The organism is Enterobacter sp. 03-F-07-AD-ECC (assembly GCF_047530935.1).
GTDB classification, from domain to species: domain Bacteria; phylum Pseudomonadota; class Gammaproteobacteria; order Enterobacterales; family Enterobacteriaceae; genus Enterobacter; species Enterobacter cloacae.
In genome coordinates, this window is the sequence record NZ_JBLKBZ010000001.1 from 525,865 (window position 1) to 613,566 (window position 87,702).

Here is an 87,702-nt window from a genome sequence, read left to right on the forward strand (position 1 = left end):
ATTGTCATCCCGTTGTTGTCGGGACGGGCGCTAATGTAAGGAAAAGCCGAACAGCCGTCAACACACTTTTTCAGTAAATTAGCGCATTTAGACAAACTTCAAACAACATGATTCTTAAATGTGCTGAAAGCGCCTTTTTTATCGGCAACGCGGTCCGGCGATAAATTTGTTATGCTGGCAATCCAGTTGAAAATGAAAATAAAACAGCGCAAAAAAGGCAGGAATGAGTATGGATATTATCTTCTATCACCCCACTTTTGATACGGCTTACTGGATTAAGGCACTTTCGGCAGCGTTACCGGGGGCGCGCGTGCGTGAATGGAAGCGTGGTGATAACGAACATGCAGACTACGCGCTGGTCTGGCATCCCCCGGTCGAGATGCTCCAGGGGCGCAAGCTGAAGGCCGTTTTTGCCCTCGGTGCCGGTGTGGATTCCATTCTGAGCAAACTGAAAGCGCACCCTGAAATGCTGCCGGAGGAAATCCCCCTGTTCCGCCTGGAAGATACCGGCATGGGCCAGCAAATGCAGGAATATGCCGTGAGTCAGGTGCTGCACTGGTTCCGACGTTTTGACGATTATCAGGCCTTAAAACTGCAATCCCGTTGGGAGCCGCTGCCAGAATATCAACGTGAAGAGTTTACCATCGGTATTCTCGGGGCGGGCGTGCTCGGCTCAAAAGTGGCCGAAGCGCTGGCACCGTGGGGCTTCCCGCTGCGCTGCTGGAGCCGCAGCCGCAAGAACTATCCTGGCGTTGAGAGTTTTGCCGGAACAGATGAACTCCCGGTGTTTCTGAAGGGGACGCGCGTACTGATCAATCTGCTGCCGAATACGACGGAAACGGTCGGCATTATTAATAGCGCGCTTCTGAATCAGCTGGCGGATCAGAGTTACGTGATGAATCTGGCGCGCGGGGTTCATCTGGTGGAAGCCGATCTGCTTAAAGCCCTTGAGGGTGGCAAGGTGAAAGGCGCGATGCTGGATGTATACAGCCGCGAGCCGTTGCCGGCAGAGAGCCCGCTGTGGGCACATCCGCGCGTGGCGATGACCCCACACGTCGCCGCCGTGACGCGTCCGGCAGAGGCGGTGGCCTATATTACGCACACCATCAGTGAGATAGAGCAGGGCAACGCGGTGACCGGGCAGGTCGACAGAACGCGCGGCTACTGAGTGAAACCCGGCGTTAGCCGGGTTTTTGCTAATAATCGCAGCAGATAACTGCTATCCTTTGGAAAAACCGCAGAGGAGAGAGAGATGTATCCCGTTGACCTGCATATGCACACCGTCGCCAGCACCCACGCGTATAGCAACCTCCATGATTACATTGCACAAGCGAAGCTCAAGGGCATCAGGCTTTTTGCGATCACCGATCATGGCCCGGATATGGCGGATGCGCCGCACTACTGGCATTTTGTGAATATGCGGATCTGGCCACGCCTGGTGGACGGTATTGGGATACTGCGTGGCATTGAGGCGAACATTAAAAATACCGACGGTGAGATCGACTGCACCGGCCCGATGCTGACATCTCTTGACCTTATTCTCGCCGGTTTCCATGAACCTGTCTTTGCGCCTCAGGATAAAGAAACCAACACCGCGGCGATGATTGCCACCATTGCCAGCGGCAACGTGCATATTATTAGCCACCCTGGCAACCCGAAGTACCCAATTGATATTCAGGCTGTCGCGCAGGCGGCAGCGAAGCATCACGTGGCGCTGGAGATTAACAACTCCTCCTTCGTGCACTCGCGTAAGGGCAGTGAAGCGAACTGCCGCGAAGTGGCGGCCGCAGTGCGTGATGCAGGAGGCATGGTGGCGCTGGGTTCAGATTCCCATACTGCGTTCACACTGGGTGATTTCAGCGAGTGCCTGAAAGTGCTGAATGATGTTAACTTCCCGGAAGCGCAAATCCTGAACGTGACCCCTCGTCGCATGCTCGATTTCCTTGAGTCGCGCGGAATGGAACCGATTGCCGAATTTGCCGATCTTTAATTGTGTAATGGAATAAAAAAATGAATGAGTTTTCCATCCTTTGCCGCGTGCTGGGTACGCTGTACTACCGCCAGCCTCAAGACCCGCTGCTGGTCCCGCTCTTTACATTAATTCGTGAAGGGAAACTGGCGCAGAACTGGCCGCTGGAACAGGATGATTTACTGGAGCGCCTGCAGAAAAGCTGCGACATGCAGCAAATCTCCACAGATTACAACGCGCTGTTTGTGGGGGAAGAGTGCCGTGTTTCACCTTACCGCTCTGCCTGGCAGGAAGGGGCAACGGAAGCGGAAGTGCGCGCTTTTCTTTCAGAGCGCGGCATGCCGCTGACCGACACGCCTGCCGATCATATCGGTACGCTGCTGCTGGCCGCATCCTGGATTGAGGACCACGCCGGTGACGATGAGAACGAAGCCATCGAAACCTTGTTCGAAATGTACCTGCTGCCGTGGGTCGGGACATTCCTTGGGAAAGTTGAAGCGCATGCCACCTCGCCATTCTGGAGAACGCTGGCTCCCCTGACGCGTGACGCCATCGCTGCAATGTGGGATGAGCTGGAAGAAGAGAATGAAGAGTGATCATGATCACATTAGTTCTGCAACGCAACGCATCATCTTGCATATAATGTGCTTCTGATCTCATTTCCATGGCGCGCTTCTGCTAAGATGCGCGCCATGAACATATTACTTTGTATCGCACTCACAACAGGTATCCTCTCCGGGCTTTGGGGATGGGTAGCCGTCTCTCTCGGACTGCTCAGCTGGGCTGGATTTCTCGGCTGCACGGCCTACTTCGCCTGCCCGCAGGGTGGGATCAAAGGGCTTTTTATCTCAGGCTGCACTCTGATGAGCGGCGTTATCTGGGCGCTGGTTATCATGAAGGGCAGTGCGCTCGCTCCGCATCTGGAGATCCTCGGCTATATCATGACGGGTGTGGTCGCCTTTTTGATGTGCGTTCAGGCAAAGCATCTGTTGCTGTCGTTTGTACCCGGCACGTTTATGGGGGCGTGTGCCACCTTTGCGGGGCAGGGTGACTGGAAGCTGGTGGTCCCCTCGCTGGCGCTGGGGTTGCTGTTTGGCTATGCCATGAAGAACAGTGGTCTGTGGCTGGCGGCACGACGAGAAAAAGCGCAAAACGTGCCAGCGGTGAGTGAATAAAAAAAGGCGAGATAACTATCTCGCCTTTTTTATGCGCGTCCTGTCAGGATTCCGGAGGAACCGACATATCGCGGTATTTCACCAGTACCGGGTTTTGCACGTCTGCTTTGTTTTGCAGATCCCACAGCCCGCGGTCGATACCATCATTTATCAGGAAGATAACTCCGGTTTCAATGGCTGACATCAGGCACATCATCACCGGCTCGTTAGAGGTATAACCGATTTCACCCTCCAGCAGACGCTGATAGTCAATGAAGCGGAACACCCCGGCCTGCACTTCATAAGAGAGTATGGTTTTGCTGGTGGTTACCGAAGAGAGCACTTCCCCGGTACTGACGTTAACGACACGCAGGTTAACGGCAATTTGGTCGAGCTGATACTGCGTATCTGCACCGATACCGAAATAACGTGCGCCAGCACCGCCAGATTTCACGTTACTTTCGTAACCGATAATCGACCCTTCAATCATAACATTCGCCGCAGCCAGAGATTGCAGCGGCATGCGGTTATTATCTGCAACGGTACCATTCTCCTGCGCCGCACGAATAATTTTTCGTTCATTTAACAGGTTTTGCAGCCCCTGACGTTCCAGTGGAATAAACCAGCGCGAATCTTTCAGCGCGGTCACCAGCATGGCGGTGGCGCTTTGCGGTACGGCCGTAGAGAAGTTACTTGCCGGGTAAGGTTTAAATTGCCCGGTTTCATCCTGAATGTTGTAGACGGAGACAAATATTTTACCTGTCGGGGCAGGCAAATGGGTTAAATCACGATAACTTTGAGCCCGAGGCATTAATGTCGGTTTTGCAGCTTCTTTAGGTGGAGCAGTTAAACAACCGCTCAATAAGCACACTGCAACAAGTATCAGGAAGCGCTGCATGATCGTTGTCCTTATTTTGAGGTTGTTCAAAAGTCAGTCGAGTTATTTTGTAAACCGGAAACCTGAATGGTTGAGGTTTTTCCGGTTTTACGATCGGTAACGTTCAACTGGAGCTGCCCGTCCCTGTTGGCAATATCGACAATGAAGTCATTGGTCACCATGCGACCGGGTTTGCCGGTGTTGATATTGGTCAGCAAACCGCCCAAAATTTGCGACTGGATCGCCTGGGTGAAGTTGTCCAGTGCGGATGGCGTATCCACGCTAAAATCCTCGAAGCTGGGATCTTTATAAGAATTTTGCGCCTGGGCTTCATTTAACATGAATGCCCCATTATTCGGATTACCACCAAAGTTGGGATTACGGAACTGGAATGTCATATTCCCGGCCCAGCTTAATGGGGTGATAAGCATTATCGAAACAACTGCATATGCAATACGCATGACAGCCTCCGGATATAGGTTCGCTAGAACTCGTCTTTTGCTAAATCACTAGTGCTTAATAGCGCTTTGTCTATTTGCATGCGATTAATAGCGTCTTCTGATTGCGCCAGCGCCAAGGCTACGTTTTTATCGAAGTCTATTTTGGTGGGAAATAAAAATGTTTGATAAATAACGAACTGATTAGCCGTTATTGTTATCCAACTTCCCCATCGTGCACTGGGCCGCTCGTTGATTGTTATATTTCCAGGATACGTACTGTCCCATTTATCACTGAAGGCACGATAAAAATTGTGTCCGACAGAAGAGACGGTATGGTCCGTTAACAATCCGGGAACTTCGACCTCGACGGCCTTCAGGTTCCCGGCAGCGAGCAGAAAGCCCGCTGCGGCAATCCAACTCATGGTGCGTTTCATGTGATTAACGCCTGAGGTTATCGTTTGCCCATGAAACCGCCTGAGTTCGGTTTTTAACAGCTATCTTCTTGAAAAGATTATAAAGGTGCGTCTTTACCGTATTTTCGCTGATAAATAACGAACGGGCGATTTCAATATTTGAAGCACCAATGCGCAATTTGTTCAGGATCTCTTTCTCGCGGTGCGTTAGCAGTGCTGACTCTGAACTGTTGTAGCGGTAATTTCCGGAGTGCGTGATAAGGTAGCTGGCCAGCTTTTGCGAAAAATAACACTCTCCTCGCAAGATACCTTGCAGGCCTTCTACCACCCGATTCTCTTCTTCAGTGACGTAGAACACGCCATTGATATGCGGCCAACTTTCAATGTCCCGGAAAGGATACTCGTCAGGCGTATTCAATAATAACACGCGGATGTTATTGTTTTTCCTGCTCAAAGTATCTTGCCAGTAATGGATGAGCTTTTTATCCGCTTCCATCATATCGAAAAGAATAATGCAGCCAGGTGCAATATCATCGAAAGAACGTTGAATATTATGCAATTTCCCGTTCAGTGATAAAGATTGCTTTAAATGTTGTAATAAAGCGGTCGCCTGCAAAGAAGGTTTTGTGATCAACAGTAATGTATGACCATGTAAACTATGGACTTCATTATACATGATGAAACCCCACTTTTTTATGACACCTGGCAGTTGTCCTCCTGCGAAAAGAGGACACCAGAAGTACTGACAGATGTTGCGCTGCTGTATGTAGAATCAAACCATAACCTCCACAAGGGAGGAAAATATAAAACGAATTTCGTACATCTAATTTCAATCTAGCTTTTACGAAGTTTAAAGCAAGTGTTAAACGTGTAACAAGATGTAAAAATCAATATTAATTTATGAATGTGTACCTTCTTGAAAGCCTTTAATTGATGAAAAAGTTGTACAGCTAAATAAAGATGCACAGATTTTAAAAATCATACAAATATTTATATGTGACTGATTTTAATGTTTTTATGCTATTCTTTTTCAGAAATTTTAAAGTATGAGTTTCAAAAAAAATCTAACCTACGGAATGCATGCCGCTTCGCCTTAAGAAATCGCGTCTTGTGTCACACGTTAACGTTAATGTCATCCTGTCGTTACGTTTAACCCTTCCTCTCTCGCGTCGGAACAGCCGCTGCGATGTTTCACTCATTTGCGATGGATAAGGCTTTATAGAAATTAAATGGATTCGCTTATCGCTATTTTGGTTCAGGAATTACTACTTTGAGGTGACCTGAAAAATAAAAATAAGCCGCGCGGGTGAGATATTTAACGTGTTTCGGCAGACATACTCTTCACCGTAACGACGCGTTAACAAAATATGCGTTGTTCTAACCTGAAGTCTTTTAAAACAGCCAGGTCCAGGGTGGCAACATGAAAAACACATCGTTATTTATGATGTTTACATTACTGGGAGCGCCTGGGGTTGTCACCGCGGCGAATTCAGATTTGGCTACCTCTGAATATAACTTTGCGGTAAATGAATTAAGCCGTACATCATTAAATCAGGCAGCCATTATTGGTCAACAGGGTGTACTTAATGACGCTCAGGTGCGCCAGGACGGTTCAAAATTATTGTCCATCGTTTCCCAGGATGGGTCAGGTAACAGGGCGCGGGTTGATCAATCAGGGACTTATAATATTGCGTATATTGCTCAGAGCGGCTTTGCGAATGATGCAGATATTACGCAGGATGGATTTGGTAATAGTGCAAAAATTATCCAGAAAGGGTCGGGTAATAGGGCAAGCATCACGCAGTACGGTACACAGAAAAACGCAGTTGTAGTGCAAAAACAGTCGCAAATGGCAATTCGCGTTATTCAACGTTAGTTATTCGCGGCGACTTTAATCAATCCGATGGGGGTTTTACCATGAAATTTATCAAAGTGGCAGCTCTTGCAGCAATCGTCGTTTCTGGTAGTGCTATGGCCGGTCTCATTGATCAAGGTGGCTGGGGCCATGGACACGGTCATGGCCATGGTCAAGGCGGTAATGGCCCAAATTCAACCCTGAATATTTACCAGAACGGTGGCGGTAACTCAGCTGTCGCCTTGCAGACCAATGCCAGAGATTCAACGCTGTCTATTAGCCAGAGCGGTGGCGGTAATGGCGCAGATGTTGGACAAGGTTCTGACGACAGCACCATCTCTCTGACTCAGAATGGTTTTGCCAACAGCGCAACGCTTGATCAATGGAACAGTCACGACTCCACAATGAATGTGAGCCAGTACGGTGGATTTAACGGCGCAATGGTTGATCAGACTGCGTCTAATTCTACGGTCAATGTTACCCAGATTGGTTTTGGTAACCACGCTGCAGCTTATCAGTATTAATACTGAAATCTGTGCTACAAAAAAACAGGGCCTCAGCCCTGTTTTTTTTCGGGAGTGCATCATGAATACCTTAATTCTCCTTGCCGCGCTTTCCAGTCAAATAACGTTTAACACATCGCAGCAGGGCGATATGACCACCATTATTCCCCAGGTTACGCTGACAACGCCGTGTGATTGTCAGGTACAAATCGTGGCTGAACGGGAAGGGCAGAGTGGCCAAAGTACATCACGCCAGCAAAACAGGCTTTTTATCCCCGCTAATCAGACGATCGATTTAATGCGGCTGAGTTTAAATATTGGTACGGGGGATACGGTGAACATTATTGTCACCGTCTCTGATGGTAAATCGCTTCATTTATCACAGCAGTGGTCACCGCCGGAGAAGAGGCTTTAATCATTCATAAAATCAATGATTTGCCAATGTGGCAGGCCTTCACCGTTGAGCTATGCTGATAACAGGAACTGAGCAACTAAGTTCCGGAACGTGAAACTACGTTTGCTTTAATGGAGCGCTTTTACCCCTCAAGGACGATTTTCATTGAGGAGTACATACACGTGACCAAATATATCGCTCAACTCGCTTCTGGTTTTAGTCTGCTCGTTTCTCTTTTTGTAACCCCGGTTTTTGCGGCGACGGTTGTTGAGGGTGGGATCATTCATTTTCGCGGCGCGATTGTCGCCGACCCCTGTGAAGTGACTGCACAAACGCGGCAGTTTGCGTTGTCATGCCCGGAAAATAACCGGATTCATACGCGCATGGTCAGTTATGAAGATGCACTGAATGGCCATGTGACCGATACCAGCCTCGCCACCCTAAGCATGAAGTACCTCAATCCTGAAAAAACGCTCGCGGTGGTACAAATTCAGTACCGCTGATGTGTGCTCTTCCGCTTTACGGCGGAAGAGGTTTTTCCCGATAGTTTTTTCTCTCGGGTACCTCTGCGATACACTTAAGAAAATGGCGGGAAGCAGAGGGTATTTATGAAACCGCAAATTGACGTTATTCATGGCGATATCACGACGATGCACGTTGATGTGATCGTCAATGCAGCCAATCCGTCACTGATGGGCGGCGGTGGCGTGGATGGCGCTATCCACCGGGCTGCCGGACCGCAACTGCTGGAAGCCTGCAAGACTGTGCGTCAGCAACAGGGGGAGTGCCCACCGGGTCATGCCGTTATTACGCTTGCGGGCGATCTTCCCGCGAAAGCGGTGATTCATGCCGTGGGGCCAGTATGGCATGGCGGCGATCGGCACGAGGCGAGTATCCTCGAAGAGGCCTACCGAAACTGCCTGCGTCTGGCCGCTGATAATGGCTATAAAACCATGGCGTTTCCGGCCATCAGCACCGGAGTGTATGGCCATCCGAAAGCTGCCGCAGCGACGATTGCGGTAGACACCGTGTATCGTTACCTGTCGCTTAAACCGATGCCCGAAAAAGTGACATTTGTCTGTTTCGATGAGGAGACACTGCATCTTTATCAGCGGCTGTTGACCCAGCGCGGACAGGAATTAGAGACCTGAAACACACGCGGCGCACTGAGTGCGCCGCGTTTTTTTATGATGCTCTTACCTGCGGTTTCCCGGAGAAAAGGAAACGCAGAAGCGGTATCCGCAGGTGGATTTCGTAAAGCACGATGGCGATTCCAATCACAAAGACCAGCCCGGTAAAGAAGCCCAGCGTGTTGGAGGCGATATGCGGTGTGATATAGGCCCCGAAGAACAACGTCAGGGGGTGGTGCACCAGATAGATAAACAGCGAAGCATTGACGAAATAGGTGACGCGGCTGGACTTAAAATTAAGCAGCCGGTGGCCCAGCGCAAAGACCACATTCACCATCCACAGGCCCAGCAGCATGGTAATGACGCTCTCGGTTTCATACATCCACGCATCGCCGCTGCCGTAGCGCTGATTTAAAAGATAGGCCGCAAACGCGATGGCGGCACCAAAAGCACACCACGGTGAGGGCGTCGTAAACAGCGACTTAAGCTTCGGATAAATAAAGGCCAGCGCCCCGATTAAAAAGAAGGGGATGTAGAACAGCGACTGCATCACCACAAAATTGAATAATCCGTCGCTCAGAATCGGCGGATAGACAATAAACAGCGTCCGTCGCACTGCCGCATAGGCGATGCCCAGCAGCAAAAAGAGCAGCGACAGTTTTCCCAGGGTGATACTGGCGAAAAAGGCGTTAGCTTTGTCGCTTAAATGGCGGCGAAAGCGGCTAAAAATCAACACGCTGACCGTGGTTAGGACCACCAGCACCAGCAGGAACCAGAGGTGGGACACCAGCTCCCAAACCAGGGTGTTGTATTTTTCGTATAGCGACAGATTAGGCCAGTTCTCCGCCTTACCCTTTACGTACTGCAACATGATGAACTGCGGCAGCGTCAGCAGAGGAATGGCGGTGAGCATCGGAATGCCGACGCGCTCCACGCGCACTTTCCACCAGCGCTTGATGGGGTAGCGCAGAAACAGCATATAAGAGAAATAACCTGAAATGACAAAAAACACCTGCATGCGGAAGGCGTGAATAAAGTCATTAAACAGCGTCAGCCACCAGGAGGGCATTTGACTATTAACATGCCAGGTGTGGCTGGAGTAAATCAGTGAAATGTGGAAGGGGATCCCCAATAGCATCAGCCATGCCCGGATCGAGTCGAGGAAGTATTCACGTTCTACAGGTGTTGTGCTCATATAACTTTGTGCATTCTCAGACTTTTCGCCTTATCCCTAAGACTCATAATGGTTACATTCGAAGCCAACCCTACACCAAGACCGACACCCTGTCTCCAGGATAAGCACGCAAAGTGAAAAGCGGGTTCTTTCATTTGCTTAATCCCTGAGCCAGCGAGCTGAACAAAGCGGTGATAATGTTGTCGGATTGCCTGAGTTTCCATTAAAATGGATCGGATCGATATAAGCACACAAAGGGGGAAGTGCTTACTTATTATGAAACATAAACCACAGATGATGAAAATGCGTTGGTTGGGTGCTGCAGTGGTGTTATCCCTGTATACCTCATCGGCACTGGCCTTTAACATCGACGATGTCGCAAAACAGGCAAAATCGATGGCAGGCAAGAGCTACGAAGCGCCGAAAAGTAACTTGCCCTCCGTTTTCCGCGACATGAAATATGCGGACTATCAGCAGATCCAGTTCAATCACGATAAAGCGTACTGGAACAATATTAAGACCCCGTTCAAGCTTGAGTTTTATCATCAGGGTATGTACTTCGACACCCCTGTAGCCATCAATGAAGTGACGGCAACGGCGGTACGTAAAATCAAATACAGCCCGGATTACTTCAATTTTGGCGATGTGCAGCACGACAAAGATACGGTTAAAGATCTGGGCTTTGCAGGCTTCAAGGTGCTTTACCCGATCAACAGCAAAGATAAAAACGACGAAATCGTCAGCATGCTCGGCGCCAGCTACTTCCGCGTTATTGGCGCGGGACAGGTGTACGGGCTTTCTGCGCGCGGCCTGGCTATTGATACCGCGCTGCCATCAGGTGAAGAATTCCCACGTTTCCGCGAGTTCTGGATCGAACGTCCAAAACCAACGGATAAACGTCTGACTATCTACGCACTGCTGGATTCCCCGCGTGCAACGGGCGCGTACCGCTTTGTGATCATGCCAGGGCGTGACACGGTGGTTGACGTGCAGTCTAAAGTCTACCTGCGCGACAAAGTGGGTAAACTGGGCGTTGCGCCGCTGACCAGTATGTTCCTGTTTGGGCCGAACCAGCCGTCACCGGCGACCAACTTCCGTCCTGAACTGCACGATTCCAACGGCCTGTCTATTCATGCCGGTAACGGTGAGTGGATCTGGCGTCCGCTGAACAACCCGAAACATTTGGCTGTCAGCAGCTTTGCGATGGAAAACCCGCAAGGTTTCGGCCTTCTGCAGCGTGGCCGTCAGTTCTCTCGCTTTGAAGATCTGGATGACCGCTACGACCTGCGTCCAAGCGCGTGGGTTACCCCGAAAGGTGACTGGGGCAAAGGGAAGGTTGAACTGGTTGAAATCCCAACCAATGATGAAACCAACGATAACATCGTCGCTTACTGGACGCCGGATCAGCTGCCGGAAGCCGGGAAAGAGATGAACTTCAAATACACGATCACCTTTAGCCGTGACGAAGACAAACTGCATGCGCCGGATAACGCGTATGTCATGCAGACTCGCCGTTCAACGGGTGACGTGAAACAGTCTAATCTTATCCGTCAGCCTGACGGTACCGTCGCTTTCGTGGTGGACTTCACCGGCCAGGACATGAAGAAACTGGCGCCAGATACTGCCGTGACCGCCCAGGCCAGCATCGGTGATAACGGTGAGATCGTTGAGAACACCGTACGTTACAACCCGGTAACGAAAGGGTGGCGTCTGACCCTGCGCGTGAAAGTGAAAGATCCGAAACAGACCACTGAAATGCGCGCTGCGCTGGTTAGTAACGATCAGCCGCTGAGTGAAACCTGGAGCTATCAGCTACCTGCCAATGAATAATACATCTGAATATATTGATGCCATGCCGCTGACGGATATCGAAAAAGCGGCACTGCCTGAGAGCAACATCCGCGCGGTACATGCCGCGCTGGATGGGGAACATCGTCAGTTTTCACGTGATGACGATTCTCCGCTGGGGTCAGTGAAGGCACGTCTGGAGCAGGCATGGCCGGACTCGCTGGCAGAAGGGCAGTTGATTAAAGACGACGAAGGACGCGATCAGCTTCAGGCGATGCCGAAAGCAACGCGTTCTTCCATGTTCCCCGACCCCTGGCGTACCAACCCGGTTGGCCGCTTCTGGGATCGCCTGCGCGGGCGTGACGTGACGCCGCGCTATCTGTCGCGTCTGACAAAAGAAGAGCAGGCCTCCGAACAGAAATGGCGTACCGTGGGGACGATCCGTCGCTACATTCTTCTGCTGCTGACGCTGGCGCAGACGGTTGTCGCAACCTGGTACATGAAGACGATTCTGCCTTACCAGGGCTGGGCGCTGATCAACCCGGCAGACATGATGGGCCAGGATATCTGGGTCTCCTTCATGCAACTGCTGCCGTATATCCTGCAAAGTGGCATTCTTCTGCTGTTCGCCGTTCTCTTCTGCTGGGTCTCGGCCGGTTTCTGGACCGCGCTGATGGGCTTCCTGCAGCTGCTGATGGGACGAGACAAATACAGCATTTCGGCGTCTACGGTCGGGGATGAACCCCTGAATCCTGAGCACCGCACGGCGCTGATTATGCCTATCTGTAACGAAGACGTTGACCGCGTATTCGCGGGGCTGCGCGCAACCTGGGAGTCCGTTAAGGCGACCGGTAACGCCGCCCATTTCGACGTCTATATCCTGAGCGACAGCTACAATCCGGACATCTGCGTTGCCGAGCAAAAAGCCTGGATGGAGCTAATTGCAGAAGTACAGGGCGAAGGTCAGATCTTCTACCGTCGCCGCCGTCGTCGTGTGAAGCGTAAAAGCGGCAACATCGATGACTTCTGCCGTCGCTGGGGTAACCAGTACAGCTACATGGTGGTGCTGGACGCCGACTCGGTGATGAGCGGTGATTGTCTGAGCGGTCTGGTGCGTCTGATGGAAGCTAACCCGAACGCGGGCATCATCCAGTCTTCGCCAAAAGCGTCCGGCATGGACACGCTTTACGCGCGTTGCCAGCAGTTTGCCACCCGTGTTTACGGGCCGCTGTTTACTGCCGGTCTGCACTTCTGGCAGTTGGGTGAGTCCCACTACTGGGGTCACAACGCCATTATCCGCGTGAAGCCGTTTATTGAGCACTGTGCGCTGGCACCGCTGCCGGGCGAAGGTTCGTTTGCCGGCTCGATTCTGTCGCACGACTTCGTGGAAGCGGCGCTGATGCGTCGTGCAGGGTGGGGCGTCTGGATTGCTTACGATCTGCCTGGATCCTATGAAGAACTGCCGCCGAACCTGCTGGACGAACTTAAGCGTGACCGCCGCTGGTGTCACGGGAACCTGATGAACTTCCGTCTGTTCCTCGTGAAAGGGATGCACCCGGTTCACCGTGCGGTGTTCCTGACCGGCGTGATGTCTTATCTCTCCGCGCCGCTGTGGTTTATGTTCCTGGCGCTCTCCACGGCTCTGCAGGTGGTGCATGCGCTGACGGAGCCGCAGTACTTCCTGCAACCGCGTCAGCTGTTCCCGGTGTGGCCACAGTGGCGTCCGGAGCTGGCGATAGCGCTGTTTGCCTCCACCATGGTGCTGCTGTTCCTGCCGAAGCTGCTCAGTATCATTCTGATCTGGTGCAAAGGCTCGAAGGAGTATGGCGGTTTCTGGCGGGTAACGGTTTCACTGCTGCTGGAAGTACTGTTCTCCGTGCTGCTGGCACCGGTACGTATGCTGTTCCATACCGTGTTTGTGGTCAGCGCGTTCCTGGGCTGGGAAGTGGTCTGGAACTCACCGCAGCGTGATGATGACTCCACGCCGTGGGGTGAAGCCTTTATGCGTCACGGCTCGCAGCTGCTGCTGGGGCTGGTGTGGGCTGCTGGGATGGCATGGCTGGATCTGCGCTTCCTGTTCTGGCTGGCGCCGATTGTCTTCTCGCTGATCCTGTCGCCGTTTGTGTCGGTCATTTCAAGCCGCTCAACGGTTGGCCTGCGTACCAAACGCTGGAAGCTGTTCCTGATCCCGGAAGAGTATTCGCCGCCGCAGGTGCTGGTGGATACTGACACCTATCTGGAGCAGAACCGCCGTCGTACGCTGGATGATGGCTTTATGCACGCGGTGTTTAACCCGTCGTTTAACGCCCTGGCAACGGCAATGGCTACCGCGCGTCACCGTGCCAGTAAGGTGCTGGAGATTGCCCGCGATCGTCACGTTGAACAGGCGCTGAACGAGACGCCAGAGAAACTTAACCGCGACCGCCGTCTGGTGCTGTTAAGCGATCCGGTGACTATGTCGCGTCTGCACTACCGTGTGTGGTCTTCCCCGGAGCGCTACTCCTCGTGGGTGAACTACTACAACGATCTGAAGCTTAACCCGCTGGCGCTGAAGGCGAAGTAAGTGGCAACGTAGGGCGGGTAAGCAATGTGCCACCCGCCAGATAAAATACCGGCTTAAACGCCGGTATTTTTTTAGAGGTAACGGATGAAAATAATCATCGTCGTCATGATGGCATGTCTGCTGAGCGGCTGCGGCAGCATCATCAGTCGCACCATTCCGGGGCAGGGCCACGGGAATCAGTACTATCCGGGCGTGAAATGGGATGTCCGGGATTCCGCATGGCGCTACCTGACGGTGCTCGATCTGCCGTTCTCGCTGATTTTCGATACGCTGTTGTTGCCCATCGATGCCAGCCACGGCCCCTATGAGTAGCGGTAATTAACGCTCGTCCCATTCGTCAGCTGCGGTTTGACCTTCTTCCGTATCCAGCGGTGGCTCGAGCTGAAATTCACCCTCATCCCACTCGTGCAGGGTGTTCTCTTCCAGCCACTCCTGACGCAACTCAATTTCGTCATAGTCACCATCAAAGACGGCCTGAGCTCCTTCACCGCTCAGGATCGGCAAACATTCGCCTTCTTCACCTTCGTCAGCAAAGAATTCGGCCTGCCACATAATATCTCCGTCCTGAAGGACATACTTTTGGATGTTGAGTTGTTGCACGTCCGCATCTTCTTCATCAACGCCGGGGTTATCGGCGAGGAACTCTTCACGAGCGGCATCAATAGCTTCTTCCAGCGTGGCGTACATGGTCATTGGTGTCTCCCTGTTTTCCAGAAGGTTTCAGGGAAAGAATAGCTGAATATCTGATTCTGCAAGTATGAATGCGAAAATAAGCCGTCACGTATTTGTCTTATTCCGCCACCGGCCGTAATGTCCGGGATAAACTGAACCACGAGTAAACCGCATTAAACAGTACTACGCCCGCCGTGACGATAAACACGGCGCGAAAACCGAAGCTGGCGGAGATCCCGGCCCCCACCAGCGGGCCGGTAACGTTGCCGATGTCGCGAAATGACTGGTTGTAGCTAAAGATACGCCCGGCGATCTGGTTCGTGGAGTTGTAAACCAGCAGGGTCTGAACGGCGGGCAGTAACGCCCCGTCGGCGGCACCCAGCAAAAAGCGCAGAACGCCCAGTTGCCAGGGTGATTGCACCATCGACATGGGAATGAGCAGCAGCACGGAGATCACCAGCGCACAAATCAGGATCTTTTCCGGGCCGACGCGGTCTCCCAGTTTCCCTAACCTCGGGGCGCTAAGCAGCGCCGCCACGCCGGGTACGGAGGCAATCAACCCGCTGATAAACGCAATGTTGCTCACGTTACCTGCCAGATCGCGAACGTACAGCGTCAGAATAGGGGCAATCGAACCGGTCGCGACCTGAATAATGAGTGTCGTCACGAACAGGCTCAGTACCAGTCTGGGGTTTTTGAGTGAAGCCAGCACATCCCGTGCGTGGAGCATCTCTTTTTTGGCGACGGGGGTGAAGTTTTCACGAATGCAGATCAGCGTAACGATAAAGCAGAGGAACAACACGCTGGCAGTAATGAAAAATACCGGGCGCAGGCCATAGCTGTCCGCCAGCAAGCCGCCCGCCAGAGGTCCCAGCAAGGCGCCGCTGACGCCTCCGGTTGAGAGCGTCCCGAGCGCCCAGCCGCTTTTATGACGCGGGATCTGGGTGGCGATCAGCGCATTCGCGTTGGGAATAAATCCTCCCAGCAGGCCAAGTAGCGCGCGCAAAATCAGAATCTGCCAGACGTTTTGCGCCACACCCATTAACGCCATGATGATGGCCATTCCCAGCGCCGAGCGCAGCAGCATGATTTTACGCCCTTTACGGTCGGCAAGGCCGCCCCAGAACGGCGAAGCAATGGCGGAGAAGAGGAAAGTGATGCTGAACACCAGACCAGACCACATATTGAGCGCACTGTGGCCCGTCACGCCCAGTTGTTCAACGTACAGGGGCAGAAAGGGCATCACGAGGCTAAACGCCGCGCCGGTAAGAAAACAGCCAAGCCAGGCAACCGTAAGGTTACGTTTCCAGTTTATGGGGGCATCTGAGGGTGACATAACAATCCGCATAATGAGGTGCAGCGCACCGTAAGGCATGAAGTAATAAGCCTGCTAATTATGCGCCTGGGTTATGATTGCCGCAATGAGGGAGAGCTTTTAAAGCTAAAACAGGGAGCGGCCCAACGGGCCGCAGGGGGAATTAATAGCGGGACGGCGTGCCTTCTGGCCGCGTTTTAAAGCGGCGGTGCAGCCACATGTACTGCTCCGGTGCGAGCATAATGCATTTCTCGACAATGCCGTTCATCCAGCGTGCGGTGGTTTCAGCATCATCCAGTGGAGGCGCCAGTTCGGGCTCCAGCATAATCAATTCGTAACCCGAACCATCCGGTTTGCGGCGCGGAACAAAAGGGACGATGGCGGCTTTGGACATGCGTGCCAGCATCCAGGTGCCCGTGGTGGTGGCCGCCTCTTCAACGGCAAAGAACGGAACAAATACGCTGGATTGCGGGCCGTAGTCGTGATCGGGGGCATACCAGACCACTTCACCTGATTTGAGGGCGCGGATCATACCCTTCAGATCCTTACGGTCGATCATGCTTTTGTTGGACCGCATACGGCCATTGGTCTGGATCAGATCAATAACCGGGTTGTCGTTTGGACGATAAACCCCAATGCCGGGCGCCTGCATACCGAACATACGGGCGCCGATTTCCAGGGTCAGAAAGTGTACGCCAATCAGCAGCACGCCCGTCTGATTCGCCTGCAGCGAATGTACCGGCTCCATCCCCGTACCGGCAACGACGCTCCAGTGCGCCATGCGTTTGTCCGGCCAGAACCACGCCATTCCTGTTTCCATCAGCCCCATGCCGACAGACTCGAAATTCCTGGTCACCATGTCATGACGTTCAGCCTCACTCATGTCCGGGAAGCACAGTTCAAGGTTGCGGTAGGCGATTCTGGCGCGACGCTTCATAAACATTTGCGCAAGACGACCCAGGCTTTTGCCCAGACGGAAAATAACCGGGTAGGGGAGTTGGACCAGAAGCCATAAAAAGCCAATGCCAAGCCAGGTCAACCAATAGCGAGGATGCAAAAGGGTGACGGTAAATTTCGGTAATTGGGTCATGTCGGTCCTGTTTTCTAACGTCCTGAAGGTCTTAGTGTCTCATTTTTTACTACATAGCCAAAATGTATGATGTCGAAACGCGCGCTAATGCAGCAAATGTTATGACGCATAGTTCAGGCTGACAGAAATGTAGCGTAAATTGTGTGGATGTAAATTGTTATTGTTTGCTATATGATGCCGACCGATTTTCCTTTCTCAATAACGATTGCAGGACTTGTACACCATGCCAGTGTTACACAACCGCGTATCGAATGAGATGTTGAAAGCGCGTATGTTGGCTGAAACCGAACCGCGCACGACCATCTCATTCTATAAATACTTCACGATCAACGATCCGCAAGCGACCCGCGATGAGCTCTATAAAGCCTTCACTGCGCTGAACGTCTTTGGGCGCGTCTATCTGGCGCGTGAAGGTATCAACGCCCAGATCAGCATCCCGGAAAGCAACGTAAGCGCCTTCCGCGATTTTCTTTACGGCTTCGATCCGGCGCTGAACGGCTTACGCCTGAACATCGCCCTGGACGATGACGGTAAATCATTCTGGGTGCTGCGTATGAAAGTGCGTGAGCGTATCGTGGCAGACGGCATTGACGACCCGGCCTTCAACCCGGCCGACGTGGGGGAATACCTGAAGGCGGCGGAAGTCAATACGATGCTTGATGACCCTGACGCGGTATTCATCGATATGCGTAACCACTACGAATATGAAGTGGGCCATTTCGAGAACGCAATGGAAATCCCGGCCGACACCTTCCGCGAGCAACTGCCGAAAGCGGTTGAGATGATGCAGGAACATAAAGATAAGAAAATCGTTATGTACTGCACCGGCGGTATTCGCTGCGAAAAAGCCAGCGCGTGGATGAAACATAACGGATTTAATAAGGTCTGGCATATCGAAGGCGGTATCATCGAGTATGCCCGCCGTGCCCGTGAGCAGGGGTTACCGGTGCGTTTTATCGGTAAAAACTTTGTCTTTGACGAGCGAATGGGTGAGCGTATTTCAGAAGACGTGATTGCCCATTGCCACCAGTGCGGCGCACCGTGCGATACCCACACCAACTGCAAAAATGACGGTTGTCATCTGCTGTTTATTCAGTGCCCGGCGTGCGCAGAGAAATTTAACGGCTGCTGTAGCGAACTGTGCAGTGAAGAGAGCATGCTGCCGGAAGAGGAGCAGCGCCGCCGTCGTGCGGGACGTGAAAACGGCAATAAGATTTTTAATAAATCCCGAGGCCGCCTGAATACCAAACTGGGTATTCCTGACCCGGAATGATAATGACGCCCGGCAACGTCAAACCCTGCCGGGCGTGTTTATTATGCCTTCTGCTGAACACCTTCAACGGAAATAATCAGTTCTACGTCCTGAGATGCCGGACCTAAATCCGTGGTGATATTAAAATCTTTCAGATGAATTTTCCCTGCGGCTTCAAAACCTGCGCGTTTGCCACCCCACGGATCGTCACCCTGGCCGAGTAATTTGGCTTCCAGGGTCACCGGTTTCGTGACGCCATTGAGCGTCAGATTACCGGTAATATTCAGCTTCTCACCTTCTTTCTTCACCTCGGTCGACGTAAAGGTCGCCTGTGGGAATTTTGATACATTAAGGAATTCCGCACTACGCAAATGTTTATCGCGCTCTGCATGGTTGGTGTCGACGCTATTCGTATTAATGGTCACATTGACCTTATCGGCGGCAGGATTTTTATCGTCAAAGGTGAATGTGCCGTCAAAATCTTTAAAGGTACCGTACAGCCAGCTATAACCGAGGTGCTGAATACGGAAATTGACGAAAGCATGCTGGCCTTCTTTATCAATTTTATAATCAGCCGCCACGGCAGAACCGGTGGTGAATAGCAGAGAACCTAATGCGATACCCAGCAGGTGTTTTTTCATTTTATGCTCCAGAGTCAACTGACGAACGGCCAAGCATGCGCTTTAACGTATCGTCTTTATCGATGAAATGGTGTTTAAGGGCGGCAAGCCCGTGCAGGACAGACAGGATCACCACGCTCCACGCGAGCCAGAGATGCACCACGCCTGCGGTGTCGGCCTGAACCCCTGCGTCAGAGAGCGTGGCCGGAACCTCAAACAGGCCAAAGACGTTAATCGGCTTGCCGTCTGCAGTGGAAATGAGATACCCGCTAATCAGAATGGCGAACAGCAGGATATAGAGCGTAACGTGCGCGGCAACCGCGCTGACACGCGTTAATTTACTGTGGGTTTTGGGCGCGGCGGGCGGCGGGGAAATGTGACGCCAGATCACGCGAATAACCAACGTCATCATCAGCAGGATGCCGATGCTTTTATGCAGTTCTGGTGCCTGGTGATACCAGCCATCGTAATAACTGAGCGTCACCATCCACAGACCCAGTCCGAACATTGCATAAACGGTAAGAGCAACTATCCAGTGTAAACACATGGATATTATTCCGTAGCGCTGAGAGGAGTTACGCAATTGCATCAGAATGACCATTCGAAGAAAAACAGAATAGTAAAAATGAACGGGAATAAATGATATTGCAACTGAAATAATTGAATATAGATTTTTATTTTATTTATTTCAGCAGTTTTGAAAATGATCCGCAAATGTAATTCAATCGCTTCGTCCAAGGCGGAATAAGCAGCAAGCAAAAGATTAAGCTAACCTAAAGTAATGTCAGTAATTGTCAGCTTCACTTTTCAGTAAAATACAATGTAAATAATATCGATGAGTGCCAGCAGCACCCATAATAAAATATAGAGCATAAAATGCTCACGAATGTTATTGATAAGAAAGCCAACGATCCTGCGCATAATGTCCCGTTTTCTGTCTGGAAAACGGGTTCCGGACGTCCGAAACCCGCGGCGGATTATCTGCTAAAACGCGAAAGTGAGAAGGGGGTGAGATCAAACTGCGGTGCGATCCCCTGGGCAAACTGCGCAGCAATCTCGCCCAGCACGGAGGCGAACTTAAAGCCATGACCGCTGAGGCCGGTGATGAGTAGCGTGTTGTCATGCCCCGGCAGGGTATCAATGATGAAGTCTTCGTCCGGCGTGTTGTCGTAGGTGCAGGCAGCACCATACAGTAAACCGCCTACGCCCGGCAGGATATTGCGCAGGAAGGTAAACGCTTCGGAGCCATCCTGTGGGTATGCACCGAACGGTTTACGCTCTTCAGGGGAGGAGATCGCCTGCCCGCCATTGTGTTTTCCGATTTTGAGCGCGTCTTTCTCAGACGGGAAGCCGTAAAACTGATCGCCGTTCGGTAACTCCCCGGTAAATGCCGGGAATTTATTCTGTGCACTGTAACGGCCATCCGACTGGAACCAGGAGAAGACCTTGCGCACCGGCTGAACAGGCAGATCGGGCAACAGACGTGTGACCCAGGTGCCTGCGCTAATCAGCAGACGGGACGCTGAATATTCTCCGTCCGCAGTGGTGACCGTAACGCCATCAGCGTGATGAGTGAGGGATTCCACCGGACAGTTGAAGAGCTGAGCGCAGCCCGCTTTTTCCGCAAGATCGATCCAGGTTTTGATGGCCGTTTCACTGTGTAAGACCCCGGAGTTGGCTTCAAACAGGCCGATATAATCGTCCGGGACGGCGATCTCTGGCCAACGGGCCATGATGCCTGCCGCGTCCAGCTTCTCCACAACAAGATTAAACGCTTTCGCACTCTGTTCAACGTTGGCCAGAAAATCAGAGCGGGCAGGGCCCAGGTTGATGATGCCCGTGCGTTCGAAAATGCGTTCTTCCGTCAGCTTCGCCAGTTCATCCCATAGCGTCTGGGCGCGGAGCACCAGCGGAACATAGCGCTCGCCTTCACCGTAGGCGTGGCGAATAAGCCGGGTGTCGCCATGATGGCTGCCCTCTGCATGGGGAGGACGGTGGGCATCGATCATCAGGACCTTCAGACCCGCTTGCGTTGCGTAATAACCGGCGGCAGACCCCACGGATCCGCTACCAATAATGATTAAGTCGTATCTCATATCCATCTCTCGAACTCACGCTTTGTTAGCAGAGTAATTAACTATGCGGGCTGACACAAGGGAGAAATAAATAAGGCACCCGGAGGGTGCCTGTTGAGCGAAGAATAGGTATAAACCTAGTGCCGTTTATACTCATTTTCCTGATAGTCGCCAGATTCTATTTTGGCAATACCTGCCTCTAAAATAGAAATAAACTGACGGGCGACGTCTGTTGTAAGCCACAGCGTCTGTCCAACTTCCGCTTCTTCACGGTTGAGTTGATTCGGGGTCTGGTAGTGCAAACGCAGCATCAGCGCATCGTAGCTATCTACGGTACTGATATCCCAGCCAACAAGCGGATGGGTCTGGATGACTTCGCTATTCTTTTCCATTATAACCCCCTTAATGCGTGTTAGAAGACAACGGCTCCGAGGTTCAATGCATGTTTTTCTGAAAGCATCTTCAGTATACAAGTAATAAGGGTTCGCAAGGGAAAAATAAACAGTTGGCAACACATTTTTCTGCTTTTTAGGATTGTTCGAACAATAAAACACCACCTTGTTCACGATTTTTAAATTTGTTGCCGAATTAATTTGAACGAACCGGATTTCAGACGAAAAAAAGCCGGGGCGACCCGGCAAAAAAGAACAATGAGGGAGCAAGATTAATCTGTGATGAACCAGTCGTCGGCGCTTTCCCAGGTTTCCTGCAGGATTTCGCTGATACGGTCTTTATCTTCTTTCGCGCCGCCAATGACGGAGAGGTTGTTTGCCGCCGCATAACGAACCGTTACGGCACCAGCGTTGTCAGGGAAAGTACTGTTAATACGGCGGGATAATTCACCGACCAGCGCATCAAGCGCGCCAGCAGGCAGAACGGTTGTTTTGGCTATGGTGACTTCAATACGCATAAATGCCCCCTGTGTAATATACTGTTTATTTATACAGGTATATTATGGGTTTGACAACAAGGGGCACTGTTTTTTTAGCTTTTTACCGTCCAGTTGACGGTTTCACCGGCAAGGAACGGGATGAGCGTGTCATCCGTCAGCGGAATGGCCTCGTCCACGCGGCTCTCTTTACGCTCCAGTTCAATGAACGTTTCGTTGACCGGCAGCCCGTAGAAGCGTGGTCCATTGAGCGAGCAGAACGCTTCAAAATGCTGCAGGGCATTCATCTCTTCAAACACGGTGGCATAGCTGGCGAGCGCGGTAGGGGCGTTAAAGCAGCCTGCGCAACCGCAGCTGGCCTCTTTGCGGTGGCGTGCATGAGGCGCGGAGTCCGTGCCGAGGAAGGCGCGGGAGAAACCGCTGGCAACGAGTTCACGCAGCGCCTGCTGATGAACGTTACGCTTCAGAATGGGCAGGCAATAGAGATGCGGACGAACGCCGCCAACCAGCATGTGGTTGCGGTTAAACATCAGATGCTGCGGCGTGATGGTGGCGGCAATCAGTTCATTGCCATCGCGGACATACTCTGCGGCATCTTTGGTGGTGATGTGTTCAAACACCACTTTAAGCGCAGGAAGACGCTGGCGTAGCGGCTCCATTACGGTTTCGATAAAGCGGGCTTCACGGTCGAAGATATCAATGTCGGCGTGGGTCACTTCACCGTGTACCAGCAGCGGCATGCCCAGTTTTTGCATGCGTTCCAGAACCGGCATGATGGCGTCAATACTGGTGACACCGTGGCTGGAGTTGGTGGTAGCGTTAGCCGGGTAGAGTTTCGCCGCGGTGAACACGCCTTCGTTAAAGCCGCGTTCCACTTCATTCGGATCGAGGGTGTCGGTCAGATAGCAGGTCATCAGCGGAGTGAAATCATGTCCTGCCGGCACGGCATCAAGAATTCGCTGGCGATAAGCCATAGCGGCATCAACGGTGGTGACTGGTGGAACCAGGTTAGGCATGACAATCGCGCGGCCATAAATTTCGCTGGTATACGGCACGACCGTTTTCAACATATCGCCATCACGCAGATGGATATGCCAGTCGTCAGGGCGGCGGATTTTAAGAACCTGGGGTTGTGCAGTCATGGAAGCTCCGGCTTGTCAGGGATCAGTCATTAGGATGGCTGTTTTTGCCGGACACAAATCATAAGCGGAAACGTTTTCGTTTGCACACTTTTCCGTAAAAAAAAGGGCGCTTTTGCGCCCCTTCAGGTTAATCGGTGAATGGAATAACGATCTCTCCCGGTTTCACCTCAATGCCTTTGGCATATTTTTTCGCCAGTGCCTCACCCTTGCTCTTGTCTTCACTTAAGACATAGGCCGGCTGCTGGTTAAAGTAGTTGCGCAGGGACTGGTTCAGGTAGGGCATCAGGGTCTGCATCACCGGTTTCATCTTGTCCGGCGTGACGTCCGCATCTACCACTTCCATCTCCTGCAGGAAAATGGCCCCTTTCTCTTTGTTAAAGACCGGCAGCGCCTTGAGCTTCAGCTTAATGTTGGCTTTCTGGTTACCGAAGAGAGAGGTCATATCGAGATTGGCATCCCCGGCGAGAGTGACTTTATTCGGCTCTTCGCGCCCAATCTGGCTGGTGAGGTTGCTGAGGACGATATGCGCATCGGCAAGCCCCGGCACACCAATGTCTTTTGAAAAGTTATTATGTTTTTCCAGCGCCTGATTAATTTCCTGCTCACTGACGGTGTATTGCGTAAGCTGGTTACAACCTACCAGCAGGCCGCTGACAATGAATGCGGCGGCAATGACAATTTTTTTCATAGTGTTCCTCAACGAAAAATCGGCGCTACTGTCCTGTTACGCCAGTATGTCAGGGTGAAATAGCGGAAACCAGCAGAAAAAACTGATAATGGCGGCGGGAGAGGCCCCGCCGCAGGGAATATTATGCCCCAGGTTCGAGCATGCCGCTCGCGCTGCGCTTCTGGCTGAATTGCCACCACAGCGCAAGGAGCGTCATAAAGCCGACCACGCCGAGCATGACCCAGGGCAGTTCCGGCTGGCTTAGGGCTTTTCCGGCATCGAACAGCCAGCCGCCGCCGGCGTAACCCAATGCACCGCCAAAGGCCAGCCCCAGGCGGCTGAACCCCATATAGCTGCCGCGAGCGCGCGCGTCGGCAAGCGAGGCGCTCAGCGTTTCACGAGCCGGTTCGGCAATAATGGAGCCGATATAGAAGGTGCAAATCAGCGTAAACAGTTGCTGGAGCGAGTTCACCAGCCCGATGGGCATCATACTGAGCGTCATCAATAACAGCCCGGCCATCAGGCGATGCTCCAGGCGAAAACGCCGTTCGCTCCAGCGGGCGATCGGGTAGAGCAGGGTCAGAGAGAGGCAGGCTTCTATGGCGTACATCCATTTTACGGCGGCCGGGGTGCCCGCAATGTCGTTTACCATGATCGGCAGCATCAGCATGACCTGAACGGCCAGCATGTAATACCCCGTAAGGGTCAGCACGTACGTAACAAAGCGTTTGTCTCGCAGCACGCGGCCAAGACCTTCGCGTACCGGGGCTTTGACCGTTGACAGTTTCCATGCCGGCAGAAACAGGGCATTAAAGAGCGCACACAGAATAAAGAGCAGCGCACCCGCCGCGCAGACCAGACGAAAGTCGTACTGCAACAGCCAGCTTCCCAGCAGGGCGCAATCACCGCCCCGGCACTGTCCTGCATCATCAGAATTGAGAAGAAGCGTCCCCGGTGATGCGGACGAATGAGTTTAACCACCAGCGCGGTGCGCGGCGGGTCAAACAGGGTGCCACCGATACCGGAGAGGAAGCAGGAAAACCACAGCAGCCACGGTTCCTGGGCAATTGCCATGGTGGCGAAGCCTGCCGCGCGTAGCAGCATGCCCGTCACGATCATCGGTTTGGCACCAAAGCGGTCGGCGATGGCGCCACCAAACACGCCCAGACCCTGCTGGACAAACTGGCGTAACCCGAGCGCGATACCGACCATCAGTGCCGCCCAGCCCATTTGATCGACAAAGCGGATCGAGATGAGGGGAAACACAACAAAAAAGCCGAGCACGACCAGCATGTTATCGACTAGCAGGAAATATTTACCCAGGCTCCTGGCCTGTGATACGCGGGACATTTTCCCTCCAGGGAAAACAGGATGGTGAGCACGCTAACATTCTGCGGTGTCGCCACGTTTTTTCCCACCCCCGCGCGTGACAATATTTTTTTATCAAAAGAGCGCTTTGATAGAGAGTTCTCATCGAAAAATGTGAAAAGAGGTCAAAATGGTATGTCACTGTTTTCACAGACGGCACAGGCGCAGGTATAGTAAAGCTAATGGGTAAGCAGAAGTGACGGGAAGGAGTGGTATCGATGTTTGGCTATCGCAGTAATGTGCCAAAAGTGCGTCTGACAACGGACAGGCTGGTTGTTCGTCTGGTGCACGAGCGTGATGCCTGGCGTCTGGCGGATTATTACGCCGAGAATCGCCAGTTTTTAAAACCCTGGGAACCCGTTCGGGATGAGAGCCACTGCTACCCTTCCGGCTGGCAGGCGCGCCTCAGCATGATTGCAGAATTCCACAAGCAGGGAAGCGCGTTCTATTTCGCGCTGCTGGATCCGGAGGAAAAAGAGATCATCGGTATTGCCAACTTTTCCAACGTGGTGCGCGGATCGTTTCACGCCTGCTACCTCGGCTACTCCATCGGCCAGAAATGGCAAGGGCAGGGGCTGATGTATGAGGCGCTAACGGTGGCGATCCGTTATATGCAGCGCACGCAACATATCCATCGCATTATGGCGAACTACATGCCACACAATCAGCGCAGCGGTAATTTGCTCGCGCGGTTGGGGTTTGAGAAAGAGGGGTACGCCAAAGATTATCTGCTGATAGACGGAGAGTGGCGCGACCACGTACTGACAGCATTAACCACCCGGGACTGGACGGCAGGCCGCTAAGGAGAAGAGATGAAATATCAGTTAAGCGCAACAGAAGCGCGTGTGATTGGCTGCCTGCTGGAAAAACAGGTCACCACGCCGGAACAGTATCCGCTCTCCGTCAATGCCGTGACGATGGCGTGTAACCAGAAAACCAACCGTGAGCCGGTGATGAATCTCGGCGAACATGAGGTGCAGGATATTCTCGATGAGCTGGTTAAACGCCATTACCTGCGCACGGTCAGCGGTTTCGGTAACCGCGTGACCAAGTACGAGCAGCGGTTTTGCAATTCTGAGTTCGGCGATCTGAAGCTGAGTGCCGCCGAGGTGGCGGTGATCACCACGCTGTTACTGCGCGGCGCGCAAACACCCGGTGAATTGCGCACCCGGGCCTCCCGCATGCATGAGTTCGCCGATATGCAGGAGGTTGAGCAGACCCTGGATGGGCTTGCCACCCGCGAGGATGGCCCTTACGTGGTACGTCTGGCGCGTGAGCCGGGGAAACGTGAAAGCCGCTATATGCACCTGTTTAGCGGTGAGGTTGATACGTCAACGGTGTTGGCAGATTCGGTTGCCCCCGCCGCCCATGACAGCCTCGCAGCACGCGTAGAGGCGCTGGAGGAAGAGGTGGCCGGGCTGAAACAACGCCTGGATGCATTGCTGGCACATTTAGGAGACTGACGGTGAAAAAATTACGCGTTGGCGTGGTAGGGCTGGGCGGTATTGCGCAAAAGGCCTGGCTGCCTGTTCTGGGGGCCGCGACGGACTGGACGCTGCAAGGGGCGTGGTCACCTACCCGCGAGAAGGCTGAGCGGATCTGCGAAACCTGGCGCATGCCGTATGCGGCATCGCTTCAGGATCTGGCGCGCGACTGCGATGCGGTCTTTGTGCACACCTCTACCGCCACCCATTATCAGGTGATCAGCGAATTACTGAATGCCGGGGTCCACGTTTGTGTGGATAAACCCCTGGCGGAAAACATTCAGGATGCCGAACGGCTGATTGAACTCGCTGCACGCAAAAAACTGACGCTGATGGTGGGCTTCAATCGCCGTTTTGCGCCGCTTTACCAGCAGTTGAAGGCCAGGTCTGGTGGGCTCGCGTCCCTGCGAATGGACAAGCATCGTACCGACAGTGTCGGACCGAACGATCTGCGCTTTACCCTTCTGGATGATTATCTGCACGTAGTAGATACGGCGCTCTGGCTAACCAACGGGCAAGCCCAGCTTAAAAGCGGCACCCTGTTGACCAACGATCAGGGCCAGATGGTTTACGCTGAGCACCATTTTGCTCTTGAGCATCTGCAGGTCACCACCAGCATGCATCGCCGGGCCGGCAGTCAGCGGGAGTCTGTGCAGGCGGTCACGGATGGTGCCCTGTATGACATTACCGACATGCGCGAATGGCGCGAAGAGAAAGGCAGCGGCGTGGTCACGCTACCGGCGCCTGGCTGGCAAAGCACCCTTGAGCAGCGCGGCTTTGACGGATGCGCCCGCCACTTTATCACCTGTGTGCAAAATCAGACGGTTCCGGAAACATCCGGTGAGCAGGCCATCATGGCACAACGCATTGTTGAGCGGCTCTGGCGAGAGGCCATGAGCGAATAATTCTCTGTAACATCTGCCGATAGTAATTCCCTTAAATCCGGGTAGACTAAGCGCCGTTTGTTGGTTTCAATGGGTGGCGCTTTCGCTTACCCGTCCTGGAAATCCGTAGGGTTGTGGGAATTCTCATTAATGAACTTATTAAAATCGCTGGCGGCAGTCAGCTCGATGACCATGTTTTCCCGCGTGCTGGGTTTTGCGCGCGATGCGATTGTGGCAAGAGTATTTGGTGCAGGGATGGCAACGGACGCCTTTTTCGTCGCGTTCAAATTGCCGAATTTATTGCGTCGCATTTTTGCCGAGGGGGCATTTTCCCAGGCATTCGTTCCTATCCTGGCGGAATATAAAAGCAAGCAGGGTGAAGACGCCACGCGCGTGTTTGTCGCTTACGTTTCAGGCCTCCTGACGCTGGCCCTGGCGATCGTAACGGTACTCGGGATGCTGGCTGCGCCCTGGGTGATTATGGTGACGGCACCCGGCTTTGCGGACTCGGCAGATAAATTTGCCCTGACCACTCAACTGCTGCGTATTACCTTTCCTTATATTCTGCTGATCTCCCTGGCCTCGCTGGTGGGGGCAATCCTCAATACCTGGAACCGTTTTTCCGTTCCGGCCTTTGCGCCAACCTTCCTTAACATCAGCATGATTGGCTTTGCGCTGTTCGCCGCACCCCATTTCAACCCGCCGGTGCTGGCGCTGGCCTGGGCGGTGACGGCGGGCGGCGTGTTGCAACTGGCGTATCAGCTGCCGCATCTGAAGAAAATCGGCATGCTGGTTCTGCCGCGAATTAATTTCCGTGACGCCGGTGCGATGCGCGTGATTAAGCAGATGGGGCCTGCCATTCTCGGGGTTTCGGTTAGCCAGATCTCGCTTATCATCAACACTATCTTCGCCTCTTTCCTCAAATCCGGTTCCGTTTCGTGGATGTATTACGCGGACCGTTTGATGGAGTTTCCCTCCGGGGTGTTGGGGGTGGCGCTGGGGACCATTCTCCTGCCGTCGCTGTCGAAAAGTTTTGCCAGCGGAAACCATGACGAATATTGCCGTCTGATGGACTGGGGGCTGCGTCTCTGCTTCCTGCTGGCGCTGCCGAGTGCGGTAGCGCTGGGGATCCTCGCGCAGCCGCTGACCGTTTCCCTGTTCCAGTACGGCAAATTCACCGCTTTTGACGCGTCAATGACGCAGCAGGCGCTGATTGCCTACTCGGTGGGGCTGATGGGGCTGATCGTCGTTAAAGTGCTGGCACCAGGGTTCTACTCGCGCCAGGACATCAAAACGCCGGTGAAAATTGCCATTGTGACGCTGATTATGACTCAGCTGATGAACCTGGCCTTTATTGGCCCGCTGAAGCACGCCGGTCTGGCCTTGTCTATTGGTCTTGCGGCCTGTCTCAACGCCGGGCTGTTGTACTGGCAGTTGCGTAAGCAGGATATCTTCACGCCGCAGCCGGGCTGGAAAAGCTTCTTTGTGCGTCTGATCGTTGCGGTGCTGGTTATGGCAGCGGCGTTGCTTGGCATGCTGCATGTCATGCCGGAATGGTCGCAGGGCACCATGCTTTACCGTCTGATGCGGCTGATGGCCGTTGTGGGTGTTGGGGTTGTGGCCTACTTTGCGACGCTCGCGGTGCTGGGCTTCAAAGTGAAAGAGTTTGCCCGCCGTACCGCATAAACGCCAAAAGGGGAGTTCACCTTAGGGTGCTCCCCGCTGCCTGATTTGTCGCCTGGGCTTCAAATCGAAATCTTTTTCCCGCCCGTGACACGTGCCGTTGATGTTTGACCATCCGCCCCGTACAGCCCGGGCTCTTTATGCGGCTTTAACACCTCAAGTGCTTGCTGATTACGCTCAATCTGGCCTTCCAGCAGCCAGCCGTTGTGCTGATTGAGATGGCGCAGATGCTGGGTTTTTTCTGTAATGGTCTGCCAGCGTTCTACAATATCGTCATTCGCACTGCGCTTAGGATCTTGCTCAGCGCGACGCTGTTGTTCCAGATAATCCAGCGTCGCCAGAAGCGAACTTTTATCTTCCGTAATACGCTGCAACGCGCTGCCGTTGATCTGACCGGAAGAGAGGTGCTGTTGCTCCGCGTCCATGACCGTTTTCAGGTCGTTCAGGACAACCGTCATTTGATCCAGTATTTCTGACAGTCGACTCATACGGTTAGTTACTCTGTAAGAAACTCTGTGCTTCCTGAATCAGGGCGTCAGCAATTTTGCTGGTATCCATCTTCAGCTCACCATTACGAATAGCCGTTTTCAGCGCTTCCACGCGTTCCATATTGATATCGCTGCTGCCTGGCTGCATCAGTTTTGCCTGAGCATCGCTCAGGGTGACGCTGGTGCTGTTGGACGTTGACGGTTTTTCCACACGCGTTTTCTGCGGCGTGGCGTCATTCGTTTCGCGAGGCTGTACAGCGCTTACCGGCTTCAGGGCTGATGTACGATCAATGCTCATAGTGTTGTCCTCATCGAGGGTTCGCGGCGTTGGCGCCTGACATCATCATTAGTTGATTATTTATCGGCAGTCGCAGCGATTTCTTTAAAAAGATTATAGGTTAATCAGAATATTCCCATCAGAATCGACGGTTCCGCTAACCACCTGGCCTGAGGACATCCTGACGCGGGCATTTTGCGCCACCGCGGCATTGTTTAATGCCTTCCCTTCACTGTTTATCTGAAAACCATCGCCGTTGGCCACCACCATCACCTGCTGACCCGCTTTAACCCGCCATGCCTGACGCAGCATGGAGAGCTGTATCGGCTGGCCTGGCGCGACATCACGCAGGCTGACGGCATCTTGTGCCTGGTTAATGTCAAGCATGGTGCGCGGCGGAAGCTGATCCAGACGACCGCGTTTCAGAGTCACGCTGCTGGCGTGCAACATGCTGCCGCGAGCAATGGGAACGGCGGCCACAACATAATTGCCCGTCGCCTGTACCGCAACCTGTAAATAGCGTTTTTCACCCGGACAGCGCGCCAGCACGTTCACGTTCCCCCACAGTTTTGTGGTGCCCGTTACGCTGAACGACGGCTGCTCACAGGAGGGATAGAGATTAGGTGGCGTGCGCACGGTGACGTTGACTTCATCGCTAAAGCCCGCCAGTTGCTGAGCAAAGAAAGCCGTCAGTTGATCCTGTACTTCAGCCTGTACCAGGGGGCTGAAAAGCAGGGCCGTAGCCACCAGGCCGCGTTTTAACGTTTGCATCGCACATTCCACCGTTACCCGAATTGAGAGGATTCTACCTGCAGTGGTTTTGCATCAACGGAATAAATAGCGACGCATTTTGCGCTTATTCCGTCGATAGGGGTGACGGGGTGAGATTTAAGCTGTGAACTGAAATTTTGCCATCAGCGGAGGAGACATGCTCGATAAACTCGACGCCGCGTTACGTTTTCAGCAGGAAGCGCTCAATTTACGCGCCCAGCGGCAGGAGATTTTAGCCGCCAATATTGCCAACGCCGATACGCCAGGGTATCAGGCGCGCGATATTGATTTTTCCAGTGAGCTTAAAAAAGTGATGGAGCGTGGACGTGCAGAAGGGAGCGGTGTCGCGCTCGCTCTGACCTCCTCACGCCATATTCCTGCTCAGGCGATGACGGCGCCCACGACCGATTTACTTTATCGCATTCCCGACCAGCCTTCACTCGACGGTAACACCGTGGATATGGACCGGGAGCGTACGCAGTTTGCCGATAACAGCCTGAAATACCAGATGGGCCTGACCGTACTCGGCGGACAGATCAAAGGCATGATGAACGTCCTGCAGGGGGGCAACGGATAAATGGCCTTGCTGAATATTTTCGATATCGCCGGCTCGGCGTTAACCGCGCAGTCCAAGCGCCTGAACGTGGCTGCCAGTAACCTGGCGAACGCCGACAGCGTGACCGGACCTGACGGACAGCCTTATCGTGCAAAGCAGGTGGTGTTCCAGGTGGATGCTGCACCAGGCGCGGCGACGGGCGGGGTGAAAGTCTCTGACGTGGTGGAAAGCCAGGCACCGGACAAACTGGTGTATGAGCCCGGCAACCCGCTGGCGGATGCGAACGGCTACGTGAAAATGCCAAACGTGGATGTGGTGGGGGAGATGGTGAACTCCATGTCCGCCTCACGTAGCTACCAGGCAAACGTCGAAGTGCTTAATACCGTGAAGAGCATGATGCTCAAAACCCTCACTCTCGGCCAGTAAAGGAGACATGCATGTCCATCGCCGTTAATGTGAATGATCCAACGAACTCGGGTGTCAGTGGCGCCAAAAGTTCGACGGGTTCCAGCTCCCTGACGGGAAGTAACGCCTCCGATCTGCAAAGCAGCTTTCTGACGCTGCTGGTGGCACAGCTGAAGAACCAGGATCCCACCAACCCCATGCAGAACAACGAACTGACCACGCAGCTTGCGCAGATCAGTACCGTCAGCGGCATTGAGAAACTCAATACCACCCTCGGCTCTGTTTCCGGGCAAATTGATAACAGCCAGTCCCTGCAGGCTGCGAGCCTGATTGGTCACGGGGTGATGATCCCGGGCACCACGATCCTGGCGGGCACCAGCACCACCGAAGGCAATACGACCACCACCACCACGCCGTTTGGCGTTGAGCTGCAGCAGGCGGCCGACAAAGTCACCGCGACGATCACCGACGCTACCGGCGCCGTGGTTCGCACGATTGATATCGGCGAACTGAAGGCGGGCGTTCATACCTTTACCTGGGATGGCAGCCTGGCCGACGGCACCAAAGCGCCAAACGGTTCTTACAAAGTGGCAATCAGTGCCAGCAATGGCTCTACCCAGCTGGTGGCTCAGCCGCTGCAGTTTGCGCTGGTCCAGGGCGTCATTAAAGGTAGCGATGGCAACAAACTGGATTTGGGTACTTCTGGTACCACCACACTCGACGAAGTTCGGCAGATTATCTAAGCCTTAACACTTATCAGGAGTAAGTCATGGCCTTTTCTCAAGCGGTCAGCGGCCTGAATGCTGCGGCCACCAACCTGGACGTCATTGGCAACAACATCGCCAACTCCGCGACCTATGGTTTTAAATCCGGTTCTGCTTCATTTGCAGATATGTTTGCCGGTTCCAAAGTGGGTCTGGGCGTAAAAGTTGCAGGCATTACCCAGGACTTTACCGACGGCACCACCACCAATACCGGTCGTGGCCTGGACGTTGCCATCAGCCAGAACGGTTTCTTCCGTATGGTCGATGCTAACGGCTCGGTGTTCTACAGCCGTAACGGCCAGTTCAAGCTGGACGAAAACCGTAACCTGGTGAACATGCAGGGGATGCAATTAACCGGTTATCCGGTTGCCGGGACGCCATCAACGGTTCAGACCGGTGCGAACCCACAGCCTATTAATATCCCGACCACGCTGATGGCCGCGAAGGCCACCACCACGGCTTCCCAGCAGATTAACCTCAACTCCACCGATACCGCACCGACCACCGCCTTTGATCCGGCCAACCCGGATACCTACAACAAAAAAGGTACGGTCACCGTCTTTGACAGCCAGGGTAATGCGCACAACATGAACCTGTTTTACGTTAAAGATGCGACCCCGGCTAACTCCTGGAAAGTGTATGCCCAGGACGGTAGCGTGGCAGGCAGCACGGCCTCTCTCGCCACGACGCTGACCTTCAACAACAACGGTACGCTGATCGGCGGTGGCAACATCAACCTGACTACCGCGACCATTCCTGGTGCCACGCCTGCGACCTTCGCCATGAGTTTTGCGAACTCCATGCAGCAGAACACCGGTGCGAACAACATCGTTGGAACCAGCCAGAATGGTTTTAAACCGGGCGACCTGGTGAGCTACCAGATCAACGACGACGGCACCGTGGTCGGTAACTACTCCAACGAACAGACCCAGGTTCTGGGCCAGATCGTGCTGGCAAACTTCGCCAACAACGAAGGTCTGAAGTCTGAAGGTGACAACGTCTGGTCTGCCACGCAGTCCTCCGGCGTCGCGCTGCTGGGTACCGCGGGTTCCGGTAACTTCGGTACGCTGACCAACGGTGCGCTGGAAGCCTCTAACGTCGACCTGAGTAAAGAGCTGGTGAACATGATTGTCGCGCAACGTAACTATCAGTCGAACGCGCAGACCATCAAGACCCAGGATCAGATCCTCAACACGCTGGTTAACCTGCGTTAAGCGGCTAACAGGAAAGCGCAATGGATCACGCAATATATACCGCGATGGGCGCGGCAAGTCAGACGCTCATTCAGCAGGCCGTTACCGCCAGCAACCTGGCGAACGCCTCTACGCCGGGGTTCCGCGCACAGCTCAATGCGCTGCGTGCGGTGCCGGTAGAAGGGTTGTCCCTGCCGACGCGTACGCTGGTGACCGCCTCCACGCCGGGTGCAGACATGACGCCAGGGCAGATGGATTACACCGCCCGTCCGCTGGACGTTGCTCTGCAGCAGGACGGCTGGCTGGCCGTGCAAACGGCAGACGGCGGCGAAGGCTATACCCGCAACGGTAATATCCAGGTCAGTGCCACAGGCCAGTTGACGATTCAGGGGCACCCGGTAATGGGTGAAGCGGGTCCGTTGACGGTGCCGGAAGGCTCAGAGCTGACCATCGCCGCAGACGGTACCATCTCTGCGTTGAACCCGGGCGACCCGGCCAATACCGTTGCGCCCGTCGGGCGTCTGAAGCTGGTCAAAGCGGATGGCAAAGAGGTGCAGCGTGGTGATGACGGTATGTTCCGTCTGACCCAGGCGGCTCAGGCCACCCGTGGCGCCACGCTTCAGGCCGACCCGACCATTCGCGTGATGTCCGGTGTTCTGGAAGGCAGCAACGTCAAGCCGGTCGAAGCCATGACCGACATGATCGCCAGCGCCCGTCGTTTTGAAATGCAGATGAAGATTATCAGCAGCGTTGATGAAAACGCGGGCAAAGCTAACCAACTTCTGGCTATGAGTTAACAGGACTCCCTATGATCAGTTCTTTATGGATCGCGAAAACTGGCCTGGACGCGCAGCAAACCAATATGGATGTGATTGCCAACAACCTGGCAAACGTCAGCACCAATGGTTTCAAGCGTCAGCGTGCCGTTTTCGAAGATTTGCTTTACCAAACCATTCGTCAGCCGGGTGCGCAGTCCTCTGAGCAAACCACGCTGCCGTCAGGTTTGCAGATCGGTACCGGTGTTCGTCCGGTCGCCACCGAGCGTCTGCACAGCCAGGGCAACCTGTCTCAGACCAACAACAGCAAAGACGTCGCCATTAAAGGCCAGGGTTTCTTCCAGGTGCAGTTGCCTGACGGGACCTCTGCCTATACCCGTGACGGCTCGTTCCAGGTCGATCAGAACGGCCAGCTGGTCACGGCCGGTGGTTTCCAGGTTCAGCCTGCTATCACGATCCCGGCGAATGCCCTGAGCATCACCATCGGGCGTGACGGCGTGGTGAGCGTCACCCAGCAGGGACAGGCCGCGCCTGTTCAGGTGGGGCAGCTCAACCTGACCACCTTCATGAACGATACCGGTCTGGAAAGCATTGGCGAGAACCTCTACACCGAAACGCAATCCTCCGGTACGCCGAATGAGAGCACCCCGGGCCTGAACGGGGCAGGGCTGCTGTATCAGGGTTATGTGGAAACCTCGAACGTGAACGTGGCGGAAGAGCTGGTGAATATGATCCAGGTCCAGCGCGCGTATGAAATTAACAGTAAAGCAGTGTCGACGACCGACCAGATGCTGCAGAAACTGACGCAACTCTAAGGTGCAGCCCGGTGCGGTGAATGCCGCACCGGCTCCCTGTTTTCGAAGATGAAGGCAATGCAAAAAAACGCGGCGTTTCGTTATCCGATTCTGACTGTTCTGGCCGTCACCCTTAGCGGATGTGCCTGGATCCCGTCTAAACCATTGGTCCAGGGTGCGACGACCGCCCAACCCGTTCCTGGCCCTGCGCCAGTGGTGAACGGCTCCATTTTCCAGACCGCGCAGCCGATCAACTATGGTTATCAGCCGCTGTTTGAAGACCGTCGCCCGCGTAACGTCGGCGATACCCTGACCATTGTGCTGCAGGAGAACGTCAGCGCGAGCAAGAGCTCGTCGGCGAATGCCAGCCGCGATGGCAAAACCAATTTTGGCTTCGATACCGTACCGCGCTATCTGCAGGGACTCTTCGGCAATGCACGTGCGGATGTTGAGGCGTCTGGCGGCAATACCTTTAACGGTAAAGGTGGCGCGAACGCCAGCAATACCTTCAGCGGCACGCTGACGGTAACGGTTGACCAGGTGCTGGTTAACGGCAATTTACATGTGGTGGGTGAAAAACAGATCGCCATTAACCAGGGCACTGAATTCATTCGCTTCTCCGGTGTGGTTAACCCTCGCACCATCAGCGGCACCAACACCGTTCCGTCCACCCAGGTGGCGGATGCGCGCATTGAGTACGTCGGTAACGGCTATATCAACGAAGCGCAAAATATGGGCTGGCTGCAGCGCTTCTTCCTTAATTTATCGCCGATGTAAGCGAGGTGACCCATGTTTAAATCGATCTTCGCCGTGGCGCTGATGCTGGTGGCAACATTTGCCCAGGCTGACCGCATTCGCGATCTCACCAGCGTTCAGGGCGTGCGTGAAAACTCCCTCATTGGCTATGGTCTGGTGGTTGGCCTGGATGGCACGGGTGACCAGACCACCCAGACGCCATTCACCACCCAGAGCTTGAACAACATGCTGTCCCAGCTCGGTATCACCGTACCGGCGGGCACCAACATGCAGTTGAAAAACGTGGCGGCGGTCATGGTAACCGCTTCCTACCCGGCGTTTGCGCGTCAGGGGCAGACCATCGATGTGGTGGTTTCCTCCATGGGTAACGCCAAAAGCCTGCGCGGCGGTACGCTGCTGATGACTCCGCTGAAAGGGGTGGATAGCCAGGTTTATGCCCTGGCGCAGGGTAACATTCTGGTGGGCGGCGCGGGGGCCTCTGCAGGCGGCAGCAGCGTGCAGGTCAACCAGCTGAACGGCGGGCGTATCACTAACGGTGCAATCATTGAGCGTGAACTGCCGACCCAGTTCGGCGCGGGGAATACCATCAACCTGCAGCTGAACAACGAAGATTTCACCATGGCGCAGCAGATCGCCGACACCATCAACCGCAGCCGCGGCTATGGCAGTGCGACGGCGCTGGACGCCCGTACCGTGCAGATCCGCACCTCAACGGGCGGCAGCAACCAGGTGCGCATGCTGGCCGATATCCAGAACATGGAAGTGAACGTCCCTGTTCAGGATGCCAAAGTGATCATCAACTCCCGTACCGGTTCGGTGGTGATGAACCGTGAAGTGTCGCTGGACAGTTGCGCCGTGGCGCAGGGTAACCTCTCGGTAACGGTCAACCGCTCCGCCAACGTCAGCCAGCCGGATACCCCGTTTGGTGGTGGGCAGACGGTGGTAACGCCGCAAACCCAGATCGATTTGCGTCAGAGCGGGGGCTCGCTGCAGAGCGTACGCTCCAGTGCCAACCTCAACAGCGTGGTGCGTGCCCTGAATGCCCTGGGGGCAACGCCGATGGATCTGATGTCTATTCTGCAATCCATGCAAAGTGCGGGCTGTCTGCGCGCCAAACTGGAAATCATCTGATGCTGACCGATAGCAAACTGTTGACCAGCGCGGCCTGGGATGCCCAGTCGCTTAACGAACTGAAAACCCAGGCAGGCAAAGACCCGGCGGCGAATATCCGCCCGGTCGCCCGCCAGGTGGAGGGGATGTTTGTACAGATGATGCTGAAGAGCATGCGTGAAACTCTGCCTAAAGACGGCATGTTCAGCAGTGATTCAACGCGCCTGTATACCAGCATGTATGACCAACAGATTGCGCAGCAGATGACCGCCGGTAAAGGGCTCGGTCTGGCTGACATGATAGTCAAACAGACCGAAGCCGCGCAGGGGATCCAGCCGAAGGATGAGCCGCAGCAGGTGCCGATGAAGTTCGACCTGCAAACGGTGACCAGCTATCAGAACCAGGCGCTGACGCAAATGGTGCGTAAAGCGATACCGAAGGCGACGGTGAGCAGCGATGAGCCGCTCTCCGGCGACAGCAAAGACTTCCTGGCACAGCTTTCGCTGCCGGCCCGTCTTGCCAGTGAACAGAGTGGGGTACCACATCACCTGATTCTGGCGCAGGCCGCGCTGGAATCGGGCTGGGGTCAGCGCCAGATCCGTAAGGAAAACGGCGAGCCGAGCTTCAACATCTTTGGCGTGAAGGCGAATGCCAGCTGGAAGGGGCCGACAACCGAGATCACTACCACCGAATATGAAAACGGTGCGGCGGTGAAGATCAAAGCAAAATTCCGCGTTTACAGCTCTTATCTGGAAGCGTTGTCCGATTATGTGGGCCTGTTGAGCCGCAACCCGCGTTATGCCGCCGTTACGCAGGCGGCTACGCCTGAGCAGGGCGCGCAGGCCCTGCAAAATGCAGGCTATGCCACCGATCCGAACTATGCGCGTAAGCTCACCAGCATGATTCAGCAACTTAAATCGATGGGCGAGAAAGTCAGCAAAGCCTATAGCACAGATATCGAAAATCTGTTCTGAAACTTCTCAAGTCCCGGTGGAGGCTGCCGATAACTTTCATCAGGACTCGTGTCTGAACGAATAAAAGGAACCTCCATGTCCAGTTTGATTAACAGCGCCATGAGTGGCCTCAGTGCTGCTCAGGCGGCACTCAATACCGTCAGTAATAACATTTCAAGCTATAACGTGGCAGGTTACACCCGCCAGACGACCGTGCTGGGTGCGTCTAACAGCACGCTGACCGGCGGTGGCTGGGTGGGCAACGGGGTGTATGTGTCTGGTGTGCAGCGTGAATATGATGCTTTCATCACCAACCAACTGCGCGCCGCGCAAACGCAGAGTAGCGGTCTGACGACGCGCTATCAGCAGATGTCAAAAATTGACGATGTGCTCTCTGATTCCACCAACTCACTTTCGACGACGCTTCAGGATTTCTTTAAAAGCCTGCAAACGCTGGTGAGCAACGCGGAGGACCCGGCCGCAAGACAGACGGTGCTGGGAAAAGCGGATGGTCTGGTCAATCAGTTTAAAACGAACGACCAGTATCTTCGCGATCAGGATTCTCAGGTTAATACCGCCATCGCTTCAAGCGTTGAGCAGATCAACAACTACGCAAAACAGATTGCGAATCTGAACGATCAGATTTCACGTCTTACCGGCGTAGGGGCAGGTTCATCGCCAAATGATCTGCTGGATCAGCGCGATCAGCTGGTGAGTGAGCTGAACCAAATTGTGGGTGTTGAAGTGGCTGTTCAGGACGGTGGCACCTATAACGTCTCCTTTGGCAACGGTTACAGCCTGGTGCAGGGGAGCAAAGCAAACCAGTTAGCTGCGGTGAAATCCAGCGCCGATCCGACCCGGACGACTATCGCCTACAGCGATGAGGTGTCCGGCAACGTCGAAATTCCCGAGAAAATGATCACCACCGGTTCTCTGGGGGGCTTGTTTACGTTCCGCTCAGAAGATCTGGATAAAGCGCGCAACAACCTCAATCAGCTGGCACTGGCCTTTGCGGACGCGATGAATAAGCAGCATGAAGCCGGGTTTGATGCCAATGGCGATGCCGGTGGCAAGCTGTTCGACTTTGGTTCGCCAGCCGTGGTAACCAACAGTCGCAATACCGGTACGGCCGCAATGACGGCCACTGTGGCAGACAGCACCAAAGTGCAGGCAACCGATTATAAGCTGCAGTTTAACGGCACCGACTGGACTATTACCCGTTCGGATAAAACCAGCTTCACCATGGCCCCGGACGCAAGTGGCAATCTCTCCTTTGATGGCCTGAGCGTCAACGTGACCGGTAGCGCGAACGCCAAAGACAGTTTCATCGTCAAGCCTGTTTCTGATGTCATCGTCAATATGGAGCTCAAGTTCAAAGATGAGTCCAAACTGGCTATGGCATCCGCAAGCAACGGCGGAGAGAGCGACAACCGCAATGGCCAAAAACTGCTCGATCTGCAAAACAGTAAGGTTGTTGGCGGCAATAAGACTTTCAACGATGCCTATGCTTCCCTTGTCAGTACGGTCGGCAGCTCAACCGCCGCGCTGAAAACCAGCAGCGAAACGAAAGCGAATGTGGCGACGCAACTGACTAAGCAGCAGCAGTCCATCTCTGGGGTAAACCTCGACGAAGAGTATGGCAACCTGCAGCGCTATCAGCAGTATTACCTTGCCAATGCGCAGGTGTTACAAACTGCCAGCACGCTTTTTGATGCAATTATCAATATTCGCTAAGGCTGAGGTGAAAAATGCGTATTAGCACCCAGATGATGTACGACCAGAACATGCGGGGAATCACCGATTCCCAGAGCAAGTGGCTGAGCTACGGTGAGCAAATGTCCACCGGCAAGCGTGTTAACCGTCCGTCGGACGATCCTATTGCGGCGTCGCAGGCGGTTGTGCTGTCACAATCTCAATCCCAGAATAGCCAGTTTGCCCTGGCGAGAACGTTCGCCACGCAAAAAGTCTCTCTGGAAGATAACGTGCTGAGCCAGGTTAACGCGGCAATTACCAGTGCGAAAGAGAAACTCGTTAACGCAGGAAATGGCACGTTAAGTGATGACGATCGTCTGTCACTGGCGAGTGACTTGCAGGGTATCCGCGATCAGCTGATGAACCTGGCAAACTCAGCGGATGGTAATGGCCGGTATATTTTTGCTGGCTATAAGACCGAAGCGCCACCGTTTGATTCCGTTACCGGTGATTACAACGGCGGAACTCAGGCCATCTCTCAGCAGGTTGATACCGCCCGTAATATGGTGATTAGCCACACTGGTCAGCAGATCTTCGAAAGTATTACCAGTAACGCCAAAGAACTGCCTGGCGGCGGTTATGGCGAGACGAATATGTTCAAGATCCTCGACTCGGCGATTTCCGCGCTCAAGGTTCCTGTTGATAACGACTCTGCGGCGGCGGAAGTGCAGAACAAAGCGATTTCTGACGCACAGATCGGCATCACCAATACCCAGAACAATGTCCTTACCGTCGTGGCGGATGTGGGTACCAAGATGAAAGAACTGGAAAAACTCGATAACCTGGGCGATGACCGTGCGCTGGGGCAGACTCAGCAGATGAGCGATCTGGTGGATGTTGACTGGAACAGTGCCATTTCTTCTTACATTATGCAGCAGGCTGCCTTGCAGGCGTCCTATAAAGCGTTTAGCGATATGCAGGGTATGTCGCTGTTCCAGTTGAACAAATAACATCTTTACCTCTTAGAACATGTCTTGAAACTGGGCATGTTTTGACTGCCCAATCCGTCTGGATTGGGCATTTTTTTTAGGCGATGTCTGCCTGCACGGAGCTGACGCGAGCGCTCTCAATCAGGCGAATGACCAGCGCAATGACGCCGCATACCGTCGCAAGCGCGACCACCCCGGTCCATCCCGCCAGCGTATAGATATTACTGCCCAGCGCAGAGCCCAGTGCCATGCCGATGAAGATTACCGTAAAGAGCAGGGCGTTCAGGCGTCCACGGGCCTGCGGCTCAAGGCTATACACCAGATTCTGATGCGCCACCAGGCTTGACTGCAGACCCAGATCGAACCCGACGGCGGAGAGGGCAATCAGGATGAGCTGTCCATGAAGGCCCAGCGCGGGCATCAGGAACATCAGGGCAAATGAGACGGTCACGAGAAGCGCACCGAGCTGCGTGACTTTTCCGGCACCCAGCTTATCGGCCAGACCTCCCGCCAGCGGGGCGGCTAACGCACCTGCAGCACCTGCAATACCAAATCCCCCCGCGACCGCACTTCCTAAGTGATAACGTTCCAGCAGCATCACTGCCAGCGTGGACCAGAAGGCGCTAAAGGCAATCGACAGAAAACCCTGAGCCAGCGCCGCGCGGCGCAGAGCCGGATAACGACGCCACAGGTGTTCCATAGAACGCAGCAGCGCCGGATAGCTCAGGGTGGAGTGGATGGCAAACCGCGGGAGTACGGCCCACATAACAACGCCGATAAACGCAATGCTTGCGGCAGCCAGCTGGTACATGACGCGCCAGCCAAAAGCCTCACCTACCACGCCGCTGACGGTTCGGGAGAGCAGAATACCCAGCAACAGACCGGTCATCACCGTACCGACGGTTTTCCCCTGTTTGCCTTCCGGTGCAAGGATTGCCGCGGCAGGGACGATATCCTGCGCCATGGTGGCGGCCATGCCAATAAGCAGACTTGCCAGCAGCAGGGAGTGGATTTGTCCGGTCAGGCTACAGCCAAGCAGAAATAGCGCCAGGGCTGCACTTTTTATCAGGATCAGTGTTCTGCGGTCGTGTCGGTCGCCGAGCGGCAGCAGGAACAGGATCCCCAGAGCATATCCCGCCTGGGTAAGCGTCGGAACCATGCCCATTCCTTCGATACTCAGGTGCAGGTCAGCGCCCATCAGCGGCAGCAGAGGCTGAGCATAATAGATGGATGCCACACTGAAGCCCGCACCGAGCGCCAGCATTAAGATGACCCAGCGGCTTACGGCATGGGCGGCGGATGTTGTGTTCATAAGATGTTCCTCATTCATCGTGTGTGGCTATTTTTTATCAGCACGCCTTGCAGCGGTAGCGGGCCCGGTGGTAAAACGCTTATACGTTTAGCGTATAGGCAAAAAGATGATGAAAAGAGTTGAGCGTATAGACAGGGTGGAACTAATGCGGACGTTTGTTCGTATTGTTGAGGCCGGGTCCCTCTCTGCGGCGGCACGGCAGCTGGCAACCACCCAGGCCACGGTGAGCCGACGGTTGCAGTCGCTTGAGACGATGCTCGGTGTGCGCCTGATATTGCGCACTACTCACACGACGCGTCTGACGGATGACGGCGAGCGCTGCTATCAGCACGCCCGTCGGGTGATTGACAGCTGGCTGGCACTGGAAGATGAGGTAGGGCAGACAGAAGACGAACCGGTAGGCGTCCTGCGGGTACGCGCCCCGCACGCGTTTGGTCAGGATCAGCTTCTGAAACCGTTAACCGAATTTCTGCAGCGTTATCCGCAGCTTTCTATTGAGTGGATGCTCAACGACCGGTCGGCTGACTTTCTCGGCGACAACCTTGACTGTGCGATTCGGGTGGGCATGGAGGTTGACCCGGCGACCGTGTCCGTGCTGCTGGCTGAGGTGCCGCGCTCGGTGGTGGCTTCTCCGGCATTGCTGGCCCGTTTTCCGGCGGTTAACACCCCGGAAGATTTGCAGCAGCTTCCCTGGATAGCCATCAGCTCTTTCTACCAGCGCCATGTGGAGCTTTTTCACGATGCCTCGCCAGCCACCGCGCGCGTGGCGATTACTCCCCGCCTCAGTACCGACAGTCTGTATGTCGCACGTAATACGGCTCTCACCGGGCTTGGCGTGGCGGTGGTATCAAGCTGGACAGTGCAGGAGGATATTCGGGAAGGGCGGCTGGTGCATTTACTTCCCGAGTGGCAGCCGGCGGCGTTACCGGTGCATCTGGTTTACCCCTGGTCACGTTACTATCCGGCGCGCTTGCGGCGTTTTCTGGAGTTGATGCGGCAGATCATGCCGGAGGTCACTGGAATGAGAAAGCCGCTACAGCAGCCATAAAAAAGCCGACCCGAAGGTCGGCTTTCACACTTAGGTTGCGTTATTCAACTGACTGCGGACGGGTTGCTGGTGCAGTAGCCTTGTGCGTAGCACTGTGACCACCGGCAGCACCTTTACCTTCGAAGTTGAACTCCGGGCGAACCCAGTCGCTGTGACGCGGTGCTTCAGGCACGTACTCAGGCGCAGGGGCGCGAGTCATCGGTGCTGTGGCAACGTGCGCAGGCGCGACGGCAACCTTCACCGGCTCGGGTTTCACTTCCGGCGCTTTCGCTTCTTCAACAACAGGCTCAACCTGAATCTCAACGTCCTGCACAACCTCTTCGGTCGTGGTTTCAACGATGGTTTCAGCGGTTTCTTCCACTGCGGCTACAGGTTCAGCCTCTTCAGCGACTTCTTCAGCCACCACGGCATCTTCTTCGGCAATAAGCTGCGGCGCGGCATCAACCGGCGCAGCAATCACTTCTGGATGGGTGGTTTCGACGTCCACAGCGTGAGGCGCTTCAGTTTCAACAACCTGTGGTTCAACCACTGTTGCCGCTTCCGTTACAACCTCTTCTACCGCTGCTGCTGGTGCAATCACCTCTTCGGTCACTGCCTGTTCTTCAACAGCCTGTTCCGGGCGAGCAACAGGGTAGCGGATCCAGACTTTACCTGATGCCATTTCAGGTGACGCGCACGCCACGGTCATTGGCATTGGGGACTGCGTTGGGTAACGCTCGTCACGGTAGCGACGACGACGCTGACCGCTCACGCGCAGATGACGCGGAGAACGGCGCGAGCGACGCGGCATACCCGCGTTGTCACGGTTTTCACCGTTTTCATCCTGCTCTACCTGATTTTCCACGACGGCCGGGAGGTCAACTTTCGCAACCTGCGTGCCCGTTGTGGTTTCTGTCACTTCGGCTGCGACAGCTGCGGTTTCTTCTGCCTGAACAGCACCGACGCGCACTTTCTGAGACAGCTGGCGCTGCTTACGACGTGGCATAACCTGAGTACGTTCTTCCTGCTCGGTCTCCTGCTGCTCAGCGGGCTCTTCGCGATTCAGGTTTTTAACGTCCTGCTGCGCCTGGCGTTTTTCGTCGTTACGGCGACGGTTACGCTCACGGCGAGGCTGCTGCTCGTCGCGCTGTTTGCTCTTCTCGGACTCATCGCCCGCCTGCTGGCGAATTTCACGATCTTCAACGTTCTGCTGTTGTTTCTCGCGACGGTTGCGACGGTTGTCTTCGCGTTGCTCACGGCCTTCATTGTTGTCCGAACGGTTGTCACGACGCTCGTTACGGTCGCTGCGGTCATTACGATCGCGGCGGTTGTTCTGACGCTTACGACGGTCCTGTTGACGCTCAGGTTTAGCCGCTTTAGGTTCTTCTTTCGGCTGCTCTGGCTGAACTTCTTCACCTGCGAACATTTTCTTCAGCGCGCCAAAGAAACGGCTCAGCAGACCCGGTTGTGCTGGCTCGGCTTTTGCCGCCACTGCCGGTTTTTGTGCCGCAGGTTTAGCCGCTGGTTTTTCCAGGGCACTTTCTGGCGGAGCTTCTGGCATGATGAAGGTCGCTAACGCAGGCTGCTCTGGCAGTTTACGCTCGGCTGGCTCTTCATCAGATGGCAGCGCCATCTCTTCTTCATGCAGCTTCGGCAGCAGGTAGCTGAGCGTGCTGGTCTCTTCGCCTTTACGGACACGCAGCACGTGATAGTGCGGCGTTTCCATCTGGTCGTTTGGCACGATGATGCAGCGAACGCCGCCCTGGCGCGCTTCAATGGCACTCACCGCGGCACGTTTTTCGTTCAGCAGGTAGGAGGCAATTGGCACCGGAACAATGGCGTGAACCTCTTTGGTGTTCTCTTTCAGCGCTTCTTCTTCAATCAGACGCAGAATAGAGAGAGACAGAGATTCGTTATCACGAACGGTCCCGGTACCGGAGCAGCGCGGGCAAACGTGATGGCTGGATTCGCCCAGAGACGGGCTCAGGCGCTGGCGGGACATCTCCAGCAGGCCGAAGCGTGAAATATGGCTAATCTGGATACGCGCACGATCCTGGCGCACCGCTTCGCGCAGACGGTTTTCAACTGCACGCTGGTGACGAACAGGGGTCATGTCGATAAAGTCGATAACAATCAGACCACCCAGGTCGCGCAGGCGGAGCTGGCGGGCGATTTCATCAGCGGCTTCAAGGTTGGTGTTGAAGGCGGTCTCTTCGATATCGCCGCCGCGCGTCGCACGTGCGGAGTTGATGTCGATAGCGGTCAGCGCTTCTGTGGTATCGATAACGATAGAACCGCCGGATGGCAGACGCACTTCACGCTGGAAGGCGGACTCAATCTGGGATTCAATCTGATAGTGGCTGAAAAGCGGGATTTCACCGGTGTACAGTTTGATTTTGCTGGTGAAGTCCGGACGACCCAGTGCGGCGATGTGCTGGCGAGCCAGCTCAAGCACCTTCGGGTTGTCGATGAGAATTTCACCGATATCCTGACGCAGATAGTCGCGGAAGGCACGTACAATAACGTTACTTTCCTGGTGGATCAGGAACGGAGCAGGGCGGCTTTCTGCTGCTTTCTGGATAGCTTCCCAGTGCTTCAGACGGAAGCTTAAGTCCCACTGCAGCGCTTCGGCAGATTTGCCCACACCGGCGGTACGCACGATAAGACCCATGCCATCCGGCAGTTCAAGACTGGCCAGCGCTTCTTTCAGTTCGGTACGGTCATCGCCTTCGATACGGCGAGAGATACCACCCGCACGCGGGTTGTTTGGCATCAGTACCAGATAACTTCCTGCCAGGCTGATAAAGGTTGTCAGTGCGGCACCTTTGTTGCCGCGCTCTTCTTTATCAATCTGAACAATCACTTCCTGACCTTCACGCAGAACATCTTTGATATTCGGACGGCCATGAGCGTTGTAGTTAGCAGGGAAATATTCGCGGGCGATTTCTTTCAGAGGGAGGAAACCATGACGCTCAGCACCGTAATCGACAAATGCAGCCTCAAGGCTTGGTTCAATGCGGGTGATTTTACCTTTGTAAATGTTCGCTTTTTTCTGTTCGTGTCCAGGACTTTCGATATCCAGATCGTACAGGCGCTGCCCATCCACAAGGGCGACACGCAACTCTTCTTGCTGAGTTGCGTTGATTAACATTCTTTTCATCGTAACTTACTCGTTATTCTTACATTGACGACAAAGCTGCGGGCAAGGTGACGCTTTCCGGGGTATGAACCGATGGCCTCGTGTCTATTCACGTCGCCAACCTCACGGTTGTCGCTCGCTTAAGAGGCGCAGAGTGTCGGTTGCCTGTGTTTCATACGGAAACACAGCGCAATTATCAGGGGAATTGCCTGGGTAGAACTCTCCAGAGAACAATCCTTATACCGGGAAGTACTGCAACCCGCAGCCCGCTAACTGCCTGAAAGATCAATACGTCTTACGCCATTGCTGCGTGGATGATCGGTCAGACAAAATTGGTCATTCCGTCGACATCCTTACAAAACCCGGATTTAACGCGGAAAACGGCTTCATTATTCCACTGCTCGCCGGGTTATAGCAAGATGACTTTTACCAATTATCACCCGGTTACTCACAGTTTCTTCACTTCAGGATGGTGATTGGTTTAATAACCACCAAATCGATTGCGCGAAACCGGGGCAGGCCGGATAAAAGTAAATATAAGCATAGAAAAATGAGTGGCGCTAATGCCTGACGATATTTAGAATCGCCAACCATGAAAACAGAGACTCCAGCCGTAAAAATGGTTGCTATCGCCGATGATGAAGCGGGGCAACGTATCGATAACTTTTTGCGCACCCAGCTGAAAGGGGTACCAAAAAGCATGATTTACCGCATCCTGCGTAAGGGCGAGGTGCGGGTTAACAAAAAACGCGTGAAGCCTGAGTATAAGCTCGAAGCCGGTGACGAAGTGCGTATTCCGCCAGTGCGAGTTGCCGAACGTGAAGAAGAGGTCGTGTCGCCTAAGCTGCAGAAGGTGGCCGCCCTGAGTGATGTGATCCTGTATGAAGATGATCATATCCTGGTGCTGAATAAACCGTCGGGCACGGCGGTACACGGCGGCAGCGGTCTCAGCTTCGGCGTGATTGAAGGGCTGCGCGCGCTGCGCCCGGAAGCCCGTTTCCTCGAACTGGTTCACCGTCTCGATCGTGACACCTCTGGCGTGCTGCTGGTCGCCAAAAAACGTTCAGCCCTGCGCTCGTTGCACGAGCAGCTGCGCGAAAAAGGGATGCAGAAAGATTATCTGGCGCTGGTGCGCGGTCAGTGGCAGTCCCACGTGAAAGTGGTGCAGGCCCCACTGCTGAAAAATATTTTGCAAAGCGGTGAGCGAATCGTTCGTGTCAGCCAGGAAGGTAAACCGTCTGAGACGCGCTTCAAAGTAGAAGAGCGCTATGAGTTTGCCACCCTGGTGCGCTGTAGCCCGGTGACGGGCCGAACCCACCAGATTCGCGTGCATACCCAGTTTGCGGGCCATCCGATTGCGTTTGACGATCGCTATGGCGACAGGGAATTTGATAAGCAACTGGCGGGGACGGGGCTGTCGCGTCTGTTCCTGCATGCGGCAGCGCTGAAGTTTACCCATCCAAATACCGGCGAGACTATACGTATTGAAGCGCCGCTGGATGAGCAGTTGAAACGCTGCCTGAAAGTTCTGCGCGGCTAAGGTAAAAGTTAAACGGCAACGGAGTTGCCGTTTTTAATATTTGCACCCTCTTCCGGTGGGAGAGGGCCGGGGTGAGGGCATCAGGCCGCAAAAAGTCACGCCGTCAGCGGATTACACGCTTCGCGTCTTAACATCTGGCACAGCGCAATCAGCGGTAAGCCCACCAGCGTGTTCGGATCACGCCCCTCCAGCTTTTCGAAGAGCGCAATCCCAAGACCTTCACTTTTAAAACTGCCGGCGCAGTTGAGAGGCCGTTCACGACGCACATAATCTGTGATTTCTTGCTCGCTCAGGTGTCGGAAGTGAACATCAAACGGTTCGCATTCGGTCTGCAGGTGGCCCACGGCGGAGTTGTAGAGCGCGAGGCCGGTATAAAAGGTAACAATATTGCCGCGCGCCTGCATAAGCTGTTTACAGGCATTCTCTTCGGTGTGTGGCTTACCGGTGATGACACCATCCAGCACGCAAACCTGATCGGAGCCTATAATCAAATGCGAAGGGTATTGTGCGGCAAGCGATTGTGCTTTCTCTTTCGCCAGACGCGTCACTAGATGACGCGGCGACTCGCCAGGTTGTGGCGTCTCGTCAACGTCCGGCGCGGCACACACAAACGGGATCCCGAGCTTTTCCAGCAACATTCGGCGGTAGGGAGAAGTGGAAGCGAGAACGAGATTTGGCATATTTTTATCACCAGATATAGCGTATCGATGCCAGCCATTTTAAACTACAGGCCGCAATGTGTGCGAATAATTGGCAAAAGGCAGCCCTGGTTGCCTTTTTCTTTGACTATATGACGTTACAAAGTTAATATGCGCGCCCTATGCAAAAGGTAAAATTACCCCTGACTCTTGATCCGGTTCGTACGGCTCAAAAACGCCTCGATTACGAAGGTATCTATACTTCCGATCAGGCTGAGCGTATTGCCGAATCCGTAGTCAGTGTGGACAGTGATGTGGAATGCTCCATGTCGTTCGCTATCGATAACCAGCGTCTTGCCGTTTTAACCGGTGATGCAAAGGTGACGGTAACGCTCGAATGTCAGCGTTGCGGGAAACCGTTCACACAGCACGTTCACACAACGTATTGTTTCAGTCCGGTTCGTTCTGACGAACAGGCTGAGGCACTCCCGGAAGCGTATGAGCCGATTGAGGTTAACGAATTCGGTGAAATCGATCTTCTGGCTCTGGTTGAAGATGAAATCATCCTCACCTTGCCAGTGGTTCCGGTGCATGATTCTGAACACTGTGAAGTGTCCGAGGCGGACATGGTCTTTGGGGAACTGCCTGATGAAGCGCAAAAACCAAACCCATTTGCCGTATTAGCCAGCTTAAAGCGTAAGTAATTGAGGAGTAAGGTCCATGGCCGTACAACAGAATAAACCAACCCGTTCCAAACGTGGCATGCGTCGTTCCCATGACGCGCTGACTGCAGTTACCAGCCTGTCTGTAGACAAGACTTCTGGTGAGAAACACCTGCGTCACCACATCACTGCTGACGGTTTCTACCGCGGCCGCAAGGTTATCACTAAGTAATCACGCGTTTGCGTGATTAGGCTTAGTGAGGAACTCCCCGTGCAAACGGGGAATTTACCGAACCAGGCTGCGACGATACCTTGACACGTCTAACCCTGGCGTTAGATGTCATGGGAGGAGATTTTGGGCCTTCCGTGACAGTGCCTGCAGCATTGCAGGCACTGAATTCTAATTCGCAACTCACACTTCTTTTAGTCGGCAATCCCGACACAATCACGCCATTACTTGCAAAAGCTGACTTCGAACAACGTTCACGTCTGCAGATTATTCCTGCGCAGTCAGTTATTGCCAGTGATGCCCGGCCATCGCAGGCGATTCGCAATAGCCGTGGCAGCTCTATGCGAATGGCGCTGGAGCTGGTAAAAGAAGGACGTGCGCAGGCCTGCGTCAGCGCGGGGAATACCGGCGCGCTGATGGGGCTGTCGAAATTACTGCTCAAGCCTATTGAGGGCATTGAGCGTCCGGCGCTGGTGACGGTACTCCCGCATCAGCAAAAGGGCAAAACGGTGGTGCTCGATCTGGGCGCTAACGTCGATTGTGATAGTACAATGCTGGCTCAGTTTGCCGTGATGGGGTCGGTGCTGGCAGAAGAAGTGGTCGGGATCACCAATCCCCGTGTTGCGTTACTGAACATAGGTGAAGAAGAGACCAAAGGCCTGGACAGCATTCGTGAGGCTGCCGAATTGCTTAAACAGGTTCCCTCCATCAACTATATTGGTTATCTCGAAGCCAATGAGTTGCTGACGGGGAAAACGGATGTTCTGGTGTGTGATGGCTTCACTGGAAACGTGACGTTGAAGACCATGGAAGGGGTTGTGCGAATGTTCCTTTCTCTCCTCAAATCGCAGGGAGAAGGTAAAAAAAGCGCCTGGTGGCTGATTTTATTAAAGCGTTGGTTACAAAAAAGCCTGACGCGGCGATTCAGTCACCTCAACCCCGACCAGTATAATGGCGCCTGTCTGTTAGGATTGCGCGGCATTGTGATCAAGAGTCACGGTGCCGCCAATCAGCGAGCATTTACTGTCGCCATTGAACAGGCAGTGCAGGCGGTGCAGCGACAAGTCCCTCAGCGGATTGCCGCTCGCCTGGAATCTGTATTAGCTAAAAGTGACTGAGCGTACATGTATACGAAGATTATTGGTACCGGCAGCTATCTGCCAACACAAGTGCGAACCAACGCCGATCTGGAAAAAATGGTAGATACGTCTGACGAGTGGATTGTCACGCGCACAGGTATCCGTGAACGTCGTATCGCCGCGCCAGACGAAACCGTGTCCACCATGGGTTACGAAGCCGCACAGCGTGCTATCGAGATGGCGGGCATCGATAAAGATCAGATTGGTTTGATCGTGGTTGCCACGACATCGGCCACGCATGCTTTCCCAAGCGCAGCGTGCCAGGTGCAGAATATGCTCGGTATTAAAGGCTGCCCGGCGTTTGACGTTGCCGCAGCCTGCGCAGGTTTCACCTATGCATTGAGCGTTGCCGATCAGTATGTAAAATCCGGCGCGGTGAATTATGCGCTGGTGATCGGTGCTGACGTGCTGGCGCGTACCTGCGATCCAACCGATCGCGGAACGATCATTATTTTTGGTGATGGTGCGGGCGCCGTGCTGCTGGGTCAGTCTGAAGAGCCGGGCATCATCTCCACGCATCTGCATGCTGACGGTAGCTATGGCGAACTGTTAACGCTGCCTAATGCCGACCGTGTGAATCCGGATAGCTCTATCTATCTGACCATGGCAGGTAACGAAGTGTTTAAGGTCGCGGTGACGGAACTGGCCCACATTGTTGATGAAACGCTGGAGGCGAATGGCCTTGAGCGCACCGCACTCGACTGGCTGGTGCCGCATCAGGCGAACCTGCGTATTATCAGTGCAACCGCGAAAAAGCTGGGCATGTCGATGGATAACGTTGTGGTGACGCTCGATCGCCACGGCAATACCTCTGCGGCGTCAGTACCGTGCGCCTTTGATGAAGCGGTACGTGACGGACGAATCAAACGGGGCCAGTTGGTCTTGCTTGAAGCCTTCGGTGGCGGGTTCACCTGGGGTTCCGCGCTGGTTCGTTTCTAGGATAAGGATTAAAAGATGACGCAATTTGCTTTTGTGTTTCCGGGTCAGGGCTCTCAAACCGTTGGGATGTTGTCTGAAATGGCAGCAAACTATCCGGTAATCGAAGAGACTTTCCGTGAAGCTTCCGATGCGCTGGGTTATGATTTATGGGCGCTGACCCAACAAGGTCCGGCCGAAGAGCTGAACAAAACCTGGCAGACTCAGCCAGCACTGCTTACTGCTTCCGTTGCGCTGTGGCGCGTCTGGCAGCAGAAGGGCGGTAAAGCGCCAGCCCTGCTCGCGGGCCATAGCCTGGGTGAATACTCTGCACTGGTCTGTGCCGGTGTGATCGCCTTTGCTGACGCGGTACGCCTGGTAGAACTGCGTGGTAAATTCATGCAGGAAGCGGTGCCAGAAGGCACGGGCGGCATGTCTGCTATTATCGGTCTCGACGATGCTTCCATCGCAAAAGCGTGTGAAGAATCAGCAGAAGGTCAGGTGGTTTCACCGGTTAACTTCAACTCGCCAGGCCAGGTGGTTATCGCGGGTCATAAAGAAGCGGTTGAACGTGCAGGTGCAGCCTGTAAAGCCGCGGGCGCGAAACGTGCGCTGCCGCTGCCAGTGAGTGTTCCGTCCCACTGTGCGCTGATGAAACCTGCTGCTGACAAGCTGGCGGTTGAACTGGAAAAAATTACCTTTAACGCACCGACGATTTCCGTTGTGAACAACGTCGATGTGAAATGTGAAACCACGCCGGAGGCTATCCGTGACGCGCTGGTTCGCCAGCTTTATAGCCCGGTACAGTGGACTAAAACCGTTGAGTTTATGGCCTCTCAGGGCGTTGAGCACCTGTACGAAGTCGGCCCAGGGAAAGTCCTGACTGGTTTGACAAAACGTATTGTTGACACCCTGACTGCCTCGGCGATTAACGAGCCGGAAGCCATTGAAGCGGCACTCTCGCAATAAAAGAGGAATACCATGAGTTTTGAAGGAAAAATTGCCCTGGTCACTGGCGCAAGCCGCGGTATCGGGCGTGCAATTGCTGAAACACTGGCCGCGCGCGGCGCGAAAGTGATTGGTACAGCAACCAGCGAGAATGGCGCGAAGGCCATCAGCGACTATCTGGGTGCGAACGGTAAAGGTCTGGTACTGAATGTGACCGAACCTGCATCTATCGAATCTGTTCTGGAAAATATTCGCGCAGAGTTTGGCGAAGTGGATATTCTGGTCAATAATGCCGGGATCACTCGCGATAACCTGTTGATGCGAATGAAAGACGACGAGTGGAACGATATTATCGAAACCAACCTGTCATCTGTATTCCGTCTGTCAAAAGCGGTAATGCGCGCTATGATGAAAAAGCGTCATGGTCGTATTATCACTGTCGGTTCTGTGGTTGGTACCATGGGAAATGCTGGTCAGGCTAACTACGCTGCGGCGAAAGCAGGTCTGATTGGTTTCAGTAAGTCGCTGGCGCGTGAAGTCGCGTCCCGCGGGATTACTGTAAACGTTGTTGCTCCGGGCTTTATTGAAACGGACATGACGCGTGCGCTGACTGATGAGCAGCGTGCGGGTACGCTGGCAGCTGTTCCTGCGGGCCGCTTAGGCGACCCTAAAGAAATTGCCAGCGCGGTTGCATTTTTAGCTTCTGACGAAGCGGGTTACATCACTGGTGAAACCCTCCACGTCAACGGCGGGATGTATATGGTTTAATCACGATCGAAAATATTTGCGTTATTGGGGGGATTGGCCTCAAAATAACGTAAAATCGTGGTAAGACCTGCCGGGATTTAGTTGCAAATTTTTCAACATTTTATACACTACGAAAACCATCGCGAAAGCGAGTTTTGATAGGAAATTTAAGAGTATGAGCACTATCGAAGAACGCGTTAAGAAAATTATCGGCGAACAGCTGGGCGTTAAGCAGGAAGAAGTTGTGAACTCCGCTTCCTTCGTTGAAGACCTGGGCGCAGATTCTCTTGACACCGTTGAGCTGGTAATGGCTCTGGAAGAAGAGTTTGATACTGAGATTCCGGACGAAGAAGCTGAGAAGATCACCACCGTTCAGGCTGCCATTGATTACATCAACGGCCACCAGGCGTAAGTGAACATCTCCAGGCGGTCATTCGACCGCCTGAGTTTTATCTTTTTTAGTCCCACGAATCTCTTTTTTTATCCCTCCCTGGAGGACAAACGTGTCTAAGCGTCGTGTAGTTGTGACCGGACTTGGCATGTTGTCTCCTGTCGGCAATACCGTAGAGTCCACCTGGAAAGCTCTCCTTGCCGGTCAGAGCGGCATCAGCCTAATCGACCATTTCGATACTAGCGCCTATGCAACGAAATTTGCTGGCTTAGTAAAGGATTTTAACTGTGAAGAGATCATCTCGCGCAAAGAACAGCGCAAGATGGATGCCTTCATTCAATATGGAATTGTCGCTGGCGTTCAGGCCATGCAGGATTCTGGCCTTGAAATTACGGAAGAGAACGCAACCCGTATCGGTGCCGCTATTGGCTCCGGGATTGGCGGTCTTGGTCTGATCGAGGAAAACCATTCATCTCTCATGAATGGCGGACCGCGTAAAATCAGCCCGTTCTTCGTTCCGTCCACGATTGTTAATATGGTGGCGGGTCACCTGACCATCATGTTCGGTCTGCGTGGGCCAAGCATTTCTATCGCGACCGCATGTACCTCTGGCGTGCATAACATCGGCCAGGCCGCGCGTATGATTGCGTACGGCGATGCAGATGCTATGGTGGCGGGCGGTGCTGAAAAAGCCAGTACCCCGCTTGGCGTGGGTGGCTTTGGTGCTGCGCGCGCGCTGTCTACCCGCAACGATAATCCTCAGGCGGCAAGCCGTCCTTGGGACAAAGACCGTGACGGTTTCGTGCTGGGCGATGGTGCAGGTATGCTCGTTCTGGAAGAGTACGAACATGCGAAAAAACGTGGCGCGAAAATTTATGCTGAAGTCGTTGGCTTTGGTATGAGCAGCGATGCCTATCACATGACGTCACCGCCAGAAAATGGTGCGGGCGCCGCGCTGGCCATGGAAAACGCGATTCGCGATGCGGGTATTACCCCAGCGCAAATCGGCTACGTTAACGCACACGGTACCTCTACCCCTGCGGGCGATAAAGCAGAAGCTCAGGCTGTTAAGTCTATCTTCGGTGAATCTGCCAGCCGTGTACTGGTCAGTTCCACAAAATCCATGACCGGTCACCTGTTGGGTGCGGCGGGTGCTGTAGAGTCTATTTACTCTATTCTTGCGCTGCGCGACCAGGCTGTTCCGCCAACCATCAACCTGGATAACCCGGATGAAGGTTGCGATCTGGACTTCGTTCCTCACGAAGCGCGCCAGGTGAGTGGAATGGAGTACACCCTGTGTAACTCCTTCGGCTTTGGCGGTACTAACGGTTCTCTGATCTTCAAAAAGATCTGAGTCTGCGTACCCTATGGCTGTGAAAAAAGGTCCGCTTGTCGGGCCTTTTTTATTCAGGCTAATCTTCTTGTCGGCTGCACGACATCCTGCCAGACTAAACGTCCACGCATAAGGAGCCACCATGTTTTTAATCAATGGCCTTGAGCAAGAATCTCTGCCTGCCAGCGACAGGGCGACTCAGTTTGGTGATGGCTGCTTTACCACGGCGCGCATTGCGGATGGCGACGTGTGTCTGCTGGATGCGCATATACGTCGTCTGCAAACGGCCTGCAAAACGTTAATGATCCCCTTTACGCAATGGGACACGTTGCGCCAGGAAATGCGCCAGCTTGCGTCCGGAAAGCCCAGTGGGGTACTCAAGGTTATTATTAGCCGCGGCAGCGGTGGACGGGGTTATAGCGGTGCCAGTTGCCAACATCCTACCCGAATCCTGTCGGTTTCTGCCTATCCTGCCCAGTACACGCGCTGGCGTGAAGAGGGCGTTACCCTGACGCTCAGCCCGGTACGTCTGGGAAGAAACCCCATGCTTGCCGGGATAAAACATCTCAATCGTCTTGAGCAGGTGCTAATCCGTACTCATCTTGAGCAGACGGCAGCCGATGAAGCGCTGGTTCTTGACAGCGAAGGGTTCATTACGGAATGCTGTGCGGCTAATTTATTCTGGCGGCAGGGCAACACTGTTTTCACGCCTTCGCTGGAACAGGCGGGAGTCAACGGTATTATGCGTCAGTTTTGTTTGCAGCAGCTGGCACGCTCTGACTTTCACGTTGTCGAAGTTAACGCACGCGAAGAGGCGTTGCAGGCAGCAGATGAAATCGTTATTTGCAACGCGCTGATGCCGGTTATACCTGTCCGCGCTTATGGTCAAATTTGCTTGCCATCGCGCGAGCTGTTCTCTTTTTTAGCCCCGATATGTGAGCAAACCAGATAGTCATGAAGAAAATGTTGCGCTTTGTCCTCCTTCTAATCGTTGCGCTGGGTATCGCTGGCGGCGCGGGAATGTGGAAAGTTCGCCAGCTGGCGGACAGTAAGATCCTGATTAAGGACGAAACGATCTTTACCCTGAAAGCGGGAACCGGGCGACTGGCGCTCGGTGAACAGCTTTATGGCGATAAAATCATTAATCGTCCACGCGTGTTCCAGTGGTTATTGCGTGTGGAACCTGAGCTGTCTCATTTTAAAGCTGGCACCTATCGTTTCACGCCCGGGATGACCGTCAGAGAGATGCTACAGCTGCTGGAAAGCGGCAAAGAAGCACAGTTCCCGCTGCGGTTTGTTGAAGGGATGCGCCTTAGCGATTACCTCAAACAGCTGCGTGATGCGCCGTATATTAAACACACGCTAAAAGATGACAGTTACCAGACGGTTGCCGCGGTACTTGAATTTGAACATCCCGAGTGGGTTGAAGGCTGGTTCTGGCCGGACACCTGGATGTATACAGCCGGAACAACCGATGTGGCGATCCTGAAGCGTGCGCACAAAAAAATGGTCGCGGCGGTGGAGTCTGAGTGGGAAGGGCGCGCCGATGGCCTGCCGTATAAAGATCAAAACCAGTTTGTCACCATGGCCTCAATTATTGAGAAAGAGACCGCGGTGGCTTCAGAGCGCGACCAGGTGGCGTCGGTCTTTATCAACCGACTGCGCATTGGCATGCGCCTGCAAACTGACCCTACCGTGATCTACGGAATGGGTGAGAGCTACAGCGGCAAGATTTCACGAAAAGATCTGGAGACGCCGACGGCGTATAATACCTACGTTATTAGCGGCCTGCCGCCAGGCCCGATTGCCACGCCGAGCGAAGCCTCGCTTAAGGCGGCCGCGCATCCGGCAAAAACACCGTATCTCTACTTTGTGGCTGATGGAAAAGGGGGGCATACCTTTAACACCAACCTTGCCAGCCATAATCGCTCCGTTCAGGATTATCTGAAGGCACTTAAGGAAAAAAATGCGCAGTAAATACATTGTCATTGAGGGACTCGAAGGAGCCGGTAAAACCACAGCCCGCAACGTGGTAATCGAAACGCTGAAAACGCTCGGCGTTGCGGACATGGTGTTTACCCGTGAACCCGGCGGTACGCAGCTGGCTGAAAAGCTGCGCAGCCTGGTGCTGGATATCAAATCCGTGGGCGATGAAGTTATCACTGACAAAGCCGAAGTGCTGATGTTCTATGCCGCTCGCGTGCAGTTGGTAGAGACGGTCATCAAACCGGCTCTGGCCGCTGGCAAGTGGGTCATTGGCGACCGTCACGATCTGTCGACTCAGGCGTATCAGGGCGGGGGACGCGGAATTGACCAGACAATGCTGGCAACGTTGCGTGATGCAGTATTAGGGGATTTCCGCCCCGACCTGACGCTGTATCTGGATGTAACGCCGGAAGTGGGCCTGAAGCGCGCGCGCGCGCGCGGCGAGCTGGATCGCATTGAGCAAGAGTCGCTCGACTTCTTTAATCGCACCCGCGCGCGTTATCTTGAACTCGCCAGTCAGGACAGTTCCATTCGCACCATTGATGCGACGCAGTCCCTGGAAGAGGTGACCCGTTCCATTGAGGAAACTGTCAAACACTGGCTACAGGAGCAACAGGCATGAAATGGTACCCATGGTTGCGCCCGCACTTTGAACAGCTGATCGCCAGCTATCAGGCCGGACGGGGGCATCATGCGTTACTGATTCAGGCATTGCCGGGCATGGGTGAAGATGCATTGATCTACGCCATCACCCGTTTTCTGATGTGCCAGCAGCCAGAAGGTCACAAAAGCTGCGGTAAATGCCGCGGCTGCCAGCTGATGCAGGCGGGCACGCATCCTGACTATTACACGCTGGAGCCTGAGAAGGGCAAAAGTGCGCTCGGTATCGATGCCGTGCGTGAAGTCAGTGAAAAATTATACGAGCACGCACGACTGGGTGGCGCAAAAGTCGTCTGGCTGAAAGACGCGGCGTTGCTTACCGAGGCGGCGGCAAACGCGCTGCTTAAGACGCTGGAGGAGCCACCGGAAAAAACGTGGTTCTTCCTGTCATGCCGCGATCCGGGTCGATTACTGGCGACGTTACGCAGTCGGTGTCGGCTTCATCACCTTGCGACTCCCCAGGAATCGTGGGCGCTGAGCTGGCTGGAGCGTGAGGTGACAACGTCACAGGATAGCGCGTTGTCCGCATTGCGCCTCAGCAGCGGCGCACCTGCCGCGGCGCTGGCTCTGCTGCAGGCGGACGTCTGGTCGCAACGAGAAGCGCTTTGCCGCGCCGTTGCCTCTGCGCTGGAGAGCGGTGACTGGTTGAGCGTACTGCCTGCACTTAACAGCGATCAGGCTGCCGAGCGTCTGCACTGGCTGGCTGCCTTACTTCTGGATGCCCTCAAGATCCAGCAGGGGGCCACGCTGCTGACCAATCCCGATGTCTGGCCACTGGTAAACACGCTGGCGAATCGTCTGCCAGGCGCCACGTTGCGTGCGATCCTGCACGATACTTGCCAGAGCCGCGAACAACTTTTAACGGTAACCGGTCTTAATCGCGAGCTTGTACTGACCGACCAGTTACTGCGTATCGAACATTACCTGCAACCAGGCGTTACTCCGCCTGTTTCCCATCTCTGAGAGAGACATTATGTTTTTAGTCGACTCACACTGCCATCTCGATGGCCTGGATTATCAATCCCTGCATAAAGACGTGGACGACGTGCTGGCTAAAGCCGCCGCCCGCGATGTGAAATTTTGCCTTGCGGTGGCTACCACGCTGCCGGGCTATCGCACCATGCGTGAGCTGGTGGGCGTTCGCCCTAATGTTGTCTTTTCGTGTGGCGTGCATCCGCTCAATCAGGATGAAGCATACGACGTCGAGGAGTTACGTCGTCTGGCGGCCGAAGAGGGCGTGGTAGCGATGGGGGAAACCGGGCTGGACTATTACTACACGCCGGAGACCATGGCGCGTCAGCAGGAGTCCTTCCGCCATCACATTCGCATTGGCCGTGAGCTTAACAAACCGGTTATCGTTCATACCCGCGATGCCCGCGCCGATACCCTGGCGATCCTCAGAGAAGAAAACGTGACGGATTGCGGTGGCGTACTACACTGTTTCACAGAAGACAGAGAAACGGCGGGAAAACTGCTTGATTTAGGGTTTTATATCTCGTTTTCCGGGATCGTGACGTTCCGTAACGCTGAGCAGCTTCGCGATGCTGCGCGTTATGTTCCGCTCGATCGTATTCTGGTGGAAACAGACTCTCCTTATCTGGCTCCGGTACCGCATCGCGGTAAAGAAAACCAGCCAGCAATGACGAGAGACGTGGCTGAATACATGGCCGTTCTGAAGGGCGTCAGTATCGAAGAGCTGGCCCGCGTCACGACGGAAAACTTCTCTACACTGTTCCATATTGACCCCGCCCGCCTGCAATCTGTTTGATACACCTGTTTTTTTTAGGCTCGTAATTAATAGTTAAAACGAGTAAAGTTCACCGCCTCATTTGGGGCGGTGATGGTGTTTTTAGACACATCCAGAAATGCTTTTTGTAAATAACTGAAAGTTTTTCGACCGTCTTAAGCTGAAACGTGATAGCCGTCAAACAAACTCAGAGGGAATTATTTTACTCTGTGTAATAAATAAAGGGCGCTTAGATGTCCTGTCCACGGCACGGTACTCCCCCCGGGCCAATGCGTGAAAGCGTAAAAAAAGCACAAATACTCAGGAGCACTCTCAATTATGTTTAAGAATGCATTTGCTAACCTGCAAAAGGTCGGTAAATCGCTGATGCTGCCAGTATCCGTACTGCCTATCGCAGGTATCCTGCTGGGTGTCGGTTCTGCAAACTTCAGCTGGCTGCCAGCCGTAGTGTCCCACGTAATGGCCGAAGCAGGCGGTTCTGTCTTTGCTAACATGCCACTGATCTTCGCTATCGGTGTTGCTCTGGGCTTCACCAATAACGACGGCGTTTCTGCGCTGGCTTCTGTGGTTGCCTACGGCATCATGGTGAAAACCATGGCTGTGGTTGCACCGCTGGTTCTGCATTTACCTGCTGAAGAGATCGCAGCGAAACACCTGGCGGATACCGGTGTTCTGGGCGGTATCATCTCCGGTGCGATTGCAGCGTATATGTTTAACCGCTTCTATCGCATCAAGCTGCCTGAGTATCTGGGCTTCTTCGCGGGCAAGCGTTTCGTTCCGATCATCTCTGGTCTGGCAGCGATTTTCACGGGTGTGATCCTGTCCTTCATCTGGCCACCAATCGGTACGGCAATCCAGACCTTCTCTCAGTGGGCTGCTTATCAGAACCCGGTTGTGGCGTTTGGTATCTACGGCTTCATCGAGCGTTGCCTGGTGCCATTTGGTCTGCACCACATCTGGAACGTTCCATTCCAGATGCAGATTGGTGAATTCACCAACGCAGCAGGTCAGGTGTTCCACGGTGATATCCCACGTTATATGGCGGGTGACCCAACTGCAGGTAAACTGTCTGGTGGCTTCCTGTTCAAAATGTATGGTCTGCCAGCCGCGGCAATTGCAATCTGGCACTCTGCTAAACCAGAGAACCGTGCAAAAGTGGGCGGTATCATGATCTCCGCAGCGCTGACCTCGTTCCTGACCGGTATCACCGAGCCGATCGAGTTCTCCTTCATGTTCGTTGCGCCGATCCTGTACGTTATCCACGCGATTCTGGCGGGTCTGGCGTTCCCAATCTGTATCCTGCTGGGTATGCGTGACGGTACGTCCTTCTCACACGGCCTGATCGACTTCATCGTTCTGTCCGGTAACAGCAGCAAACTGTGGCTGTTCCCAATCGTGGGTGCGTGCTACGCCGTTGTTTACTACACCATTTTCCGCGTGCTGATCAAAGCACTGGACCTGAAAACGCCAGGTCGTGAAGATGCAACAGAAGACAGCAAAGCAGGCGCGACCAGCGAAATGGCTCCGGCACTGGTTGCAGCATTCGGCGGTAAAGAGAACATCACTAACCTGGACGCGTGTATCACTCGTCTGCGTGTGAGCGTTGCCGATGTTGCGAAAGTAGACCAGCCGGGTCTGAAAAAACTGGGCGCAGCAGGTGTGGTTGTTGCAGGTTCTGGTGTTCAGGCAATCTTCGGTACCAAATCCGATAACCTGAAAACCGAAATGGATGAATACATCCGCAACAGCTAAGCTGTGACCTGGGGAGACTAAGGCAGCCGAATGGCTGCCTTTTTTATGCCTGCAGTTTTGTTATGCCGGGTAGCGGCTGAACACTCAGAAGTCGTAGCTCGCGCTTACAGAGACGTTCAGCGGCGCGCCATATACCACATAAGAGCCGACGTAGTCGTAATACTCTTTGTCGAACAGGTTGTTGACGTTAGCCTGGACAGCAAAATCTTTAGTCACCTGATACCGGCTAAACAGGTTAACCAGCGCGTAGCTGCCTTGTTCTGCACGTGATCGACCTGCCGGGCCGCCATCTACATCGTTCCAGACTTTATTCTGCCAGTTCACCCCGCCGCCCACTGCCAGTGCCGGTAGCATGGGCAGTTGATAACGGGTAAAGAGCTTCATTGTGGTACGAGGCTGGTCGGAACTAACCGCGTTGCCGCGCTTGTCTTCAGCAATGTAGCGGGTTGCGCCGAAGGTCAGCTGCCAGTTATCGGTCAGGGCGCCGTTTAGCTCGAACTCGATCCCTTTACTGACGACCCCATCCAGAGATTCATAAATTGACTCGCCGCTGGGCATGTAGGTGTAGGTATTATTCGCCACATTATCCTGCTCAATGCGAAAGAGGGCGAGCGAGGTGGTCAGGCGCGTACTAAACCAGTCTGCTTTCACCCCGGCTTCATAGCTTTTCCCCGTTGTCGGGTCCAGGTAATGGCCGCTGGCGTCACGCTTGTCCTGAGGCTGGAAGATGGAGGTATAACTGACATAGGTTGACCAGTCTTCATTGATATCATAAACAAGGCCCGCATATGGCGTTACATCATCTTTACTGCTTTCCAGGCGGGTGTCCGGGGAGCCCGCCGGGTTATAGCGAATGTTGTAATGGGTATAACGCGCACCGAGGATCAGAGATAGCGGATCGGCAAGCGAGAAGCGGGCTGAGGTATAGGCCGAAGACTGGCGGATATCATCCTGACTGTAAAGCTTCCAGGGGGTCCACTGCGGATCGGCGATATTCCCGTTCCAGTTTTTGAAGTTACCCACGTCAACCATGCCGTACAGCGCGTCCGGCATGGTGTTGTCATAGTGGTTACGCTGGCGGCTGAAGCTACCGCCAAACATCATCTCATGCTGGCGACCGAAAAGATCGAAACCGCCGCGCAGGAAGGCATCCACCGCATCCTGCTTACGTTCACCGCGGTTCCAGCCGCCATATCCGACCATACCCGCACCGGTCTCTTTATCCGGGTAGCCGGACATATACATCAGTTTGCTGTCGAAGTTGGTGTCGGCATGCATGCCGTTGATGTGGGCTTCCCAGCCGTTGTCGAAGCGTTGGGTGAGGTTGGCGAAAATACGGGTGTTGTCTTTATCTGAATAAGCCCAGTCTGGTGCAACGGTCTGGCTGCGGTTGTAATGGGTTTTGCTGCCATCGCTGTACCAGGTTGGCAGGCCGCCCCAGGTTGGGTTATCGGTATCGCTTTCCTGATATTCATAGCCCACAGACAGGGTGGTGCTGTCAGTCACGTCCGCATCGACCACGCCATAGAGGAACTTTTTGCGGTAGTGGTAGTTATCAACAAAACTGTCGTTGTCCTGATAACCCGTAATAAGACGACCGCGCACGTTACCCGACTCTACCAGCGGAGCCTGCAGATCCAGCACGTAGCGTTGTTTGTCCCAGCTACCGTAACTGGCGGAGACATTGCCTTTAAATTCATTGCTGTCTGCATGCTTACGTACCATGTTGACGTAGGCGGCGGGATTTCCCGTGCCGGACATCAGGCCGGTTGCGCCGCGTACCACTTCAATACGATCGTAAATGGCGGTATCGGCGGCGGTGTCGCCAAAGTTCCATACTTCGCTGATGGAGGTTGGCAGATCATCATACGCATAGTTACTGACAAAGAAGCCGCGCGAGTAAAATACCGTCCGGTCGCTGTCCTGTACCTGCGCGGTGACGCCGGTGGTGTTAGTTAACACCTGACCGAGGGATTGCAGATTCTGATCTGCCATACGCTGCTGGCTAATGACGCTGACGGACTGCGGAATATCGCGGGGAACCAGTAACAGTTTCGTCCCCGTGGTGGTGGTCTTAACGCTGTAGTCCGTATCCTGACTGCTGGACGGGTCCTGTGCGTTATCAAAACCGCCCTCGACAACCACGGTATCTTCGGTCGCTGAGGCGGCGAAACTGACGGCTGGCATCAATGCCATAGCAATACAGGCAGCCAGCAACGAAGGCGTGGCGGCTGGCTGCGGTTGCCCATCCCTGGTGTGATAAATGAAAGACATCATCAAACCCTTACTGAATGGTGAAAGGTGAGTGCGACAGTCCCGTGAGAACGGGCTGACGTCGTTTTCTATGTTAAAAATGCGCATGAAAATGCAAATGCGAAATATACGCATTGTGATTAGCACTGTAAACAGATGTGTCAAAAGGAAATGAAATTATGTTTCAGGTGGTGAAGCGTCGAGAGCGGTTACTCTTCAGTCAGCTGAAACGCTTTCAGGAAAGAAATCCGGGGAGAAGGTTGAAAGGACAGGAGAAAGTCGCTCATACTCTTCCATTGTGCCACACACTCATGCAGAGATTGTGTTAATAGCGGACGCACCACGCCAGATTAAACTACAAAGGAACAGGTCATGGCTGAAGAAACCATTTTCAGTAAAATTATCCGCCGCGAAATCCCTTCGGATATCGTTTATCAGGATGAGCTGGTGACGGCTTTCAGAGATATTTCTCCTCAGGCTCCGACTCATATCCTTATCATTCCAAATATTCTGATTCCCACCGTCAATGACGTAAAAGCCGAGCATGAAGTGGCGTTAGGCCGTATGCTGACTGTAGCCGCGAAAATCGCCGAGCAGGAGGGGATTGCTGAAGACGGTTACCGTTTGATCATGAACTGTAATCGCCATGGTGGTCAGGAAGTTTATCATATTCATATGCATCTTCTGGGTGGGCGTCCTCTGGGACCGATGCTGTCACATAAAGGTCTTTGACATGTTAAAAGGGCGTATTGCAGCGCTGGCAATGACATTGGTAATGGTGGGATGCAGCACACGCCCGGCCATTCCCGTCAGTGATGAACAGACGCTGGTGATGGAGTCCTCGGTACTTGCCGCGGGCATCACCGCAGAACAACCTACGTTGACCATCAGTGAAATTAAATCTTCTGCGTCCTCTACGCTCTTTAACGAAAGACACGAACCGGTGACGGTGCACTACCGTTTCTTCTGGTATGACGTACGGGGTCTTGAAATGCACCCGCTGGAAGCGCCGCGCAGCGTGACCATTCCGGCAGGATCGTCGGTAACGCTCTATGGTAGCGCCAACTATCTGGGTGCGCATAAGGTGAGACTTTATCTTTATTTGTAAGAGGTGAACCTTGATTAAAAATATGAGCCGTTATGCGCTCGTGACAGCTTTTGCACTGTTCCTTGCAGGATGTGTGACGCGAACCGAACAGCCTGCGCCGGTGGACGAGGCAAAACCGGGTACGGAGCAGCCGACACAGCCAACGCAACCGCAGCCAACCGTGCCGTCTGTACCGACGATCCCGTCGCAGCCTGGCCCGATTGAACATCCGGACCAGACCTCCCAGCCAACGCCGCGCGTGCGTCATTATGACTGGAACGGTGCGATGCAGCCGATGGTGGGCAAAATGCTGCAGGCGCAGGGTGTAACGGCAGGCAGCGTACTGCTGGTGGATAGCGTAAATAACCGGACTAACGGTTCACTCAATGCCGGGGAAGCGACAGAAACCCTGCGCAATGCACTGGCCAATAACGGCAAGTTTACGCTGGTTTCCGCACAGCAGCTGGCAGTAGCCAAACAGCAGCTTGGTCTGTCGCCACAGGACAGCCTCGGTACGCGCAGTAAGGCGATGGGGATTGCCCGTAACGTTGGTGCGCAGTATGTGCTGTACTCTAATGCCACCGGTAACGTGAATACGCCAGCCCTGCAGATGCAGCTGATGCTGGTTCAGACAGGCGAGATTATCTGGTCAGGTAAAGGTGCGGTTACGCAACTCTGACTGCACGCGTGAAGCGATCCTCACGCGTTATTTTCCGCAGTATCGTCTTATCGCGCCGCAGGCCCACTCCGGGCTTGGCGGCGCGAGTTGCATTCTGGAACAGGGCGAGCAGCGTCTGGTGTTGCGTCATCACCACGATCCCTTAGCCCCCGTTTCCCATTTTCGCCGTCAGTTTCGTGTCCTTAAGCGTCTACCGGCGGATCTCGTGCCAGCCCCGCGCTTTTTCAGACAGGGCTGGATGGCGGTAGAGTATCTGGCAGGGGAGATCCGGCATACGCTGCCCGACAGTGCAACGCTTGCGACGACGCTCTGTCAGTTGCACCATCAGCCGTGTCTGGGGTGGCGAGTCACGCTGCTCCCTTTGCTGGAACAATACTGGCAGCGAGCCTCACCGGACAGACGTACCCCACGGTGGCTTGCGCAGCTTAAACGGTTACGCACTGCGGGAGAGCCTCAGCCGCTTCGGCTGTCGCCATTACACATGGATGTTCATGCCGGAAATATTGTGCATACGTCCACCGGCATCAGGCTTATCGACTGGGAGTATGCCGGTGATGGGGATGTGGCACTGGAGCTGGCGGCCGTCTGGGTGGAAGATGATACAGCGCGCCAAAGACTGATCGGCGATTACGCCCGCATTGCGCATCTGGACGCGGGACAGCTGGCGCGTCAGGTCAGACGCTGGCGGCCCTGGGTCGTCATGCTGATGGCGGGCTGGTTTGAAATGCGTTTTCAGCAGTCCGGCGAGAAACAATTTATTGCGCTGGCAGATGATGCCTGGCGCCAGTTACACATTAAAGGATAAGAGAGGTTGCTGTGGGTCCAGTCATGTTGGATGTAGAAGGGTTTGAACTGGATGCGGAGGAGCGTGAAATTCTGGCGCACCCGCTGGTGGGGGGGCTCATCCTGTTTACCCGCAACTATCACGATCCGGCGCAGTTGCGTGAGCTGGTTCGCCAGATCCGCGCGGCGTCGCGTAATCATCTGGTCGTGGCCGTCGATCAGGAAGGCGGGCGCGTGCAGCGTTTCCGTGAGGGCTTCACCCGTCTGCCCGCGGCCCAGTCTTTCGCGGCGCTGCTCGGCACCGAAGAGGGCGGAAATCTGGCCCAGGAGGCCGGCTGGCTGATGGCCAGCGAGATGATTGCCATGGATATCGACATCAGTTTTGCCCCGGTGCTGGACGTAGGGCATATCAGTGCGGCAATTGGCGAGCGCTCTTACCATAGCGATCCCCGTATTGCGCTGGAGATGGCCACCCGCTTTATCGACGGCATGCACGATGCAGGAATGAAAACCACCGGCAAACACTTCCCGGGGCACGGCGCCGTGACGGCGGATTCGCATAAAGAGACTCCGCGTGATCCGCGTCCGGAGGCGGAAATTCGTGCCAAAGATATGTCGGTGTTCCGCTCGCTGATTAGCGATAACAAGCTGGATGCCATTATGCCTGCACATGTGATTTACAGTGACGTCGACCCGCGCCCGGCGAGCGGTTCTCCGCACTGGTTAAAAACCGTGCTGCGTCAGGAACTCGGTTTCAACGGCGTGATCTTTTCCGACGATTTGTCGATGGAAGGGGCGGCGATCATGGGCAGCTACGCGGAGCGTGGGCAGGCGTCGCTCGACGCAGGTTGCGATATGATCCTCGTCTGCAATAATCGTAAAGGCGCAGTCAGCGTGCTGGATAACCTGTCGCCGATCAATGCAGAGCGTGTTACACATTTGTATCATAAAGGTTCATTTAGCCGTCAGGAGCTGATGGATTCGGCACGCTGGAAAGCGGTTAACGCCCGGCTTGAAGCACTGAATGAGCGCTGGCAGGCACATAAAGCCAGCCTGTAAATCCTCCCGGAAGGCGTAGCGTGGTGAGAAGACGATGATCATCTATTTACACGGTTTTGACTCAAACAGTCCTGGTAATCATGAGAAGGTACTGCAACTGCAGTTTATCGATCCGGATGTACGGCTGATCAGCTACAGCACGCGCCATCCGAAACATGACATGCAGCATCTGCTCAAAGAAGTGGATAAGATGCTGCAGCTCAACATCGACGATCGCCCGCTGATTTGCGGGGTGGGGCTGGGTGGCTACTGGGCGGAGCGGATTGGATTCCTGTGCGATATTCGCCAGGTGGTATTCAATCCTAACCTGTTCCCGAACGAGAACATGGAAGGCAAGATTGACCGCCCAGAAGAGTATGTCGATATTGCCACCAAGTGCGTCAGCAATTTCCGTGAAAAGAACCGCGACCGCTGTCTGGTGATCCTTTCGCGTAATGATGAGGCGCTCAACAGCCACCGTGCGGCTGAGCTGTTGCATCACTACTATGAAATTGTCTGGGACGAAGAACAGACCCACAAGTTCAAGAATATCTCCCCGCATCTGCAGCGCATCAAAGCCTTCAAAACACTGGGCTAAGATACTGCATAAGATCTCCCAGGCCCGGCCGCGAAAGCGTGCCGGGCTTTCTTTTTCTGCAGAATTGTCTACTTTTAAGCCACCAAAACTTGATGCACATCAATTTTGGTATGACCAATGCTCCTGACGTGGTATTCTCAATGCACCTGAATGGTTTCAGTGCTGTAACCTGTTGTTAATTAAGGGTTATTTTTATAACTTTTAATTAACAATTGGTTAATAATTTGAGGGGGTCACGTTGACTACGCCATTGAAAAAGATAGTGATTGTAGGCGGTGGTGCTGGCGGGCTGGAGCTGGCGACACAGTTGGGTAAGAAGCTGGGGCGCGGCAAAAAAGCCAAAATCACGCTGGTGGATCGTAACCACAGCCACCTGTGGAAACCGTTGCTGCACGAAGTGGCGACCGGTTCACTGGATGAGGGCGTGGACGCGCTGAGCTATCTGGCGCACGCACGTAACCACCATTTCCAGTTCCAGCTGGGTTCCGTGGTGGATATCAACCGTGAGAGCAAAACCATTACCCTGGCCGAACTGCGTGACGAAAAAGGGGAGTTGCTGGTCCCGGAGCGCAAGCTTGCCTATGACACACTGGTCATGGCGCTGGGCAGTACCTCCAACGATTTCAACACCCCGGGTGTGAAAGAGCACTGCATTTTCCTGGATAACCCGCACCAGGCGCGTCGTTTCCACCAGGAAATGCTGAACCTGTTCCTGAAGTACACCAATAACATGGGTGCGAATGGCAAGGTGAATATCGCCATTGTAGGCGGTGGCGCAACGGGCGTTGAGCTCTCCGCTGAGCTGCACAATGCGGTAAAACAGCTGCACAGCTACGGGTATAAAGGGTTAACCAATGAAGCGCTGAACGTAACGCTGGTTGAGGCAGGTGAGCGTATTCTGCCTGCGCTGCCTCCACGTATTTCTGGCGCGGCGCATAACGAACTGACCAAACTGGGCGTACGTGTTCTCACCCAGACGATGGTGACCAGCGCAGACGAAGGTGGCCTTCACACCAAAGATGGCGAGTACATCAAAGCGGATCTGATGGTCTGGGCGGCGGGTATCAAAGCACCTGATTTCATGAAAGACATTGGCGGGCTGGAAACCAACCGTATCAATCAGCTGGTGACCGAGCCGACGCTGCAAACCACGCGCGATCCGGAGATTTTCGCGATTGGTGACTGTGCGTCATGCGCGCGTCCTGAAGGCGGTTTCGTGCCTCCTCGCGCCCAGGCAGCGCATCAGATGGCAAGCCTGGTGCTGCACAATATTCTGGCACAGCGCAAAGGCAAGCCAATGAAGGCCTACGTCTACAAAGACCACGGCTCTCTGGTTTCGCTGTCGAACTTCTCTACCGTAGGCAGCCTGATGGGGAACCTGATGCGCGGCTCGATGATGGTAGAAGGGCGCATCGCACGCTTTGTCTATATCTCCCTGTACCGTATGCACCAGATTGCGCTGCACGGCTACTTCAAAACCGGCCTGATGATGCTGGTAGGGCGAATCAACCGCGTGATCCGTCCACGTCTGAAGCTGCACTAATTTTTCTCTCCCTCCGGGCCCTCCGGAGGGATTTTTTAGCATATCATGCTGCTCATCACAGATTGAGTGCTTAAGAGTTCTCCTAAACGCCCTGTCACTCTCCTGAAAGCCACTTTTTTGAGCCTTTGTCTTATTGGCGAAGCGTAGCCTGCATTGCAAAATTGTTACCAATAGCAACAAAGGAGGAAGTCCCGTGAATAAATCAATGTTGGCGGGTATAGGGATTGGCGTCGCTGCTGCGTTAGGTGTGGCTGCCGTTGCCAGTCTCAACGTACTGAATCGCGGCCCACAGTATGCGCAGGTGGTTTCTGCAACCCCCATTAAAGAAACAGTTAAAACGCCTCGTCAGGAGTGCCGTAACGTCTCTGTCACCCATCGTCGTCCGGTTCAGGATGAAAACCGTATTGCCGGCTCTGTGCTGGGCGCGGTAGCTGGCGGGGTGATTGGTCACCAGTTTGGTGGCGGCCGTGGTAAAGATGTGGCGACCGTGGTCGGTGCGCTGGGTGGCGGCTATGCCGGTAACCAGGTGCAGGGCGCAATGCAGGATAACGATACGTACACCACGACACAGCAGCGCTGTAAAACCGTCTATGACAAGTCGGAAAAAATGCTGGGTTATGACGTGACGTACAAAATTGGTGACCAGCAGGGCAAAATCCGTATGGACAGAGACCCTGGCACACAGATTCCGCTGGATGGAAATGGCCAGCTGGTACTGAATAACAAAGCGTAAAAAAAGATGTTCTCTGAACTTAGCTCCTCAAGCGCTCAGGCTGAGGAGCTTTTTTTTAGCCCTGTATTTTAAGCAGTTCGGGCCACAGTCGGAGGGTGGTCTCGGTGATATGCTGCAGTTTTTCCAGCGTCGCCCCTTCTCGGGCGCTAATCGACATCCCCTGTAAAATACAGCTCAGGTATTGTGCTAATTCCTGAGGGCGGCAATGCGCCGGAATTTCACCACGCTGCTGGCGCTGGGCCAGGAAGGTGCTGAGCGTCTCCTCCTGCATGGCATGACGCGATTTCACCGTGTTGGCGATCTCTTTCGAGGAGGCCGCAAGCGTCGCGGAGGTGTTAATCATAAAACAGCCCGCGGGCGTCTCTTTGCTGGTGAAGCAGGTGGCGATGGCGGTGAAATAGTCATGCAGTGCCTGCTCAACCGTTTTCTCTTCACAAAATAGCTGTGCTTCGTATCGCGATGCGAAGCGAGAGATGTATCGGTCCAGTACCGCCCTGAACAACCCCTCTTTATTCGTGAATTCCGCATACAGCGTCGGCGCTTTGGCTCCGGTGGCTTCTACCAGATCGGAAAGCGAAGTCGCTTCATACCCATGTTGCCAGAAGAGAGTCATGGCCTTATCAAGCGCTGCATCCCTGTCGAACACTTTTGGTCGGCCACGGCTTTTCTTCGCACAACTCGTGACATCGGTTGTCATTTGCCGTTGGTCCTCTGTTGGTTTGTTGAATAACCATTATAAAAATAAACGCATTTCACCACCAGTGCTGTTTTCTGAAAAATAAATTAATCATATGGGTATGAAAAACAACGGAATTAAAATTAATTTAATGGTCGTTATAAAAATGTGTTGACGTGTGAGCTGGATCACACCTATCATTTACCTATCGATCGTTAACTAAATAGCTAACGACCTCAAAATTCATCTGCCAAAGGTAAAAATCATGAAAAACGTAAAAACCCTCATCGCCGCTGCTGTTCTTAGCTCACTCTCTTTCGCAAGCTTTGCTGCTGTGGAAGTCCAGTCAACGCCTGCTGACCAGCATAAAGTAGGGACAATCTCTGCCAGCGCCGGGACTAACCTGGGTTCACTGGAAGACCAGCTGGCGCAAAAAGCGGATGAGATGGGTGCGAAATCGTTCCGCATTACCTCTGTAACCGGTCCTAACACCCTGCACGGTACCGCTGTTATTTACAAATAAGCCTGGCTAAACCCTCATTTATGCCACTGCTAAAAAAACGCCCTGCATGTGCAGGGCGTTTTTGCGTTTGGGTTTACATCGACTGCTGGGCGACACCATGATGTCGTGTGACGTCAGTCGGCATGCCCGAACGTGCTTCCATTGCCCGCTCCATCACAATGCCATCCGTCCTTGCATCGGTTTTAAAACTCACCATCGCCGCATTCAGGTTGATTGGCAGCGTCTGCGGATCGTCATCAATGTTTTTCGATAAAGGCTGGTGAATTTCAACCAGTCGCACGCCGCCTGGCTCCTCAGAGACCTTGATCGGGGTATTAATGATGTTCACTTTGGTGCCCGGCGTGACCAGGTTGAAGAGCGTTTTGATATCGTCATCGCGCAGACGAATACAGCCGGAGCTGACGCGCATGCCAATACCAAAGTCCGCGTTCGTTCCATGTAACAGGTACACGCCGCCATAGGCTGCGAGGCGGATGGCATGGTGGCCCATTGGGTTATCCGGGCCGGCCGGTACAACGGCGGGTAGATCGATCCCCTGCGCTTTATAGCGGGCACGAATATTGGCCGTTGGCGTCCAGGTTGGGTTTGCACGCTTGTCTGATACGGTGGTAACCATCGTCGGGGTCAGCGTGTCACCGCCCAACTGGCCAATACCAATAGGGTATACGGTCACCTCATTTTTACCGGGCGGGTAGTAGTAAAGACGCAGTTCGGCAAGGTTTATCACGATCCCCTCACGCGGCGCATCCGGCAAAATCGTCTGCAGCGGGATGGTTAACACACTGCCAGCGCGCGGGACATAAGGGTCAACGCCGGGGTTGGCCTGCAGTAAGGCCAGAAAGCCGACGTTATATTTTTTGGCAATCGCCTCAAGCGATCCACCATTGTTTTCAACCACATGAAAACGGTTTTCCCCAACCACCTTACTGCCTGCAGGCGGGAGTGGCCAGGTGTTTGCGCGAGCGGGAAGTACAACCGCAACCGTTGCGGCCAGCGCTAACACGGTTATCCAGCGAGTGAAACGCGAAGAGGTCATCATCACTATAATCCATATAAATGACAGGGTGATTGTTTTATAACGGTTAGTGATAATTATGGCGAAGGGGTCTGTCGGGAAGATCGGGTGAAGTGAAAAGAGTTTGTAAATTGTTACCCCCGGTAGCATGGCGCAACCGGGGGCAGAGCAGATTATGCGATCGCGTTCTCTTCCAGCTGGCGCATAAAGTTGCGTACCCAGTCCATACGGGTTTTACGCTCCGTCAGCTCCTGCGTAAATTTCAGACGCGTTGGCCCATCCAGGCGGAAATGCTGCGGCTGCTTTTGCAGTAAACCGATGAGCCACGTAGGGTTAACGTGGTTTTTCTCGGCAAACTCAATCACGCCGCCTTTCTCGTTGCCCTCAAGCTTACGGATGCCCAGCTTCTGCGCCTGCTGACGCAGCCGCGCGATATCCAGCAAGTTGCGTGCGGCATCCGGGAGCAGGCCAAAGCGGTCAATAAGCTCGACTTTGATCTCTTCCAGCTCGTTCTCATTTTTCGCACTGGCGATACGTTTGTAGAACGACAGGCGGGTGTTCACATCCGGAATGAAATCGTCCGGCAGCAGAGACGGCATGCGTAGCTCGACTTCGGTTTGCTGGCTGGTGAGATCTTCCAGCGACGGTTCGCGTCCGGCCTTGAGGGCATCGACCGCGTTTTCCAGCAACTCCATGTAGAGCGAGAAACCGATGGTTTCCATCGAGCCACTTTGATCTTCACCCAACAGCTCACCCGCACCGCGGATCTCCAGGTCGTGCGTCGCCAGCGCAAAGCCAGCGCCCAGATCTTCCAGCGAGGCGATCGCTTCCAGACGTTTTTGCGCATCGGTGGTCATCGCTTTTGGATGCGGCGTCAGCAGCCAGGCATAGGCCTGATGGTGCGAACGCCCGACGCGGCCACGCAGCTGATGAAGCTGCGCCAGACCGAAATGATCCGCGCGTTCAATAATGATGGTGTTGGCCGTCGGGATATCGATCCCGGTCTCAATGATGGTCGTACACACCAGCACGTTAAAGCGCTGGTGGTGGAAGTCGTTCATCACCCGTTCCAGCTCGCGTTCGCGCATTTGCCCGTGACCGATGGCAATACGCGCTTCCGGCACCAGCTCTGCCAGCCGGTCTGCCGCTTTCTGGATATTTTCCACGTCGTTGTAGAGGTAATAGACCTGACCACCGCGCAGCACCTCACGCAGAATGGCCTCGCGCACCACCAGATTGTCGTATTCGCGCACAAAGGTTTTCACGGCCAGACGACGCGCCGGCGGCGTGGCGATAATTGACAGATCGCGCATGCCGCTCATCGCCATGTTCAGGGTTCGCGGGATTGGCGTTGCAGTCAGGGTCAGGATATCGACATCGGCACGCATCGCTTTAATACGCTCTTTATGGCGTACCCCGAAACGGTGCTCTTCATCAACAATCAGCAGCCCCAGATCTTTCCACTTCACGTCGCTCTGCAGCAGTTTGTGGGTGCCGATCAGAATATCGATCTTACCCTCGCTCGCCTGCTCCAGGATTTGCGTTTGCTCTTTGGTACTGCGAAAACGTGACAGCATCTCGATGCGTACCGGCCAGTTGGCAAAGCGGTCGCGGAAGTTATCGAAGTGCTGCTGAGCGAGCAGGGTGGTGGGTACCAGCACCGCCACCTGCTTGTTATTTTCGACGGCGAGGAATGCCGCGCGCATGGCTACTTCGGTTTTCCCGAAGCCGACATCGCCACAGACCAGCCTGTCCATTGCCAGCGGCTGACACATGTCGCTTAACACAGCATTGATGGCCTGAGCCTGGTCCGGCGTGGTTTCAAACTGGAAGCTGTCGCAGAACAGCTGGTACTGCTCTTTATCATGCTTAAAGGCAAAGCCCTCTTTGGCCGCACGCTGGGCATAGATATCCAGCAGCTCGGCCGCCACATCTCGCACTTTTTCCGCCGCTTTCTGCCGGGCGCGTGCCCAGGCGTCGCCGCCCAGTTTATGCAATGGTGCATTCTCTTCTGCACCCCCGGCGTAGCGGCTGATCAGATGCAGGGATGAGACCGGCACGTAGAGTTTGGCGTCGTTGGCGTAGGTCAGCATCAGGTATTCACCTTTGATGCCACCGGCTTCCAGCGTCGTCATCCCCTGATAACGACCCACGCCATGTTCAAGGTGCACAATCGGCTGGCCCGGATGGAGTTCCGCCAGGTTGCGGATCAGCGTATCCGGGTTAATGGTGCGACGGCTGTCCTGACGGCGACGCGCAACACGTTCACCCAGCAGGTCGCTTTCACAGATTAATGCCACGTTGTTGAGGGTATCGATAAACCCGTGCTCGGCGGCACCGATCATCAGATAACGCCCCGTCCCCGTGGCTTCGCTCAGGCGCAAAATGCGTTTCGGAGCAACTTTAATCCGCCCCAGCAGTTCGCCCAGCGCTTCACGGCGGCCTTCACTCTCAACGGAGAAGACAACCGGGCCGGTAAAGGCATCGAGGAACTTGCGCAGACTCTCCAGCGGGGATTTCTGCTGTGCCTGAACGGCTAAATCTGGCAGCTTCTGGAATGCAAGATTGGTGTTGGCAGCTTTATCGGCAAGCGTATCGGTTTTCAATTGTACGCGAGGCCAGCGCTTGAGTTCGGCGTTGAGCTCGTCGGTGCGCAGCCACAGCGCTTCAGGTGGCAGCAGCGGACGCATCGGGTCTACGCCCCGGTTTTCAAAGCGCGCGCGGGTTTCGCTCTCAAAGCGGCTGGCGCTGGCGTCGATATCACCGGTGTTGACAATCAACGTGTTCGCCGGGAAGTAGCTGAACAGAGCGGGCAATGGCTCGTTAAAGAACAGCGGCTGCCAGTATTCGATCCCGGCAGGAAGCGTACCTTTGCTGACCTGCTGATAGATATGCTCAGCGTCGCGCTTAACGTCGAACTTGTCGCGCCACTGGCTGCGGAACAGCTCGATAGCGGTTTTGTCCGTCGGGAATTCATGGGCGGGTAATAAATTGATGGCTTCCACTTCTTCCAGCGTGCGCTGCGTGTCGGCGTCGAATACGCGCAGGCTGTCGATCTCATCGTCGAAGAAGTCCAGTCGATACGGCTGGTCGCTGCCCATCGGGTACAGGTCGAGCAACGCACCGCGCGTGGCGTATTCCCCGTGCTCCATAACCTGATCGACATGACGGTATCCGGCGCTGTCCAGTTGCGCGCGCAGATCGTCCCGGGACAGGCGCTGACCTTTTTTCATCACCAGCGCATGGCCGTGCAAATAGCTGTGAGGACAGACGCGCTGCATCAGGGTGTTGACCGGAACGATCAGCACGCCGCGCTGCATGGTCGGTAACTGATAGAGGGTCGACAGGCGCGAGGAGATGATCTCCTGATGCGGGGAGAAGCTGTCATACGGCAGCGTTTCCCAGTCGGCCAGACTGAAGACCAGGTTATCGGTGAACTGGCGAATTTCATCATGCAGTCGCAGCGCATTTTGCATATCCGGGGCGACCAGCACCACCGGACCAGGATGTCGCTCAGCGATTTCTGCCACCAGCGTGGCGCACGCAGCGCCAGTGAGTTCGCCCAGCTGGCGCTGGTCGCCCGCTTTAACAGGCAGGGAATAACGATAGTGTTCAGGCATGGCTATGTCAGAGTCTCTTGTGGATATACCAACAGTATTGGGGCATATCACTGATACGCAATGTCTTTATTATCCTCGATCGTTTTGCATAAGCAAATCTGAACTGCAACGCGGGAAGATTCGCCCCCGGACGGGGGGCGAGGGCGGTATTATCGGGTTGCCGGAGACAGTGCGCTCGCGGAAGGGGGAGAGAAGAACAGATCGCCAAACAGTGCCGTCGATATTTTGCGTACGCCAAGTCCGGCGAGGGTGCAGATCAGCAGGCTGGCAAATGGGTAGACCAGGATCAAGGCAAGCTCGGCCCAGACCGGCCAGTAGGCAGCATTCATCTCACCGATCAGGAACAGGCTGAAGGCCTCTATCAGGATGCGGTGCGTGGTGTAGATAGCGATGGTGTTTGAGCCGATAACGTTAAGCAGGTTGCTGGGATGAACGGCATAACGCTGCTCGAGGCTATAGAAAAGCTTCATGATCAGCACGATCGACAGCAGGGAAAGCAGCAGCGGAACGTTAGCAAACCACAGTACCACGGAGACCGCAGCAAAAGCGGCCAGCGCCAGCCAGGTACGACGCAGGTTCAGCCCCTTCATCCAGGCCATCAGCTCTGCGCCATACCACGCGCCAAGGCTGTAGTAGATCATATTGCGTACCACGCTGTTCATTCCCCACCACGGCAGCGGCAGGAAATTGATCGTGATGCTGGCCAGTGCCAGCAGCCCCAGTACGGGCAGCTTCCAGCGGCTAAGCAGTTTACATAGCGTGAAATAGACCACCAGGGCGTACAGATACCACAGGCTGGTGCTGGCAGTGAGCATCCCCCACGCAAACCCGGAAAGTGAATCGGCATACGCGGCGTTCGAGGAGGTGGCCAGCTCACGTTCAGGTGCCAACCAGGCATTGAGGTGGCTCAGCGCCTGCCATTGCAATACGCCCCACAGCGCAAGGACCCAGACAATGCTCCAGATCCGTTTGTCAAAACTGGTGCGCCAGTTCACCTCGTCAATATAACGACGGATCAGATAACCGGATATGAAGAAAAATACCGGCATACGGAAGGGCGCGAGATAAAGGTTAAAATAGACCCAGCATTTGGCGAGAAGACCGGACAACGGATGTTGTAGCCCCGTCAGATGGGGATAAAATGTGATAACCGAATGATAGATTACCACCAGGCAGATACAGAGCCCCTTTATCTGGTTAATCCATAATGCTTTTTGCTTCATTGTTCGCAACTACCTTATTGCCATAAACGAACGAACAATTGTTGGTAAACGCAGCCGGGATGTAACGGGAAACAGTCTGTATCAGGAAGTTTTTCGGAAAAGGTGGAGGGTGTGGCGCGATAATTCGAAGAGTAGCATTCTGATTTATCTGAATTTTTCAGAAAAATGATTACCAAAGCTTACGGTTTCAGTCATTTACGCTTAACGGATTCGCTTATATACTCGTGGGTCTGCTATCAGCAAACAGACGGACTTCATGTATCAACCTGTCGCACTCTTCATAGGCTTACGCTACATGCGTGGGCGCGCCGCGGACCGTTTCGGTCGCTTTGTCTCCTGGCTTTCGACTATTGGCATTACGCTTGGCGTGATGGCACTGGTGACGGTGCTTTCCGTCATGAACGGCTTTGAGCGCGAGCTGCAAAACAACATCCTGGGGCTGATGCCGCAGGCCATTCTCTCTTCAACCAACGGTTCCGTTAACCCGCAACAACTGCCGGAAAGTGCGGCGAAGTTACAGGGTGTCACGCGCGTTGCGCCGGTGACAACGGGTGATGTCGTCCTGCAAAGCGCCCGCAGCGTGGCGGTGGGCGTCATGCTGGGGATTGACCCGGCGCAAAAAGATCCGCTCACGCCGTATCTGGTCAACGTGAAGCAAAGCGATCTGGAAGCGGGCAAATACAACGTGATCCTCGGCGAACAGCTTGCCGGGCAGCTTGGCGTGAACCGTGGCGACCAGCTGCGCGTGATGGTGCCGTCTGCCAGCCAGTTTACGCCGATGGGACGTTTGCCCAGCCAGCGTCTGTTCACGGTTATTGGCACGTTTGCCGCCAACAGCGAAGTTGACGGCTACCAGATGCTCATGAATATCCAGGATGCTTCGCGTCTGATGCGTTATCCGGTGGGCAACATTACCGGCTGGCGTCTGTGGCTCGACGCACCGCTGAAGGTCGATACCCTCAGCCAGCAAACCTTGCCGGAAGGCACAAAATGGCAGGACTGGCGCGAGCGTAAAGGCGAACTGTTCCAGGCCGTGCGTATGGAAAAAAATATGATGGGCCTGCTGCTGAGCCTGATCGTCGCGGTCGCGGCGTTTAACATCATCACCTCGCTTGGTCTGATGGTAATGGAAAAGCAGGGCGAAGTTGCCATCCTGCAAACCCAGGGGCTGACGCCGCGCCAGATTATGGCCGTCTTTATGGTGCAGGGGGCCAGCGCCGGGATCATTGGCGCGTTACTCGGGGCCGTTCTCGGGGCGCTGCTGGCCAGTCAGTTGAATAACTTAATGCCGATCATCGGCGCGCTGCTTGATGGCGCGGCGCTGCCGGTTGCTATCGAACCGTTGCAGGTGGTCGGTATTGCGCTGGCCGCGATGGCCATTGCGCTGCTTTCTACGCTCTATCCTTCCTGGCGCGCTGCCGCCACTCAACCCGCTGAGGCTTTACGTTATGAATAAGATCCTGTTGCAATGCGACAACCTGTCCAAACGCTATCAGGAAGGCTCTGTACAGACCGATGTGCTGCACAATGTGAGCTTCAGCGTGGGCGAAGGCGAGATGATGGCGATTGTCGGCAGCTCCGGTTCCGGCAAAAGTACCTTATTACACCTGCTGGGCGGGCTGGATACGCCGACCAGTGGCGACGTAATTTTCTCAGGCCAGCCGATGAGCAAAATGTCTTCTGCGGCAAAAGCGGAGCTGCGTAACCGTGAGCTGGGCTTTATCTACCAGTTCCACCATCTGCTGCCAGATTTCACTGCGCTGGAAAACGTGGCGATGCCTTTGCTGATTGGTAAAAAGAAACCGGCAGAAATTAATGCCCGTGCCAGCGACATGCTGAAAGCCGTAGGCCTGGGGCATCGCGGTGACCACCGTCCGTCTGAGCTGTCCGGTGGCGAGCGTCAGCGTGTAGCAATTGCCCGTGCGCTGGTGAACAACCCGCGTCTGGTGCTGGCGGATGAACCAACCGGCAACCTGGATGCGCGCAATGCTGACAGTATTTTCCAGCTTCTGGGTGAGCTGAATGCCTCACAGGGGACGGCGTTTCTGGTGGTGACCCACGATTTGCAGCTGGCAAAACGGATGGGGCGCCAGCTTGAGATGCGTGATGGTCATCTGAACGCTGAACTGACTCTGATGGGAGCGGAGTAATGGCCTCACCGTTATCGTTACTCATCGGGCTACGCTTCAGTCGCGGCCGCCGTCGCGGCGGGATGGTCTCTCTTATCTCGGTGATCTCCACCATCGGTATTGCGCTCGGCGTGGCGGTATTGATTGTGGGATTAAGCGCCATGAACGGTTTTGAGCGTGAGCTCAATAATCGTATTCTGGCTGTTGTGCCGCACGGCGAAATTGAACCGGTTAATCAGCCGTGGAACAACTGGCGTGACGCCCTCGGCAAAGTGGAAAACGTGCCGGGCATTGCCGCCGCTGCACCTTACATCAACTTTACAGGGCTGGTGGAAAGCGGTGTTAACCTGCGCGCCATCCAGGTGAAAGGGGTGAACCCGGCGCAGGAGGCGCGTCTGAGCGCGCTGCCGAAGTATGTGCAGAACGGCGCGTGGGCAAACTTTAAGGCCGGTGAGCAACAGATCATCATGGGCAAAGGTGTGGCCGACGCGCTGAAAGTGAAGCAGGGCGACTGGGTGTCGATCATGATCCCAAACGCCAGCGCTGACCATAAATTGCAGCAGCCTAAGCGCGTGCGTCTGCACGTTACCGGCATCCTGCAACTGAGCGGTCAACTCGATCACAGCTTTGCAATGGTACCGCTGGAAGACGCACGTCAGTATCTGGACATGGGCGACAGCGTGACGGGCATCGCCATTAAGGTTAACGACGTCTTCAATGCCAATAAACTGGTGCGTGATGCGGGCAGCGTGACCAATAACTATGTCTACATCAAAAGCTGGATCGGCACTTACGGGTATATGTATCGTGATATCCAGATGATCCGCGCCATCATGTATCTGGCGATGGTGCTGGTGATTGGTGTGGCGTGCTTTAATATCGTCTCGACGCTGGTTATGGCGGTCAAAGACAAGAGTGGCGACATCGCGGTTCTGCGTACCCTTGGGGCAAAGGACGGTCTTATTCGCGCCATCTTTGTCTGGTATGCTCTGCTGGCGGGGCTGTTCGGTAGCCTGTGCGGGGTGGTGATTGGCGTCGTGGTGTCGTTACAGCTTACGCCAATCATCAACGGGATTGAGAAGCTGATCGGCCATCAGTTCCTGTCGGGTGATATCTATTTTATTGACTTCCTGCCGTCTGAATTGCACTGGCTGGACGTTATTTATGTGCTGGTTACAGCACTTTTACTGAGTCTGCTGGCAAGCTGGTATCCGGCGCGTCGCGCAAGCCGAATTGATCCGGCGAGGGTATTAAGTGGCCAGTAATTACGTCATGATCTAGCGGCTTACGGGCCGCCAGGTTAAAAGAGGAATGCGTTATGTATTACGGATTTGATATTGGCGGCACCAAAATTGCGCTCGGCGCGTTTGATAACGATCTCAAACTGCAGTGGGAAACCCGCGTTCCCACGCCGCGCGAAAGCTACGATGAATTTTTAACCGCCATTGCCGCGCTGGTGGCGCAAGCGGATGAACGCTTTGGCGTAAAAGGCAGCGTCGGCATCGGTATTCCAGGCATGCCTGAAACCGACGACGGCACGCTGTATGCCGCCAACGTACCTGCTGCCAGCGGCAAACCGCTGCGCACCGATCTCTCTGCTCTCCTTGAACGCGACGTGCGTTTAGATAACGATGCCAACTGCTTTGCGCTCTCTGAAGCCTGGGATGATGAATTCCGTCACTATCCGCTGGTGATGGGGTTGATCCTTGGCACCGGCGTTGGCGGGGGAATTGTTATTAATGGCAAACCGATCACCGGGCGCAGCTATATCACGGGAGAGTTTGGTCATATCCGTTTACCGGTAGATGCGCTTGAGGTCGTGGGACGCGATTTCCCGCTTACCCGCTGCGGCTGCGGTCAGCATGGCTGTATTGAGAACTACCTGTCGGGTCGTGGGTTTGCATGGCTTTACGAACACTTCTATCATCAGAAACTCGAAGCCCCTCAAATCATTACCCTGTGGGAGCAGGGCGATGCGCAGGCGCGAGAGCACGTTGAACGTTATCTCGATCTGCTGGCGGTGTGTCTGGGGAATATCCTCACCATCGTCGATCCGGATCTGCTGGTGATTGGGGGCGGGTTATCAAACTTTACCGCGATAACGGAACACCTGTCCGGGCGTCTGCCCCGACATTTATTGCCAGTCGCCCGCGTGCCGCGTATTGAACGTGCGCGACACGGGGACGCAGGAGGCATGCGCGGAGCCGCATTCCTTCATCTCACCGACTAGTTTACGAGGTTACTATGCTGTCGCGTCGCCAGGGTCGACTCAGCCGTTTTCGCAAAAATAAACGCCGCTTACGTGAGCGCTTGCGCCAGCGGATCTTTTTCAGAGACAGAATGATGCCAGAAGCGATGGATAAACCCAGAGTGGTGGTGCTGACCGGGGCGGGGATCTCTGCCGAGTCCGGTATTCGAACCTTCCGTGCTGCGGACGGGTTGTGGGAAGAGCACCGTGTGGAGGATGTGGCGACACCAGAAGGCTTCGCCCGTGACCCGGATCTTGTGCAGGCATTTTACAATGCCCGCCGTCGTCAGCTTCAGCAGCCAGAAATAGCGCCTAATCCGGCGCACCTGGCGCTGGCGAAGCTGGAGGAGGCGCTGGGTGACCGTTTTCTGCTGGTTACGCAGAATATCGATAACCTGCACGAGCGAGCCGGCAACAAAAACATCATCCACATGCACGGCGAGCTACTGAAGGTGCGCTGTGCCTGGAGCGGCCAGGTGCTGGACTGGAAAGAGGACGTGCTGCCTGAGGATAAATGCCACTGCTGCCAGTTCCCTTCGCGTCTGCGTCCGCATGTGGTCTGGTTTGGTGAAATGCCGCTGGGGATGGATGAGATTTACAGCGCGCTGGCCATGGCGGATGTGTTTATCGCCATCGGTACCTCTGGGCATGTCTATCCGGCGGCGGGGTTTGTTCACGAAGCGCGTCTGCACGGTGCGCATACCGTAGAGCTGAACCTTGAACCCAGCCAGGTGGGAAGCGAATTTGAAGAGAAGCACTATGGGCTGGCAAGCGAGGTCGTACCCGAGTTCGTCGATAAGCTGCTCAAAGGTCTGTAATAGCGACAGTATGAAAAGGCACCCATTCAGCGGGTGCTTTTTTGTTTATAAACTCGTCCGCTGAAATTACCATTAATGATGTTTACTAAACCACAATATAAGCCCTGTTAATTAGTGTGGATGCTATTATTTTGTGCATTCACTCAAAATAGTGCTTAATAATGCTCGTTATCGTGGTGTAGAAAGAGGATGCTAATAAATATAACGTCGATAAGGAGGGTGGGATATGTACGGATTTATTGCGAGACAACCCATTTTTAACCCGGATATGAATACGGTAGCTTATGAACTGCTTTTCAGGGATGGGATGGCAAACCGTTTTCCGGATGTATCGGCAGAATATGCAACATCCAGAATGATATCCGACCATTTTTTATCTGTACCGTCTCAGCGTATCGCCGGGACACAGACCTTGTTTATCAACTTTCCATCCAGAATGGTCATCGACCGCAGCGGTGAAGCGCTGGACAAGGAGAGCGTGGTCATTGAGATCCTTGAAGATGCCGTTCCCGGCGAGGCGTTATTGCAGGCCGTGAAAGAGATGAATGCGCACGGATATCGCTTTGCGCTTGATGATTTTACCCTCGCGCCGGAATGGGATCGCTTTTTACCCTATATTTCTGTACTTAAATTTGATGTCAGAAATTATACCTTAGCGCAAATTCAGGATTACCTGCGTACACGTGAAAGCCTGACTCACCATATAAAGTATCTCGCTGAAAAAGTTGAGACTAAAGAGGAATTCAAACGCTATCGTGATGCCGGTTTTTCGCTTTTTCAGGGTTACTTTTTCTGTCGTCCTGAAGTGATTAAATATAAGCGCTTATCACAAAATCAATTGGCGATTTTCCGCCTGCAGATGGAAGTGGGGCGGAATAAACCTGATTTTCGGATCATCGAGTCGTTAATAAAAACCGATCTCACCTTGTCCTATAAGATCATGCGTTATATGAAACACACGGCGTTTAAACACGTCGGTGCCTGCAATTTTAGCAAGTTAACGCTCAGCGAAGTCCTCAGGTATCTGGGGGAAAATCAGCTGCGACGCTTTGTTGCGGTGGTGGTGCTGGCCAGTGCCGGCAACGACACCGTCGACGAGCTGTATCCTCTGAGCATGATGCGGGGCAAATTCTGTGAGCTGATTGCAGAGAAGATGCCTGCGCCGGGGCTGGCGGAAAACGCGTTTATGTGTGGCCTGTTCTCTCTGCTTGATACCTTGCTTGAATTGCCAATGGCGGAGTTGATGAAGCAAATTGCGGTGCCGCAGGCTGTCAGCCAGGCCCTGTGTCACCAGGAAGGCGTGTTAGCCGATATGGTGACGCTGTGCCGCCACTATGAACAGCAGGAGTGGGAGGAGGCGGCCAGGATAGCGAACGGTCTTGGGCTGTCGGATGACGACGTTGTGGATGCCATGAGAATGGCGACGATCTGGGCGGGGGAAAATGCGGCGGGTTAAGGCCCCTCACGGCGTAGCGACGTGAAGGGCCATCTGCGGCCCTTATCGGCCGGCTTTTAATTTCTGGTAATACTCTTCATACAGACGGCTCGCGTCGCCGACATCGTTTTGCCATTCACCTTTGCTGATGGTGTCGGCATCCGGGTAGAGGGATTTATCGTTCGCCACTTCAGGCTTCAGTAGCTTGCGGGCGGCCAGGTTTGGCGTTGGGTAGCCAATGGTCTCGGCAACCTGCTTCGCCACGTCCGGGCGCAGCAGGAAGTTAATGAGCTTCAGGGCACCGTCAACGTTTTTCGCATTCGCAGGAATAGCCAGGCTGTCCATCCAGAAGATACCGCCTTCTTTCGGCCAGACGACCTCCAGCGGCGTACCGGCCTGACGCGCAACCCATGCAGAGCCGTTCCACACCATGCCGAGATTCACTTCCCCTTCCATGTACGGGTTCGCCGGGTTATCGGAGTTGAACGCCGCCACGTTAGGCATCAATTTTTTCAGCTCGTTATAGGCCGCTTCAATCTCTTTCGGGTCCGTTGTGTTGCCCGAGTAACCCAGCTTGCGCAGCGCCACCTGGAACACTTCACGGGCATCGTCGGTTAACAGCAGGCTGCCTTTGTATTCAGGCTTCCACAGATCGGCCCACTGGGTCACGGTTTTAGGATCGATTGCTTCGCTGTTAACGCCGATGGCGGTCGCACCCCAAATGTACGGAATGGAGTAGTCATTGTTCGGATCGAACGGTTTGTTGAGCATCTGCGGATCGAGGTTATTGAAGTTGGTCAGCTTCGACTTGTCGATCTTCTGGATCATGCCCTCTTTACGCATCTTGTCGACGAAGTAGGTCGATGGCACCACCAGATCGTACGCGCCGTCCTTGTACGTTTTAAGCTTGGCGTACATGGTTTCATTGGACTCGTAGGTAGAGTAGATGACCTTAATGCCCGTCTCTTTGGTGAACTGCTCCAGCAGACCCGGCGGCACATACTCAGTCCAGTTATAGAAGTAGAGCGTTTTGCTGTCATCAGCGTGCGCAACGCCCATTCCGAGCACCAGTGCCGCAGCGGCAAGCATTTTTTTCATTTCATTGTCCCCTGAGATTTTGTTTTATCACGAGCAATAATCTGGCTGGCAATCACCAGTACCAGCGAGAACACTAACAGTATGGTCGCCAGCGCGTTCACCTCAGGCGAGACGCCGACTTTCACCATCGAATAGATTTTCAACGGCAGAATTTCATAGCTCGGCCCGGTCACAAAAGAGGAGACCACAACGTCATCCATCGACAGGGTGAAGCTGAGCAGCCACCCGGCCGCGACGGCGGGCATCGCCAGCGGCAGGATAATTTTGCGTAAAATGGTCATCTCGCTGGCGCCGAGATCTTTCGCTGCCTCCAGCATGCGCACATCAAAGCCTTTCAGGCGTGCATAGACCGTCACCACCACAAATGGCAGGCAGAAGGTGATGTGGGAAAACAGCAGCGACCAGAAGCCGAGTTGGACACCCAGCAGCATAAACAGTACCAGCAGAGAAATCGCCATGACGATATCCGGTGACATCATCACCACAAACAGCATGCCGCTGACGAACGGTTTACCGCGAAAGCGGTAGCGATACAGTGCCACGGCGGTGAGAGAACCAATCAGCGTGGCGAAAGTTGCTGAAAAAATCGCCATCGTTAATGAGTGCTGCGCGGCCTGGAGCAGGCTGTCGTTGTTCATCAGCAGGCTGTACCAGTTAGTGGTAAAGCCCTGCCAGTTGATCCCGAAGCGTGAACTGTTAAACGAGTTCACGATCAAAATGATAATCGGAATATACAGGTAAGCGTAAATGGCGGTCATAAAACCGCCGCGAAGCAGTCGACCGATCATTCGAGTTCCACCTTCTTATTCAGCAGCCGCGACGCGCGCCAGTAAACCAGCAGCATCAGACCCATCACCACCGTCAGCGTAATGCTGGTGGCGGAGCCGAACGGCCAGTCGCGAATGTTAAGGAACTGGCTCTTAATCACGTTTCCGATCAGCAGGTTTTTCGCACCGCCCATCAGGTCAGAGACGTAGAACAAGCCCATCGCCGGAAGCATCACCAGCAGACAGCCTGCGATAATGCCGGGCATCGTCAGCGGAATGATAATGCGGATAAAGGTCTGCAGCTTATTCGCCCCCAGATCTTTGGCCGCTTCCAGCAGCGGTTTATCCAGCTTCTCAATGCTGGAGTAGAGCGGCATCACCATAAACGGCAGCAGGATATAGACCAGACCAATAATCACCGCACCCGGGGTAAACATAATGCGGATTGGCGTATCAATCACCCCCAGCCACAGCAGAAACTCGTTCAGATAGCCTTTGGTGCTGAGGAAAATTTTCAGCCCGTAGATGCGAATTAAGGAGTTGGTCCAGAACGGCACAATCAGTAAAAAGAGCAGCAGCGGGCGGATTTTTTGCGGCAGACGCGCCAGGAACCACGCGAAGGGATACCCCAGCACCAGGCAGGCAACGGTGGCGATCAGCGCCATGTTCAATGAGTGCAGCAGCACATCAAAGTAGAGCGGATCGAGCAGACGTGAGTAGTTATCCAGCGTAAAGACCAGCGCCACAAAGTGGGCATCGTCGCGGGTCAGGAAGCTGGTGGCGATGATCATCAGGTTGGGTAAAAAGACAAACAACACAAGCCAACCGACGATCGTGGCAATCACCACATTCTGGAATTTACTTGTGTTCTTCATCAGCCAGCACAACCTCCCAGCTTTCTACCCAGTTAATCACCATTTTTTGATCGAGCGAGTGATCAAAGTCCGGGTCGTCCTCGTTAAAGAACTCGCTGACCATCACCATCTTACCGTTTTCCAGTTCGACAACGGATTCCAGCGTCATCCCCTTGTAATTACGCTCGCGGATATAGCCGATCAATCCTTCGGCTTGCGCATTGCCGTGGATCTCCTCGACGCGCAGATCTTCCGGGCGTAACAGCACGTTGAGCTTTTGTCCCTTCTCAACGGCAAAGTTAACGGTGATATTGCACTCGCGGCCTTCGACATTCGCCCGAACGCGCTGCTCATCCAGACGCTCGACAACCGTGGCGTTGAAGATATTGATCTCGCCAATGAAGCTGGCCACAAACAGGTTTTTCGGCTCTTCGTAAATTTCACGCGGCGTGCCGTCCTGCTCGATTTTACCATTACGCATCACCACGATACGGTCGGACATGGTGAGCGCTTCTTCCTGGTCATGCGTCACAAAGACGAAGGTGATGCCCAACTTACGCTGCAGGGCCTTAAGCTCGTTCTGCATCTGCTTGCGCAGTTTGTAGTCCAGCGCGGAGAGGGACTCATCCAGCAGAAGCAGACGCGGTTTGTTGACCACCGCACGGGCGATGGCCACACGTTGCTGTTGACCACCAGACAGCTGATGCGGTTTGCGTTGAGCAAACTCCTCCAGCTGTACCATCCGTAGCGCCTCGGTCACGCGCGGCGGGATCTCGCTGGCCGGTGTTTTTTGCATCCGCAGACCAAACGCAACGTTTTCAAACACGGTCATGTGCGGGAACAAAGCATAGCTTTGAAAGACGGTGTTAACGTGACGATCTTCAGCGGGGACCTGGGTAATGTCCTGCTTTTCAAGGTGGATATGGCCGCTATCGACGCTTTCCAGCCCGGCGATAAGGCGCAGTACGGTTGTCTTGCCGCAGCCAGAAGGGCCAAGCAGCGTGAGGAATTCACCATCATTGATGGTCAGATTGAGGTCGGAAATGACATCTTTACCATCAAAACTTTTACGAATTCGTTCCAGTTGCACCAGCGGTGAACGTGAACGGGATTGAGTATTCAATTTTTGCGCTGTCCCATATAGACGCTCCGGGCAGCAGACCGAAGCGGGGTTTGTGTGTAACCACCTTGGTGACTCGTAATGAGGGCGGACATTCTACGGCAAACCACTGTAATCGCCAATCCTTGTCACTGATTCATAAGCTACATTTACTGACGTACACGATATAAACGGAATCTATGGTCACTCCCGTTTTTGCAACACCGATTTTGACGACAAGTTGGCTTGCTTGAATCTATCCGGCGTCTGAATGGGATTTTATTCCCGCGCCTTGATGAGTTCCGCGCCTGATGAACCTCCAGAAAATATACGGCTTCAATGAGCCTTTCCGTTTTACAGGTTCCTCAACAGGCCGGTGGGCCGTTAGTATCA

At 54.3% G+C, this 87,702-nt stretch carries 90 protein-coding genes and 1 pseudogene; 59 read left to right on the forward strand and 32 right to left on the reverse strand.

Features of this window, described 5'->3' with window-relative positions:
- Window positions 1-229: 229 nt before the first annotated feature.
- The 4 genes from ghrA to ACMWKA_RS02495 all read left to right on the forward strand — a co-directional run bounded on the left by ghrA (window position 230) and on the right by ACMWKA_RS02495 (window position 3,144).
- A complete protein-coding gene (gene ghrA / locus ACMWKA_RS02480) occupies window positions 230-1,168 on the forward strand; it encodes a glyoxylate/hydroxypyruvate reductase GhrA (RefSeq protein WP_058661116.1) in 939 nt (312 codons plus the stop codon).
- An 84-nt stretch (window positions 1,169-1,252) separates the two neighbouring features.
- Window positions 1,253-1,990 (forward strand): phosphatase, encoded by a 738-nt coding sequence (locus ACMWKA_RS02485; RefSeq protein WP_040019375.1) that lies wholly within the window; start codon window positions 1,253-1,255, stop codon window positions 1,988-1,990.
- Between the two features lie 20 nt (window positions 1,991-2,010).
- Window positions 2,011-2,565 (forward strand): molecular chaperone, encoded by a 555-nt coding sequence (locus tag ACMWKA_RS02490; protein ID WP_013097176.1) that lies wholly within the window; start codon window positions 2,011-2,013, stop codon window positions 2,563-2,565.
- 96 nt (window positions 2,566-2,661) lie between these two features.
- Window positions 2,662-3,144, forward strand: coding sequence for a DUF1097 domain-containing protein (locus ACMWKA_RS02495; protein WP_072200468.1), 483 nt, complete (start codon window positions 2,662-2,664; stop codon window positions 3,142-3,144).
- A gap of 43 nt (window positions 3,145-3,187) precedes the next feature.
- Here the strand turns inward: ACMWKA_RS02495 and csgG are convergent, their stop codons facing one another.
- Genes csgG through csgD form a run of 4 tightly spaced genes read right to left on the reverse strand, consistent with a single transcriptional unit; the run spans window position 3,188 to window position 5,529 of the window.
- Window positions 3,188-4,021 (reverse strand): curli production assembly/transport protein CsgG, encoded by an 834-nt coding sequence (csgG, locus tag ACMWKA_RS02500; RefSeq protein WP_028027948.1) that lies wholly within the window; start codon window positions 4,019-4,021, stop codon window positions 3,188-3,190.
- Window positions 4,022-4,047: 26 nt separating this feature from the next.
- A complete protein-coding gene (gene csgF / locus ACMWKA_RS02505; RefSeq protein WP_029881945.1) occupies window positions 4,048-4,461 on the reverse strand; it encodes a curli production assembly/transport protein CsgF in 414 nt (137 codons plus the stop codon).
- A 23-nt stretch (window positions 4,462-4,484) separates the two neighbouring features.
- Window positions 4,485-4,874: a curli production assembly/transport protein CsgE gene (gene csgE, locus ACMWKA_RS02510; RefSeq protein ID WP_013097172.1), complete on the reverse strand. Its 390-nt coding sequence runs from the start codon at window positions 4,872-4,874 to the stop codon at window positions 4,485-4,487.
- A gap of 4 nt (window positions 4,875-4,878) precedes the next feature.
- Window positions 4,879-5,529, reverse strand: coding sequence for a biofilm master transcriptional regulator CsgD (csgD, locus tag ACMWKA_RS02515; RefSeq protein ID WP_023620195.1), 651 nt, complete (start codon window positions 5,527-5,529; stop codon window positions 4,879-4,881).
- A 744-nt stretch (window positions 5,530-6,273) separates the two neighbouring features.
- Here csgD and csgB point away from each other — a divergent pair.
- From csgB to ymdB, 5 genes are all read left to right on the forward strand, one after another.
- Window positions 6,274-6,729 (forward strand): curli minor subunit CsgB, encoded by a 456-nt coding sequence (gene csgB / locus ACMWKA_RS02520; RefSeq protein ID WP_013097170.1) that lies wholly within the window; start codon window positions 6,274-6,276, stop codon window positions 6,727-6,729.
- 41 nt (window positions 6,730-6,770) lie between these two features.
- The gene (gene csgA / locus ACMWKA_RS02525) at window positions 6,771-7,232 is read left to right on the forward strand and encodes a curli major subunit CsgA (protein ID WP_023620194.1); all 462 of its coding nucleotides are present in this window, start codon (window positions 6,771-6,773) and stop codon (window positions 7,230-7,232) included.
- Window positions 7,233-7,293: 61 nt separating this feature from the next.
- Window positions 7,294-7,626: a curli assembly chaperone CsgC gene (gene csgC, locus ACMWKA_RS02530; RefSeq protein WP_013097168.1), complete on the forward strand. Its 333-nt coding sequence runs from the start codon at window positions 7,294-7,296 to the stop codon at window positions 7,624-7,626.
- A gap of 161 nt (window positions 7,627-7,787) precedes the next feature.
- Window positions 7,788-8,108 carry a type 1 fimbrial protein gene (locus tag ACMWKA_RS02535; protein ID WP_414759964.1) on the forward strand — a complete coding sequence of 107 codons (321 nt, stop codon included), beginning with the start codon at window positions 7,788-7,790 and terminating at the stop codon, window positions 8,106-8,108.
- A gap of 105 nt (window positions 8,109-8,213) precedes the next feature.
- Window positions 8,214-8,756 carry an O-acetyl-ADP-ribose deacetylase gene (gene ymdB / locus ACMWKA_RS02540; RefSeq protein ID WP_414759965.1) on the forward strand — a complete coding sequence of 181 codons (543 nt, stop codon included), beginning with the start codon at window positions 8,214-8,216 and terminating at the stop codon, window positions 8,754-8,756.
- A gap of 34 nt (window positions 8,757-8,790) precedes the next feature.
- Here the strand turns inward: ymdB and mdoC are convergent, their stop codons facing one another.
- Complete coding sequence (mdoC, locus tag ACMWKA_RS02545) at window positions 8,791-9,930, reverse strand: glucans biosynthesis protein MdoC (RefSeq protein ID WP_013097165.1); 1,140 nt, start codon at window positions 9,928-9,930, stop codon at window positions 8,791-8,793.
- Between the two features lie 255 nt (window positions 9,931-10,185).
- Between mdoC and mdoG the strand changes: the two genes are divergently transcribed.
- The 3 genes from mdoG to ACMWKA_RS02560 all read left to right on the forward strand — a co-directional run bounded on the left by mdoG (window position 10,186) and on the right by ACMWKA_RS02560 (window position 14,572).
- A complete protein-coding gene (gene mdoG, locus ACMWKA_RS02550) occupies window positions 10,186-11,739 on the forward strand; it encodes a glucans biosynthesis protein MdoG (RefSeq protein WP_020689627.1) in 1,554 nt (517 codons plus the stop codon).
- Window positions 11,732-14,260 (forward strand): glucans biosynthesis glucosyltransferase MdoH, encoded by a 2,529-nt coding sequence (gene mdoH, locus ACMWKA_RS02555; RefSeq protein WP_038985525.1) that lies wholly within the window; start codon window positions 11,732-11,734, stop codon window positions 14,258-14,260. The genes mdoG and mdoH overlap by 8 nt, the downstream gene beginning before the upstream one ends.
- An 84-nt stretch (window positions 14,261-14,344) precedes the next feature.
- Window positions 14,345-14,572: a YceK/YidQ family lipoprotein gene (locus ACMWKA_RS02560; RefSeq protein WP_013097162.1), complete on the forward strand. Its 228-nt coding sequence runs from the start codon at window positions 14,345-14,347 to the stop codon at window positions 14,570-14,572.
- Between the two features lie 6 nt (window positions 14,573-14,578).
- Here the strand turns inward: ACMWKA_RS02560 and ACMWKA_RS02565 are convergent, their stop codons facing one another.
- The 3 genes from ACMWKA_RS02565 to ACMWKA_RS02575 all read right to left on the reverse strand — a co-directional run bounded on the left by ACMWKA_RS02565 (window position 14,579) and on the right by ACMWKA_RS02575 (window position 17,337).
- Complete coding sequence (locus ACMWKA_RS02565; RefSeq protein ID WP_014831418.1) at window positions 14,579-14,953, reverse strand: MysB family protein; 375 nt, start codon at window positions 14,951-14,953, stop codon at window positions 14,579-14,581.
- A gap of 97 nt (window positions 14,954-15,050) precedes the next feature.
- Window positions 15,051-16,268, reverse strand: coding sequence for a multidrug efflux MFS transporter MdtG (gene mdtG, locus ACMWKA_RS02570; protein ID WP_414759966.1), 1,218 nt, complete (start codon window positions 16,266-16,268; stop codon window positions 15,051-15,053).
- Between the two features lie 142 nt (window positions 16,269-16,410).
- Entirely contained in the window at window positions 16,411-17,337 is a 927-nt protein-coding gene (locus ACMWKA_RS02575) for a Kdo(2)-lipid IV(A) acyltransferase (protein ID WP_045295776.1), read from the reverse strand.
- 223 nt (window positions 17,338-17,560) lie between these two features.
- Between ACMWKA_RS02575 and ACMWKA_RS02580 the strand changes: the two genes are divergently transcribed.
- Complete coding sequence (locus ACMWKA_RS02580) at window positions 17,561-18,610, forward strand: rhodanese-related sulfurtransferase (RefSeq protein WP_058661105.1); 1,050 nt, start codon at window positions 17,561-17,563, stop codon at window positions 18,608-18,610.
- Window positions 18,611-18,651: 41 nt separating this feature from the next.
- On the opposite strand, the gene ACMWKA_RS02585 is transcribed toward ACMWKA_RS02580, so the two are convergent.
- The 9 genes and pseudogenes from ACMWKA_RS02585 to mdtH all read right to left on the reverse strand — a co-directional run bounded on the left by ACMWKA_RS02585 (window position 18,652) and on the right by mdtH (window position 25,332).
- Window positions 18,652-19,230, reverse strand: coding sequence for a YceI family protein (locus ACMWKA_RS02585; RefSeq protein ID WP_013097156.1), 579 nt, complete (start codon window positions 19,228-19,230; stop codon window positions 18,652-18,654).
- A 1-nt stretch (window position 19,231) separates the two neighbouring features.
- A complete protein-coding gene (locus tag ACMWKA_RS02590; RefSeq protein ID WP_028027945.1) occupies window positions 19,232-19,798 on the reverse strand; it encodes a cytochrome b in 567 nt (188 codons plus the stop codon).
- Between the two features lie 218 nt (window positions 19,799-20,016).
- Window positions 20,017-20,130 (reverse strand): YceO family protein, encoded by a 114-nt coding sequence (locus tag ACMWKA_RS02595; protein ID WP_020689623.1) that lies wholly within the window; start codon window positions 20,128-20,130, stop codon window positions 20,017-20,019.
- Window positions 20,131-20,186: 56 nt separating this feature from the next.
- A complete protein-coding gene (gene solA / locus ACMWKA_RS02600; RefSeq protein ID WP_414759967.1) occupies window positions 20,187-21,305 on the reverse strand; it encodes an N-methyl-L-tryptophan oxidase in 1,119 nt (372 codons plus the stop codon).
- 116 nt (window positions 21,306-21,421) lie between these two features.
- Window positions 21,422-21,676, reverse strand: coding sequence for a biofilm formation regulator BssS (bssS, locus tag ACMWKA_RS02605; RefSeq protein ID WP_008500827.1), 255 nt, complete (start codon window positions 21,674-21,676; stop codon window positions 21,422-21,424).
- Between the two features lie 272 nt (window positions 21,677-21,948).
- Window positions 21,949-22,194: a DNA damage-inducible protein I gene (gene dinI / locus ACMWKA_RS02610; protein WP_414759968.1), complete on the reverse strand. Its 246-nt coding sequence runs from the start codon at window positions 22,192-22,194 to the stop codon at window positions 21,949-21,951.
- Between the two features lie 74 nt (window positions 22,195-22,268).
- Window positions 22,269-23,315 (reverse strand): dihydroorotase, encoded by a 1,047-nt coding sequence (gene pyrC, locus ACMWKA_RS02615; protein ID WP_251998395.1) that lies wholly within the window; start codon window positions 23,313-23,315, stop codon window positions 22,269-22,271.
- Window positions 23,316-23,442: 127 nt separating this feature from the next.
- A complete protein-coding gene (locus tag ACMWKA_RS02620) occupies window positions 23,443-24,003 on the reverse strand; it encodes a lipoprotein (protein WP_013097149.1) in 561 nt (186 codons plus the stop codon).
- Between the two features lie 121 nt (window positions 24,004-24,124).
- A pseudogene (gene mdtH, locus ACMWKA_RS02625) lies at window positions 24,125-25,332 on the reverse strand (multidrug efflux MFS transporter MdtH).
- Between the two features lie 236 nt (window positions 25,333-25,568).
- On the opposite strand from mdtH, the gene rimJ reads away from it, so the two are divergent.
- From rimJ to murJ, 4 genes are all read left to right on the forward strand, one after another.
- A complete protein-coding gene (rimJ, locus tag ACMWKA_RS02630) occupies window positions 25,569-26,153 on the forward strand; it encodes a ribosomal protein S5-alanine N-acetyltransferase (protein ID WP_013097146.1) in 585 nt (194 codons plus the stop codon).
- Window positions 26,154-26,162: 9 nt separating this feature from the next.
- A complete protein-coding gene (locus ACMWKA_RS02635) occupies window positions 26,163-26,813 on the forward strand; it encodes a YceH family protein (RefSeq protein ID WP_062934261.1) in 651 nt (216 codons plus the stop codon).
- A gap of 2 nt (window positions 26,814-26,815) precedes the next feature.
- The gene (locus ACMWKA_RS02640) at window positions 26,816-27,739 is read left to right on the forward strand and encodes a Gfo/Idh/MocA family protein (RefSeq protein WP_248067593.1); all 924 of its coding nucleotides are present in this window, start codon (window positions 26,816-26,818) and stop codon (window positions 27,737-27,739) included.
- Between the two features lie 129 nt (window positions 27,740-27,868).
- A complete protein-coding gene (gene murJ, locus ACMWKA_RS02645) occupies window positions 27,869-29,404 on the forward strand; it encodes a murein biosynthesis integral membrane protein MurJ (RefSeq protein WP_023620179.1) in 1,536 nt (511 codons plus the stop codon).
- A gap of 59 nt (window positions 29,405-29,463) precedes the next feature.
- Here murJ and flgN read toward each other — a convergent pair whose 3' ends face one another.
- The 3 genes from flgN to flgA form a co-directional block, all read right to left on the reverse strand.
- Window positions 29,464-29,889, reverse strand: coding sequence for a flagella biosynthesis chaperone FlgN (gene flgN, locus ACMWKA_RS02650; protein ID WP_028027944.1), 426 nt, complete (start codon window positions 29,887-29,889; stop codon window positions 29,464-29,466).
- Window positions 29,890-29,893: 4 nt separating this feature from the next.
- Window positions 29,894-30,187 carry a flagellar biosynthesis anti-sigma factor FlgM gene (gene flgM / locus ACMWKA_RS02655; RefSeq protein WP_013097141.1) on the reverse strand — a complete coding sequence of 98 codons (294 nt, stop codon included), beginning with the start codon at window positions 30,185-30,187 and terminating at the stop codon, window positions 29,894-29,896.
- Between the two features lie 93 nt (window positions 30,188-30,280).
- The gene (gene flgA / locus ACMWKA_RS02660) at window positions 30,281-30,937 is read right to left on the reverse strand and encodes a flagellar basal body P-ring formation chaperone FlgA (RefSeq protein WP_013097140.1); all 657 of its coding nucleotides are present in this window, start codon (window positions 30,935-30,937) and stop codon (window positions 30,281-30,283) included.
- A gap of 157 nt (window positions 30,938-31,094) precedes the next feature.
- Here flgA and flgB point away from each other — a divergent pair, with 157 nt between their 5' ends.
- From flgB to flgL, 11 genes are all read left to right on the forward strand, one after another.
- Window positions 31,095-31,514, forward strand: coding sequence for a flagellar basal body rod protein FlgB (gene flgB, locus ACMWKA_RS02665; protein ID WP_013097139.1), 420 nt, complete (start codon window positions 31,095-31,097; stop codon window positions 31,512-31,514).
- Window positions 31,515-31,919: a flagellar basal body rod protein FlgC gene (gene flgC, locus ACMWKA_RS02670; RefSeq protein WP_013097138.1), complete on the forward strand. Its 405-nt coding sequence runs from the start codon at window positions 31,515-31,517 to the stop codon at window positions 31,917-31,919.
- 11 nt (window positions 31,920-31,930) lie between these two features.
- Entirely contained in the window at window positions 31,931-32,641 is a 711-nt protein-coding gene (gene flgD / locus ACMWKA_RS02675; protein WP_013097137.1) for a flagellar hook assembly protein FlgD, read from the forward strand.
- A 26-nt stretch (window positions 32,642-32,667) separates the two neighbouring features.
- Window positions 32,668-33,876, forward strand: a complete 1,209-nt coding sequence (gene flgE / locus ACMWKA_RS02680; protein ID WP_013097136.1) for a flagellar hook protein FlgE — start codon at window positions 32,668-32,670, stop codon at window positions 33,874-33,876.
- 20 nt (window positions 33,877-33,896) lie between these two features.
- Window positions 33,897-34,652: a flagellar basal body rod protein FlgF gene (locus ACMWKA_RS02685; RefSeq protein ID WP_414759969.1), complete on the forward strand. Its 756-nt coding sequence runs from the start codon at window positions 33,897-33,899 to the stop codon at window positions 34,650-34,652.
- Between the two features lie 11 nt (window positions 34,653-34,663).
- Window positions 34,664-35,446, forward strand: a complete 783-nt coding sequence (gene flgG, locus ACMWKA_RS02690) for a flagellar basal-body rod protein FlgG (protein ID WP_008500810.1) — start codon at window positions 34,664-34,666, stop codon at window positions 35,444-35,446.
- A gap of 57 nt (window positions 35,447-35,503) precedes the next feature.
- Window positions 35,504-36,202 carry a flagellar basal body L-ring protein FlgH gene (gene flgH, locus ACMWKA_RS02695; RefSeq protein WP_003857987.1) on the forward strand — a complete coding sequence of 233 codons (699 nt, stop codon included), beginning with the start codon at window positions 35,504-35,506 and terminating at the stop codon, window positions 36,200-36,202.
- 12 nt (window positions 36,203-36,214) lie between these two features.
- On the forward strand, window positions 36,215-37,312 hold the full coding sequence (locus ACMWKA_RS02700) for a flagellar basal body P-ring protein FlgI (protein ID WP_013097134.1): 1,098 nt from the start codon (window positions 36,215-36,217) through the stop codon (window positions 37,310-37,312).
- Window positions 37,312-38,265, forward strand: coding sequence for a flagellar assembly peptidoglycan hydrolase FlgJ (flgJ, locus tag ACMWKA_RS02705; RefSeq protein ID WP_020689612.1), 954 nt, complete (start codon window positions 37,312-37,314; stop codon window positions 38,263-38,265). Before ACMWKA_RS02700 ends, flgJ begins: the two co-directional genes overlap by 1 nt.
- A 75-nt stretch (window positions 38,266-38,340) precedes the next feature.
- A complete protein-coding gene (flgK, locus tag ACMWKA_RS02710; protein WP_062934265.1) occupies window positions 38,341-39,978 on the forward strand; it encodes a flagellar hook-associated protein FlgK in 1,638 nt (545 codons plus the stop codon).
- Window positions 39,979-39,992: 14 nt separating this feature from the next.
- On the forward strand, window positions 39,993-40,946 hold the full coding sequence (gene flgL, locus ACMWKA_RS02715) for a flagellar hook-associated protein FlgL (RefSeq protein ID WP_414759970.1): 954 nt from the start codon (window positions 39,993-39,995) through the stop codon (window positions 40,944-40,946).
- A gap of 76 nt (window positions 40,947-41,022) precedes the next feature.
- On the opposite strand, the gene ACMWKA_RS02720 is transcribed toward flgL, so the two are convergent.
- On the reverse strand, window positions 41,023-42,237 hold the full coding sequence (locus tag ACMWKA_RS02720) for an MFS transporter (RefSeq protein ID WP_108453567.1): 1,215 nt from the start codon (window positions 42,235-42,237) through the stop codon (window positions 41,023-41,025).
- A gap of 109 nt (window positions 42,238-42,346) precedes the next feature.
- Between ACMWKA_RS02720 and ACMWKA_RS02725 the strand changes: the two genes are divergently transcribed.
- Window positions 42,347-43,285, forward strand: a complete 939-nt coding sequence (locus ACMWKA_RS02725) for a LysR family transcriptional regulator (RefSeq protein WP_262817477.1) — start codon at window positions 42,347-42,349, stop codon at window positions 43,283-43,285.
- Window positions 43,286-43,325: 40 nt separating this feature from the next.
- On the opposite strand, the gene rne is transcribed toward ACMWKA_RS02725, so the two are convergent.
- Window positions 43,326-46,424, reverse strand: coding sequence for a ribonuclease E (gene rne, locus ACMWKA_RS02730; RefSeq protein ID WP_058684525.1), 3,099 nt, complete (start codon window positions 46,422-46,424; stop codon window positions 43,326-43,328).
- Window positions 46,425-46,995: 571 nt separating this feature from the next.
- On the opposite strand from rne, the gene rluC reads away from it, so the two are divergent.
- Window positions 46,996-47,943, forward strand: coding sequence for a 23S rRNA pseudouridine(955/2504/2580) synthase RluC (rluC, locus tag ACMWKA_RS02735; protein WP_028028073.1), 948 nt, complete (start codon window positions 46,996-46,998; stop codon window positions 47,941-47,943).
- 95 nt (window positions 47,944-48,038) lie between these two features.
- On the opposite strand, the gene ACMWKA_RS02740 is transcribed toward rluC, so the two are convergent.
- Window positions 48,039-48,623 carry a Maf family protein gene (locus tag ACMWKA_RS02740; RefSeq protein ID WP_028028074.1) on the reverse strand — a complete coding sequence of 195 codons (585 nt, stop codon included), beginning with the start codon at window positions 48,621-48,623 and terminating at the stop codon, window positions 48,039-48,041.
- Between the two features lie 140 nt (window positions 48,624-48,763).
- On the opposite strand from ACMWKA_RS02740, the gene yceD reads away from it, so the two are divergent.
- From yceD to ptsG, 14 genes are all read left to right on the forward strand, one after another.
- Window positions 48,764-49,285, forward strand: a complete 522-nt coding sequence (gene yceD, locus ACMWKA_RS02745; protein WP_013097124.1) for a 23S rRNA accumulation protein YceD — start codon at window positions 48,764-48,766, stop codon at window positions 49,283-49,285.
- A 16-nt stretch (window positions 49,286-49,301) separates the two neighbouring features.
- Window positions 49,302-49,475 (forward strand): 50S ribosomal protein L32, encoded by a 174-nt coding sequence (rpmF, locus tag ACMWKA_RS02750; RefSeq protein ID WP_003857964.1) that lies wholly within the window; start codon window positions 49,302-49,304, stop codon window positions 49,473-49,475.
- Between the two features lie 80 nt (window positions 49,476-49,555).
- On the forward strand, window positions 49,556-50,590 hold the full coding sequence (gene plsX / locus ACMWKA_RS02755) for a phosphate acyltransferase PlsX (RefSeq protein WP_062676699.1): 1,035 nt from the start codon (window positions 49,556-49,558) through the stop codon (window positions 50,588-50,590).
- A gap of 6 nt (window positions 50,591-50,596) precedes the next feature.
- Window positions 50,597-51,550, forward strand: a complete 954-nt coding sequence (locus tag ACMWKA_RS02760) for a beta-ketoacyl-ACP synthase III (RefSeq protein WP_414759971.1) — start codon at window positions 50,597-50,599, stop codon at window positions 51,548-51,550.
- A 15-nt stretch (window positions 51,551-51,565) separates the two neighbouring features.
- Window positions 51,566-52,495 carry an ACP S-malonyltransferase gene (gene fabD / locus ACMWKA_RS02765; protein WP_014831447.1) on the forward strand — a complete coding sequence of 310 codons (930 nt, stop codon included), beginning with the start codon at window positions 51,566-51,568 and terminating at the stop codon, window positions 52,493-52,495.
- Window positions 52,496-52,507: 12 nt separating this feature from the next.
- Window positions 52,508-53,242: a 3-oxoacyl-ACP reductase FabG gene (gene fabG / locus ACMWKA_RS02770; RefSeq protein WP_013097120.1), complete on the forward strand. Its 735-nt coding sequence runs from the start codon at window positions 52,508-52,510 to the stop codon at window positions 53,240-53,242.
- A 154-nt stretch (window positions 53,243-53,396) separates the two neighbouring features.
- Window positions 53,397-53,633 carry an acyl carrier protein gene (gene acpP / locus ACMWKA_RS02775; protein WP_003857954.1) on the forward strand — a complete coding sequence of 79 codons (237 nt, stop codon included), beginning with the start codon at window positions 53,397-53,399 and terminating at the stop codon, window positions 53,631-53,633.
- A gap of 91 nt (window positions 53,634-53,724) precedes the next feature.
- On the forward strand, window positions 53,725-54,966 hold the full coding sequence (fabF, locus tag ACMWKA_RS02780) for a beta-ketoacyl-ACP synthase II (protein WP_028028098.1): 1,242 nt from the start codon (window positions 53,725-53,727) through the stop codon (window positions 54,964-54,966).
- A gap of 121 nt (window positions 54,967-55,087) precedes the next feature.
- On the forward strand, window positions 55,088-55,897 hold the full coding sequence (gene pabC / locus ACMWKA_RS02785) for an aminodeoxychorismate lyase (RefSeq protein ID WP_414759972.1): 810 nt from the start codon (window positions 55,088-55,090) through the stop codon (window positions 55,895-55,897).
- Between the two features lie 2 nt (window positions 55,898-55,899).
- Window positions 55,900-56,922, forward strand: coding sequence for a cell division protein YceG (yceG, locus tag ACMWKA_RS02790; RefSeq protein ID WP_414759973.1), 1,023 nt, complete (start codon window positions 55,900-55,902; stop codon window positions 56,920-56,922).
- Window positions 56,912-57,553 (forward strand): dTMP kinase, encoded by a 642-nt coding sequence (gene tmk / locus ACMWKA_RS02795; RefSeq protein WP_013097116.1) that lies wholly within the window; start codon window positions 56,912-56,914, stop codon window positions 57,551-57,553. The genes yceG and tmk overlap by 11 nt, the downstream gene beginning before the upstream one ends.
- Window positions 57,550-58,554, forward strand: coding sequence for a DNA polymerase III subunit delta' (holB, locus tag ACMWKA_RS02800; RefSeq protein WP_023621897.1), 1,005 nt, complete (start codon window positions 57,550-57,552; stop codon window positions 58,552-58,554). The genes tmk and holB overlap by 4 nt, the downstream gene beginning before the upstream one ends.
- 10 nt (window positions 58,555-58,564) lie before the next feature.
- On the forward strand, window positions 58,565-59,359 hold the full coding sequence (locus tag ACMWKA_RS02805) for a metal-dependent hydrolase (RefSeq protein ID WP_020689599.1): 795 nt from the start codon (window positions 58,565-58,567) through the stop codon (window positions 59,357-59,359).
- Window positions 59,360-59,656: 297 nt separating this feature from the next.
- Window positions 59,657-61,090 (forward strand): PTS glucose transporter subunit IIBC, encoded by a 1,434-nt coding sequence (ptsG, locus tag ACMWKA_RS02810; RefSeq protein ID WP_013097113.1) that lies wholly within the window; start codon window positions 59,657-59,659, stop codon window positions 61,088-61,090.
- 84 nt (window positions 61,091-61,174) lie between these two features.
- Here the strand turns inward: ptsG and fhuE are convergent, their stop codons facing one another.
- Window positions 61,175-63,364, reverse strand: coding sequence for a ferric-rhodotorulic acid/ferric-coprogen receptor FhuE (fhuE, locus tag ACMWKA_RS02815; protein WP_414759974.1), 2,190 nt, complete (start codon window positions 63,362-63,364; stop codon window positions 61,175-61,177).
- A 351-nt stretch (window positions 63,365-63,715) separates the two neighbouring features.
- On the opposite strand from fhuE, the gene hinT reads away from it, so the two are divergent.
- The 8 genes from hinT to ACMWKA_RS02855 all read left to right on the forward strand — a co-directional run bounded on the left by hinT (window position 63,716) and on the right by ACMWKA_RS02855 (window position 69,804).
- Window positions 63,716-64,075 carry a purine nucleoside phosphoramidase gene (hinT, locus tag ACMWKA_RS02820; protein WP_013097111.1) on the forward strand — a complete coding sequence of 120 codons (360 nt, stop codon included), beginning with the start codon at window positions 63,716-63,718 and terminating at the stop codon, window positions 64,073-64,075.
- Between the two features lies 1 nt (window position 64,076).
- Entirely contained in the window at window positions 64,077-64,451 is a 375-nt protein-coding gene (locus ACMWKA_RS02825; protein WP_023621894.1) for a YcfL family protein, read from the forward strand.
- Between the two features lie 10 nt (window positions 64,452-64,461).
- On the forward strand, window positions 64,462-65,109 hold the full coding sequence (gene lpoB, locus ACMWKA_RS02830; protein ID WP_013097109.1) for a penicillin-binding protein activator LpoB: 648 nt from the start codon (window positions 64,462-64,464) through the stop codon (window positions 65,107-65,109).
- A complete protein-coding gene (gene thiK / locus ACMWKA_RS02835) occupies window positions 65,090-65,914 on the forward strand; it encodes a thiamine kinase (RefSeq protein ID WP_246931446.1) in 825 nt (274 codons plus the stop codon). The genes lpoB and thiK overlap by 20 nt, the downstream gene beginning before the upstream one ends.
- 11 nt (window positions 65,915-65,925) lie before the next feature.
- A complete protein-coding gene (nagZ, locus tag ACMWKA_RS02840; RefSeq protein WP_044158668.1) occupies window positions 65,926-66,951 on the forward strand; it encodes a beta-N-acetylhexosaminidase in 1,026 nt (341 codons plus the stop codon).
- Between the two features lie 34 nt (window positions 66,952-66,985).
- Window positions 66,986-67,528 carry an alpha/beta hydrolase YcfP gene (ycfP, locus tag ACMWKA_RS02845; RefSeq protein ID WP_013097106.1) on the forward strand — a complete coding sequence of 181 codons (543 nt, stop codon included), beginning with the start codon at window positions 66,986-66,988 and terminating at the stop codon, window positions 67,526-67,528.
- A 238-nt stretch (window positions 67,529-67,766) separates the two neighbouring features.
- Window positions 67,767-69,071, forward strand: coding sequence for an NAD(P)/FAD-dependent oxidoreductase (locus tag ACMWKA_RS02850; RefSeq protein ID WP_013097105.1), 1,305 nt, complete (start codon window positions 67,767-67,769; stop codon window positions 69,069-69,071).
- A gap of 193 nt (window positions 69,072-69,264) precedes the next feature.
- Window positions 69,265-69,804, forward strand: coding sequence for a glycine zipper 2TM domain-containing protein (locus ACMWKA_RS02855; RefSeq protein WP_013097104.1), 540 nt, complete (start codon window positions 69,265-69,267; stop codon window positions 69,802-69,804).
- Between the two features lie 55 nt (window positions 69,805-69,859).
- Here the strand turns inward: ACMWKA_RS02855 and ACMWKA_RS02860 are convergent, their stop codons facing one another.
- Entirely contained in the window at window positions 69,860-70,501 is a 642-nt protein-coding gene (locus ACMWKA_RS02860) for a TetR/AcrR family transcriptional regulator (RefSeq protein ID WP_013097103.1), read from the reverse strand.
- 244 nt (window positions 70,502-70,745) lie between these two features.
- Here ACMWKA_RS02860 and bhsA point away from each other — a divergent pair, with 244 nt between their 5' ends.
- The gene (gene bhsA / locus ACMWKA_RS02865) at window positions 70,746-71,003 is read left to right on the forward strand and encodes a multiple stress resistance protein BhsA (protein ID WP_013097102.1); all 258 of its coding nucleotides are present in this window, start codon (window positions 70,746-70,748) and stop codon (window positions 71,001-71,003) included.
- Between the two features lie 73 nt (window positions 71,004-71,076).
- Here the strand turns inward: bhsA and ldtC are convergent, their stop codons facing one another.
- The 3 genes from ldtC to ACMWKA_RS02880 form a co-directional block, all read right to left on the reverse strand.
- Entirely contained in the window at window positions 71,077-72,042 is a 966-nt protein-coding gene (gene ldtC / locus ACMWKA_RS02870; RefSeq protein ID WP_048971496.1) for a L,D-transpeptidase LdtC, read from the reverse strand.
- A 149-nt stretch (window positions 72,043-72,191) separates the two neighbouring features.
- Window positions 72,192-75,638 carry a transcription-repair coupling factor gene (gene mfd, locus ACMWKA_RS02875; protein ID WP_414759975.1) on the reverse strand — a complete coding sequence of 1,149 codons (3,447 nt, stop codon included), beginning with the start codon at window positions 75,636-75,638 and terminating at the stop codon, window positions 72,192-72,194.
- Window positions 75,639-75,787: 149 nt separating this feature from the next.
- Window positions 75,788-76,861, reverse strand: a complete 1,074-nt coding sequence (locus ACMWKA_RS02880; RefSeq protein ID WP_013097099.1) for an acyltransferase family protein — start codon at window positions 76,859-76,861, stop codon at window positions 75,788-75,790.
- 256 nt (window positions 76,862-77,117) lie between these two features.
- On the opposite strand from ACMWKA_RS02880, the gene lolC reads away from it, so the two are divergent.
- The 6 genes from lolC (at window position 77,118) to ACMWKA_RS02910 (ending at window position 83,512) form a co-directional block, all read left to right on the forward strand.
- Complete coding sequence (gene lolC / locus ACMWKA_RS02885) at window positions 77,118-78,317, forward strand: lipoprotein-releasing ABC transporter permease subunit LolC (protein ID WP_013097098.1); 1,200 nt, start codon at window positions 77,118-77,120, stop codon at window positions 78,315-78,317.
- Complete coding sequence (gene lolD / locus ACMWKA_RS02890) at window positions 78,310-79,011, forward strand: lipoprotein-releasing ABC transporter ATP-binding protein LolD (RefSeq protein WP_013097097.1); 702 nt, start codon at window positions 78,310-78,312, stop codon at window positions 79,009-79,011. Before lolC ends, lolD begins: the two co-directional genes overlap by 8 nt.
- On the forward strand, window positions 79,011-80,255 hold the full coding sequence (gene lolE / locus ACMWKA_RS02895) for a lipoprotein-releasing ABC transporter permease subunit LolE (protein WP_414759976.1): 1,245 nt from the start codon (window positions 79,011-79,013) through the stop codon (window positions 80,253-80,255). Before lolD ends, lolE begins: the two co-directional genes overlap by 1 nt.
- Window positions 80,256-80,308: 53 nt before the next feature.
- Window positions 80,309-81,220 carry an N-acetylglucosamine kinase gene (nagK, locus tag ACMWKA_RS02900; protein WP_163311514.1) on the forward strand — a complete coding sequence of 304 codons (912 nt, stop codon included), beginning with the start codon at window positions 80,309-80,311 and terminating at the stop codon, window positions 81,218-81,220.
- A 14-nt stretch (window positions 81,221-81,234) separates the two neighbouring features.
- Window positions 81,235-82,056, forward strand: a complete 822-nt coding sequence (gene cobB / locus ACMWKA_RS02905; protein ID WP_029881967.1) for a Sir2 family NAD+-dependent deacetylase — start codon at window positions 81,235-81,237, stop codon at window positions 82,054-82,056.
- Window positions 82,057-82,282: 226 nt separating this feature from the next.
- Entirely contained in the window at window positions 82,283-83,512 is a 1,230-nt protein-coding gene (locus ACMWKA_RS02910) for an EAL and HDOD domain-containing protein (RefSeq protein WP_250181469.1), read from the forward strand.
- 42 nt (window positions 83,513-83,554) lie between these two features.
- Here ACMWKA_RS02910 and potD read toward each other — a convergent pair whose 3' ends face one another.
- Genes potD through potA form a run of 4 tightly spaced genes read right to left on the reverse strand, consistent with a single transcriptional unit; the run spans window position 83,555 to window position 87,333 of the window.
- Entirely contained in the window at window positions 83,555-84,589 is a 1,035-nt protein-coding gene (gene potD, locus ACMWKA_RS02915; protein ID WP_013097092.1) for a spermidine/putrescine ABC transporter substrate-binding protein PotD, read from the reverse strand.
- The gene (potC, locus tag ACMWKA_RS02920; RefSeq protein WP_013097091.1) at window positions 84,586-85,377 is read right to left on the reverse strand and encodes a spermidine/putrescine ABC transporter permease PotC; all 792 of its coding nucleotides are present in this window, start codon (window positions 85,375-85,377) and stop codon (window positions 84,586-84,588) included. Before potC ends, potD begins: the two co-directional genes overlap by 4 nt.
- The gene (gene potB / locus ACMWKA_RS02925) at window positions 85,374-86,231 is read right to left on the reverse strand and encodes a spermidine/putrescine ABC transporter permease PotB (protein WP_013097090.1); all 858 of its coding nucleotides are present in this window, start codon (window positions 86,229-86,231) and stop codon (window positions 85,374-85,376) included. The genes potC and potB overlap by 4 nt, the downstream gene beginning before the upstream one ends.
- Window positions 86,215-87,333: a spermidine/putrescine ABC transporter ATP-binding protein PotA gene (potA, locus tag ACMWKA_RS02930; protein ID WP_139936714.1), complete on the reverse strand. Its 1,119-nt coding sequence runs from the start codon at window positions 87,331-87,333 to the stop codon at window positions 86,215-86,217. The genes potB and potA overlap by 17 nt, the downstream gene beginning before the upstream one ends.
- Window positions 87,334-87,702 lie beyond the last annotated feature (369 nt).

What these genes read in the sequence shown, in the direction of transcription:
- ghrA (WP_058661116.1), top strand. Translation starts at nt 230, where the DNA reads ATGGATATTATCTTCTATCACCCCACTTTTGATACGGCTTACTGGATT.
- ACMWKA_RS02485 (WP_040019375.1), top strand. Translation starts at nt 1,253, where the DNA reads ATGTATCCCGTTGACCTGCATATGCACACCGTCGCCAGCACCCACGCG.
- ACMWKA_RS02490 (WP_013097176.1), top strand. Translation starts at nt 2,011, where the DNA reads ATGAATGAGTTTTCCATCCTTTGCCGCGTGCTGGGTACGCTGTACTAC.
- ACMWKA_RS02495 (WP_072200468.1), top strand. Translation starts at nt 2,662, where the DNA reads ATGAACATATTACTTTGTATCGCACTCACAACAGGTATCCTCTCCGGG.
- csgG (WP_028027948.1), bottom strand. Translation starts at nt 4,021, where the DNA reads ATGCAGCGCTTCCTGATACTTGTTGCAGTGTGCTTATTGAGCGGTTGT.
- csgF (WP_029881945.1), bottom strand. Translation starts at nt 4,461, where the DNA reads ATGCGTATTGCATATGCAGTTGTTTCGATAATGCTTATCACCCCATTA.
- csgE (WP_013097172.1), bottom strand. Translation starts at nt 4,874, where the DNA reads ATGAAACGCACCATGAGTTGGATTGCCGCAGCGGGCTTTCTGCTCGCT.
- csgD (WP_023620195.1), bottom strand. Translation starts at nt 5,529, where the DNA reads ATGTATAATGAAGTCCATAGTTTACATGGTCATACATTACTGTTGATC.
- csgB (WP_013097170.1), top strand. Translation starts at nt 6,274, where the DNA reads ATGAAAAACACATCGTTATTTATGATGTTTACATTACTGGGAGCGCCT.
- csgA (WP_023620194.1), top strand. Translation starts at nt 6,771, where the DNA reads ATGAAATTTATCAAAGTGGCAGCTCTTGCAGCAATCGTCGTTTCTGGT.
- csgC (WP_013097168.1), top strand. Translation starts at nt 7,294, where the DNA reads ATGAATACCTTAATTCTCCTTGCCGCGCTTTCCAGTCAAATAACGTTT.
- ymdB (WP_414759965.1), top strand. Translation starts at nt 8,214, where the DNA reads ATGAAACCGCAAATTGACGTTATTCATGGCGATATCACGACGATGCAC.
- mdoC (WP_013097165.1), bottom strand. Translation starts at nt 9,930, where the DNA reads ATGAGCACAACACCTGTAGAACGTGAATACTTCCTCGACTCGATCCGG.
- mdoG (WP_020689627.1), top strand. Translation starts at nt 10,186, where the DNA reads ATGAAACATAAACCACAGATGATGAAAATGCGTTGGTTGGGTGCTGCA.
- mdoH (WP_038985525.1), top strand. Translation starts at nt 11,732, where the DNA reads ATGAATAATACATCTGAATATATTGATGCCATGCCGCTGACGGATATC.
- ACMWKA_RS02560 (WP_013097162.1), top strand. Translation starts at nt 14,345, where the DNA reads ATGAAAATAATCATCGTCGTCATGATGGCATGTCTGCTGAGCGGCTGC.
- ACMWKA_RS02565 (WP_014831418.1), bottom strand. Translation starts at nt 14,953, where the DNA reads ATGACCATGTACGCCACGCTGGAAGAAGCTATTGATGCCGCTCGTGAA.
- mdtG (WP_414759966.1), bottom strand. Translation starts at nt 16,268, where the DNA reads ATGTCACCCTCAGATGCCCCCATAAACTGGAAACGTAACCTTACGGTT.
- ACMWKA_RS02575 (WP_045295776.1), bottom strand. Translation starts at nt 17,337, where the DNA reads ATGACCCAATTACCGAAATTTACCGTCACCCTTTTGCATCCTCGCTAT.
- ACMWKA_RS02580 (WP_058661105.1), top strand. Translation starts at nt 17,561, where the DNA reads ATGCCAGTGTTACACAACCGCGTATCGAATGAGATGTTGAAAGCGCGT.
- ACMWKA_RS02585 (WP_013097156.1), bottom strand. Translation starts at nt 19,230, where the DNA reads ATGAAAAAACACCTGCTGGGTATCGCATTAGGTTCTCTGCTATTCACC.
- ACMWKA_RS02590 (WP_028027945.1), bottom strand. Translation starts at nt 19,798, where the DNA reads ATGCAATTGCGTAACTCCTCTCAGCGCTACGGAATAATATCCATGTGT.
- ACMWKA_RS02595 (WP_020689623.1), bottom strand. Translation starts at nt 20,130, where the DNA reads ATGCGCAGGATCGTTGGCTTTCTTATCAATAACATTCGTGAGCATTTT.
- solA (WP_414759967.1), bottom strand. Translation starts at nt 21,305, where the DNA reads ATGAGATACGACTTAATCATTATTGGTAGCGGATCCGTGGGGTCTGCC.
- bssS (WP_008500827.1), bottom strand. Translation starts at nt 21,676, where the DNA reads ATGGAAAAGAATAGCGAAGTCATCCAGACCCATCCGCTTGTTGGCTGG.
- dinI (WP_414759968.1), bottom strand. Translation starts at nt 22,194, where the DNA reads ATGCGTATTGAAGTCACCATAGCCAAAACAACCGTTCTGCCTGCTGGC.
- pyrC (WP_251998395.1), bottom strand. Translation starts at nt 23,315, where the DNA reads ATGACTGCACAACCCCAGGTTCTTAAAATCCGCCGCCCTGACGACTGG.
- ACMWKA_RS02620 (WP_013097149.1), bottom strand. Translation starts at nt 24,003, where the DNA reads ATGAAAAAAATTGTCATTGCCGCCGCATTCATTGTCAGCGGCCTGCTG.
- rimJ (WP_013097146.1), top strand. Translation starts at nt 25,569, where the DNA reads ATGTTTGGCTATCGCAGTAATGTGCCAAAAGTGCGTCTGACAACGGAC.
- ACMWKA_RS02635 (WP_062934261.1), top strand. Translation starts at nt 26,163, where the DNA reads ATGAAATATCAGTTAAGCGCAACAGAAGCGCGTGTGATTGGCTGCCTG.
- murJ (WP_023620179.1), top strand. Translation starts at nt 27,869, where the DNA reads ATGAACTTATTAAAATCGCTGGCGGCAGTCAGCTCGATGACCATGTTT.
- flgN (WP_028027944.1), bottom strand. Translation starts at nt 29,889, where the DNA reads ATGAGTCGACTGTCAGAAATACTGGATCAAATGACGGTTGTCCTGAAC.
- flgM (WP_013097141.1), bottom strand. Translation starts at nt 30,187, where the DNA reads ATGAGCATTGATCGTACATCAGCCCTGAAGCCGGTAAGCGCTGTACAG.
- flgA (WP_013097140.1), bottom strand. Translation starts at nt 30,937, where the DNA reads ATGCAAACGTTAAAACGCGGCCTGGTGGCTACGGCCCTGCTTTTCAGC.
- flgB (WP_013097139.1), top strand. Translation starts at nt 31,095, where the DNA reads ATGCTCGATAAACTCGACGCCGCGTTACGTTTTCAGCAGGAAGCGCTC.
- flgC (WP_013097138.1), top strand. Translation starts at nt 31,515, where the DNA reads ATGGCCTTGCTGAATATTTTCGATATCGCCGGCTCGGCGTTAACCGCG.
- flgD (WP_013097137.1), top strand. Translation starts at nt 31,931, where the DNA reads ATGTCCATCGCCGTTAATGTGAATGATCCAACGAACTCGGGTGTCAGT.
- flgE (WP_013097136.1), top strand. Translation starts at nt 32,668, where the DNA reads ATGGCCTTTTCTCAAGCGGTCAGCGGCCTGAATGCTGCGGCCACCAAC.
- ACMWKA_RS02685 (WP_414759969.1), top strand. Translation starts at nt 33,897, where the DNA reads ATGGATCACGCAATATATACCGCGATGGGCGCGGCAAGTCAGACGCTC.
- flgG (WP_008500810.1), top strand. Translation starts at nt 34,664, where the DNA reads ATGATCAGTTCTTTATGGATCGCGAAAACTGGCCTGGACGCGCAGCAA.
- flgH (WP_003857987.1), top strand. Translation starts at nt 35,504, where the DNA reads ATGCAAAAAAACGCGGCGTTTCGTTATCCGATTCTGACTGTTCTGGCC.
- ACMWKA_RS02700 (WP_013097134.1), top strand. Translation starts at nt 36,215, where the DNA reads ATGTTTAAATCGATCTTCGCCGTGGCGCTGATGCTGGTGGCAACATTT.
- flgJ (WP_020689612.1), top strand. Translation starts at nt 37,312, where the DNA reads ATGCTGACCGATAGCAAACTGTTGACCAGCGCGGCCTGGGATGCCCAG.
- flgK (WP_062934265.1), top strand. Translation starts at nt 38,341, where the DNA reads ATGTCCAGTTTGATTAACAGCGCCATGAGTGGCCTCAGTGCTGCTCAG.
- flgL (WP_414759970.1), top strand. Translation starts at nt 39,993, where the DNA reads ATGCGTATTAGCACCCAGATGATGTACGACCAGAACATGCGGGGAATC.
- ACMWKA_RS02720 (WP_108453567.1), bottom strand. Translation starts at nt 42,237, where the DNA reads ATGAACACAACATCCGCCGCCCATGCCGTAAGCCGCTGGGTCATCTTA.
- ACMWKA_RS02725 (WP_262817477.1), top strand. Translation starts at nt 42,347, where the DNA reads ATGAAAAGAGTTGAGCGTATAGACAGGGTGGAACTAATGCGGACGTTT.
- rne (WP_058684525.1), bottom strand. Translation starts at nt 46,424, where the DNA reads ATGAAAAGAATGTTAATCAACGCAACTCAGCAAGAAGAGTTGCGTGTC.
- rluC (WP_028028073.1), top strand. Translation starts at nt 46,996, where the DNA reads ATGAAAACAGAGACTCCAGCCGTAAAAATGGTTGCTATCGCCGATGAT.
- ACMWKA_RS02740 (WP_028028074.1), bottom strand. Translation starts at nt 48,623, where the DNA reads ATGCCAAATCTCGTTCTCGCTTCCACTTCTCCCTACCGCCGAATGTTG.
- yceD (WP_013097124.1), top strand. Translation starts at nt 48,764, where the DNA reads ATGCAAAAGGTAAAATTACCCCTGACTCTTGATCCGGTTCGTACGGCT.
- rpmF (WP_003857964.1), top strand. Translation starts at nt 49,302, where the DNA reads ATGGCCGTACAACAGAATAAACCAACCCGTTCCAAACGTGGCATGCGT.
- ACMWKA_RS02760 (WP_414759971.1), top strand. Translation starts at nt 50,597, where the DNA reads ATGTATACGAAGATTATTGGTACCGGCAGCTATCTGCCAACACAAGTG.
- fabD (WP_014831447.1), top strand. Translation starts at nt 51,566, where the DNA reads ATGACGCAATTTGCTTTTGTGTTTCCGGGTCAGGGCTCTCAAACCGTT.
- fabG (WP_013097120.1), top strand. Translation starts at nt 52,508, where the DNA reads ATGAGTTTTGAAGGAAAAATTGCCCTGGTCACTGGCGCAAGCCGCGGT.
- acpP (WP_003857954.1), top strand. Translation starts at nt 53,397, where the DNA reads ATGAGCACTATCGAAGAACGCGTTAAGAAAATTATCGGCGAACAGCTG.
- pabC (WP_414759972.1), top strand. Translation starts at nt 55,088, where the DNA reads ATGTTTTTAATCAATGGCCTTGAGCAAGAATCTCTGCCTGCCAGCGAC.
- yceG (WP_414759973.1), top strand. Translation starts at nt 55,900, where the DNA reads ATGAAGAAAATGTTGCGCTTTGTCCTCCTTCTAATCGTTGCGCTGGGT.
- tmk (WP_013097116.1), top strand. Translation starts at nt 56,912, where the DNA reads ATGCGCAGTAAATACATTGTCATTGAGGGACTCGAAGGAGCCGGTAAA.
- holB (WP_023621897.1), top strand. Translation starts at nt 57,550, where the DNA reads ATGAAATGGTACCCATGGTTGCGCCCGCACTTTGAACAGCTGATCGCC.
- ACMWKA_RS02805 (WP_020689599.1), top strand. Translation starts at nt 58,565, where the DNA reads ATGTTTTTAGTCGACTCACACTGCCATCTCGATGGCCTGGATTATCAA.
- ptsG (WP_013097113.1), top strand. Translation starts at nt 59,657, where the DNA reads ATGTTTAAGAATGCATTTGCTAACCTGCAAAAGGTCGGTAAATCGCTG.
- fhuE (WP_414759974.1), bottom strand. Translation starts at nt 63,364, where the DNA reads ATGTCTTTCATTTATCACACCAGGGATGGGCAACCGCAGCCAGCCGCC.
- hinT (WP_013097111.1), top strand. Translation starts at nt 63,716, where the DNA reads ATGGCTGAAGAAACCATTTTCAGTAAAATTATCCGCCGCGAAATCCCT.
- ACMWKA_RS02825 (WP_023621894.1), top strand. Translation starts at nt 64,077, where the DNA reads ATGTTAAAAGGGCGTATTGCAGCGCTGGCAATGACATTGGTAATGGTG.
- ycfP (WP_013097106.1), top strand. Translation starts at nt 66,986, where the DNA reads ATGATCATCTATTTACACGGTTTTGACTCAAACAGTCCTGGTAATCAT.
- ACMWKA_RS02860 (WP_013097103.1), bottom strand. Translation starts at nt 70,501, where the DNA reads ATGACAACCGATGTCACGAGTTGTGCGAAGAAAAGCCGTGGCCGACCA.
- bhsA (WP_013097102.1), top strand. Translation starts at nt 70,746, where the DNA reads ATGAAAAACGTAAAAACCCTCATCGCCGCTGCTGTTCTTAGCTCACTC.
- ldtC (WP_048971496.1), bottom strand. Translation starts at nt 72,042, where the DNA reads ATGATGACCTCTTCGCGTTTCACTCGCTGGATAACCGTGTTAGCGCTG.
- mfd (WP_414759975.1), bottom strand. Translation starts at nt 75,638, where the DNA reads ATGCCTGAACACTATCGTTATTCCCTGCCTGTTAAAGCGGGCGACCAG.
- ACMWKA_RS02880 (WP_013097099.1), bottom strand. Translation starts at nt 76,861, where the DNA reads ATGAAGCAAAAAGCATTATGGATTAACCAGATAAAGGGGCTCTGTATC.
- lolC (WP_013097098.1), top strand. Translation starts at nt 77,118, where the DNA reads ATGTATCAACCTGTCGCACTCTTCATAGGCTTACGCTACATGCGTGGG.
- lolD (WP_013097097.1), top strand. Translation starts at nt 78,310, where the DNA reads ATGAATAAGATCCTGTTGCAATGCGACAACCTGTCCAAACGCTATCAG.
- lolE (WP_414759976.1), top strand. Translation starts at nt 79,011, where the DNA reads ATGGCCTCACCGTTATCGTTACTCATCGGGCTACGCTTCAGTCGCGGC.
- nagK (WP_163311514.1), top strand. Translation starts at nt 80,309, where the DNA reads ATGTATTACGGATTTGATATTGGCGGCACCAAAATTGCGCTCGGCGCG.
- cobB (WP_029881967.1), top strand. Translation starts at nt 81,235, where the DNA reads ATGCTGTCGCGTCGCCAGGGTCGACTCAGCCGTTTTCGCAAAAATAAA.
- ACMWKA_RS02910 (WP_250181469.1), top strand. Translation starts at nt 82,283, where the DNA reads ATGTACGGATTTATTGCGAGACAACCCATTTTTAACCCGGATATGAAT.
- potD (WP_013097092.1), bottom strand. Translation starts at nt 84,589, where the DNA reads ATGAAAAAAATGCTTGCCGCTGCGGCACTGGTGCTCGGAATGGGCGTT.
- potC (WP_013097091.1), bottom strand. Translation starts at nt 85,377, where the DNA reads ATGATCGGTCGACTGCTTCGCGGCGGTTTTATGACCGCCATTTACGCT.
- potB (WP_013097090.1), bottom strand. Translation starts at nt 86,231, where the DNA reads ATGAAGAACACAAGTAAATTCCAGAATGTGGTGATTGCCACGATCGTC.